Below are 115,343 nucleotides of genomic sequence, written 5' to 3' on the forward strand. Positions count from 1 at the left end.
CTTCGGCAACGATGATTGCATTCACACGGATGCTGTAAGGCAAAAGTTCAACTGCCCATTCTCTTGTCAGTGCATTTCTGGCTCCATTTGCCGCGGCATAACCAGAAGTTCCGCCTTGTCCGGTTTCTGCAGTCTTGCTCCCGATATTTAAAATGGAACCTTTGCTTTCTTTCAGATAGGGAAGTGCGTGATGCACCAAAAGATAATAATGCACTACGTTTTTATGGTATGATGAAATGAAACCTTCATAGGAACCATTTTCAAGACCGACACCATCGTTCACACCTGCATTATTCACAATCCCATCGATTTTGCTATATTTTTTCACGACTTCACCTATGGCTTTTTTGCATTCTTCAGGTTGAGAAAGTTCAGCGGTCACGAAGTCGGCTTTTCCACCATTTTCCACGATCTCCTGAACAGTTTTTTTGTTGTCACCTTCATTTCTTCCGATGATTATTGGCAATGCTTTTTCTTCAGCTAATATTTTCGCAATCGCATTTCCGATGCCCTTCGCACCGCCACTTACGATGATTACTTTATGGTCTAGATGTAGGTTCATAATTTTGGATTATGTTTTTTAAACGCAAAAAGCGTAAAGATTTTTTTAATATTGTTTTATAAATTTTTCTTTTCGGAAGGGCGTTTGATTAAGTCAAGGCTTAAATTTCACTCAGCACAGAACAATTCATAAGCTTTTACATTCCCATACAAAAATCTTTGATTTTTAAACTTATGTGCTCTAAATATTCTCAAAGCATTAAACTTAAATCTAATGTGACTGATGTGTCAAAATCTTTTGTGCCTTTAAAATCACAGTCTGTAAAATTCCACAGCATTTCCAGAAAAAAATTGTTCCTGTTCTTCTTTTGAAAATTGTTCCAAATATTTTGAAATCAATTCCAGCCACAAAGCATATTTTCCTCCCAGCAACATCACAGGCCAGTCGCTTCCGAAAACCAAACGTTTAATTCCAAACTTCAAAAAGACAAAATCAAAAATTTCAAAAATGGATTTTTCGTCAGCCAAATTCCAGTTTCCCTGAGTTAAAAGTCCCGAAATTTTGCAGTATACATTTGGGTTTTGAGTCAGTTCTGAAATATTTTCTTTCCAGTCTTTCAGTTCGTTGGTTCTCAAATCCGGTTTTCCGCAATGATCTAGAATGAAAGGTTGCTCAGGCAGTTTTTCCGATAGTTTTACCGCATCTGAAAGCTGATCCTGTCTCAACAAAATATCAAAAGTATAATTATACTGATGAAGTGTAGAGATTCCTTTTAGAATCGTCTTCTGCAGTAGAAAACCGATCTCTTCTCCCTCTGCAACGTGTCTGAAACCTTTAATCAATTTTTCAGACTGATAATTTTTAAGCGACTCTTCAAGTTTGTCAGAAGCCAAATCAATCCAGCCGACAACTCCTTTAATCATTGGATGTTTTTTAGCTAAATCCAACAGAAAAGCAGTTTCTTCATCACTTTGGTCAGCCTGAACAGCAACGCATCCATCAACCTGATTCTCTTTTAAAAGCAACGAATAATCTTCGGGCAGAAAATCTTTCCGAATTGCCGTCATCTCTTCCGTAATCCAGGCATCCCGCACCGGATTAAAATTCCAAAAATGTACGTGAGAATCTATAATCATCTATTTCAAATCTAATTTATAACGAAAAAATTCTGTCCATTAACCGCCACTTTTCTCCTTCTTTCGATTTAGGCAACTGCTGCTGGAATTTCCACATCAATTCTTCCCATTCCTGAACTTTCGGATTGTTTTGATCCAAATCATTTTTAGCCTCAAAAGAAAAACTGTCATCAGCTTCAATAATCATGAATAACCGATTTTGGATACGGTAAATCTCCATATTTGTAATTCCGGAATCCAAAATACTTTGTCTGACTTCTGGCCAGATATTCTGATGATAATTTTCGTATTCAGCAATCATTTCGGTGTCATCAATTAAGTCGAGAGCTAGACAGAATTTTTTCATTCGTCGTATGCTTTTACTTTCTGGGTACTGCTTCCCAAACCGTCAATTCCCAGTTCTACCACATCACCAGGTTTCAGATACCAAGGCTCAGGTTTTTGTCCCAAACCAACACCGGCAGGCGTTCCCGTACTGATAATATCTCCGGGAAGCAAAGTCATAAACTGACTGATGTAGCTGACAATGAAAGGCACATCAAAAATCAGATTGGAAGTATTTCCATCCTGCAAAATTTCTCCGTTTACCTTGAGCCACAAACGCAGATTGTGAACATCTTCAATCTCGTCGGGCGTCGCAATAAAAGGGCCGATCGGCGCAAAAGTATCACAGCTTTTTCCTTTTACCCACTGTCCGTTTCTTTCCAGCTGAAAGGCTCTTTCGCTGTAATCGTTGTGCAGGACATAACCTGCAACGTGTTCCAGTGCATTTTCCTCAGAGACATAGCTCGCTTTTTTTCCAATGACGATGGCCAGCTCAACTTCCCAGTCGGTTTTTGTACTGGTTTTTGGAATAATCAGATCGTCATTCGGACCCACAATTGCCGTTGTCGCCTTAAAAAACAGAATCGGTTCCTGCGGAATCGCAGCGTTGGTTTCTGCGGCGTGATCTTTATAGTTCAATCCTACACAGATGATCTTGGATGGTCTCGCCAAAGGGGATCCCAGTCTTTCATCGGCAGAAATTTCAAGTAAATTCTGTGTGTTTATTTCCGATTTTAAATTTTCAATAGCGTCACCGGAAAAGAAGTTTTCATCATAATCTTTTACCAGATGAGAAACATCATATCTTTTATCATCAATAATGACTCCCGGTTTTTCCTGTCCCGGTTTTCCGAATTTTATTAATTTCATATTATTTTTTTTTAGAAGGTATCTTTTTATTTGAAGCTAATCCCGCTATCCACTATATCTTTTTTGTCATTGCGGACAATTGAAATAAAAAGTTGAACTGTTTCGCAGCCGCAATGACAAAAAAGGATGCCGTTTCTATCGGGGCTAGGGTAGTGTAGCCCGAATCAAAGGTTTAGCTTAATTTACAAATTTTAATTGTTCAAAGTAGTAAAACCACCGTCAATAGGATAATCTACACCAGTAATAAATGATGCTTCATCACTGCATAAATAAAGCGACAACGAGGCAACTTCCTCAGGCTGAGCCATTCTTCCGATGGGTTGCGTTTTCGATAATTTCTCAAACATTTCTTCAATATTATCAGGATAATTTTTTTGTAAAAATCCATCCACAAAAGGCGTATGCACTCTCGCTGGAGAGATCGAATTACAACGGATGTTATCACTGATATAATCTTTGGCAACACTCATGGTCATTGCTTTTACCGCACCTTTTGCTGTACTGTACGCAAAACGGTCAGGAATTCCCACTAGTGCAGCAATGGAAGCCATATTGATAATCACACCGCCACCGGATTTTCTGATCTGTGGAATCGCAGCAAAAAGACAGTTGTAAACTCCTTTGATATTAACGTTATAAATTCTGTCAAAATCATCTTCAGAAGTCGTGTCTGCCTTTCCGATGTGGGCAATTCCTGCATTGTTGACCAAAATATTGATCGCTCCAATCTGATCGAAAACCTCTAAGACATCTTTCTGTTTTGAAACATCACAGGCATAAACTTTCGCATTTCCTCCCGCTGATTTGATTTTTTCTAAAGTTTCCTGCCCATTCTGTTCTGTAATTTCAAGAATATGAACCTCGGCACCATTGGCTGCCAACTGAACTGCAATTGCCTGTCCAATTCCGCTTCCTCCGCCAGTCACAACGGCTTTTTTATTTTTTAATGAAAACATTTTATATTAAATTTTATTGGTAATTTATTTTAACGCAAAGGTCGCAAAGATTTTCTTAACTACTAACCGCTTTTAAGTTCGCAAAGGCGTTTCACTTAGCTAAGATTCTGAAGGTGTTGTTGTAGATAATTTACCATATAATATTTTCAAGCTTAAGCGACTTGTCGCAACCCTTTGCTCCTCTAATTTTCATATTAAAATTAAATCTTTGCGTTTAAAATTTACAAGCTAACCCCTCGTTTCCACGGAATAAAATCATCCTGATTCAATGCCACCGCTTTTGGAATAATATTTCCGCTCGCCACATCAATACAGAAATCCAAAATATCTTCCCCCATTTCCTGAATGGTTTTTTCGCCACGAACAACTGCACCGGTATCAATATCAATAATATCCGACATTTTTGTAGCCAAAACCGTATTGGTCGCCACTTTGATCACCGGACAAACAGGATTTCCAGTCGGTGTTCCAAGTCCTGTAGTAAACAAGATCAAAGTCGCTCCAGAAGCGGCTTTTCCCGTGGTTGCTTCCACATCATTTCCAGGCGTGCAGACTAAACTTAATCCCGGTTTTGTTGCTGGCTCAGTATAATCTAAAACATCTACAACAGGAGAGGAACCACCTTTTTTTGCCGCTCCTGCAGATTTGATGGCATCTGTAATAAGTCCGTCTTTAATATTTCCGGGCGATGGATTCATGTAAAATCCTGAGCCGACAGCGTGTGCCAGTTCATCATATTCTGTCATCAGCCTGATGAATTTTTCTGCGGTCGGCTGATCTACAGCCCGGTCGATTAACTCCTGTTCGGCTCCACATAGTTCAGGGAATTCGGCAAGCAAAACTTTTGCTCCCAAAACGGAGAGAATATCTGCGAGATGTCCGACAGCCGGATTCGCTGAAATGCCGCTGAAACCATCGCTTCCGCCACATTTCACACCAACACAGAGTTTGCTGATCGGTGCATCTTCACGCTCGATTGTATTAATTTCCTGAAGACCTTTCAGTGTTTCAAAAATCGCATTTTTGATCATGGTTTCTTCACTGACCGCTTTCTGCTGTTCGAAAACGAGTAAAGGTTTATCAAAATCAGGATTTCGGTTATACAAATCCCGTTTGAAATTATCGATTTGAAGATGCTGACAGCCAAGGCTCAACAAAGTTACTCCTGCCACATTGGGATGATCTGCGTAAGCTGCCAAAAGTTTGCTCAGGGAATCCGAATCCTGCCTTGTTCCGCCGCAACCGCCGGTGTGATTCAGAAATTTAATGCCGTCTACATTTTTAAAAACTCTTTCCTTTGCAGGAATATTGGAGGGCGAAAAATCAAGCTCATCCAAATTATCTCCTTTGGAAATCGCTTCTACCAGTTGTTGCGTGTAATCTTTGTATTTTGCATCGATAGCATATCCCAAACTGTCATACAGAGATTCTTTAATGATATCCAAATTTCGGTTTTCACAAAAAACGGTAGGGATAAACAACCAGTAATTGGCCGTTCCCACATCGCCATTTGAACGGTGGTATCCTTTAAAAGTTTTATGCAAAAATCTGGAAACATCAGGTTTTGTCCATTGATAATCTACATCACGATAGTAAAACGGATCAGCCGCATGCTTTGTATTATCCACCGTCATTCTCGTTCCTGATGCCAGATCATATTGAACTTTCCCCACCAAAACACCGTACATGAAAATTTCATCGCCCTGTTTCATATCATTCATAAAAAATTTATGCTTGGCAGGGATGGCTTCCAAAGTAGTGTATGTATTTCCTTCAAATACAATTTCAGTTTCCGCAGGGATATCCTGAAGTGCGACTAAAACGTTGTCTTTTGGATTGATTTTTAAAATTAAATTGCTCATTTTTAGGTGAAATTGAATGTCTGCTGTGTTGGTTTTTCGAACACAAAGTTCTCTAAGTTTTTTTTATACTTACTGTTTTTTAGTTTCACAAAGGCGTTTCACTTAACCAAGATTATTGATATTTTTTATGAAGACTTTATATTTCTGAACCTTAAAGAAAACAGTAAAACTATTACAAAACATAAAAGCGGAACTGCATAAGAAAAATGGATGTTTCCCGAAATATCTGTAATCTTGCTCGCAACAGGTGGAATGATTGCACCACCTACAATAGACATAATCAGTAAACTTGAAGCAGGTTTTGTATCTGATCCTGCACCTTCAATTCCCAAAGCAAAAATTGTCGGGAACATGATGGACATGAAGAACGTCAAGCCAACAAGAGCATACAGTGTCGAAATTCCTGATCCGAAGATAACCCAAACCGTAAGAGCAATGCTGATCACACTGTAAACTCTTAAAAGTTTTTGTGGCGAAACATATTTCATCAAAAAGGTTCCTGCAAAACGGCCGACCATAAATAAAAATCCTGCTACACCCGCATAATATTTAGCTTCCTGACCTTTCATATCAATGGCGTCTTCAGCAAAAACCAAAAGGAAACTGAAGATGTAAATCTGTGCACCGATGTAAAAAAACTGTGCTAGAACTCCCCATCCCACATTTTTCACGCCTAAAACCTGAAAGTAGTTTTTTGTAGATTTCTCGTCGCTTTCCGTTACATCAGGCAGTTTAATAAAGAGAAACAGAAACATGACCAATAACAGAATTAAGCCTAAAATGATGTAAGGTCCCTTTACCAGCGAAGTTTCAGCCTGAATATACGCTAATTTTGCTGCCTGACTGAGCGTCGCAAGTTCTTCCTGCGATTTTGGTTCTACACTCAAGATAAAAATTCCGCCAACGATTGGAGCAATTGAAGCCGCCAAACCGTTGAAAGACTGAGCAAAATTTAATCTCTGCGTAGCTTTTTCAGGCGGTCCTAAAATGGTGATGTAGGGATTGGCTGCAGTCTCTAAAATGGCCAGACCACATGACAGAACGAATAAAGCTCCAAGAAAAAACGGGTAACTCACGGTATTGGCCGCCGGAACAAACAGAAAGCATCCTGCTGCAAAGAAAAATAATCCCACCAGAATTCCTGTTTTGTAACCGTATTTCTGAATAATCATTCCTGCAGGAATCGCGAGTAAAAAGTAGGCGGCAAAAACTGCAGAATCCACTAAAGAAGCCTGAAAATGATTTAACTGAAATGCACTTCGCAAATGTTTGATCAGAATAGGATCGAGGTTGTGAATAAATCCCCAGAAGAAAAACAAACTTGTGATCAGAATGAGCGGCAAACCATAATTTCTCTTTATTGAGGAAGAAGAAATGGAGTTTCCTGAATTGGTGTTGTTCATTGATTTGTTTTATTGTTTAATCATTGCAGAAAAGTAATCGTTTGCACAATGTTTACATTAAACAATTTTATTTGCTGTTTAAAACCTGAAACTTTCTACTTTTTAAAAGTATAATAATTTTTCGAATTAAAAATCGATTGGGCAGGATAGTACAAGATAGTGTACGGATATTTAAATTCGTTGAAGATTTTATATTAAATTTTAATTTATATAATTAAACTCATTTTGTTAAATTTAGATTAAATTAAAAATATGTCAACTCAAAACTTTTCTTATTCATTCTCAACTTCAAAATCTCCGGAGGAAGTTTATAAAATTCTTATTAATCCAAAAAATTGGTGGATCGGTTTGCATAATGAAATCATTACAGGAAAATCAGAGAATGTAAATGATGAATTCAGTTTCAGTGCAGGAAATGGAGCTCACAATTCGGTTCAAAAATTAAACGAAATGATTTTAAACGAGAAAATAGTTTGGAAAGTAATTGAGAGCAACCTGACATTCTTGAAAGAAACTGACGAGTGGACAGGAACAAAAATAAGTTTCGGCATATCTAAAGAAAATGACAAAACCAAAATCACTTTCACGCATGACGGACTGATTCCAGAATTTGAGTGTTATGATGGCTGCACGGGTGCGTGGTCACAATATTTAGAAAATTTAGATCAAAAATTAAACAGTGAATAAATCGTATCACAGAAAATAATTAACTTAGAATTACAAAAAACACAATTATGGAATATCATGCAATCGCAGAAAAATACACCGATTTTAAAGTAACCAAAGACGGAAAGCCTATCGGACAACTGAATTACAAAAGCTGGTTTAAATTCAGTGCAGAAATTGAAATTGCAAATTCAAAATATCAGGTGGAACCAAAAGGTTTTTGGGGAACGACGGTAGAAGTGCTGGATGGAAAAAAAGTTATTTTACAATTTACAATGAACTGGGACGGCAACATCGTAATGAAAATATATTTAAATGATATTGAGAAAAATTACACCTTCAGTCATAAAGGTTTTTTCAGAGAATCATTTGTGCTTACTGATGAAAAAGGAAGCGAACTTTTAATGATGAAACCCCATGTACAATGGCGAAGCTTGAATTATGAATATCAAATCTACACTTCGGAAATTCTGGAAACATTTGAAGAAAAAAATATTTTACTGCTGATTTCTCTGCATTGTGCCAATTATTACATGGCAATGATGATGGGAATGGGAGTTTGAGTCAACTATTTGTATCTAAGTGCTGAAACATTTGATTAATTTTCTCTCTGTAATTTGATATATTTTGCTTTTAAATTTTAATTATATTCGTTTAATTAAAATAGCCAAATGACGAGACATCAACAGCGTGTGAACGAAGTTCAGCATTTCTTCGATAATAAAGATACCGTTCTGGGATTCAGAAAACTGCTCGACTGCGCCATGGATACGCAAAGCATGGAGATTTACAGTGAAGCAATCGAGCTTACAGACTGGAAAGAAAAATTCCCAACCTACACCGACGAACTGATTGAAAAATCTAAAATTCTCCTCGCTAAAATTGAAAAAATTCCCGTGCAGGAGCATTTGACGGAAAAATCTGTGCTTCGGGCGAGAAATATTTTAAAATCCTACGGCAGCAACAGATTTTCCCTTGGTCCGGTTTCCATGGAGATCAATAAAGGTCAGGTTTACGGTCTCGTGGGAGAAAACGGAAATGGAAAGACTACGCTTTTAAGAATTTTAGCCAAAGAAATATCTTTTAATGAAGGTGATTTGAATTATTCATTTAACACAGAACCGAAAGATGATTTTGATCTTTGTACAAAGCTGGTTTACATCCCGCAACGAACGGAAAAATGGTACGGAAGTCTGAAGGATAATCTGAAATTTGTCCTGTCCAACTACGGCGTAAAACCTGAAGAAAACGAAACCCGGACGCTGATGATGATTGCCCGCCTCGGACTTTGGAATTATAAACATCTGAAATGGAGCGAACTGTCTTCCGGCTACAAAATGCGTTTCGAACTCGCGAGAACACTGCTCAGACAACCCGAAATTCTGCTTTTGGATGAACCGTTGGCGAATCTTGATGTTTTGGCTCAACAGGTGATTCTGGAAGATTTAAAATCAATTGCCAACTCCGTCAACAATCCTATTGCTTTGATTTTGAGTTCGCAGCAGCTGTATGAAGTGGAAAAAGTTTCAGATAAAGTTATTTTCCTGAAAAACGGTCAGTACAAAGACAATTCTGAACTGAATAATGCTGAAAATGATGGTTTGATTATAGAAATCGACACCCAGAGTTCCAGAGAAAATCTGCTGGATGTTTTCAACGCATTTAATTTAGAAAAACTGAATTTTAACGGTGGTGTTTATGTTGCGTATTTCTCGGCAGATACTGAGTTTTATGATGTAATGTCAGCCTTGGGAAATGCCAAAACCGACATTGTTTACATCCGGAATATTTCATCTTCAACCAGACGGTTTTTCGTTAATTAATCCATCATTAATTTAAATTACAATGCAAAAAATAAATCAATTCAATCAATATCTGCTTGAGAAATATCCGACCATTTGGAATACCAAAATTGTCTGGATGCTTTCGGCGGGTATTATAGTTCATATCTTATTTTTTATTATCGGTTATGTTTCGCATATTAATCCAAAATCATTGCAGACATCGAACGTTACAGACGATTACTTCCGTGACGGAATTATTCTGATCCATCTTATCATTTCCATTCTGATGATCGTCGGATGGCTGATTATGATGCTTAAAAATAATGCTTTCAAGAATTTTTACCCAAATTCCAAAGGAAAACTCTTCTCTCAGTTCTTCCAGTATTTTGTAATTATTTTTGTCTGCACCACTTTTTATTTTCCGTACATGATTGGTTTCAGAATGTACATCAACAACAAATATCCTGATGCCGAGATGAAAAAGAACATCGAAACCATCAACCTTGGTAAGGCTTTCTTAAGTCAGGATCTGGAATTATATACAGAGTATATCAGTTTAATACGGTTTACTCGAAAACTTCATACAAAAAAGACAGTTACAGTGAATTTATTGTCCCTGAGCCGGAGAGATCTCAGAAAATAGAAGCAATCTATTCTGAGCGAAACGGCGGCAAATCTGAAACATTTTATTTCAAGAAAGACGTTGTAGATATGTCTTCCTATATCAAATCTGACGGCATCAGTTTCTACAATTTCTCCGATTTGTTTTATGAATACGAAAACAGAATCAGCGATTACCGAAATACCCGCTATTACGAAGATGATAGTGCTGATAATAGATTTACAGAACTTAAAAAGAAAAAAGCCGAAATCAACAGAAAAACGGCAGAGCTTTTAGATAAAAACAATGCAGCTGAAATCGAAAAATTACTGTCACAGTTCCTGAAAATTTCGAGTCAGTTTGCCATTGAAAATAATCTGGAAGCAAAGCAGTGGACTAAAATGGTTTATGCACCGACAGATTTTAAAGTCCGGTACTTTATCAAAAAATACAGACCGTTGAAAGGACAGGAATATGATCCTGATAATTCTGAATATTATGATGAAGTTGCTGTAGCAGCTGATTCCGCGGTGAGTATTGTAGACGCTGATGCAGCTATTGTGAACGGAGAAGGCGAAATTGTCAACGACAGCATTCTGGTCAGAGATTTCAATCCAGAGATCAGTTCACAAATTTCTCCCGAAGATTATTTTAAGAAAAACACAACCGAATATTACTATTACTCGAACAACCTGAAGGACTTTCTCACCAGCGTTGACGATGTAAAATCTTACGATTTTTTCTCAGAAAACATTCACATTTATCTCTGGATCGCGTTTTTTCTGGCGACATTTATTTTCAGTTTCAGAATAACAGGTTTGAAATCTATTTTATTCAGCGTAATATCTGCAGGATTGCTTGCGCTGGCCGTCACTTTAATCACCGTTTTGTACGCAGTTTCCAGAACCGGTGGCGAAGAGTATTTTGTGTCTTATCTGGCATTGCTTATCTCCATCTTCATCCTTTCAATCCCGATTTTCAGAATGAAAAGATTCAACAAAATGGTGACTTCTGTTTTTGTTAATATCTCGCTGAACGGCTTTGTTTTATTTGTTCTTCTGTTGTTTGTAATCGTTTCAATGCATCAAAAAGCGGCTTGCCAAGGCACAGTTTATGATCCTATACTTGATGTTGCTTACGAAGACTGTCATTCAATTATAGAAATATTAGATTTAAATCTCAGCTATATTTTATTAATTGTGGGCTTTATTTTTACGTACTTCTACACAGCCATCCTCCAAAAATGGAAGGCAATACCGGAATAATTTTAATCTAAACCTCGTAAGTTTCTTATGAGGTTTTTGCTTTAATATTTTAAATTTGCAATTAGGCAACATCAATATATGAACAGAAGATTTTTGAGACTCACAATGTTGGTTAGAACTATTTTAGAAAATAACGGGAAGTTGACTTTTAAAGACATTTGCATAATAGTTTTAAAAAAGTTTGAAGTTTATTCCGGCAATTTAAATTTAGAATTGAAAAAATATAGTTCCTCGACTTTTGAGAAAGACAAAACGGCAATCTTTGATTTGTGGAAAATAGAGATTAAATGCGATAATTATAATAGATATTCCATACATGATGTTTCAGAAAGCATCTTCCAGAATGATTTGATGAACTCTGCAATATTTTTAGCTTCATTAAATTCTGATATGTTACTTCCAGGATTCGTCATTCCAGAAACAAGACAAAATACAGGAATAGATTATTTTCATGTGATTTCTGAGGCAATTGAAGCGAAGAAGAAGCTTAAAATTTCTTATTTCGATTATATTTCACAAAATAAGAAAGAGAAAATTATCAATCCGTACCGATTGAAACAGAAAGATTTTAAATGGTATGTTTTAGCTGATGATGAGAAAGATCCTGCAATTCCTTTCAAAAGTTATGCATTAGAAAGAATCAGAAAAATAGAAGAAGCTGGAAGATTTCGACCTCAAAATATTGATTTTGAAACGCCATACAAAAATGCTATGGGAATGTTTACAAATGGAGAACCGGAAAAAATGATTCTGGAATATGATTTACGTGATGGAAATTACCTGAAAGCCAATCCCATTCATCAATCCCAAACAATTGTTTCTGAAAACAAAGAAAACATTCAGTTTGAATTTTTTGTAAAACCCAACGAAAATTTTCTTATGGAATTGATGAAAAGATCTTGGTCTCTAAAAATTATTGAACCGATTTCCCTGAAGGAAAAAATAAGGAGTTACTGGGAAAGGGCTTTGGAGAGGAATGGATGAAATTTTAATTTAGTGATTTTATTTATTGGATGATTATTTCATTCGAATATTTCTCTACTAATTTATTATGCCATTCACTAAAAAGTTCACGCTGTTTAAAAAACCAATGGTTTGTAATTTGATATTCAGTTCCATTAGAGTCCTTAAAAAAGTCCTTAGAATAATATCTTTCTTTTTTTTCTTCAGATTTATTTTGTAATACTGCGTAATCTAATCCAAAAAAGTCCTTACATATTACTTTGTCTAAAAGTATTGGTAAAATTACCATATCCAAATTCAGCTCTTTAATTTCAGCTAATTTCCCAAAGATAAATTCTTTATTTTTTGATAAAAATTCATCGCTTTTTATAATAGCAGTTTCTGACAGTTTTTCTTCTTTTTTTTCTTCCGCTAAAATTTCCTTTCTCACTTCTATGAATGAAATTTTTTTCTCATCAATCATTTTTTTTGCTATGTCATGATATTCTTGTGTAACATTCTGGATATTTAATCCTTTTGGTAATAAATGATTAGGATTATAAAGTTCAATGCATAAAGCTTTAATTAAATTTTTAATCTCAGAATTACGTTTATCTTGGTGTTCGGGTTTATCCATAATATAATTGAGATAATCAGGAATAATTACAATGTTCCACAATGAACTGAAATATAATGGATTTGTAACTTCTCCCCAAACGTGAGAAATTGTATAATTTATTATGTGGCTATAACTTCCAGAACTTATAAGATGAGATGTATATTCGTGAATTTTTTTCACCAAAGTCTGATTTCCTGTTCCATCAAAAAACACTGAAATAGAAGTATCTCTATGAATTAAATTATTTTCAATAAGTTTTTGTGCATTATTTTTATACTTATTATTTTTTGCGCCAACTTTTTTACCATCTGAATAATAAACCCCACCAAGTTTTCGTGAAAAACGTACTGGTAGCTTTTCTTTTTTTTCAATAATGTTGAGCATTTCAGCTGCACGTTTCTCCACAAATTCAGGTTTGATAAATAAACAAGATTCCACAAAATACTCCTTAAAATCTTTGTTTTGAGTTTCAACCATATTAATAAGTTTGTCAGTTCCATTCATGCTATTTCAATTTTTACAAATATATATCAATTCACCCACTAAAGAAAACTCCTATCCAAATCCAACACATTCCCAAAGCGGTTTCTGAAATAAAACTCCTTTTTATACAGAACAGCTGTTTCAGATTTTGAAATCTCAAATTTTACAAACTTCTTCCCAAAATAATTATGTTTTGAAAGTTTAATCAGATCTAAGTGTTTCTCAAAGTTTTTTTCAAGATGATTTTTTAAGGCACTGCAGGTTTCAAAAAGTTTTTCATTTCCGTCTTCAATGCTGAAATTTTCGTCTTGTCCGAAAATAATTGTTCCCTTTCCTGAATTGAGAAATGCGCAAACTGTTTCCAAAATTATATCAACACTGTTTTTTAAATTATATTCTACAAACTCAATTTCTTCGACATTTCGGTTTTGTAAACTTTCAAGCAATTTCTTCCCAATCGCAGTATTGAAAGGAATTTCTATATTGTATTTTTCATTTCTTTTAAAATTAATTTTCAATAGATGATAATATTTTTTCTCTGTACTTCGACCAATTTGCTGTTTACGCTGATCGGTTTTAGACAAATCAAAATGTGCATCAAGCAGATAATGTTTATCTTTTTTATCAGCAATTCCAAAACATTTAAAATCTTCATTAATTCGCATTTGAATTGACAATCCTCGGTTAAATTTCTCAGGATTTTGATAGATAATTTTTCCATTTTCTGTAGTTATAATTTCACTTTCACCGTGCAATATTTCTATAGCTGCGTCGTAATATTCAAAAGCTTTATTTCTGGCTTCAGGAATATCAAGATCAGTGAATATTTTCTGGTGTAAGATCTTTAGTCCAACACTGTTCTCAACAAATTGGGTTGTCACTACATAACTGATTAGAGGGTTTTGTGCGTGCATAAGATTATTTTTTTGCTGTTATAAAATGTCTAATAAGATTCTTAATTCCGGATTAATGTATTCGTAATCTAAAATCTCACAAAGCAATGTATCTTCACTCGCTTCAGTAACACCGAGATTTGAACGGAAATATACTTTACCTGTTTTAGCGTGTATAATGCTTTCTCTGTCATTATTGATCTGTTCAAAAACCATGTAAATTTTATCTTCAATTTCTACTCGCGTAAAAAAAGTTAGCGGCTTTTTAGAAGGATACATTTTTTCGAAAAAGCGCAGATATTTACATGTTGTTTTCTTATTTTTAAAAGGAAAAAAAACATATTTTAAACCTTTGGAATTCACCAGGGAAAGATAGATTCTTTCAAACTCAAAATATTTTTCTGTCGTTATAATTTCTTTTTCAAAAGCATTATCGTCACGGTAAAATACTTCTTTGGCTTCATGTGTTTTTTCTAATTTGTTGAAGTGTTTTTCAGAAACCAAATCTTCAAGTTCAGCATAAACAATTTGATTTGCAGGGTTAAAAGTTTTCAGCAGTCTTCGCTCAGCAGATAGAGAAATAAAATAATTTGCATTTCTAAATTCAAAAATAGAATAAGATCTTTTCATATGCGGAATATCAATATCGCCGTGATAACTAAGACGAATAGAAAGAAAACCGTAGAAATTCAGTGTTTCATCTGCTTTTCTTTCGTTTGTCTGATTGATGACTGCATCTTTTCGGATATAATCATTAAAGTGATAAGTGATTTTACATTCAGAAAGTTTTTTGAAATTTAAAATTTGATTGTCTTTATGATAAAAACTTTCTTCCAAAGTCGTTATTTGCTTAAGGTCGGTAGAATTTGCATTTTCAAAGTCAAATATCTGAATGACATTTTTCTCTAAAGCATCATTTACAATCTTTGATAAATAATGTAAGGCCTCCTGTCTTGCAACAAGTAAATTTTCATTTTTAAATATTTGTGTCTCGTAACCAAGCATCAGATGTAACATTGGTGGCACTATTACAGTGTAATTAAAATCATTCATAACTTATTTTTCTAATTATTTTGCAAAGTAATGTGGCGCGACTGTCAAAAACTGGCAGTCTCAAATTTTATTTTCATTTAAATATAATTTCATTTAAATCAATATTTATTTTAACAAATTTTATCAAACTCAAAAACCAATTTCTCCTATCCATTTTGTAATTTTAGCAAAATTTAAAATAAAGTGAAAAAGTTATTATTCGCAGTTTGCATATCAGCGTCTGCTTTCAGTTTTGCACAGGATTATTCGGTACCGGCAGCGAGCCCTCGTCAGAAAGTGGAGCAACAGTTTTCAATGTCTAAAATCACTATCGATTACGGAAGACCAGGCGTAAAAGGAAGAAAAATATTTGGAGAACTGGTTCCTTACGGACAAGTTTGGAGAGCGGGTGCAAACTCATCTACAAAAATCACCTTCGGTCAGGCATTAAATTTCGGAGGAAAAATGGTTCCGGCAGGAACTTACGGATTGTTCATCGTACCAACAGAAAAAGACTGGAAAGTGATTTTAAACAAAGATTTCCAACAGTGGGGTGCTTACACGTATGACGCTAAAAACGATGTGGTAGATGTAACTGTACCTGTAAATAAATTGGCTGACAAACAGGAGTGGTTTGAAATCACCATCAATCCAACAGACGAAAACTCAGGAAATCTCGTGATTAAATGGGATATGGCTCAGGCTGAAGTCGCTTTGAAGCCGGCAAAACCTGATGCAGTTACCAAAATTGCTGAGAAATTAAAGGAAATCAAAAAAATAGAAGCTGACGCTGCCAAAACAAAAAGTTAAGAATAAAATTTCTAAAGATGAATTTTTCTATTCAGCCTGTTTTGGAAAACGGAGAATACCAATTAATCCCCTTGCAGCAAGGGGATTTTGAGTTGCTGTATGAAGTGGCTTCCAATCCGAAAGTCTGGGAGCAGCATCCCAATAAAGACCGCTACAAAAGAGAAGTTTTTGAAAACTTTTTTAAAGGTGCACTGGAAAGTCAGGGTGCTTTTAAAATTGTAGAAAAGTCAACCGGAAATATTTTGGGAAGTACGCGTTTTTACGATTTTGATGAAGCTAAAAACGGCATTTTCATCGGCTATACTTTTTACGGAACCAACTCCTGGGGAAAAGGCATCAATCCACAAATTAAAAAACTGATGATGGATTACATTTTCCAGTTTGTTGATACAGTCTATTTTCATATCGGAAAAGAAAATTTCCGGTCACAGATTGCTTTGGAAAGGCTGGGCGGAAAGAAAATTGATGAAGAAGAAATTGCTTACTTCGGTGAACCTACACGAACTAATTTTGTGTACCAAATAAAAAAGGAAAATCACTTTAGTGGGAATTGATTTCCCGCAGATATTGCTGATGGAGTAGATTCTACCAGATTTAAAAATTTGTTAAGCATAATATTGTTAAACAATTGTAGCTTTAGAATTAGAAAGGCTTTATGAAACTTAAAACAGAATTATTTTAAAAATCTTTCGTGAACTTTTGCGTTTAAAAATAAATTATGAAAAAATATAAAATCCAGAAATCTCCTTTTGTCGTTCCTACGAATGACGGCAAGCTGATAGAAGAGCACTGGGGCAACTCCACCCAAACGCCCAATATTTCAATTGCCCACATGGTTGCGCCACCCAATTGGAGCGAGCCACATCAAACTCCGGAATTCGATGAATTTACAGTAATTATTTCCGGCAAAAAGAAATTTGAAATCGATGGTGAAGAAGTGGTTTTAGAGAAAGGGCAGAGTATAATGATTGAAAAAGGTGCAAGAGTAAGGTACAGCAATCCGTTTGCTGAAGTTTGTGAATATACTGCGATTTGCCTCCCAGCATTTTCGATGGATTTGGTGAATAGAGAATATGAAAATAATTAATTATGGGATTACAGATATGTCCGAAATGTAAGGAAAAGTCATTCACGTGGTTTATTGGCGGAAAATTCCCTCTACCAACATGGAGCTGTTTCGATTGTGATTATGAAGCAAAAGAAGTTGAGAGCGATAAGCAAACTTGCAAAGATTGTGGAGAGATTGCAAAAATCAAACTAAAAGATAAAGACAAGGAATACGCGTGGTGTTCCAATTGTAACATCGTCAATGAATGATAAAAAATCTAAAGATGGAGATTGGCTAATTTATCTATGTTTTAAAAATCATTTTAAATATTGATAAATTAATTTTTGCTTCAATTTAAATCTTAATTTCATGAATTATTTAAGTAAGTTTGCCGCACTAAAATATATATATGAAACAAATTTTATCGTCTGGATTATTGCTGGCTTTGGCATTTTCCGCAACGTCATGCGCAACGATTCTTACGGGTACAAAAGACAAGATTTCTTTTACTTCAACACCGGAAGGTGCAAAAGTTTTTCATAAAGGTGTTGAAAAATGTACAACGCCTTGTGAAGTAGAAATCCCAAGATCTTTGAGCAGGCAGACTGTGACTTTCGCAAAAGAAGGTTATGTATCTCAGGAAGTTAAGCTTACGAAAACTTTCAACGCAGTTTCATTGGTCAACATTCTTATCGGTGGAGCAATCGGAGTGGGAATTGATGCGGCGACGGGTTCCTTAACCAAATATTCGCCAAAATCTGTTACCGCAGAGTTGGTGACAAAATAGAAAAAAAGCAGTGTAGAAGTTAACTACGCTGCTTTTTAATTTATTTCAAAATTTCCTTCAGAAACATCAAGGTGTGATTCCACGCTCTTTTTGCCATTACGGGATTGTAATCTGCTGATTTCGGATCTGTAAAAGTATGTTTTGAATTGGCATACGTAATAATTTGCCAGTCCGCTTTGCCATCGTTCATTTCTTTTACCAAATTATTGTAGTCCTCAGGCGTTACTCCTTTATCTTCCGCAGGATTTTCCACTAAAATTTTAGTTGAAATGGCTTCATTCGGTCTCGACTGATCTTTTCCGATACTTCCGTGAATAGAAACTACGCCTACAACTGGTAATTTTCCTCTCGCAGATTCCAAAGCACCGGTACCTCCGAAACAGTAACCGATTACGGCGATTTTTTCAGGAATGGCTCCGTTTTTCTTTAACTGTTCTAATGCCAGAGAAATTCTTTTCTGATAAGCTGCAAAATCTTTTTTATAAAACCCGGCTGTTTTTGCCGCTGACTCATTATCGGTCGGCACATTTCCTTCCCCATAAATGTCAGCTATGAATGCTACATAACCCTGTTTTTCCAAATCGGCAGCGGCAGTTTTTGCTTCGTCATCAATGCCTTTCCAAGCCGGAAGAATAAGAACTCCCGGTAGTTTTTTTCCTGCATTTGACGTGACCAGACCGTTGAGTTTTTGTGAACCATCCTGATAGGTAACTTTTTTAAGATTCTGACTGAAAACCGTTGACGAAGTGAGAAGAAGGATGGACGAAATAAGTAAATGTTTCATATAATTTTTTTTAGGTGAATAATTACATAATGCTTATGCAAATGTTACGCTAAAAAAATCTTATCTGTTTAAATTTTCACGGGTAATCAGTTTGTCAATATTTTCATTGAAATTCGCTTTTGTAATTCCCGAAACCTTTTCCAGTGTTTTAAAATAATTGTCCTGATTTTCACTGTCGAATTTTCCACAGTTTAAAAGTTCCAAAACACTACTGAAGCCTTTTTCTTTTTCAATCTTTTTAATGAGCAGTGCATTGAGAACATTTTCAGTATATTTCGGGGTTGAAGGAAGGCTGAAATTTTCTTTTGTACCGTACAGCGACAGCCAATCTGTTTTTTGAGAATCTGAATAAGTGCTTTTAAACTGAATCCATAGCTGTTCCCATTTATAAAAAGGATCCCCATCGTTGATATATGAATAGCCTTCTAAAACAGGCACGTACAGATTCTTTATTGGATATTTCTCAGTAATCCTCGCTTTCCATAAGGTGCCAAAAGAAAAGTCCTCCAGCATTCCCTTTTCTGTAGCAACAATCATGGTACTTTGATTATTATCTCTTGCCAATTCTACTCCCAGAAAAAAATTATTTGGGGAATTATCTCTCTTGTAATCAATTCCCAAAAGCCCGTAAGCATTGAAGATATCATCAACACAATACACTTTAGTGGGAATTTTCTGTTCTTTTAAATTAAAACTCAGTTTATTGTTTTTTGCAATAAAATCTCTCAGATTTTTTTCATCAACCTCCTTTCCGGAATAAAAACTGTAATTTTCAATGCTTTTTAATTTCCAGTGGGTCAAATTGTTTTTAATTGTTGACGATACAAGATATTTACTGTTAATTTCCTGTAGTATGATTTCAATTTTTGCAACAGAATTTTTTATTTCCTTGTCCTCAAAGTAGCAATTTAACCGTATTGTAAAATTATCTTTGTTACCCGCTTCAACAGACGTGACCTCGTACATCAGAGTGTAATTGTTGATGAATACTTTACTGTTCTGCAGTTTTCTAAGCTCATTCAAAAACAACCATGTTTCCAATTTATTATCGGGATTTATAATCGTTAGGTCTTCATTTTTGATACTCTTCTCCAAAAAAAAATGATTTACTACATCAGTCATTTTTTTTCTTTTCAAAGTATCTTTTACAACATTCAGGCTGTTATTAATTAAAACTTTCGACTGCGAAAAAGTAAAGATCGAAAACAATAAAAATGAAAAAAGAATTGCATTTCGGGTCATCAGTTAATTGGAATTAAGATTTGTAAAAAGTATAGTTTCCTTCTTTGAATTTCGCATTAATGTGCTGCAAACCATTCGTCAAAACAATTTCAGAAGCTCCGATAATCGAGTTGTATCTCGCTGTCTGTTCGAAGGTTTTCTCAGTTAATTTAATCTGTGGCGCCTTGCATTCAATTAAAATTTTAGGCTGTGCTTTTTCAGTTACTAAGAGGTCAATCCGTTTCGTCAAACCATTCAGAACAATCTTTTTTTCGGTTATTAATGCCGATGTAGAATAAGATTTTACGGTAAGATAATAATGAATCCAGTGCTGGCGAACCCACTCTTCAGGCGTCAGCAAAAGGTAAGTTTTGCGAATCAAATCATAGATAAAAAACTTATCTTTGTCTTTCCTGAATTTAAAATCAAAAGTTTCCTGAAAATTGAGTTTGGGAAGTTCCATTTAATAAGATGAAAGAATTAGATTTAATCCTCAAAAATATTAAAAATAAAGAAGTTTTACCTATTTATTTTTTTCACGGAGAAGAACCTTACTTTATTGATATTGCTGTAAAAGCTCTCGAACACAACTTTCTTGAGGAGGATGAAAAAGCCTTTAACCAAACCGTTGCATACGGAAAAGACACGACCTATCAGGAAGTTCTTTCTTTGGCGAGACAGTTTCCGATGATGGGAGATAAGCAGGTGATTATCGTGAAGGAGGCGCAGGATCTGAAGATGGGTGAGGAGGAAAGTAAAGCTCTTGAAGTCTATTTTGAAAACCCGATTCCTTCAACGGTTCTCGTTTTTGCCCACAAACACAAGAAATTAGACAGCAGGAAAAAAGTCACGAAGCTTTTAGATAAAGGAAAATTTTTATTTCTCAGCGAATCGGTGAAAGATTTTAATCTTGCCAAATGGATTGCTGACGAATGTTTAAGACTCAATATTAAAACAGCTCCCAACATTTCCCATTTACTGGCAGAATACCTGGGCAACGACCTTTCCAGGATTGGCAATGAACTGGGAAAACTGAAAATCATTCTGAAAGAAGGCGAAGTTTTAGACGGCACGCTTGTGGAAAACCACATCGGAATTTCCAAAGAGTACAATGTTTTTGAACTGCAGAAAGCTTTAGGTTCAAAAAACGCAGAAGCTGCAATGAAAATCGCTTATTACATGGGCAAAAATCCAAAAAACAACCCGTTTGTGATGATGCTTGCGAGTCTGTATAATTACTTTTCCAACATTATCATTTACAACACAATGATCGGGCAGTCACCCAACTCAATTGCTTCACAGATGGGCATCAATCCTTATTTTGTGAAAGATTTTGCCGAAGCTGCAAGGTTTTATCCGCTGAAACATGCGACTCGGGTTATTTCTACGTTAAGGGAATTTGATATGAAAGGAAAGGGTCTGGGAGCCGTTAATATGGATGATGCACAGTTGATCAAAGAGTTGGTTTACAAGATTATTAATATTGACAAGATAAAAACGAAAGTGTAAAGGTGAATTGTGAAATGCAAATTGTCAATTTTCCTTTGTAAGTGAATTAGTTTTATGGCGACCAATTCCGCTCGTAAGTTTATCCTGAGCTTGCCGAAGGATTCCCGCTTTTTTGTACTATCGCATTTCCCTTGGCTTACAAAAAGAGCTCCACTCAGCTCGGGTCGCAAATTGTTTTTAACAATGACTTTTTAGTCAATAATCACTGTTGTTTTAATACAAATATTTTAGAATGAATTTTTTTTTTGCAATCATATTCGTTTTACTTTTTCAGTTTTCTTATTCTCAATCCAAAATAAAATCAATATCGCCTTCTGTCGACCAGAAGGATTCTTTAAACATTCAAATTATTGAAACGCTTGGGAAGTTTTTAGAAACACAAAGTTCAAAATTTTGGATAGAATCTGATATTAAAATGTTCAAATTTCCTTACCATGAGCTTATTGGTATTGAAAGCGGAAAGATGGGAAGTAATTTTTATCAACCCTCATTAATGGAAATTATTTCTACTGGCGAAGACGATAAAAAAATTGTGAAAGTAGCATATATCGGTTACAACGAAGAAACAGAATCAAATCTGATCAAAGCAATTTACAACATGATTGCAGTAAAAATTGACGGCAAAATTTTCTTCAGTAAATACATTAATTATGTAACAAAAGATTGGCGAATCAAAAACGAGGATAATTTAAAGTACTATATTTCGCCTACGAAAAATTTTAGTCACGACGAAGTTGAAAGACAAAAGGCAGACATTAAGCTTCTCTCAGAGTTTTTTGGAGTTGAGAAGTTTCCGATATTTTATTATTCTGCAGTTTCACCGGAAGAAGTCTTTAAATTAAAAGGATTTGATTATCATCCGATGATGTATACAAGCGACTCTGGCGGATTTGCAGAAGATTACAATATCATCATATCTGGAAATAATTCGGAATATTACACGCATGAAGTTGTTCATTTATATACGTCTAAACTTTTCCCAGGAATAAATTCATATTTCGATGAAGGAATTGCTACTTACTTTGGCGGAAGCGGAAAGTTTGATTACCAATGGCAAAAAGAAAAACTGAAAAAATTCCTCACAGAAAATCCTGATTTTGATGTTTTGAAACATTTAAACGTTTACGAAAGATTATATTTTGAAAAAGAAACTCCGGTTCCTTACGTGGTTTCAGCAGTTATTTGTGAAATGATTATTGCTGAATTTGGAAGAGAAAGACTATTCACTGTTTTCAGAAACGGAACTTCAGCTGAGGATGGTTTTAAAGTTTTCAATCTGAACAAAAACAATGTTAATTCTAAATTGAGAAGGTTCCTGACATTAGATTAACTTGAATACCTTCATCGACTTTTAACATATTAAATATTGACAACTATCATTAATTTTACTTTAATAAAACATTAAAAATTCCGACCTTAGCACCCTTGAAAATGACAAATAAATTATGGAGCAAAATATTTTAGATTGTGTGATCGTAGGATCAGGACCTTCTGGTTTTACAGCAGCAATTTACGCCGCAAGAGCAGACCTTAAACCGGAATTGTACACAGGTCTGGAGCCAGGCGGACAATTGACTACCACTACGGAAGTTGATAACTTTCCAGGATATCCTGCAGGAATTACCGGTCCCGAAATGATGATGGATTTGCAGAAACAAGCCGAAAGATTTGATACAAAAGTGCATTACGAAATGATTACCAAAGCCGAATTTTCAAAAGAGGAAGGTGGTATTCACAAACTATACGCTGGGAACAAAGAAATTTTAGCAAAATCTGTGATTATTTCTACAGGAGCGACAGCAAAATATCTTGGTCTTGATGACGAGAAAAAATACAATGGAGGAGGAGTTTCAGCTTGTGCAACATGTGACGGATTTTTCTACAGAGGAAAAGATGTTGTTGTAGTTGGGGCAGGAGATACAGCAGCTGAAGAGGCAACTTATCTTGCGAAATTGGTTAATAAAGTAACCATGTTGGTAAGAAAAGACGAGTTCAGAGCTTCGAAAGCAATGATTCACAGAGTGGAAAACACGCCGAATATTGAAGTGAAATTCCATCACGAATTAATCGGAATTGAAGGCGAAAATAATTTGGTAGAAAGAGCTGTTGTCATCAACAATCAGACTCAGGAAAAATCTACAGTAGACGTTCATGGAATTTTCATCGCCATTGGTCACAAACCGAATACAGATATTTTCGTTGGACAAATCGATTTAGACGAAAACGGATATATCGCAACTGAAAAAGGTTCTTCAAGAACAAATCTTCCAGGTGTATTTGCTGCCGGAGATGTTCAGGATCACATTTACAGACAGGCAATAACAGCGGCAGGAAGCGGTTGTATGGCTGCAATGGATGCTGAAAAGTATCTTGCAGAACTGAATTAAATTTAAAACAAAATACGAAACGCACCAATGAGGTGCGTTTCTTTTTTAATATGAGAAATCTGTTTTTCATCTTTCTTGGTGGCGGAGTTGGAAGCGTTGCACGTTATCTGATTTCGTTTTATACCCAAAAACTTTGGACAGTCAATTCGTTTCCGATGGGAACTTTTGTAGTCAATATTTCGGGCTGTCTGCTAATTGGTTTTCTCAGTTCTTACTTTTTGAAATTCGATAATTACCTCAAATATCTTTTGATTACGGGGTTTTGTGGTGGTTTTACAACTTTCTCAACATTTTCAGTTGAAAATTACTCATTGTGGCAAAACCAAGATTATTTTACTTTATTGATTTATGTTTCGTTAAGCATTATTCTTGGTTTTGGAGCTGTAATTTTAGGAATGAAAGCGGAAACATTAATTTAAAGCATATCTTTAGTAAAATTAATTAATCTGATTTTTAAGTAATTAATAATTAAACTTAAATTTTATCTAAATAATATTTTGTCAGAATTGAAAAACATTCTATATTTGCACCACTGAAAACAACGATACAATCGGAGTTTGAGGAGAGATGGCAGAGTGGTCGATTGCGATAGTCTTGAAAACTATTGACTGTAACAGGTCCGGGGGTTCGAATCCCTCTCTCTCCGCTGAAAGAGTCTTCAATACGAGGACTCTTTTTTTTATTTAAATAGACCTTTGTATTCTATTTTCAAATAATTAGAAAAGAAAATACGAAACACTGTGGGTGTTCGATAAATCCCGTTTTTATAATATGGATTGCTGCCGAACATTTAGTTACAAATTCCTTTTTTTCTATTGTATCTGCTTTTGAATTTAGCTGTATTATGTCACTCCAGAAGTTGAAATTTGTCTTTAAGATTTTATAATGAATCCATGTCACAAGTTCGTAAGAGCTGCAGTCCGTTTTGTGTACTGAAAAGGACTATTTTTTCCTAAAATTAAAAATTTATCGTGCTTTTTACAGATCATAATTTGAAATGGCCAGCATTAAGAAAAAATCGACAAATTTTAACTCCAAAGCTTTACGGTCTAAAAGATTTCTGCGATATTCATAGGAATGTAAAACCTTATGGAAATTCCTGTAACTTATCAGTTGGTGATCTGACAGAATTACTCTGCCATTTCCGTTTTTACATTTGATAAGTTTGTCATTCAATGTTCTTATCTTGAAAATAACTTCCAGGATTTTCCCGCGGGTTCCCTTAGCTTCCTGATGTCGTTCAATAATATTAATTTTGAAAGGTTTGAAGATTAGATTGTGAAAAGCGATGTGAGAAGCAGCCTCCTGAGTATCCAATTCAATTATATATTCCATAAATATTTAAATAACTCTTATTTTACAAATGATGTGCCGCTGAGATTAAGCTCCTGTCGCTATTGCGAACTGATCGAAGATTGTTGATGTGTACAGGATCGCATTGTGCTGGTCTGATTTTTCATACACAATAATGCACTGGTTTACGGACGGAAGAGGATATTGGTAGAGAAAGCAATTACAGGATTCATCAAAATCTGCAGATTGAAAAAAACACAGTCTACTATATTTCAAGGTATTGCTTTTTTAAAAGAAGTTCAGAGGCTGTTTATAGAAATATATAGGAAGGTAGAACAGGTAATGATTCCCAATGGTTATTGTCAGTAGATAATAATCAAACAGGCGAATGAATTATTGCGAAGTATAGGTCTGAAATTATTGAATAATTAAATTTATTTCTGAGCTAATTTAGTTTCAATCTCAGTTAGACTAAATACAGTTATTAAGAAGATATAAATAAGACTTTTACACTCTATTTTCAGCTACGAACTTTGTAATTGAGAATAGAGTGTAAAAAAATGTTTCTAAGGTATTTGCTGTAAATTTACTTTTAAAGCAATTAATTAATCTGATAATTGTCGATGTAGATGCGTATAACAAAGTGAACATAATCCTCATCTGCCTCTTTCTGTCTAATCAGTTTGTTTTTGTATTGGTAGGAGTTTAGAATTTCCATAAGGTTTTTGTACTTCTCCAAATCCTCGCCTTTCAGTTTAACACGGCTGTTTCCCTCACGGGTTTTTATAAGCTGATCATCTAATGTACGCACCTTTAAAATGGAATCACATAAAATGGGATTTCGGCTCATAATTCCTTTATATCTATCAATAATATTTATTTTGAATGTATCAAATGTGATTGTATTATAATAAATATTTGAGGTTTCAGACTTTGTATTGAGTACTAATTTATAATTCATGGCAGTAATACTAAAATTCCCTCCTAATTTAAACTAAGGGGATTTTTTTGAATAATATATTTTTAATAATGGGGTATATAAAATACTTTGATTTTGATCAGCAATTTTTATGCCTAACAGTTCAGTCCTGACGATTGCTTATTTGAGATCTTTCGGTTACGAGCAGGAACAATTTCCTGATTTCTGAGTTTTCATTCATGATTACTAATTTTTATAGAAGGTTGGTTATTAATTTTGTAAAAATACTCAATTCAACTGATATATTCGGAATATTATTATTGTTAACTGATGCAGATTTAAAATTGCCTAATTTTATATTGTAAAAAATGTGACAATTATTCAGGATTATATTTAAGATATGTCACTAAAATCAATTTTCAACTAATGTCGGCTGAGATTCTACAAATTTACTGACTACATTATTCCTGGTCTAATTATCTTAAATTTTCTAAAGTGCATTTATAATTTAAACTTGAATTCAGCAAAGCAATTACGAAATATTTAAAATTAAGGTCGGTTTTGCATATTATCTAAGATGAATCATATCAAATTAAATCCGTGATTTTATTATAAACAGACATTTTTTTTAGACTTTTCCGTTGATTCTAAATTAAATTTAAAACAAAAATCAGCCTAGAAATTATAAATTCTTGATTTCACTTTACAAAAAATAAATTTTTCTAAAAAAAAGTATTGCTTTTCTGATTTAAAATGAACTTAGGTTCAGACTTTGACTTTCAGTAAATTAGAACAAAAAAAAGTTATTTTAAAACAAAAAAATATCTTTTGATGGTGCAAATACCTTTTGATGCTACAAAAGTGGTACGCAAATTGGAAGGAACAAGGCACATATGTAAACGGCACCGGTTGGTGTTTTCAAAAATTCTTCTTCGGGACTCTTGTATGGTCTTCTGAATTTTTCCGATTAGTTTTTAGTCAATAAATAATTTAAATATAGTATGAAATCAAAATTAGCTATTTTATCGCTGGCAATGGCGATACCTGCCACTCTGTGCGCACAGGAAAACATTTCTCAGGATTCTTTATCAGAATATCCAAACACTTTCAGTTCAGGATCTTCACGTGTAGAGAAATTTACACAATCATCAAAAAGATTCAATGACTGGTCTATTTCTGCCGGAGCAGGTGTACCGATGCTGCAATCTGCAGATTTAACCTCAATCAAAAACGGAAACGGTAAAAATCTTTTCGGATATTCAGCTTACGTAAGTATCAACAAAGCAATTACGCATGCATTCGGGATCAATCTTCAGTATGACAGAGGTGAGACACGTCAGGGTTTCTTCAACACTAAAGATGCAGCTCCTGCCAACGCTTCATCTACAATGCAGGTAGGTGCAAGAACACAGTATGATGCGCTATCAATTTTAGGTGATATCAACCTATCAAACCTGATGAGAAGAGTTGACAATAAATCTCCTTACAGATGGGCTTTACACGCTTACGGAGGTGTGGGAACTTTAGCTTATCGTGCATACCAGAAAGACGAAACCGGGCAAAGATTAATGACTGAAATTAAGCCATTTAAATTAAATTCATTTTTCGGACAGGCGGGTGCAGGTCTAAAATATAAACTGAACAACAGACTTGATCTTGAAGGTAGAGTAATGTATGTTGTGACGACAGATGATGAGTTCGATGGTGGCGGTGCACAATACAGTGCTATCAACAAAAGAGAAGATCAGATCTCTGATAACTTTCTCAACGCAACATTAGGTCTTACTTTAAATCTAGGAAAGCATGATTCTCACTTGATGTGGCATGATCCTTTGCAGGAAATTTACTACAAACTGGATGTGCTTGCAGAGAAAAATCAGGACATTAATGTTTGCCAAAAAGGAGATATGGATGGTGACGGTGTTTGCGATGATTGGGACAGACAGCTTGATACTCCGGCAGGAGCGAGAGTTGATGGTGCAGGAGTTGCTTTGGATGTTGATCTTGACGGTGTATTTGACCTTTATGACAAATGTGTAACGGTTCCAGGACCAGTAGAAAATAACGGTTGTCCGATTGAAGGACAGGGAACAGTAACTGAAAACGAAACAAAACTTGACGGAATTGAATTTGACCTGAATTCTGACAGAATTTTACCTTCAAATACACCCATCCTGAACAATGCTGTAAGCTATATTAACTCTTCTGAAGGTGGTTTCACAGTTGTAGGAGCTACGGATACAAGAGGATCTGATGCTTACAACAAAAATCTTTCTGAAAAAAGAGCAGGAAATGTAAAATCTTATTTGATCCAAAACGGAGTACAGTCTTCAAAGCTTGAATCTGTTGGAAACGGAAAAACTGATCTTAAATATCCGGAGTGTGATCCAGCATCAAAATGCCCTGAGTGGAAGAACAGAGCAAATAGAAGAGTGTATTTTAAAGCAAAATAAATATTGTTAACTTCTAATTTCTTTAGCTGTCACAGTTTTGTGGCAGCTTTTTTTATTTAAAATTTAAAAATTTGTAAAACTTCCGGAGCAAAATATATATTTATTACATGTCCAGAGTTTTATCAATATTTTTTTAAACCAACACTCCGGAGCAAAAGACTCCGGAGTGTTTTTAATTAAAGCTTAAGCTCTAGTTTTTAGTTATTCAAAAATAAAAATTGTCAGAAATACACAGGTATGACTACAGTCATCTTTAAAAAAATTCAGTGAGTATGAAATTCAGATTTCAGCAATTATCTTGAATAAACTTCTGAAATTACACCATTGCCGATCACCCCCGAATTATCGGAGATTTCGAAATCCATTCCGGTATATAATTTACTCAGAAAAGATTCAGCATTGATCAAGGTCACCTCCACAGAGACAGAATCACCCGGAAAAATAAGTTCGGGATCCTCAAAATTCTGACTTCCAAAATAAGTCTGCAGCTCAAAAGGGAACTGAAAAGATGCACGGAAACCCGTTGAAATAGGGTTTACAACACCTCCTTTCTCGGTTTGATAATAATTAATGAGTGCTGTGAAGTGTGAAGGTTTTTTCATATACGGCAAAAGTAGAAAAATAACGTCACTGCCCCAAAATTTTATATGAAGATCTAATTTAGATTGGTATTCAGAAATTTTTTGTGGAGATCTTTTTTAGAAATTTTTAAAATGTCCCTTTTAAAAAACACTTTCATAAATAAGTTGGTGCAATGGTACAGCAGTTGCAGAAACAAGTGAACAACCAATCAAAAATATTATGACAAATCAAGAAACTGTTTCAGTACTGAATGATCTGTTGAACATTACGATGGACCGCATCAAAGGATTCAACAAAGTAGAAGAGAAAGTATGGGATACTCATTCTTATCTGAAAAACGACTACGAAGAAATGGTGGCAGAATCTGAGCAGATGAAAGCTGATCTCATCAACTGCATTACAGAGCATGGAGGAGAATATGATGATTCACCGACCGTAAGCGGAACTGTTCACAGAGCCTGGATTGATGTGAAAAACGCATTTACTCCAAACAACGCAGAATCTACCCTTGAAAATGTGGTTTTTGGAGAAAAATCTGCAATCGCTGCTTATCAGGAGGCTTTGCAAGGTGATCAATTGTCTCCGGAAAGTATTTTACTTGTTCAGGATCAGCATCAGAAACTGCAGAACTCTTATGCGAAATTTCAGAGTCTCGAAAACTAAGTAGACAGAATTTACTTGTAATAATTTTAGCCTTAATCCTGGTTGCATCGCAGTCAGGATTATTAATTGAAATGAAACATTCTTATAAAAACTAAATCAAATTAGACTTAAAATTCTTTTGTAATAAGAAGATATAATTTATCATACAGGAAAAGTTTCACTATTTTTAATAAAGTAATTTTACAAAAGTTTCTTAGTAAACTTGTTTTTCAATTTAAATTTTAAACAATGCCGATTATTCAATTACCTCCCGACGGAGGAATGTTATATGCAGAAACCGATATGGGTCAGCTTTTCCCAGAGCCATTAAATGCCATCACTGCAATATTTTTTTTAGTCTTAGCTGTTTTCTGGACGGCCAGGATTAAAGGCAATTTTAAGGCACATCCTTTTCTGACTTATTGTTTGATATTACTGTACGTTGGTGCCATTGGCGGAACAATTTATCATTCATTCAGACAGTGGCCGGTATTTATTGCAATGGACTGGATGCCGATTATGTTGCTTTGCCTTTCTGCCGCATTTTATTTTATAGTCAAGAGTACCAAGTGGTATTATGCAGTATTAATGCTATTCGTATATATATTTCTCATGTTTGCCTTGAGAAACTGGATTAGGACCGATAATCCTTCACTTTTCATCAACATCAATTATGCGATGATGGCTTCATTTGTATTATTCTCAGTATTAAAATATTTAATTTATACTCATTGGAAAGCCGGAAAATGGGTAGGTTTTGCACTGCTTTCGTTTGCATTGGCGCTCACTTTTCGTGTAGCTGATAAATGGGATTTGTTCAGCTTTGGAACACACTTTTTATGGCATACTTTCGGGGCAATTGCGACATTCTGTATGTTTAATTATATTAATCTTACAATGAAAAATACAAAAGCAGCGTAGTGCAAATGATTAAGATTTTTGCAGTTTTGAATTTTTCTTTAAATGTAATTTCAACTGTTTGATCATGCTTTACCAAATGAGAAATGAAAAATTTCAACTGACAGATTTAGGATCCGACAAATATCGTTTGCAGTTCGCCAATATCCGAATTTTTATGAACCGAGTAGAGGTATGCATGAAATTCGTTCAGCTTTCTCAAAAGTGAAAGAAACTCTGATTTTTCCTCACCATTCAATCTGCCTGAAAGCAATATTGAGGTTTGGTTGACATTGGTTACAGAATCATGAAAAGTCTGCGTGCCCAGTTTTGTAAGACTCAGTCTTTTGCTGCGTTTATCATTTTCATCATTTTTTTCTTCTACAAATCCTGCCTCCAAAAGTCTTCTGATAATTTGGGTTCCCGTTTGTTTTTCGTGACCGTTTTTTTCGATCAGCTGAATTTTAGTTAAAAATGGTTCATCTTTTAAGCGGTAGAGATAGGTGAATTCCTCATTGGCTAATTCAGGAAATTGATTTAAACCTTTTCTGATTAGTAATTTGGAATAACGGCTGAGCAAAAGCACCTGTTTGCAAATCTCATTTTCTGTAAATGAAACCTGATGATGTTCATTTTTAAACAACTTCGCCGGACTTTCTTCACTATATTTTTTATCATTCAGCCACATCCGGAAGTCTTCCACATTGGAATTAGGCTTAAAGGAAGAAGAGTTTTCAAATTCTTTCACCTGGTGGAGCAAATCAATAATAAAGTCAGTTTTCATGATTGTATTTTAAAACAAAGATAATTATTAGTATTTTAAATCAAAGCTTGATACTTCCCATTCCACCGTCGATACCGATGATTTGACCAGTCATCCAAGATGCATTTTCTGATAAAAGAAATTCTGTCATTTTTGCCATTTCCTCAGCATTACCTATTCTTTGCAAAGGATGTCTTTTACCGGAAGATTCCCTTTTTTCGGGCGTGGATAAAAGTTGTGAAGCCAAATTGGTATCCGTTAGAGAAGGCGCAATACAGTTGACCCTTATTTTTTGAGAAGAAAACTCTGCTGCGAGACTTTTGGTTAATCCTTCCACAGCACTTTTACTTGCAGAAATTGAGGAATGAAACGGCATTCCAAATTTTGCAGCAACCGAACTGAACAGTACAATAGATGCACTTTCAGACTTTTTGAGATTTGGTAACAGTTTCTGAATAACTTTCACTGCTCCCACAACATTAATTTCAAAATCATTTTCAAAATCATCTGGTGAAAGTCTGTTGAAAGGTTTTAGATTGATACTTCCGGGGGAGTAGACCAGTCCATCGACTACCTCAGGAAAATTGATTTCATCCAGATTTCCGGAAAGAATATCAAGTTCGTAAAAATCGATATTTAGACTGTCAACCTCAGGATTATGACTTCTTGAAATTCCTATAACCTTATTTTTCTCTGAAAGAAGTTTTGCGGTGGCAAACCCAATGCCTTGTCCACAACCAATGATAACAATGTTTTTCATATTTTAATTTTTGTTGAATATTTTGCTGCCACTAGTACTCGAATGGAATTTTTTAAATTTTCCAAAGAGAGATTAGTGCATTCATGGCTTTTTTTAACGTTTCGAAATTTTATTATGACTGATTGTGCGTTGTCTCGTACATTTAAACCTGTCAATTTCAGGATTTCTCTTCATCAAATGTTTTTGGCTCACTCCCGAATTCACTCTTTTTCTCCAAAGTCTGAAACTTGATGGTTTCAATTCGGTTCTCATCACATCAATTACTTCAGATTCGGTAATTCCAAACTGAAATTCTATCGCTTCAAAAGGAGTTCTGTCTTCCCATGCCATTTCAATAATTCGGTCTGTCTGTTCGGTATTAAAATTTTTTATCATTATTTTAAATTTTTGATGGTTTGTTTCGCCAATTGTAAATGTTCTGTTTTTTTCCCGTCTGTCATTTTATCAAACGTCCGGATCATCATCCCCAACCTTGGGTTTTTTGTGAAAAATTCGCGGTTATCATTCACGAAATTCCAAAATAATGCATCCCATTTTTCAGACCAGTCTCCATCTGGGTAATTGCTCATTTTTTTGATGTAATTGCTGCCGCTGATATACGGTTTTGTACTCATTTTTCCGCCATCAGAAAAGCTGCTCATTCCGTATACATTTGGAACCATCACCCAATCGTAAGAATCTATAAACATTTCCATAAACCATTGATACACGTCATCAGGTTTTAGATTTAAAAGATTCATAAAGCCTGCAAGAATCATCAGTCTTTCGATGTGATGCGAATATCCTGTCTCCAGAATTTTTAAAATTGTGCTGTCAACTGGCTTAATTCCTGTTTTCCCTGTATAAAATGATTCCGGTAGAGATTTCTTATGCATCCAGTAATTTTTATTTCTCTGAAAAGTTCCCTGATAAAGATAAACACCCCGGATAAACTCGCGCCAGCCCAAAATCTGCCGGACAAATCCTTCCAGCGAATTTACAGGAATGTCGAAATCCTGAGCATAATTTATCGCTTTTTCCAAAACAAAATCAGGCGTCAGAAGTCCGACATTGAGTAGGGGAGAGAGTATGCTGTGATGCAGAAAATGTTCCCGCTCCACGATGCTGTCTTCGTAAATTCCAAAATCGGCAAAACGCATTTCCAAAAACTGATCAAGCCATTTTTCCGCGTCTTCAAATGTGAGCGGATAGAGTTGATAGGTAGACAGATTGCCATAATTTTCACTGTAATACTTTTCAGTATATATTTTTGCCTCTTCATAATAATCTGAGTTTTCGGGAAAAATAATGGATGGTGCTTTTTTATTTTTAGGATATTTCTTGCGGTTTTCTGTATCGTAAGTCCATTTTCCGCCCAAGGGGCTTCCTGCTTTCATCAAAATATTTCGGGAGATTCTCTGCTGTTTGTAAAAGTCGGTTTGATGATAAAATTCTTTCCCTTCAAAATATTCTTTCAACTCATCTTTTGTATTAATGAATATGGGATTTTCTACAATTTTTATCTTCAGTCTGGTTTTTTTTATTCTTCTTTCAAGCCAATCGTCGCAAACGTCTGTGATTAAAATTTCGCTGAAACTTTCATTTTCCAAATGGGAAATTAATTTCTGAACATCAGATAATTCTTCATTGCTGTCAATATAATCTACTTTAAAACCTGCGTCCTGCAAATAACTTTCATAAAACTTCATACCTGCTCTGTGAAAAGCAATTTTCTGTTTGTGAAATTGATATTGTCTGAAAAACAGAAATTCCTCAACCAAAAAAACAGGCTGATTTTTATCTAAATAATCGACATCCTTTAAAAGCTGATGCGGAAAAATGAGTTGCGCAACCAAAGTTTTTACTGTAGCCATAAATTTCTGAATTGATAATCACTATCGTACTGCTCTGCCTTCTTTTCAGGATTAAAAGTTCTGCTTCTGGAATCGTTTCCTACTCCTGCGAGGTACATCCAGTTTCCGTAATTGCTGTGAACATCATAATCTACGAGCATTTCTTCAAAATATGCGGCTCCAATCCGCCAGTCCTGATTTAGAATCTTACAGAAATAGGACGCTACATTTTGCCTTCCACGGTTGCTCATCCATCCGGTGTTTTTTATTTCCCGCATATTGGCGTTGATGAAATCAGATTTTGTTTTACCTTCAATCCAGTTATCAGTTAAATTTTGATTGGTTTCAAAAGGAAAATTCTTAGATAAAATTCCGTCCACCTGAAAAATTTTGTTTTCATGCTGAATCGAAACATATTTAAAAAAATCCCTCCAGAGCAATTCAAAAACCAACCAATATGTCGAATCATTGCTTCCAAATTCTGCCTCGTATTTTTTGATTTCATGAAAAATAGTGACAGCAGATAAACTTCCGTTGGCAAGCCATGCAGAAAATTTACTGCTGTAATCCGAACCAGTCAGACCGTTTCGTGTTTCCTTGTAAATACTGAGATTTTTAGTATCAAAAAAATAGGAATTCAACCGATTTAAAGCTTCAGTTTCTCCGCCGGAAAATGGAAATGCTGAATAGGGATGCATTTCAAAATCATCAAAACCTAAGGTTTTTAAATCAATATTATCATTTTCAATTTTAACCATAAACTCAGGATTATCTCCAATTTTGTCTGAAATAAATTCTTGTCTGACAATGAAATCCTTTTCAATTTTCTGTCTGAAAACCGTGAAATGTATAGGGATGTTTTCAATTTGATGAAATACAAACTCAGGTCGCAAAAGCAACTGTGAAAAGGATTTAAACCAAATCGCATTCGGCAAAACCGTTTTAATCTGCTGTTGTAAGCTACTTTCTTCCGTCGTCCATTCATCCTGACAAAAAATGGCATTAATTTCATAATGTTCAGAAATTTCAAGAAAAACATCTTTTGTTTTTCCAAACTTTTTCAAAAGCGGAGTTTTGATTTGATTTAAATTTCTCTCAAGATCCAAAACGGTTTCAAGAAGAAATTTCGCCCTGAATTTTCCAATTTTTCTGAATCCAAATTGCTTCTGAACAAAAAAATCTCTTTCAAAAATATAAACCGCAAGAAAAGGTAAATCCTCCTGCTGAACTTTGAAAAGTGATTCGTTGTCTCTGACTCTTAAATCTTTGGTAAACCAGAGGATGTTGATTTTTTGTTTTTCCGGCATTTCTCGCTGCAGTATTTTACTTCGTCCCAGTTTTTCTTCCACTTTTTACGCCATTTAAATGAAAATCCGCAGACTTCACATATTTTTGATGGTAAATTGGCAGGCATCTATCTAATGAAATTTTCATAATGACTGATCGCAATATCCTTCGCTTTCAAATCATGCATCATGTTATACAATCCGAAAAAAGTTCTGTTTAGATAAATAAAATGTTTTGAGCCTCTGTTAGCATTCATTCCTTTCATATCGCTCAGTTTGGCGTACCGTTGCCCGAGATCTGCAATCTCCTGAAAGAAACCTTCATCCGAAAAATCAAAAATTTCACGGTTGAAAGGTCTTGTGAAGAGTTCCAGCAACTCGTAAAAAAGTTTGCTGAAAAATTCCTGTTCTTTTGGGGTATCATCGTTGCGAAGAATTTCCAGCTGATAAAGTGTCTGTCTGAAAATCTCAGGATTTTTAAGATTTTCTTCTTTTGCCAATTCGAAATAGGGTTGATAAAAATCTTCCGGAATTTCCTTAACGCATCCAAAATCGATAACGAGTAATTCTTTATTTTCTGAAATCAAAAAATTTCCTGGATGCGGATCGGCGTGCACCTGCTTCAAAATATGCATCTGATACATGTAAAAATCCCACAGTGTCTGGCCAATTTTATTAAGATCATCCTGAGAATTATTCAGCTTTGTGAATTCAGAAAAATGTTTTCCGCTCATCCAGTCCATTGTGATGATTTTTTCACAGGATAATTCTGGGTAATATTTTGGAAATTTCAGGTTCGGCAGATGGCTGCAGTCTGCAGAAATCTGTTGACTTCTTTTTAGTTCCAAATTATAATCCGTTTCTTCAAAAAGTTTATTTTCCACTTCCTGAAAATAAGATTCTGAACCTTCTTTTTTAATGTTAAACATTTTAATGGCAATTGGTTTTACCATTTTCAGATCGCTGGAAATACTTTCGCGCACGCCGGGATACTGAATCTTTACCGCCAAATCTTTGCCCTCTTTTTTTGCTCTGTGAACCTGACCGATACTTGCCGCATTCACCGACTCGGCCGAAAACTGATCAAACATCGCCTCCGGATTCTTTCCGAAATATTTTCTGAAAGTCTTCTTTACCAAAGCACCCGATAGTGGCGGAACTGAAAATTGTGAAAGAGAAAATTTCTCAACATAAGCCTGTGGAAGAATATTTTTTTCCATGCTCAGCATTTGAGCTACTTTTAAGGCAGAACCTTTTAATTCTTTTAATGAATCGTAAATGTCTGTAGCATTGTCTTCGTTCAGAATTTTTCTAGCCTCTTTTTCGTCTTTAGAGATTTTATTTCCGTAATATTTGATGTAGTTGACACCGATTTTCGCTCCTGCTTTCAGCAAGCTGCTCGTGCGTTCTATTTTTCCGGTCGGTATTTTATTAAGTGTCTTCATTTAGTTTTTTTTGAATTTTTCTTTAAATAAAAACTTACCGAGGTCAGCCAGTTTTCTTAACGGTTCATTATCCATTAATTCAAATCCTGTATCGATGGTTTTTTCGATATAGATATCTGTTTTTTCGAAAGCCGGAGATGTATCTTTTTTCCAAAACTCAACAGCCGAAACCAAATGCAGCCAGAGTGCTTCTTCACGAGCTTTCTGATGAGCGTCTCTAACATTTTCTCTGGCTTTTTCGATGATTTCCCAATCTTTAAAATCCATTGTTCTGATGTATTCACGATGCATCTCCCTGAGCTGTGTTGAAATTTTTGCTGCATGCATTTTATTATTTCCTAAAATCATCAGAACCAGAGAACGGTTCATCGCAAGATTTTCGAAAAATATATAGTAAACATTCAGCAGTTTTTCCTTTGATGAAATATCTTGTGCCATGTTTACTTCTGAAGCAAGCTCTACTGATTTTTCAAAAAGACTGACCAAAATCTGTCTTTCAATCTGTTCGAAGCCTGCAAAAAAATCATAGAAGTCTTTTTCTTCAAACTCATTGTCTTTGGCAAACCGGTAAACATTCAACGGTCTTTTTCCGTGATTAAGAATGTAGTCGCCGTATAATTCAAATATTCTTTCTTTTGTGATCTGATTTTCTCTTTCCATAATATAAATTTAGTAAAACAAATTTAGTAATTTTATTTACCAAATTTTGAAATAAGGTATAATATTTACTTATGTCTTTTATTCATATTTCCTATCACTATTTCTGATACCTAATTGTAGATTACTACTGCATCATAGATAAAACTCACGTAGTGATCATTAAAATATGATACCATATCGGTGTTAAATAATGTAACATTTTGCGAATTTTTTTACTAACTCTACAGTTCAGAGCACATGACGGAGAAAGAAAAGGAATATCTCGAAAAAATAGACAAACATAAAGGAGTTATCTTCAAGATTTCTAAAATGTACATGGATGATTATGATGATCAGAAAGATCTCTATCAGGAAATCATCTACCAGACCTGGAAGTCCTACGCTGACTTTCAGGGTAAGAGCGATTTCGCAACCTGGCTCTACCGCACTGCACTGAATACCGCTATTCTCTTTTTGAAAAGTAAAAAAAAACGCAGCTTTATTAACAATCAGAGTATTGAAAACATTTTGATTTCGCAGGATCAGTACAATGATGATGACGACCGGAATATCAAACTGATGTATGAAGCTATTCAGCAGCTTTCCGGTGTAGATAAAGCGCTGATATTTTATTTTCTCGAGGATTATACAGGCAGGCAAATCGCCGAACAGCTGGGAGTTTCTGAAGTTAATGCCCGTGTAAAACTGAACCGCGCAAAAGCGAAATTAAAAGACTTAATAGCAAAAAAAAAATGAAAAGCAAAAAAGTATGGAAATAGATAATTTAAAAGAATTCTGGAAGAAGGATCAGGAAGAACTTCCGGAAGTTCCGCTGGAAAAACAGGATGAGATCTTTTCACCTTTAGAAATGATCAGGATTAATATGAAAACTGAATTCTGGCTGTTGATTATTACTTTGCCAGGTTTGCTTTATGGTTTTCCCTTCGACAACAAAAATGTAAACATAAAAACAATTTCTGCGTTTGAGGTCTTGTTATCAATCGGCTTCATGACTTATTTTTATACACGGTTCATCAAGCTTTACCGAATGCTGAGAACAACCGGCATTAATACAAATTATGATCTTTTTAATATCAAAACCCAGCTTCTGGTAAGCAAAGAAATTTATATCTCATATTACATCACTTACATTCCTCTTGCGTTTTTGATTGCCCTGATCAATGTCAACTTTCATCTCGACAACGTTTATTACATCGCCATCTTTGCAGTAAGCCTCCTGGTTTCAGTTCTTGTTGTCTTCATTATGATCAGGTTTTGGATTCATTACATGTATGGCAGACATATTTCTGAAGTTGTTGCTATCATAGATGAACTTAACGGTGTAGTAAATGAATCACAAGTTAACGGAAGAAAATCATGGTTTGAGAGATCGCAGTTGTTTTTAAGGTCAAAATACGGTTTGAAGGGGCATATTGCCAATACCGTACTATGGTTTTTCTTTTCTTACATTTTGCTGACCTTAGTTCTTATTGTAGTGATTTGCAGTATGGTTATCTTGGGAATAAAGCTTGATATCATTGATAAATCTTTGCTCCTGAAAGCTCTTGAGAATTAGTTTTTTAAATTTATTTCTTAAAATAGTGTAACATTTTTGGTTTTTTCCTACTAACTGTTTGAAATAATCAAACTGTTTATGAAAAAAACCAATACACTATTCAAAAATTTAGTCATAGTTCTTTCACTGAATGTGGCAGCTGTAAATTTCGTTTATGCTCAGGACAACAGATCTGTCAGAGATTTTCCTGCATTTACAGTTACTCCCAATTCTCCGTACGGAAACTTTCAGGTAAGCTTTGAAGGGAAAAATGTCTCGTCTTCATCTTTAGCTTCTTCTTTGGGAAAATGGCTGGGCGGTAGCTCAGATGATACATTTCAAGTTGTAAAATCATGGAGGGATGAATTAGGAATTAAAAAAACGGTCTACCAGCATTTTTACAAAAACGTGCAGGTTCAGGACGACATTATTGTATCTCATGAAAAAGACGGTACTGTGCTTTCAGTAAATGGGGAATTCGTAAATAACATTAATGTAACAATTGCTAATACATTATCAGTACAAGATTTGAAAACTCTTATTGCTACTGATTCTAATATCGCTTTAGACAAAATTCAGCTTTCAGATATTGAAAATGTTATTGTTAAAGTTGATACGGGAAATGGTGTGAAATTGTACAACGCTTCTAAAGTTGAGGGATATTCTTTTTCGCCAATGACATCTAAAGTATATTATGTTGATAACGCTTCGAAGAAAATTATTAAATCTTTTTCTTTAATACATCACGTTGATACACCATCTACAAGTACAACTTATTACAAAGGAAATCAAAGCATTACGGTTGATTCTAATAATGGAGCGTACCGTTTAAAAAACAACGCAAAAAAAGTATGGACCGTAGACGCAACAAATTTTGACACTTCAACTGTTAACAGCATTGCAACAACTACAGATGGTTTTAAATTCTTTGCAAATACAGATACAGTAACTGGTTTATCTACAACCTACAATACAGATTACACAAATCCTACTGCGAACTTCACGGGCACATCATCAAAGACTGCTGTGGAAGTTCACTGGTCAATTGGTGCATCCAACGATTACTATTTGGCAAGATTAAACAGAAACAGTTTCGACGGATTAGGAACTCCAATTGTCAGCTACAATAATTTTAACTTCGGAACGGCCGCCAGTCCAAGTGGTACGAATGCGACAGCAATCACGCTTGGAGGAAGTCGTTTTATGGCATTTGGAAATGGTGCTTTGCCATTATTTAATCCGTTTGTAGGTGTAGATGTTGGAGGACATGAATATTCTCACCTGGTTGTAGGTACTAACGGAACGGGCGGATTAACTTACCAGGCAGAATCAGGTGCGTTAAACGAAGGTTTTGCAGATATGCTTGGTGCTTCAATTGAGTTTTTTGCATCACCATCTCAGGCTAACTGGACGATTGGTGAAGGTTTAATGAACCCCGGAACCTATACAACTGGCGGTGCTAATCCACAAACTATAGTGGTTGATGTTAACTATTTAAGAAGTATGTCCAATCCTAAAAGTGCTTCAATTGTTACAGGTAAACAACCGGATACGTATGGTGGCACACACTGGATCGTTCCAACACCTCCATATAACCAAAATAATGATCAGGGCGGTGTTCACGTAAATTCGGGCGTAGCTAACAAATGGTTTTATCTTCTATCGGCAGGCGGATCAGGAACTAATGATATAGGAACTAATTATAATGTAACTGGTATAACCATATTAAAGGCTGAAAAAATTGCATATAAAACTTTAACAGGAGGCTACCTGACTCCTAACTCTAATTTTGCCGCAGCATATGCCGCGTCAAAACAGGCTACAATTTCGCTTTACGGAGCTGGATCTAATGAACTGCAACAGGTAGAAAACGCCTGGTGTGCTGTGGGTGTAGGTAGCTGTCTCAGTACTTTGTCTGTCAGTGATAATACTTTAACAAACGCACAAGGCATTAAAATATATCCGAATCCTGTATCAAATGGTCAGTTTACAATTGAATATGATCTGAAAGGTAATGCGGAATATGAAATTTATGATCTATCAGGAAAAACAGTGCTTGCAAAGCAAAAACTTGAAAAAGGTATCAATAAAGTTTCTGTGCCGGGAATTACCGCTGGTGTTTATTTGGTTAAAATCAATGGAGATGAAGCCAATATTACGAAAAAAATAATCGTGAAATAATCTTTCATTTTTAGATATTATAAGGTTCCGGTAGATCATCTGCCGGAACTTTTTTTTATCTTGAACAATAATAATATGATGAAATTTACTCAAAATTATCGCTTTCAGATCTCAGATTATCTTAAGTTAATTTGCTTTCAAAAAAAACAATTTTTATAAGAGTAGAGAAAGAGTTAGTATCTTCAGGAAAATGCTGCTGTGATGAATTTTACTTTTCAGTATTTAAAGAAAGTGGTTTCAGAATACATTTCAAGAAACCAAGATTTTATCTTTCTCAGCGCAGAGGGAAGATGCATGAAATACGTTTTAAATAATAAAAGTCTACTTCCCAGAGTTCCGGCCAGGTTTATTTCTTCAATAACCGGTGTAACCTACTTTTCACTGAGCAGAATTAAAAAAAAGAATTCGGCATAATAATCCGACAATTGAATAATGTTCTAAAATTTTAGCTGAGTTTGGAATTTATTTAAATGAGATTATTTTCTTTCAAAACTACCCCAAGTTGAAACAAAGTAGTTGCATTATACTGCTTCCGGATGATACGTAGTCTTTTTTCAATCATGCTTTCACTGATTTTCACAGAATGATGCTTTGCCATCAAATCTGAAATTTCAAGTACTTTGTATCCATTAGCAAGATATTTTACGATTAACAGGTCTCTTTTCTCCATGCAGTAAAACTACGTAATTTTTAATTAGATGCTTTTGGAATTTTACTTCTTTTGAAAAGAACATTCTTTAATGTATAATAGAAACTGTGAAATTTCATTTACCTTAAAGGAAATTGAAAAAATGCATTTGCAGAAATAATAAATATTTCGCAAAAATAACATTTTTCCTTTCTTCATTAATTAGGTTCTATACTGATTCATCCCAATCCCAAAAATACAACCAAATCATTTTTTATATCACATATTTCTTTAAGCCTTCCATAATTCCCTGCCACAACATACTGAAGAAACTGCGTTCCGGTTCACGCTTTTTTTCGATAACCACATGATCTGGTTCGCCAGTTGACTCATTTTTTACAAACCAGTTGGCAACGGTAGTTAAAATTTTTCGCTCTTTCCCTTTTTTGTTAAGCAAATTGACATACATGTCTTTGTATTTAAAATAGAATTTGCCGGCAATTCCGTCCGAATTGCCATAATAATCAAATTTAATATAATCAATTTGTCCGTCAAGTGTCACATTAAGATAAGGTCGCACAAAAAGATTTACATTTTCTGCCGATAATCTTTGTATATTTCCGTTGATAGTGAATTTATCAGATTTGTCTAACACGTCAAATTTCCAGTTAACATTGGTATGAGCATTATCATAAAAATCAAACTCAGCATCTGTTTTGATTACTGTCGGTCGACCTTTAATTTTACCGTTGTTTACATTAGCGATATTCGCATTGAATTTGCTGAAAATAATTTTCCCTGGAATATTGCTGTTGTCAGCATCTTCTTCATAAATCAATTCAGAATTTTTGAGAACCACATTTTTTACAAACATTGGCATCTTCATATCACGTAATTTTTTGCTGAAAAGATATCTCACAGCAATGTCATCCGGTGGTGCAAGGTCGTGGTAAATGTTGCAGTATAGTCCGTCAATAAAAACTTTATCAATATCAACTGCACCATTTTTACCGAAAGAAGTATTTTTATCTAAAACCGAAATTTTCTTTGCTTTCAGAGTATAAAGATCGGTTTCTTTTGCAATTATTTTGCTAAATGCCTGTCTTGAATATTTTGGTAAATACTGAATGTCTGTTACATCCGTCTTTTTTCCTGAATTTACAATTTCAGCAACTTTCAGACTGTAATATTTTCCTGCATCAAGATGCACTTTTTCTGCTTTTACATAATGATTTGCAGATGTGAAGGGCAAAGTTCCCTTAAGGGTATTTGGATCTGCTTTTACAGAATTTAATCTAATGTTAAATTTCCCTACAGATAATTTTTCTTTCGACTGAGAAGACTGTTTGATTTTTCCGTCGGTGATATTTACGTATCCAATCTGAGCCAAAAATTCAGGAACAGTATTTTTGTCAGATTTTGAACTGGACTTTTTTATTGCTGAAATTATCTCAATTTCTGGCTGGTCAATTTCAATTCCTGCGAAATTTAAATTAAGTTTTTGTCCTGTAAATCTGCTTGTATTTTTCAGAATTTTGAGCTGTTTTGTCGACACGGAAAACACGTCCTTCACGGCACTTTTACCCAAGGCAATCATTTTAAAATCGTCAACAATAATATCAGAATTTTTTGAAGTTATTTTTGAAACTTTTATAGCCTGCAGAGGATTCGTTTTAAAATAAATATTCTCTGCCTCAATATCGTGATTGGTAAATCGGAATGGAATTTTTTCTTTCACCGTATTTTTATCAAAAACAATATCACTCAGATTAAAATTAAAATTATCTATAGACGCAGTTTTTTCTTTATTGGCTTGGATAACAGCAATTTTCCCGTTTTTAAAGTTGATGTTTTTCATCCCGATTTTCATCTCAACTTCTTTCGGATTTTTGTTTTTTTCTACAATATTTTTGCCTGTAGACATTACTTTTAAATCTGGTTTAATGAAGGAAACCTGAGAAACAATCAAAGAATCCTGACTTACATTGAAGTCTTTTGCTAAAAATTGTTCCGCCGCAAAGTCGAACACATTTTTTGCATTGTATTTTGACGGATCCTGCAATGGTTTCAGTCGGAAAGCATTTAAAGTTAAAGTTTTATTATCGGTACTGATTCGCTCCGCATCAATTTCGTAAAATTCATTTACACCAATTTTTACATCGGCCGCTTCAATATTGATTTTTGAAAAGGCAAGCGGAATTTTCGATGAACTCTCACTCTGCTTAATATCTTTTATGTTGATCTGAATGTTTTTTCCTGTAAAAACAGGTTTTCCCTGAGAATCTGTCACGTTTGCCGTTACATTCTTTATTTCTAAATCATTAACGTGTAAATCCAGAGGTTTTCTCTCTTTTGCTTCTTTTTTCTTTGGAGCCGCAATCCGCATCATAATATTTGAGTTGGTAAGAAGAATTTTATCCGCCTTGTACGACTTTTTAAATGCAGCAGCAAAAATACCAAGATCTGTGATCTCAATTTTCTCAGCATTGCCATTGATCTGTGTTATGGCTTTGTCAGAAGGATTTTTGGTGGAAATGTCAACTTTCAGTATAGAAATATTACCTTTAAATAAATTCAGTTTAAAATCAGCTAACTTCACTGTGTACGGAGTTTTACTGCTGATGAGAGACGGCAGCTTTTTTTCCAGATAATATTCTAAAGCAAATGGGAAAAGTACAGCCAGAGCAATAAGTACAGCGGCAATAGAAAGCAGCCACTTTCGGCGACGACTTGAAGAGGGTAGGGTTTTGTTTTTCATCGGTGAGAATCTAAGTACCTCCTAAACAAAACGTATTCCAATTATGTTCAGAGTCATTTTTCGGCGGAAAATAAAGAATTATGGGAGAAAAATATTTTATTGTAAATGCACGGGAAAATGTACTGACAAAATTATAAAAATGTCAACTGTATAAATAAAAAAACTATTGATAACTGCAATTTCAAAAAAAGAGTATTTTGAAATTTCTGTGAGAATTTATTTTCTTAAAACGAATTTTCTTAACTAATGACTTTCTTTTGACGCCATAATCTCTTTAATTTGCGATAAAAGATGATCAATATCAAAAGGTTTTGCGATAAAACCATCAGGTTGGCAGTCATCTGCAAAATGTTTAAGCTGAGCATGAGCGCTCATAATAAGTACTGGGATTTCTGCGTTTTCGCTGCTGGTTTTTATTTCGCTGCAAAGATCTATACCAGATCCGTCCGGCAACATCACATCGAATAGATAGAGATCCGGCTTTTCTTCTTTATTGCGTTGAGCAAATTCTTTGACATTTTCAAACGATTGCACGGCATAATCTTCTGAAGTTAAAAATATTTCAAGAATTTCTCTGATGGAATCATCATCCTCTACGATATAAATTTTTCTCATATTTCGATATTGCAATAATAGCACCAATCAGGTGAATAATTTTCAGTTTTTATGGTTTAAAAATATTGAATTGTTTTTGGAAAAGTTTTAGATTTACTTTAAACACTTGCTTTATAAAGAAAATATTATGTTCAAAATAAAATTATTTTTGAAGAATTGTACTCCCAAAAAATTGTTTTCCGATCTTAATCTTGAATTTTTCTTCAGATCAACCTACATGATTTCTTCGTTCATACCACCTTTAGCACAATTAAAAATGCGTTCAGCTTCGTCGAAAAAAATATTAATGGAAATCTCAAAACCATTTGCCATAAAAAAAGTAACTCTACCTTCATTATTATAGCTGAGAAAGCCAATATGATTGACATTAATGATCACAGGTTTTCCTAATGCCTTGGCTCCTTCAAGGGCATTTGGTCTTTTTAGATTTTCGATAGATGAAGATTTAATATAGATTAAACCGTCTGATGTAGATCGTATTTTTGGCATAGTTTGGCAAAATTAAACAAATTATGCAGAATTGAGTATGATTTGATGTTTTTTACTTTATAGCAGAAATATTTTGGTTAAAAAACTTCTTCTACAACTGCGATTTGTATTCTTCAAGCTCGCTTAGAATTTTCATCTTTACGCTCCGAAAATCGATGCTTCCAGCTGACTCTTCTAAAAACGGGTTAAAGTCATCAAAAAAAATCCAAAACCTGATGGCTTTGGATTTCAACATTTTTAAAATTGATTCTTATTTAAATAAAAAATTTTAAAGTCTATTTCTTAGGTTTTAAACTTAAATTATCAACATAAACCGCCTGATGAATCCCGTTTAGCATCACCTTCAAACCTACATTAGCATCTTTTTTAAGAGCGATATCGAAAGTTTTTTTGTTACCGTCAATTTTCACTGCTTTGGCAACAGCAACATAAGATTTTGCATCAGAAGCATTATTTACAGAGAAAATTTCAAGCGTAGTTTCGCCGCCGTTGTCTGAAACATCAAGTGTTAATGTATATTTTCCTGCCTTGATTTTTGGAGTTACCAAAAACATCTTTTCTCTGGGATTTGTCATTGAATAAAACACCACTTTTTTGTCTTTGGTATAAACCATTGCTTTTCCCTGCTGTGCCGTCCAGCATTTATCAATATCCTTCCAGCCATCAAAATTTTCTGAAAGTGTGGTTACCGTTTTGCATTGCGCATTAGACATTAGAAATCCACCAAAAACAGCTATTCCTGCAAATATAATTTTTCTCATAGTTTAGTAAATATAATCGGGTAAAATTACTTAAACCAGACGGTATTTCAAAGTAATTTAGAATTAAAATAAATTAATTCTGCTTCATATATGATTCAAAAATTTAGACAACGGTAGATAATTCAGCAGAGATCAATGATAAAACTTGGATTTAATTTTAAACAAAATAGTCGTCGAAATAATATCAATTCAAAACCAAAGCTAAATTTCACGCATCAATCTGAATGTCAAATTAATACGCTCGCGCATAGGGTGAGTTGATTTGGCAATTCTGTGTTGCCAGTTTTCCTGCAAATCTCCTTTCATAATCAATAAAGAACCGTGGGGTAGAGGCAAACTGTATCTTCTGCTGTGATCATCCAACTTTCTAAAGTCAAATTTTCTGGTTTCTCCTAAGCTTATCGAAGCAATCACAGGGCGCTCTCCGTATCTTTTTTCTTTATCGCGATGCCAAGCTACAGAATCGTTATTGTCACGATACAGATTAAGCAAAACAGAGTTAAATTCATATCCAAACTTATCCTCAATTTTCTCTTTCAATGATAAAAGTTCGGGCGTCCAGCTGTTGACCTCAAATTCACTTCCTCCAAGTTTATAAGCTTTTTCGCCGTCGCCATACCAAGCTGTAAGACGCGGAGTAAGAACGGTTTTTTCATACATTTTCTGAGTTCTCTGCTTCCACGGACTTTTTGTTAAAAGCATAGCCTGCAGAAGATTGGCTTCCTCTGGTGTGAGGAAATTTTCTCTGAATTCCAGAAGATCAAGCGGAAAGTTGTAAAATTCTCCCGTATCAAATAAACTGAGCTGTCCCATTATTTTCAAATCTTTTTAGTTGAAACTTTGTTTAATACTTTTTTTGTCATTTGTGTAAAAACTTAGAATCAAATATGTTTCAGTTTGCTAAGTTGTCTTTTTAGAAGTCCTGATTTCAGATCTTAACTCTTCAAACATACTTCTGATTTCTTTGTATTCCAGATTTTCAATTCTAAGTTCCTGAGTGTTGATGCTGCAGGCAAATTCCCAGATTTCGTAGACTTCGTGCCATTTGATTTCGTAGGGTTCATAGAAAGTATTATCTGAACTGACAAAACTTCCCGAATCATTCTGATGAGAATATCTTTTGTAAACAATCCCGTCCTTGGTGATGAAGATGTAGGTTTTTCCTTTCTTTAAATCTTTTCTGTCTTCCACATATTTTCCAACGATAAATGTTCCGTCGTTGTATGGCGGCATAGAATCTCCATCTGCAGGAAAAGCCCTGAATTTACCATTTCTTAAGAACGGAAGAGAGAGATGTTGCAGGCTGTCTACAAAGTCCGGATCACTGTAACCGTTCAGATACCCCATACTTGCTTTTTGGGGAACGATTTCAATTTTGTTCTCTCCGGTTTGATCCACTTTCATAGGAAGCAAAGTTCTGTTGTTTGGCAAACTGACCAGATCTTCTACAGAATATTTTTTTAAATCAACCGTAATCAACAAATCGATATTGACTTTAAAATATTTTGAGATTTTAATTAAAAGTTCAATTGGCGGCTCCGATCTTCCTTCTTCATAAGTAGAATATCTCCCACGGGTAATTGAAATTTCATCAGCAACCTTTTGTTGGGATGCTTTCATATTGTCTCTTAAAAATCTAATGTTTTCTGACAGAATCGACATTGCTATAAATTACAGCAACAAATATATTGATTTTCGCAATAAAAGATATCATTTTGATTAAACTATTTAAAATAAAAATTCCCTCCATAATCTGAAGGGAATTTTTAATCTGCTTTTTATTTTAAGCTTTTAATAGAGAGGATGCAGCGTGTTTATTCTAAATAAATTAATTTCAATAAAATCTGGAATGTCATTTAAGTATAATTTTATAATATCCATTTTCATCTTTCACATCGATGGCAATTCCTGTAAAGGTTAATTTATTAATCTGATAACCATCGCAGCCCCCTTTAAACTCAGATGATTCAATAGAAAAATTGAAAGTTCTGACGGGAGAATAAAAAGTATAATTTTTAGTTCCGTTAAGAAGACCTACATTTTGTAAAACAATTCTGTCGTCATCGGTTTTGGTAACCTGCACACCAACCTGATTTTCATCCTGAATTGAGAAAGGATTGAGTTTGCCGTTTGTAATGAGGTTTTCACCATTATCATCTACAAATTCAAAAACAATCGGCAAAGGAGCGTTGTAACATTCTTCGCCGCAGGCAGTCAACATGAATGTGACCAAAAGAAAAAATATTATTTTTTTCATATCGTAAGATTAATTCGGTTATGTAAAATTAAACATAATTTTCAAATTTAATTTTATTAAAAATCAACTTGTTTGCCTTAGGTCAACCGGAGTGTATTGATTGCTTTTACCCATTCAGTTTTTTCGCATCGACTGCATTTTTTCTGTCCAGCTTCCAGAAATAAGGAATGACCGCAGTAAGTACATGAATAATAACCGGCCTGCTCAATCAACTGTAGTTTCTTTTTGTAAACATGAGGTAAAATGGGAAGACCGTACATCACCTCATCATCTTTAAAATAATAAAAACTGATATTGCCTGTAGTTTCCAGAATAGCTGTTTTTACCTGCCCGACATGTTCTATCGATTCCTGTCTCATTTCGGAGAAAAATTCGTCTTTGGCAAAGGTGTGATCTTTTTTTACACCTAAAACAAATTCACCGTTTTCGATCACGTAAAGCGGTTCTCCTTCGATTATATTTTCAAATTTTTCGCTTTTGGTTGCAATATAAGTTATGAGTCGGTAGAGAAGAATAATAGCAGCAAAAACAATAACGGATGACAGTACAGATGATTCTTTGTTAAACATCGGATCGCCGGCTGCGGAGCCTAATGCAATGATAATTGCCACTTCGAAAAGTGAGAGTTGCCGAACTCCTTTTTTGCCCGATAATCTCAGTATAAGCAAAACCATACTGAACATGATAAGTGTGCGAACGGTGATTTCAATAGCAAAACTGAAATCGAGATCACCTATAAATATTCTATTCCATTCCAAAATTGAGAGATTTATTTTATTGACCAGCATGTAAACCTTGCTGTAGAGTGTATTTTCTTTGTAAATGATTACAAAAGTCCCGCCACCAATGATTTACTAAGCAATCTGGAGCATTTAAATTAAATTTATTTAAGACAATGTTAAAGCTTAAAAATATTGACTAGGAAACAATGTTTCAGATATTGAAAAGATTTGTAACTGACAAAGATTTATTAAAATATAGTACTCAGTTCATCAACTAAAAGTTTAACCTGCAGCGGACGTTTTTTTTCATCCACTTCCAAATCGTTATATAATCCTGTTTTTACAATCACCATTTTCTTTTCACGAATCATGATGATAAACTGTCCTAAAAAACCGTAAAAAAAGTAATAAGGAATAGTGTGATCTTCATGAGCCCAGATGTTATAGCAAAATGCATTATTTTCTTGGGTTGGTGTGATGAGTTTTTTACAAAATTGTTGAGAGAGAATCTGTTTTCCATTCCATTTTCCTTTCTGCATAACCAATTGTCCGATTTTGGCAAAATCTCTTGTGGTGGCGTGAATACAGCAAAAAGCTTTTTCAACACCCTTTTTATCGGTACTCCATTTTGCGGAATGTTCCATTTCTAATGGTTTCCAAAGTTTTTCTGACAGATAAGAAGCGAGATCACGGCCGGTTACTTTTATTAAAATTAATCCCAACAATTGTGCTGAAACACTCTGATACTCGTATTTTACACCCGGCATTTCTTTCAGATCAACATTTAAAGCCTGCTCCGCAAGATCATCAATAAAATATTGTTTTGAATTCTCTGAAAAAGGGTGGCGGTATTCTTCATCCCAATCAAATGCTGCCTGCATCGTCATCAAGTGACGGATGGTAAGAAACTTTCCATAGTGGCTTTCTGCATATTTTGGAAATATGGAAGCTACCAGTTGATCTTCAGAGTCAATGAGTTTGTCATCAAGCGCAAAACCAATCAGGAGTGACAGAATTCCTTTTGCCATCGAAAATGAATTTAACAGTGAATCAGAATTATGATCTTTCCAGTATTGTTCGTGCATTAATTTGTTATCACGGATCACAACGAGCGACGAAGTTCCGGTTTTCTTTAATTCTTCTGAAATAGTTTCTGAAAGAGCCTGCTTATTGTAAGCGCTATCTTTTTTCCACGGTTGACTGTTTTGAGTAGGGACTTCACGGGAGGAAAATTTATCCTCATCATCTGTAGAAGGTGTGAGTGATCCTTTTTTTAAGTTTTTGCCAATAGCCTTAAACAGATAACCAAATCCAGAAAGGTAGACTGTTGCACCTGCAATACCTCCGATAAAAAATGTAATCCAAACTTTTTTCATTTTTGAGAAAAATTTATATTGATTGTTTAAAAAGCCTATCTCATAAAAGAGCCTTTACTTTAAATAAGTTAAAAGTAATCTTTCTAAATATTTTGAGTGCACAATTTCTAAGCTACTTTAATACTTTAAAATCCATTATTCAAAAAAAGGTTCAGCGTTTAAGCCAAACCTTTGATTGTATAAATTGGTATCAAACTGATTTGTAAATGACAAAATCAGGAATTGAATATTATTATTTTAAAGAAGCTTTCACTTTTTCAGACTCCATCAAATGATGTTCAAGTGTTGGAAGTGTTTTACTTGCAAATCCTTTTAGAGAAGCATCCATACCTGAAGAAGACTGCATCTTAAACTCAGCAATATCTTTTTTGTGATCAGTAACCATTGCGGCTGCGTACATTTTGTCAAAATCTGCACCTTTTTTAGTCTTCAGATCATCTACCATTTTCTGTTTTTCAGCATCCAGACTTGTAGGTAAAGTGTAACCTGCTGTTGCTGCCCATGACTTCAGTTCGTCGTTTGCTTTGCCATGATCTGTAGCCATCATTTCGCCTAATGATTTTACTGATGCATTTGTACCGTTTGCTTTAGCCAGATCACCCATCATTACTTCCATCATACCACCCATTGCGGCAGCATCAGCAAATTTTTTGTCCTGATCACTAAGTGTTGCAGCATTTGCATTGGTGACCGTTGATGCCGAGTCGCCTGTTTTCATCATAGTGTCATTGGTCATTTCTGTACCAGAACTGTCTGTTCCCATGTCTGTCGATTTAGTTTCTTTTTTGTCGCATGACATCAAGGCAGCAACAGCAAAAACTGTAAGAATTGAATTTTTCATATAATTTGATTTAATTAGGTGTTATGATTATTTTTAAATTTAAATAACCTCCTGCAGTGCTAACAATTTATCTGCCAAAAACTTATCTTATGCATAATAAATGCAAAGTGTGGTATTTTTTATATTTAAATATCAGTTAATTTCATACTAAAAATATTAAACAGCATCACCGTTATTTCTATCTGTTAATGAATAAAAATCAAAAAAAATTAAACTCTAATTCTGAAAAAGGATTAAAATTAAACTTTGTTTCATAATTTTGTATCTTATCCGCTAATCAAATGATAGTGGACATTGCTATCACACATTGACAGACAACGATTTAGAAATGAAAGACCCTCAGGAAGATATCGATTTTCAAAAAGATATTCTGCACATCAATCAGATTCCGGCTGTTGCCAAAATATTGGAAGTTATTTGCAGTACCACTGGGATGGGCTTTGCAACTGTCGCAAGAGTTACAAAGGACCGCTGGATTGCCTGCGCTGTGGAAGACAGAATAAATTTCGGACTGGGAGTTGGTGGCGAACTGAATGTGCAAACTACACTGTGTCATCAGGTTATGAGTTTTCATGAAGCGATTGCCATTGATCATGTGGCTGAAGATCCTAAGTATTTTGATCATCATACACCAAAGACTTATGGTTTGCAAAGCTACATTTCGATTCCTATCATTCTTACAAATGGCAATTTCTTTGGTACGCTGTGCGCTATTGATCCCAATCCTGCATTGGTAAACAATGAGAAGACAATCAATATGTTTAAACTTTTTGCAGAGTTGATCGCTTTCCATTTAGAGACCCTTCACAACCTCAGTGATACACAGGAAAAATTGGTAGAGGAGCAAAATAATGCAGAAATCAGAGAGCAGTTTATTGCTATACTGGGACATGATCTTCGTAATCCGGTGGGTGCAATCTCTACTGCATCGCAGCTTTTAAACAGAATTTTAACAGAAGAACGCAATATCAAACTTGTAAAGATTATTCAGGATTCTACAATCAGAGTTAGAGGTTTAATTGACAATATGCTGGATTTCGCCAGTGGACGCCTTGGAGGAGGAATTGGTCTTGATTACGATAATTCAGATACTATTTTTAATACTTTGCAGCAAGTGATTTCTGAGCTTCAGACCAGCAATCCGACCAGAGAAATTCAGACGGATTTAGATCTGAAAAATGAAGTTAAAGGTGATTACAAACGTATTGCACAACTGTTTTCAAATCTTTTAGGAAACGCAATTTCCCATGGAGACAAAAATGCTCCTATCATACTGAAAGCAAAAAGTGATAATGACATTTTTGAAGTGTGCGTAATCAATAAAGGAACTAAAATACCTTTAGAAACACAGGAACAGTTATTCAAACCATTTTCAAGAGGAAAAGTGAATCAGATGGAAAAAGGTCTTGGTCTAGGTCTTTACATTGCACAGGAAATCGCAATTGCCCATAAAGGAAAAATCAAGGTAAACTCGTCAGACGATGAAACTTGTTTTACATTTACTTTTCCACTCAGCTAATGTAAGATTATGAATTGATGTGATGAAGAATCACGTATTCCCATGGCTGCATATCCAAAATCAGCGTTCCGTTGATGCTCTGAAGTTTTCCTTCAAATAAATTTGTGTAAACACTGATGTCAAATGAAGTGTCAAACTGTACGAGCACATGATCTTTGCTTAAATTGATAAAAACCAAAACCTTATCACCATTTTTCTCTCGTACAAAAGAGATTACCTGATCCATACGGTCGTTCATAATCCTTACCATTTCGCCACCGTGTGCGCCATTCCAAAGTGCCTGATTTTGATGTTTCAGGGTAAATAGAGTAGTGTACAAATCTTCGTTTTCATGGGATTTCCACTCTATCGGATCTTTTTCAAAGAATTCCAGGGAGCGGTCGAGTCCGGCTTCCTGTCCACTGTAAATTAAAGGGATTCCATCCATCATGACCGAAAAAACAGTTGCTGCATTTAAAGCATCTCCAAAATTACTGTATTGGTTTCCTTCCCATGAATTTTTGTCGTGATTATCAATAAAATTCATACGGATTCCCTCTTTAGGAAAAATAGAAACATGTTCTGCAAGATAGGCTTCCGCCAAAGTCTTTACATTGGTCTCTTCACGGGCAATCTGGTGTAAAATATTCCATAGGGTCCAGTTGTACGTAGAATCGAATGCACGTTTATGAAGATCTTTATCTTCGGCTTCAGCAAGCATAAACACAGGTTTTATTTCATCAAGCTCAGCTCTCACATTTTCCCAGAAATCAATCGGAACGAAGCTGGCAATATCGCAACGATAGCCGTCAATATCAAATTGTTTCACCCAAAATTTCAGTGCATCCGTCATGTATTTTCGAAGCTCTTCGTTTCGGTAATCAAATTCTATAATATCGTCGTAATCTCTCCATCTTGTCGACTGAAACGTATTTTTGCGTGACTTTCTGTACCAATCCGGATGCTGATCAACAAGTTGATTATCCCAACTTGTATGATTCGCTACCCAATCTAATATTACATACATTCCTTCTCTATGAATAGCATTGACCAAACTTCTGAAGTCTTCTTCAGTTCCAAATTCAGTATTAATTCCGTAATAATCCTTCACTGAATAGTAACTTCCCAAACTCCCTTTTCTATTAACAATGCCAATCGGATGAACCGGCATCAGCCATATAATATCAATCCCCATTTGTTTTAGCCTTCCAAGCTGTTTTTCAATTTCCTTAAAAGTTCCCTTTTCAGAAAACTGCCGGATATTAAGTTCGTAGAGTGTAGCATTTTTCACCCAATCGGGTGCGGTGATTTCTACGTATTTTTTGGGTTGATATGATGGGTGATTTGGCTTCGTCATAAGTTTTATTTGAGATTTAGATACAAAATTCAGATATTTTTAAAGTATTTTCTAAAAGAAATAACCGTACCATTTAATTTGTAACATTGTATAAAGTATTGATTATTAATTTATTTAAATTTAAATTTTGTATTTGAACTCATCAGAATATATTTAAATAAAAATTTTCATTTCAAAAAATGGTATTTTATTTAATTAAAAATTTCGGTAAAGGTTTATTTTTTGCAGATAGAAGACAAAATGCGGTCTCGCTGCTTTTTATAAATCACATCAAATACTAAATTATGATTCCAAAAAAAATTCATTACTGCTGGTTTGGCGGCAAAAAAAAAGACGAACTCGCAGAACACTGTCTGGAAACATGGCGAAAAATTCATCCTGATTTTGAAATTATAGAATGGAATGAATCCAACGCTCCACTGGAAGATAACAATTACGTAAAAGAAGCTTTTGCGCAGAAAAAATGGGCCTTTGTATCAGATTATGTCCGGTCTAAAGTAATGTATGAAAATGGAGGAATTTATATGGATACTGATATGGATCTTAAACTTCCGTTGGATGAGTTTCTGAGTGAAAAAGCAGTCTGTGGATTTGAAGTAAAAGGAGTTCCGTACTCAGCATTCTGGATGGCGGAACCAAAACATCAATTGTCTAAGGATTTTGTTGACTATTATAATCAGCAAGAGGTTTTTGTAGAGAGAATCAATACCGATATATTTTCTGAAATGCTGGAAAAAAAATATGGTGCAGACCGTTACAGTGATACAATTCAACATCTGAAGCATGACGTAACGCTTTATCCCTCAGTTTATTTTTCTCAGGATTTACCGAAGAATTACGTCAGTCATCACTTCAACGGTTCGTGGTTTGGCGGCGACGAAGAAAATACGCACAAAAAGATGGTGAATGTTTACGGACTTTTAGAAAGGTTAGCTAACGAACCTGGCGCTGCGAAAGCTGTGAAAAGCATCATCACAGAACATAAAATTATTGATATTAACAAAATTCTGGATCTTTTACCGAGAGAAAAAATAGAAGAATATCTTCAGAAAAAGTAACAGACCTTTAAATGTAAAAAGCGAAATAACCATTTCCCGGAATAGTACTTTTTACATGATAAAATTTAAAATAAAAAAAGCCCTCTCGAGGGAGAAGGCTAAAAAAAACACAAATGATGAAAATAAGGTTCGTTTGCTTCAACGAGTTGACCTTGATACAAAATTATAACATCGGAATTTACTAAAATGTGGTTTCAATCACATTTTAGTAAATTTTGTTTTTCATCACGACTTGAAGAAATCGTTTCTGTTTAATAAGCAATCAACCGAATTGTATAATTAAAATTACATTAATTTTATTTTATTTTCTACTTTGGTTGGTCTCATATTGGTTAGCTTCATTATAACAGAAAATCTTTGTAATGGAAAAGCATATCGTGATTGTCGGGGGAGGTTTCGCCGGATTAAATCTTATTAAAACCATCGGTGATGACGAAAGATTCAGAATCACACTTGTTGACAGAAATAATTACCATTTTTTTCCTCCGCTCATTTATCAGGTAGCCACGGCATTTATTGAGCCTTCTAATATCTCATATCCTTTCAGAAAATTATTCTCAAAATATTCTAACGTTTCTCTTTATATGGCAAGCCTTGAAAGGGTAGTGCCTGAGGAAAACAGAATAATCACAGATCAGGGAACATTACATTATGATGAACTTGTTTTGGCACTGGGAACAGAAACCAATTTTTTCGGAATTGAAAACGTCAGGAAAAATGCGCTTCCAATGAAAACTATTGATGAAGCTCTGTATATCCGAAATCACATTCTGCAGAATCTGGAAACAGCTTCCCGAAATGCACAAACGGAAAGTGTACAAAGTCTTATCAACATTGTGATTGCCGGTGGCGGACCTACCGGAGTGGAGCTGGCAGGAATGATTGCTGAAATGGCTGGTTACATCGCAGAAAAAGATTATCCTGATATTGCATTTGGGCACACCAATCTATATCTCGTCGACGCTCTTCCTTCGCTGTTATCAAATATGAGCGATACTGCCAAAAAAACAGCTTACGATAATCTGAAGAGATTAGGTGTCAACATCAAACTCAATGTTTCTGTGAAAGATTATGTAGAAGAAAATGTTATTCTTTCGGACGGAACAAAAATTCCAACCAAAACTTTGATTTGGTCTTCCGGTGTGGTCGGCAGAACAATTGAAGGAATTCCTGAAACATCCTTGGGAAAAGGTCACAGAATTATCGTGGATTCTTATAATTTGGTTGAAGGTTTTAAAAATATTTATGCTTTGGGTGATATCTGCATTACAACAACAGATCCCGAATTCCCGAAAGGTCATCCTCAATTGGCTCAGGTTGCAATCCAGCAAGCAAAACTTTTAGGTAAAAACATTAAAAAGAGATTCAGAAATGAACCTTTAAAAGAATTTAGATATGATGATAAAGGAAGTATGGCCATTATCTCAAAATATAATGCGGTTGTAGATCTTCCTAAATTCTCATTTAATGGATTATTAGCCTGGCTGACTTGGCTTTTCATCCATATAATTCCATTGACAAGTTTTAGAAACAAATATAGACTTGCTGCAGAATGGTTCAGGTTATTTATTACCAACAACGCATCCATCAGAATGATTATGAAACCAAGAAAAGAGAATTGATTTTACAAAATAACCTGAAGATATAAATTTAAAGCTTTTAAATTTTATCAAACACCTGTATTAAGTTGTTCTGATAATATTTAAAAGTTTTTTTTTTGGAGAAGTTGAGTTGTTTAATTTCAGAAAATTCCTGCAGATTACCCTCAGAAAAACTTGGTTTAAAAATTAAATCTGCCATCACCAATTTGAAAATCCTTTTAAATGTAATCCCTGATCATTTCAGATAGCTTTTTTTTCAGACAAAATCATTTGCACATCCACACAATCTGATGTGCTGCCAGGGAATGGTTTGGATTTTTTATTAAAACCTTAATGTTATTTTTTTCAAACACGCTGACCTCTTCTTTATTTTTATCCTGAATTTTTTCTGATTTAAATTTTTCCTGATTCAGCGTATCTTTAAAAGAACTGACCTGCTCATCATCATGGGAGACAATGGAAAATACGTGACAGCCTTCATTTCTCAGAAAAACGGTCACCACCATAAACTTTGAGTCTTCCATATGCTCATTGCTGTACACTTTTACAGTAGACCCGCTGGCTTCCTCCTGATGCAGAAGGTCAAAATGTGCTGAAAGTTTGGTATCGATAATATGCCCAGGTGATCCCGACAGATTCTGAAGATTTTTTATATTGAGCAACTGACCGGATGCTGTACAAAAAAGATGAAAGAGAATAAATAATAGAAATTTTGGCATGTAGTTTCTTGTAAAAATAAATAAAAAATTTCCTTACAAAAAATGATCCGGATCATAAAAAAATCCGCTTCCCAAGGGAAGCGGATGATTGTTTTAGTTTTTCAGATCTTCTAGATTTTCGAATTTATCATGTGAAGCTTTCAGATGATGAAGCTGGTCGAGTACCACTCTTGAACTTTCAGGGCAAAGATCGCCACTGTCCAGTGCACTTTGATAGGCGTCGATAGCTGCCTGCTCTCCATACACTACATTTCCTAAACTTGCTTCAGCATTGTCGCCTGAGAATGCATTTTTTACATCAATCCAGGCTCTGTGAATAGATCCTGCTGCAGAACCTGTCTGATCCGGCTCCCCGCCGCGCTCAGTAATAAGACCAGAAAGTTCATTTTTCATTGTAGCAGACTGTGCAACCATGTTGTCATAATCGGCACGCAGGTGAGGATATCCTTCCCACACTTTGTCTTCTACTTTAGAAAATCCCTGAATTCTGTCGTTGGTAATTGTCAGTAGATCGTTTAATACTGAAACTGTTTTGCTGTTGTCCATATTGTTATATTTTTTTTGGTACTCATCAATTTACAATAATGATGCCCAAAAACCAACTTAGAGCACATGTGGTACCTAAAGTTTTTTTCCATTTAAAAAAGGGCAGACTAATTGTATTTAGGAATGTACACACACTAAAAAGAAAATATTATGAGAAGCATTCTTTGGCTTGTAGCCGTTATTTGCATCGTGGTCTGGGTTTTAGGAATGCTTGGTATCGTACCCGGGTTAGATACAGGAAGTCTCGTTCATGTATTACTTGTTATTGCTGTCATCGTAATAATCATCAATCTCTTCACAAGAAGAAGGCCTTTAGATTAATTTAATACACCAATTCACAAAATTATAAATCATGGAAACAAACGAAACTCAGGCTATCCTGAAAGACCTCATCCAAATTACCAACGACAGGATTTCAGCATTCGGAAAAGTAGAAGGTCAGATCTGGGAAAGTTATCCGGACATCAAATCTGAATACGACAAAATGATTTCCCATACCAAGGTGATGAAGAATGAACTGATCAACATTCTGCGCGAAAACGATTCTGAAATCAACGATGAATCATCCTCAGTCCGTGGAAACATTCACAGCACATGGATTGACATTAAAAGTGCCTTCAATATTGATTCAGTGAATTCTACCCTGGAAAGTGTGATTTCGGAAGAAGATGCAGCCTGCAAGGCTTATGAAAAAGCACTTGAGGAAGATGGTTATTCTTCAGAAACAAGATCAGTTCTTGAAGATCATCTCTATCATCTGAAACAGTCTCACAAACAGTTTACCGAAATTCTTGAATACAGAAAAAACAAAGATTAAAACAATAGGAATTATGAAGTTTGAAGAAGCCTTAAAACAGAAAAAAGAATCGGTAAAAAATGCAGATGATTCGGTGCTGAATTTATACCACGTCCTGATATCTCCTGCAGATACCAAAGAAAGTGTTGACTTTATTGATCATTACCTGAAGAATCCTGACAGTTGTAATGATGATACGTGTAAAGAGTTTGCCTCTTCAGACGATTATCAGATTGTAAGTATCAGAAAGGAAGATCAGGAGTCCTAAAATTTAAATAGAAAATAATCAGCATGGAAATAAACGACCTACTGAAAGACGAAATCACCGCTGCTTCCGAACGTATTGAAAGCGTCACTGTAAAATATCCGAAGAAAGAAACTGTAAAAGGCATGATTTCTGAAGTACAGAATAATCCTTTCGGAGTACAGATTTCGCAGCGTAATGTAAAAGATCCTGAAGAAAAATTTCATGAGATAGATTTTGAGAAAGCTGTTGAAGTTGCAATCTACTATTACGATGGTAAGATCAGTGTTCATGCCGACAGTAAATATACAGACTAACTGACCCTTTAATTATTATTGATACTAAATATGGCTTCTTCAGACAACAAATTCAATTGCTGCACGCTGCTCAGACAGAAAGACCGGGAAACTTTCGACTTTCTGTATGCTGAGTTCAACAGCCAGTTTTATGGTATGGCTCTGCAGTGTCTTGGCGATGAAGAACTTGCCAATGAAATGATGATTCTTACATTTACCAATATCTGGAAAGATTTAGACAAATTTAACGGAGATAATTCTCAACTGAGATCATGGTGCATATCAATACTGATGCGTTCCCTAAGACACGTTAATACATCAGATAAAACATCAGACAACAGTGAAATCACCGAGATCCCGCAATTAAAGTCAGTTTCAGTTTAAATTACAAAATTCACTACAAAAATATTAGAAAATAATGTTCACTACACCTATAGAAAAAATTGACTTCCTGCGTTTCTTTTTAGGAAATGCCAATGGCAAAAGCGCCGAACTCATCATCGATAAAGGCTTTGTTTACATCAGCGAATATTTTGGATATTTTAAAGAAATCCTTCAGAATCCTGATAAAAAATTCTCAAAAATCAGCGAGCAGGAACTGATCTCCACCTTCGAAGAAATCGGTATCCGGGAATGGAAAGAAAATTACAGCAACAACGACATCTTTGAAGGAAAAGAATGGGAGCTGGAAATGAAAATCAATAATGAACAGAAACATTATTATTTTTTCGGATATGAAGAGTATCCTTCACAAACCGGAGATTCTACAAGTCAAAAATATACCAGAGAATTCAGAAAACTTCTTCAGACTTTGAATTCTGTATCCAGGTCAACCTACTTCGCATAGATTGGAATGACTTTTGAGAAATAAAAACTAAATAAACTATTATGAACGTTAAAAGAACATTTGGAACCATTCTTACGGTTCTGGGAATTGCAGGATTACTGTACACAGGTTATCTGCTGATGCAGAAAAGTGAGGCATACACCAACATGGCTGTAGTAGGCGTAATCGGTCTGATCTTCTTTTTTGCGGGAATCGGTCTTGTGCAGAACACTAAAGACGAAAGTTAGATTTACAGATTTCAGAACAAAATTTAAAGGCATCATCTTCATCAGATGATGCCTTACTGTTTTTATCTATTCGTTATCTTTAATCTGATCATAAATCAGTTTGGTGACAATTGCACCGAAAAGATAATATCCTACAGTCATAATTTTCTTTTTATTGGTGCTTGCTACCGGATCAGGATCAAGTCCTAACTTTTGAGGTAATGCAATAGCTCCGACACCTGCCAGAAGTCCGCTTGCGAGATTATGGGTTGTTGCTGTAGTCGCATAATAAACTGCGTTGCTTATAACATCACCTGCAAGAGTGGCGGCATAAAGCTGGTTGGGATTGTTAATTTCAAGTGCTGTTCTGTCTGTCATTTTACTGAGTGCTTCTTCACCCAGTTCGTTGATGTGGGGCACATCTTTACAGGTTTTTCTCACGATTTCGTGTAACAGGTTAAGGGCAACTGCTCCTCCGAGTCCTGCGATCATTTTTTTTAGCATAATATTTTTGTTTTGGATTTTAATTTAAAGAAGAATTTCTTACTGTAAATCAGTCAAGAATGGTACCAAAACTAAGGCTCTTCTGCTGTAAATGATTTAATTTGATGGAACTTAAAATAAATTCAATTCGTTTAGTCTGATAATTTTTGACAGGACTAAGATGTTATTTTTTTTGCTAAATGAATTAGATTCAAAATGCATTTTTTTGTGACAGCAATCATACTTTTTTCGGAGTTTAAAGACTATCTTTGAAATAATCACAGAAATTAATTTTTCGTTTAGAAAATAGTATTCTAATAGTGATTTTTTCTCAACTGAACCAAAACTGAAAAGATGAAACCTAAAAATATTCCGGGAGTTCCAAAACAGGTGAAAGGCGGCTTTCATGATTCCGAAAGTTTCCAGAAATCAGAAACTGAAGAAGATGTTGAAATGCGGTTTCATCATCTTAAAGAGCGGTTCTTCAGCATTAATCAGTGGAAAGAGTACTGCCCTGAAAGCAGAGCAGATTTTAAGCTTTGCAATCTGAACGGAAATATCGTGGAACGTCTGCCTCAGGAAGGTGATTACATCAGAATTGATATTCCCGGTCCCGGTGGTAAAGAAGGCCGTTCATTCGACTGGACGGTGATTGATAAAATTGATTTTGATTCGCCAAACCGGCTTCTGATTCAGTGCAGACCTTCTCCCGATCCTGTAAAATTCAACAGCAAAAAGATTGCACATTTCTATTGCGACAAATCAACTTCTACTTTTGTTATTGAAAGAAATCTAGATATGCTGATGGCGGCTGTTTACGGAAGAAATGAATCTCCCAATTTGAAATCTGGTTTTATTAATTCTGCACGAAACGTAATGATTGCTGTCGGAGGAATTTTTGGACTTTCTAAAATTCAGTGGGAATGCCTTGCAGAAGGTATGCTTAAGGGTGAAAGCGAATAATGTGAGGAAACTAATTTTTTATAAAGAGATAAGATCCTGGAAATAATTCGGGAGCAGGACATAAAAAAGGAGCAGTTTTTTTTAGCTGCTCCTTTTTTTGAGTTGATTTTTAGAATTGAAGTTTAAACGGTCCTTCAAAATAGGTATCATATGAATCCACAAGATTTCCTTTCAGATCGTAAACTCCGATGGTTATATTCTGTTTCGAAAGATTCATCTCCTTCTCCGGAAAAGTGATGTTGATTGTACCCTTTGATATTTTATCTTTAGGTATAGAAATATTGCCAGATCCGCTGAAAATAATTTCACCGTGTGCAGGCTCAATTACTTTAATCGTTACCACTTTTTTATCATTCGATTTATTGAGAAATGTGTAGTTGTAGGTATTGGTAATAAAACCGTCTCTCACAAAAAACGTACTTCCTGCAGGTTTGATGAATTTAGCCTCCATATCTCCACGGCTGTAAAGTAAAAATCCTAATAAAAGCTGTAAAGCAATAAGCACGACCATGAAAATTTTCATTCTTCCGGTAAAACGTGTCGGAATACCTGTCTCAATTTCTGTTTCAGATGCGTATCTTATCAAACCTTTAGGCAGACCTACTTTCACCATGACTTCATCACAGGCATCGATGCAAGCGGTACAGTTGACGCATTCCAGCTGCTGCCCATCCCTGATATCAATTCCCGTAGGACAGACCACCACGCACTGATGGCAATCTATACAGTCACCTTTTCCTGCGGCTTTTCTATCTTCATCTTTTCTCCATTTTGCTCTGTTTTCACCTCTTTTAAAATCATAGAATACGTTGATGGTATCTTTATCAATCAACACACCCTGTAATCTTCCGTAAGGACAGACCAAAGTGCAGACCTGCTCACGGAACCATGCAAAAACAAAATAGAATGCTGCCGTAAAAAGTATAATGACAATAAAATTGGTAGGATGGGCGAGCGGTCCCTCTGCAATTGTTCTAAATACTTCCTCGTAACCAACAATTACCATCACCATAAAGTGGGTGAATATGAGAGAAAGTACAAAATATATCGTCCATTTAAGGGATCTTTTCCATATTTTTTCTGCATCCCATTCCTGACGATCCAGCTTCATCTGCTTATTACGGTCACCTTCGATAGCAAATTCTATCTTTCTGAAAACACTTTCAAGAAAAATGGTTTGAGGGCAGATCCAACCACAGAAAATCCTTCCGAATGCTATGGTGAAAATAATGATGCAGATCAATCCTACAATCGCTCCTAAAGTTAAAAGAAAGAAATCCTGAGGGTAAAAGGGCTGTCCAAAAATGAAAAACTGTCTGTCGATAACGTTCAGTAACAGAAAAGGGTTCCCGTTAATTTTTATAAAAGGTACCGCAAGATAAATTGCGAGGAGAATGTAAGCTACAATTGTCCGGTAGTTGGTGAATTTCCCTTTTGGTCTTTTAGGAAAGATCCATTTTCTTTTACCAGACTGTTCCATTGTTCCTATCGAATCCCGGTAGGTTTCAGGATCCAGTACCTGACCCTGTCCGCCACGGATTTGCTCATTTTCATTTGACGCCATAGTTATTTTCTTTTTTGGTAACAGATATAATTTCAGAAGCGAAATTAAAGTCTTATATCAATTACAACTATAAGACCAAAGAGCGGGATAATTTCCTGTAAATTATTGATATTTTAAACTTATGACTGCAATCACAACAATCACTTTAATTCCGATTTTTTTTAATCACAGGACAAAAAAAAGACCCGTTTCCGGGTCTGATTTATTTAGAAATTTAAGCATTGATCGCTTTGGAATTGAGATTGGTATCTGCAATTTTTGAGAGTAGATCGTTACAGTTTTTTTCTTCATCCAAAGTCAACAGAAGATGTTTGAGGCATTCTTTTTCCTTAAGAATCTTGGCGTATGCAGCAAGTGTTCCGTAAGTTGCAATTTCATAGTGCTCCACTTTTTGAGCAGCAGCAATAATTCCTGCATCACGCACAGCTCCCGGCTTTGTTTCTTCCATGATGCCGGTACCTTCATCCAAAAGCCCCTGCATTGCATCACATTTTTTAGCTTCTGCTTTTTTCTTTAATGCTTTGAAGCATGCTTCAAGTCTTTTTACCTGCTCTTTTGTCTCCTCAAGATGCTCGCCTAAGGCCTGCTTCAGTTTTGTATCTGTTGCGTTTTTCTGCATTTTAGGAAGTGCTTTAGAAAGTGCTTTTTCAGCCCAGTAAATGTCTTTCAGTGAATCTTCAAACAGGTCGCTCAGATTTTTTGCTGAATCCTGTTTTGCAGGTACTTTGTCAGATGATTTTGCAGCTGTTTTAGCTGTTGATTTTGTAGAAGATTTTCCAGTCATTTTTGCTGACGACTTGGATGTCGCTTTTGGTGAAGCTTTAGATGTTGAAGCCGAGATTTTCTTGCCAGTACTTTTAGTAGCTGTAGCTCTTTTGGTTTCCATAATATTAAAAATTTGATTGGTTTTGTTATATCTCAGGTTACAATTACCAGACCATAGGCAAATAAAATAAATGATTGTGGTAGTAAAATTCAGCGTTACTGATGTTTAGAAGCTATTTAAATATTCAAATCAGTTATTTCATTTAAAAACTATCCGACATTTATAAAAAAATTAACAGTCTGATTTTACAGACTTTAATTTGTTTGACCTTTATAAATGATTACTGACTTAAATCAAGGCTTGAAATTTGAAATGGGTAAAAAACACCAAACATGATCAAATCTTAATATACAATTGCTATGGAAATTGAACGAAGTCTATTGTCTGAAGTAGGAAATTTACTCTTAAATGCTGAAGAAACAGTTTCTGTCGCCGAAAGTGTGACATCAGGTTTTCTCCAGTTTTCATTTTCACAGATGGCTGATGCCTCACGATATTACCACGGCGGAATTACTGCATACACGATTGATGAAAAAGTAAAATTCCTTGGAATCGACCGTATACAAGCTGAAAAATGCGACTGCGTATCTGAGCAAATTGCAGAGGTAATGGCTTTGAACATTGCAAAATCTTTTGAAACCGACTGGGGAATCGCTGTCACAGGTTATGCAACACCTGTGGCAGAATCTGATTTTAAAATCTTTGCCTATTTCAGTTTCAGTTATAAAAATGAAATCCTATTCAGCAAAAAACTGGAACTTCACCCAAGAACAAATCAGCAAAATGCGCAGATTTATTACTGTGAATTTATTTTAGGCTGTCTTAAAACCAAACTTTCTGAACTTCAATCTGATTAATCAAGAATTTCTACAGACATGAATCGGTTTATAATCGATTTAAAGAAATTAAAATATAAACCCTTAAATATTAAAATTTTATAATAGATTCAATGAATATTAATTCATTAATATATGAATTATAATAAAATGTAATTGTATTTTCTTATGTCTATAGTCATAGTATTAATCGGCTTTATAAGCCTATTTTTACCGCCGGTTTTATTGAAAATAAAGGAGTTTTTTTTCCGTAAAGATTTTTAATATTCTACTAAACTAATAATGATCTATGATTATTGACGAAGAATTACTTTTAAAAAATGGGGCAGAAATTCTACAATGTAAAGCAGGTGAAACTATTATAACTGAGGGCTCATTACCCAAATATTATTACCAGATCCAGACAGGACTTATTAAAATTAATTCATACAAAGACGACGGCAGCGAGTTTATACACAGTCTGCCGTCAGACGGACAATGCATTGCTGAAACTTTCCTTTGGTATGATGTTCCATACTGCGTCAATGCAGAGGTGATGAACGATGCCGTAATTTTAAGGGTGAGAAAAGATGTTTTTTTAGATATTGTCAATTCAGATTCTGTTCTGATGAATCGGGTGATGTCTTACACCTCCGAGAGAATGTTTTACCGTTACAAAATGCTCACTACACTGTCCGTCAACAATCCCGCCCACAGAATATTAAAGGTGATGGAGTTTCTAAAATCTCATCATCAGATTGATGAACCCTTTCAGTTTACAGTACCATTCTCCAGACGTCAATTGGCTTCTCTCACGGGATTGCGGGTAGAAACCGTTATCAGAACTGTAAAAAAACTCGAAAAGCAGAATTTTGTCAAAATAAACAACGGGAAAATTTGCTTTTAAAGATTTTGTGAAAATTAATTGAATAACCTTTTTTCTCATAAACTTAAATCTATTCATCTTTTTGCTCTAAGAAAGCTTAACGTATGATTCCAGTCATAACAAATCAATTTTTATAAGGTTAAATTTGGTAACACCAACATCAAATATAATTTTATGAAAACTTTTTTACCAGGTTGTTCCGTTTCAGGGAGCAGCATTAATGATTTTCCCTGTGGATATGCAGTCCATGATACAGCCAAAAAAACTTTTGCAGAAAATCTATGCGTAACCGTTCCATGGCTCAGTATTTGTCACAAACAGTTTTCGTGAATACAACGATACAGAATACTCTTTAAATCGGGACCTTCAGCAAAGATATTTCAGACAGAAAAAAATAAATCAGAATTATAATTGTACTCAGCACCAGACAGAATGCCTGTTTGGATTATGTTCTTTATGAAATATGGTTAATTACTTCAACCATGAATGCACTATTCATCTAAATCAAAAATAATTTAAAAAATATCACACAAACAATTAATATGGATACAAACGACAAAAACAATGACAAGCTGGATCAGCTGAATTTTTTCAAGACAGACAATTCTGATGAGAAACTCACCACCAATCAGGGATTGAAGATTCGGAATAATCAGGATTCGCTGAAAGACGGTGAGCGCGGAGCAACTCTTCTGGAAGATTTTATTCTGAGAGAAAAAATTACCCATTTTGACCATGAAAGAATTCCAGAAAGAATCGTTCATGCAAGAGGTTCGGGTGCGCACGGTGTATTTAAACTGAGCAAAAACATGCAGGAGTTCACCAAGGCTAAATTATTTACCGATCTGGAAAAAGAAACCCCCGTTTTTGTGAGATTTTCTACCGTTGCAGGCAGCAGAGGAAGTACAGATTTAGCGAGAGACGTGCGTGGTTTTGCAATAAAATTTTATACAGATGAAGGAAACTACGATTTAGTAGGAAATAATATTCCCGTATTTTTTATTCAGGATGCAATGAAATTTCCCGATCTGGTACATGCCGTAAAGCCTGAACCTGATAACGAAATTCCGCAGGCCGCCTCTGCACACGATACTTTTTGGGATTTCATTTCTTTAATGCCTGAAAGTATGCACATGATTATGTGGCTGATGAGCGACAGGGCTTTACCACGAAGTTACAGAATGATGGAAGGCTTTGGTGTTCACTCATTCAGATTTATCAACAGTGAGGGTTCTGCATTCTTTGTGAAATTTCATTTAAAACCAAAATTAGGTGTACACTCAGTTGCATGGCCGGAAGCTCAGAAAATTTCAGGTGCTGATCCGGATTTCCACAGAAGAGATCTTTGGGAGGCCATCGAAAGTGGTGCTTTTCCTGAATGGGACTTAGGTGTACAGATTGTACCGGAAGAAAATGAATTTGATTTTGATTTTGATCTTTTAGATCCTACGAAGATTATTCCTGAAGAAACTGTTCCTGTGGAAATTATGGGAACTTTAACTCTGAACAGAAATCCTGATAACTTCTTTGCTGAAACAGAGCAGATCGCTTTTCATCCCGGTCACCTAATTCCGGGAATTGATTTTACGAATGACCCATTATTGCAGGGCCGTCTGTTTTCATATACAGATACTCAGCTTTCAAGATTAGGTTCTCCGAATTTCCATGAAATTCCAATTAATAAATCTGTCCCTACCGTACATAATAATCAGCGTGACGGGCACATGAGACAGCAGATCGCAAAAGGAAAGGTAAGCTATGAACCCAATTCAATGGGCGGAGGATGTCCTTACCAGGCCATGATGTCGGAAGGTGGTTTTGATACTTATGGTGAGAGAATCAGCGGCACAAAAATCAGAGCCAGAAGCGAATCTTTTGTTGAACATTATTCTCAGGCTAAATTATTTTATAACAGCCAGTCTGAGCCTGAAAAGACACATTTACAGAAAGCACTGGTATTCGAATTATCTAAAGTGACGATTCCTGCCATCAGAGAAAGAATGGTTTCCCAGCTTAATTTCATCAATAAAGATTTAGCTAAAATAGTGGCCGAAAAAGTGGGAGTAGAGGTGAAAACTCTTGAACAACCCAACGGAAGTATTCCTGCCGACGCCGATCCTGAAGCATTGCAAAGCGAAGAACGTGAGACTTCACTGAATTCTTCAGATGCCCTGAGCATGAAAAATACGGTTAAAGACTCTGTTGAATCAAGAATTATTGCATTCTTAGTTGCAGACGGCTGCAATGCAGCACGTGTTTCAGAGCTGAAGTCTAAACTTGAATCAAAAGGTGCAACCGTACAGTTTGTAGCTCCTGAAATGGCTCCTGTAAAATCTGATGACGGTACTGAGCTTACCCCGAAACATTCAATCTCAAGCACGATGAGTGTTTGCTTTGATGCAGTTTATGTAGCCGCCGGATCAGCATCCACCCAGCAATGGCTTCAGCCTGACTACAAAAACAGTGTAGTAGAATTTGTAAACGAAGCATACAGACATTGTAAAGCAGTTTTCTTTGATAAAGAAACAGATGCACTCTTTGATAAAACAGATCTGACCGACTTCCATTCTGAGGATCCTGCCGTTATTTCAGTTAAGAAAAACGATTCAGATGACAGTTTTATTACAGCGATCGCTTCTCACAGAGTCTGGGATTTTGAAAAACACAGAAACGGATTTATCAAAAATGAAGACCCTTCAAAAAATTAACAGATGAAAGCAGCAGTTTTTCATTCTCCGGGCGTTATTACCTGTGATACAGTCGAAGATCCTACGATTCAGGACGAAAATGACATCATTTTAAAAGTGACTTCCACCGCCATTTGTGGCAGCGATCTGCACATGTATTCAGGTGGAATTCCACAGCCAAGACCGATGGTGATGGGACACGAGTTTATGGGTGAAATCGTTGAAAAAGGAAAAAATATTACTCATCTTCATCAGGGAGACAGGGTAGTAGTTCCATTTCCCATTGCATGCGGTTGCTGTTATTTCTGTGAAAACGACCTCCCCGGAGGTTGTGAAAATTCCAATCCTGAAAACTATGGTCCCGAAGGCGGAATCATGACTGAAAAGGGTGGCGGAATGTTTGGTTACACAGATTTGTACGGTGGATATAACGGTGGTCAGGCTCAGTATGTAAGAGTTCCGTATGCCAATTTTGGTCCGCGAAAAGTGCCAGATATTCTTAGTGATGAACAAGCTCTGTTCCTCACTGATATTTTCCCGACCGGATACACCGGAGTTATGTGGGGCGATCTGAAGGGTGGAGAATCTGTTGCCATCTTTGGCGCAGGCCCAGTAGGCTCAATGTCTGTAAAAAGTGCAATTCTTCACAATGCCGGAAAAGTAATCGTAATTGATACTTTACAGTACAGATTGGATCATATCAAAAAACTGACAGGCTGTGAAACGATTTTGTGGGAAGATGCAGAATCTACAGTGGAGAAAATAAGAGAAATGACCCATGGCCGTGGAGCCGATCTTTGCATTGATGCAGTAGGTTTTGAACCCGAACGGTCTTTTCTGGATCGTGCGAAAGCTGTTGTCAATTTTGAAAAAGGTTCTATGAAAGTTTTGGAAGCCTGCATGAGCGGAGTAAGAAGAGGCGGAACTATCTCTGTACTAGGAGTTTATGCCGTTAATTATGATAATTTCAGACTCGGACAGATTTTCGATAAGGGAATTATCTTGAGAGCCGGCCAGGCGCCGGTACACGCCATTATAGACAAACTTTTAAAATATGTGGAAAGCGGGCAGGTACGTCTTGATGATATTATTACGCACCGTCTTTCTTTAAATGACGTAGCAAAAGGCTATCAAATCTTCGATAAAAAAGAAGATGGATGTGTGAAAGTAATCCTCGATCCCTGGAGTTAATACTTTCTCATACAATTTATAACCATCAACAGCTTCATTTCTGAAGCTGTTGTTTTATTTAGGAACATTTAAATTATTTAAATGTAAATTTTTCTGTTAATAATTTTCAGATAATTTTCTTTCTCAAGTCTTTTTACCGTTCTGATGACCGTTTCTACGCGAAGTGCGGTTAGTGCCGCAATCTGTTGCCTTGTGAGAGGAATTTCATAAGAAAACTTTTCTTTATTTCCACTGAAACTTTTATGGTATTCCAAAGTCCCTTTAATTCTTTTATCAGGACTCAAGGCTGAGTTATTTTCCAGCATGATATATTTGTAGTACAACCGCTCCGACAGAAATCTGCGGATATCAGCTGCTGCCTGAGGATTTTCATCAAGAAGTTGGTTGAAAGCCTTCTTAGGAAGTTTCATTACCTTACTTTTTTCGAAAGTTACTGCATTTACAGGATAGGTTTTGTCGATAAACAAAAGCAATTCACATACACTCAATCCTTTATCAAGAATTGCCAGAATCAGTTCTTTGCCCTCATCATTGTAATGATTCAGTTTTATTCTGCCTGAAGTAATCTGATAATAGTATTTTGGTGTATCTCCCTCATCAAAGATTGTTTCGGAGCGGCTGAAGGTTTCTTCGGTAGCCCCGTATTTCAGTAAGAGTTCCTTTTCAATTAACATAATTAGTTAGTTTTCAATTAAATATATCAGTTATAGTTTTATTTAAAGGTAAGCCATCAATACACATGCCTTTATGATTCAGATCATAATAAATACAGAATAATACAGGGATTTCTTTTTTAGAAATTGATTCTTGCAGTGATGTCAAAAAAACCAAAAACAAAATTGCCTCTGGTTTATTGACTTATAATCAAGTGTGCTTTAATTTTTCTGAGTCAGATCTTCAATCTTCTGGATTACATCATCGATATCAAAAGGCTTGCTCACAAAAATATCTGCATTGCAGCTCTTCTTAACTTCTGCGTTTTTGGCGTGAGCACTCATGATCATAACAGGGATTTCTGACGTCGCAGGATCTTGTTTAAGTCTGTTGCAGACATCTGTACCCAATCCATCCGGCATCATCACATCCAGAATAAAAATATCCGGATTTTCAGATTGATTTCTGCTGTTAAACGCTTCGATGGTTGAGAACGAGCGTACTTCATAATTTTCAAATGACAAGAGCAGTTGTAAAGCATCTCTGATGCCCGTCTCATCTTCAACGATATAGATAGTTTTCATATCCGTGGATAAGCAAAACCGAAGCCAACCAAAATTTTTAAATCAATTTTTTAAAATATAAATTAAATTATTTCCACCATTAAACATAAATCATTGACTGAGGTATATTTAATTTTAAACTGTAAGATAAAAACTGATTTAATAAATAGGGACTAAACCGGAAGGGTAAACCAAAAAGTACTTCCTTTCCCTTTTGTACTGTCTACACCGATTTCTCCTCCGTGCCGTTTTACGATTTCCGAAGAAATATAAAGTCCCAATCCTAAACCTGAGTACTGCTTCTTTTCGTGGTTGGCTCTGAAATACCTTTCAAAAAGGTAAGGTTGCACATCTTCATCAATACCGTCACCAAAATCCTGAACTCCTATCTTTATAAATCCATCTGATTTTTCAACATTCAGGCATATTTCATTGGAGTGGGATGCATATTTTACGGCATTATTGAGAAGATTTACAACTACCTGATCGATACGGTCTTCATCTGCAAAAGCTTTAATTTCCAGATCGCCCGTAATTTTTACGGTGTGGCTGTCGGTAAGTCTCACAAATTCACAACATGATTCCAGCATTTCGGAGACTGTAAATTCAGATTTTAACAATTCCATTTTTCCGCCGCTCAAACGGTTAAGATTTAAAAGATCATCTACCAAAACAGTCAGTTTCTCAATACTTCTTGCAGATTGTTCTATTAATTTCGGAATCTTTTCGTGTGTGGGTTTATGTTTTAGTCTATATAGGAGTTGTATGCTTGCCTTTAAACTTGTAATAGGCGTTTTTAATTCGTGGCTTGCGATGCTGAGAAAATCGTCTTTCTGCGTTTCATAGTTTTTTCTCTTTGTAACATCAGTTGTTACACCTGTCATAAAAGCAGGATTTCCATCTTCGTCATAGCTTGGCAAACCGGAAGCATTCATCCAGAGAAAAGAACCGTCTGGCCTTTGTATAAGATATTCAGAATTATAGGGTTTTGCGTCTTTAATAGATTCATTTATCTTTGCAAGTACGGGTTTTCTGTGCTCAGGAACTACGCTTTCAATAAAATCTTCAAAATCAAATCTGTCATCTTTTGATTTGCCGTAATTGCTTTTGCACACATCGCTGCAAATCATTTTACCGGTTTTCAAATCCAAAGTATAGGTACCCAACTGACCTGCTTTCAGTGCCAACTCGTATCTTTGATTCAGGTTTTCGAGTTCATCTCTTTTGTTGATTCTGTCGGTAACTTCATTAGCAATTACGATAATTGAAGTTGTATTTCCGCTCTCATCCTTTAATGGTTCATATATAAAATCAAACCAGGCTTCATGCAATACGCCGTTATCTTCCAGAATTGCTTTAGCAGTGTTTCCCAAAAAAGGTATTCCGGTCTCCAAAACATTAGCTAAAATGTCGAAATAGGGTTGATCTTTCAATTCTGGAAGTGCTTCCTTAATTGGTTTGCCAATTACATCCCTGTCTTTCCGCCAGACTTTTAAAATCATTTCATTGGCAGTCTCAATAATCAGATCTTTACCATGCAATATACCGAATGCTACGGGAGCTTTGGTAATAAATGATTTTAATCGGAGTTCGCTTTGCTCTAATTTTTTATTCGCAAAATTTACTTTTTCATTATACTCTTTAGCTTCATCATTGATGTGGGCCAGTTTTTCAATAGTTTCCAGAGCCGAAAGTCTCAGCTCAATCTGATCCATTGCTGTTTTTGCCAATCCTTGAAGGATTTTTCTTTCACGAGAATCAAACGTTCTTGTTTTTTGATCAATAATACAAAGCGTTCCTATTAAATGACCGTCATGAGTGATCAGCGGTGCACCTGCATAAAATCTCAATCCAAAATCACCAATTACATTAGGATTAGACAATAAACAAGGTTCCTTCAGTGCATCTTCAAATACAGTTACGTCATTATCCAGAACCGCGAGGGAACAAAGACTTTTTCCACGGTTGGCTTTTTTTGCATTACCCATCCCGTAGTTAGCTTTAAAAAACACAGATTCAGCATCGACTAAAGAAATCAATGCAACCGGCACATCAAAAATCTGAGCAGCCAATTGCGCAATTCCGTCAAAACTTTCCTCGGAAGGCGTGTCTGTAATCTGGTATCGGTGCAAAGCCTTTAATCTTTCTTGCTCGTTAGCAGGAATAATATTTTTACCGAAGGTATTCTCAATCATCAAAGGGAAATTAAACGTTTGTAAAGGTATGTATATTTGACAATCAAACAGTATGCTAAGATAGTTTGGTGTGATAATAACTGAACATAAACTAAATCGATAGGTACAGATTTTGTTAAACACACCCTAAATGATGATTTTTTCTGGTTTTTATTACTAAAATCCTCTGAATCATTACACCAAATCTTCCATTATGAAAAAACTGAAAACAATAATCCTAAAAATATTTAAATGGACCGGAATTGCTATCGTTACGATACTTTTCTTAATGTTTATCATACCCATATTATTTCCGGGAACCATTTCGCAGCAGGTAAAATTATTTGCCAACAAGCATTTAGCAGGTGAGTTGGATTATAAGAAAACACATCTTACTTTCTTCAGACATTTCCCTTCACTGACTGTTTCAGTGGATGAATTTCTTTTGAAAGGATCAAAACCCTTTGCGAAAGACACATTACTTGCAGCAAAAGAAGTTGCGGTGGGAATCAATCTTAAGAATCTTATTTTCGACGGTGAAGTTAAAATTGACGAAATCTACGTTACAGATGCTGTTGCCAATGTTTTCGTGAATACAAAAGGGGAGGCGAACTATAATGTTTATGTTTCCAAACCTTCCGACAAGCCAAAAGATACAGCAAAAGGAGGTGCTTCAATAAAACTGGATTTAATAAGGCTGAAAAACTGGAATATCAAATATCATGATCTTTCTGCCAGAGTTTTGGTCGATGCAAAAGGCCTGAACTACACAGGAAAAGGAGGCTTGAGCGAAGATGTTTTTGACCTTCAGACCGACCTCGATATCGATAAACTTGATTTCAGCTTAGACCGTATTTATTATGCAAAACAGAAAACCTTACATGCAGATCTTATCACCAGAATCAATACCAATGCATTAACTTTCGTTCTAAGGAAAAACGAATTGAGACTCAACGAACTTCCATTAAAATTTACAGGATATCTCAGTATTCTGAAAGACGGATATGATTTAGACATTAAAGCTGCATCAGAAAAAACGACAATTCGGGATATGATCTCAGTTCTGCCACCGCAGTATCTGGAATGGGCAAAAGACACGAAAATTCAGGGGAACAGTGATCTGTTTTTCAGTTTAAAAGGAAAATTCAGTGAAGCAAAAAATTTAAAACCCGACCTTAAAGCAAGACTTTTGGTAAAAGAAGGATTTGTTTCGAATGCGCAAGCTCCCGTTCCGATGAATAATTTAAACATGGATTTAAATGTAGCACTTCCTGCCTTAAATACCGATGAACTCACGATTGACCTTAAAAATCTGAGTTTCGATCTTGGTAAAAGCAACAGTTTCAGAGCAGTTGTAAAAACTAAAGGACTGGATGAAATCTTAGTTGATGCCAAAATAAAAGGCGCGGTCAATCTTCAGACTCTGGATGATGCATTGGGTCTCAATGAAATTGATATGAAAGGCTTTATTGACACCGATATTCAGTCCAACGGAATTTTTAATTTAGATAAAAAACTTTTTCCAAAAACAAAAGGATATTTCAATCTGAAAAATGGCTGGCTGAAAACATCTTACTATCCTAATGCAATTCAAAATATCAATATCCTTGCGAATGTGAGCAATACAGACGGCACATTTAAAAGTTTAGGTGTTAAACTCGATCCTTTTAAATTTGATTTTGAAGGAAACCCTGTATTCATCAATGCTGATCTGCAGAATTTTGAAGATCTTCTATATAAAGTACGTGCAAAGGGAACATTGAATGTAGGAAGAATCTACAAAGTTTTTGCTAAAAAAGGTTTCGATGTTTCAGGTTTAATTATGGCAAATTTATCTCTGAACGGCCGACAAAGCTATGCAACAACAGGTCAGTACAGCAAACTGGATAACAGAGGAACTCTGATTCTAAAAAATATCAAAGCAACAACAGAAACGCTTCCTAAGTCATTCTTTATCAGAGAAGGGAATTTTGAGTTTGAAAATGAAAAAATGTGGTTCAGGAAGTTTTTTGCCAATTATGGAAAGTCTGATTTTGCTCTGAACGGACATCTCATCAATACCATCAATTATTTTATTGAAAGGAAAGGGACTCTTCACGGGAAGTTTAATTTAAATTCAAAATACATTCTCGTGGATGAATTTATGGCTTTAAAAAGTGGTGACAATTCTAAAAAATCGATAGATGTAGAATATGCCAAAGTGGAAAATCCCAGTAGCAGCGGGGTAGTGGTCATCCCAAAAAATCTGGACGTTTCTCTCGGTGTGAATGCGCGGAAAGTTGAATTTCAGGGTTTAGGCTTAAATAATGTGAAGGGAACTGCGTCGGTAAATTCGGGTCAGGTTTATTTAAAAAACACAACCTTTGATATTATCGGAAGCCGGATGGGTATTGATGCGAGGTATCAGGACGAATCACCGCTGACGGCTAATTATGATGTAGCTGTGAAAGTTCAGGATTTCAATGTTCAGAGAGCTTACAAAGAAATCGACATGATTCGGGAGGTTGCAACTTCTGCAAAAGACGTGAAAGGAATCGTATCAATTGATTATAAATTAAAAGGTGATTTTGATAAAAATATGAACCCAATCTATCCGTCGCTTGAAGGCGGTGGTGTGATTAATCTTCGGGATGTGGAGGTAAAAAATCTGAAAATGCTTTCAGCAGTAGGAAGCGGTATAGGTTCCAAAGGTTTCAATGATCCGGATATGAAAGGTGTAGACATTGAAACTCACATTAAAAACAATCTGATTCACGTAGATAAATTTACTTTTAAAGTTTCGGTGCTAAGGCCTTCTGTGAGTGGAACAACAAGTTTTAACGGGCTTCTTGATCTGTTAGTCAGAATCGGATTGCCACCAGGCGGATGGATAGGCTTGCCAGTCGTGGTAACCGGAACGCATGAAAAACCAAAAATCAAATTTCTAAGCAAAAACGGACAGGGAATCACAGAAGCACTTTACAACAAAAAGATAAATAAAGTAATCAGGCAGGAGCAAAGAGCAGCAAAGAAAACCCGCAGACAGCAGCGTTTAGATAAGAAAGCTCAGGAGAATAAGGCCAAATCTGCAGAAAAACAGATCGACAAAAATCTGAAAAAATAGAATATAACTTTAAACATAATTTTAAAAAATCATCAAAGCTTTTATTGATAAGAGTTTTGATGTTTTTTTTATCTTTAAACTTAAATCAAACTAAATGAAATATAATTTTGATGAAATTATCGAAAGAAGAAAGACCAACTCTGTAAAATGGGACTTTTTTGCTGACGATATTCTGCCGATGTGGGTCGCTGACATGGATTTTAAAATCGCACCGGAAATACAGAAAGTCATTACTGATAAGGCCATTTCAGGAATGATGGGCTACCAGTTTCTTTCAGAAGAATTTAAGATAAGCACCATCAGTTGGTTGCAGAAACATCATGACTTTACGGTTTCTGCAGATCAAATTCTTCCGGTTCCGGGAATGTTGCTGGGAATTTCTGCAATCATCAGAACGTTTTTGGGGATGGATGAAAAAATAATTCTTCAGCCACCGGTATACGATCATTTTTTTGAAACTGTGAAAAACAGCGGTGCTGAAACGGTTTACAATGATTTAATTTATCAGAATAACTCCTATTCAATGGATTTTGACGATTTGGAACTGACAACATCTGATCCATTAACGAGATTTTTACTGTTCTGTAATCCACACAATCCTGTCGGAAAAGTATGGACAGAAGACGATCTCCGGAAAATCGCTGAAATCTGTTCACGAAATAATGTGATTGTAATCTCGGACGAAATCCATTCTGATTTGGTTTTCGAAGATTTAAAACATATTCCGTTTGCGAAAATAGCTGCGGATTACGACCTCATTTCTTTTACATTGGGTTCGCCATGCAAAACGTTCAATCTTTCAGGTCTATCGGCGGCATACATCATTTCTGATCAGAAAGACCATTTGGAAGAAGTCCGGAAAACCCTTCAGCAGCAGGAAACAGAATGGATCAACCCTTTTTCTGCAGTGGCTTTCACCGCAGCATACCAACACGGTGAAAGCTGGATGCATAACGTTAAAAAATATATTTCAGACAATTACCATTTCGCAAAAACGTACATCGGTGAGAAAATTCCTCAGATAAAACCCATGCAAACTGAAGCAACCTATCTGATGTGGCTTGACTGTAAGAATTTAAATCTAAAGTCAGAAATTCTGGAAGAAAAACTAATCAGCGAAGCTAAACTTAAACTCAATGCAGGAAACAGATACGGTTCCGCAGGCGAAGGTTTTATGCGGATGAATATTGCCTGTCCGAGAGAAATTCTAACGGAAGGACTGCACAGACTGGAAAATTTCGTGAATTCTTACAACTAATCACAATTTATTCCTATTTGGCATTTTGATTGATTAAAAGTAAATACATCAAAATGAATCAATATGAAAAATTCATCAAAAATCTATTCAGTTTTTACACTGGCATTTATGCTGGCAGCGTGCCATCCGCCACCAAGACCACCAAGACCTGAACCGCCACGCAGACCAGAAAGACCAAGACCTCCCCACGGAATGAACCAGCAAAAAGCAACTGAAAAAATTGCATTCTCAGAAAAAATTAAGATCTCAAAAGAAATCTGATTACAATAAAGCTCCACAAGGGGCTTTTTTCATTTTCAAAATCTTTGTCTTGCTTTATTGACGGGTTTTACAGAAATTGCATCAACGTTTCAAAATTCTTAACAAACTGTGGCCATCGCATGAATAAAATAATCTCTCAGGAATTCGCCCGTACTTCACAGGGAGAAACTGTACATCAATTTATACTCCGTAATGAAAATGGGATGCAGGTGGAAATCATCAATTTCGGAGCAATCATAACTTCAATTTTCGTTCCTGATAAAGATGGAAACTTTGAAGATGTGGTTTTAGGTTTTAAAAATCCTGAAGATTATTTCAATTCTAATCAATATACCTACGGAGCTGTTGTAGGAAGGTATGCAAACCGAATTTCGAATGCCCGTTTTGCTATTGGCAGCAAAGAATATCATGTGACCAAAAACGAGGGGAATAATCATATTCACGGAGGTAAAGAAGGATTTGCCAATAAAATCTGGCGCGCAGAAATTCTGGAGAAACCAGAATGTGATTCTCTGGCTTTGTATTATCATAGCGTGGACGGGGAAGAAGGTTTTCCCGGGAATCTTTCTGTCACAGTAATTTATACATTGAGAGATGATAATGCTCTTGAAATTGAATATTTTGCCGAAGCAGATCAATCTACAGTCATTAATCTGACACAGCATTCCTATTTTAATCTTTCGGGTAAGCATTCTGCAGAAATTACAGATCATGAACTGCAGATTCATGCAGATTATTATCTGCCCATCGATGGAAATTCAATTCCTAGAGGTAAAATCTGTAGTGTGAAAGATACTCCATTTGATTTTAACATAATGAAAGAAATCGGGAGAGATATTAATCATGACCATGAGCAACTAGTTTTTGGAAACGGATACGATCACTGCTGGGTGTTGAAAGAGTCAGAATCGCAAATTGCAGGAAATCTTTACCATCGCAAGTCAGGAAGAAATATGGAAATATTTACCACTGAGCCGGGAATTCAGTTGTATACAGGAAATTTTCTTGACGGAAAATATGAAAGCAAAACAGGTGGATGTAACACTTTCCGAACTGGACTCTGCCTTGAAACTCAACATTTTCCCGACTCACCAAATCAGGATCACTTTCCTTCAACAATTTTAAATGCCGGTGAACTTTACAAAAGCAAAACTATTTTTCGGTTTTCTGCAAGATCATAACACATCAACTGTTACTTTTAGTTACTATAATATTTTTAAGTAGAAATTTTGATTGATAATAAAATTTGCTATTATTTTTAATTAATTATTTAAAATTTACACATTTAATCATTATATATTGAATTTGATAATTGAGAAAATGTGGAAATGATTAAATTATTTCGTTAATAAATCTCATTTTGACAATTATTTTACATAAAAATACAAATAACATCAGTTTATATGAAATCATATAAAATTATTAACTAAAGATTTTTTTTCTTGCTTATTGCAAAATTTTTATTAATTTTGGTCAAAAAATACAAAGATGAAAAAAATCCAGTTCTTATCAGAGACAGGTGATCTTTTGGGCGACATTGCCATAAACGGAATCACAATTTCAGAAATCCAAACTTTTTTAGAATCCATTGACAACGAGAGTTTTGAATATTTCTCACTTTATTACGACGAGGAGAGCAAAATCCTGTGCATCGAAGAGGAGAGAGGCGTAATTTTTCCTCAATACGGTCACTTTATCAGCAAGATTTCAGACAGTAAATACAGACATTGCTTCGATTTTGTATAAATACAGGCTATAAAAAATAAAAAACGGTACCAAAAAGTACCGTTTTTCTTTTACCAGTTTTTGTCAATCATAAAAACCATCTGACTCATGACGATGGCTCCCAGAAGGAGTTCGCGCCTGTTGACCTTATCAAAAGTATCTTCGGTTGAGTGATGATAATCAAAATATCTTTGGGTATCAACCACCATCTCAGCAAGGGGAATATCTATTTTTTTCAACGGCAAAACATCCTGAATAGCTTCAGTCTGATCAAAATCATAGACGCCATACGGTAGGAAATAATTTTTCCATTCAAAAATAAGTCTTCTCCGCTGTGGAGACATGTCTAATCTGAAACCTCGCGGTGAATATCCACCGGAGTCTGAACCCAATGCCAGAATGTGTTTTTCTTCCTTTTTCTTTACGTAAGCAGCATACATATCGCGTCCCTGTCCGCCGTTCTCGCTGTTTGCGAACAGAACAACACGGATAGTGTGATTATTTTCCAGACCTAAAGATTTGAATGCACGCAAAACCTCGATGCACTGCACTACGCCGGCGCCGTCATCATGTGCACCTTCAGCAAAATCCCACGAATCCAGCTGAGCGCCCAGTAAAATTATTTTTCCGTCTTTTTTTCCGGGAATTTCTGCAATGATATTTTGGTTGACTGTTTCTCCTTTCGACTGTGCAGACATGTTCAGTTTTGCCTTTACATTTTGTTTAGACAAAAGGTTCTGAAGCTCATCTGCAGATTTTGCTCCGATGGTTACTGCCGGAATTCTTGCTTTATCGTCAGGTTCGTAAACAATCATTTTTGCATGTGGAACATCGTCGTTGGCTGTGGTTAAAGATCTGATGATTAAACCTTTTGCCCCTTTCTGACCAATAACTGAAGCAGCAAGAAGCTTATTTTTTGCGGCATTCAGATAGGCATCAACTGTACTTACATATGTCTGATCCATCGGATGATTAACAAAAATGATTTTATCTTTTACATCAGCAGAGGTAAGTTTGTTTAAATCTTTTACGTCATTAATCATCATCAGGTCCGCTATCAGATCTTTCCCACCTGTACCTTCAGAATTTCCGAAAGAGAGCATTCTTATGGATTTCCATTCACCATTTGATGTTTTGATTTGTAGAGATTCCCGGCCACGAATCCATACCGGAACTTTTACATCCTGCCGCCATACTTTTTCTGCGCCTGCTTCTTTCAGATTTTTTTCTGCCCAATCGGCTGCTTTGCTGTAGCCGGCAGTTCCGCTGAATCGGACACCAACACCTTTGGTCAATTCTCCCAAATTGTTGTAGGCAGCGCCATTGATCATAATTTCATCTGATATTTTTTTAAATTCAGAATGATAATTGAACTTTTCAGCTGCCGGTTTTGGCTTCTTTACAGGTTTTTTCTGTGAAAATAAAAATCCACTCAGAAAGAGTGGAAGTATAATGAGAATTTTTTTCATTTTAAACTGCCCGAATCATTTCAGAGCATAAATTTAATTAAAAAATAAAATAATTACTGCTTCATGTCATACATTAACAGTGCAGTAACTAATTTTGGCTCAATAAAAGTACATTTTGGAGGCATTCTCAGTTTTAAATCGGAAATTTTAATCATATCATTAAAACTTACAGGAAAAATTCCAAATCCTACTTTGCCTTCACCGTTGTCTACTTTTTCTTTCAAAAGGTTAATTCCTGCCAGATTGGATGAACCTTTTACGTAAGAGATTTTATCTGAACTGTCTGAATCTTCTATATTTAAAATATCATTGATGATGTATTTGTCCAAAAGATGATGATCAAGATTGTCCAAAGACATTTCCTGCGAACGAAGGTCGTGTTTTACGTGAAGAGAATAATATTTCCCGTCAAGATACATTGAAATGTGGAATTTCTGAGAAGGGTAGTAAGGCGTTTCACCTTTTTCGTGAATTAAAAAATATTTATCAAGTTTTTTTAAAAATTCCTCTGTTGACAAGCCATTGAGATCAGTTACAATACGGTTGTAATCATGAATTTTGATAGATTGGTTTGAAACAATAAAGCTGTAAACAAAATTATAAGCTTCTGTTCCTGAGTGCCTTTTGTTCTTTTCTTTGAGACGTTGGGCATGTAAAGCCGTTGAACCAATCCTGTGATGTCCGTCGGCGATGTAAAAAGAGTCAATCTGGTCAATCACTTCTTTAAACTGCTGAAGTTTCAGTCTGTTATCAATTTTCCAGATCTTGTGTCGGATTCCGATGGTGTCTACATGATTAAAAATAGGAACATTTTTTTCCTCATGATTCATCAGAAGCTCAATTTTAGGACTCGACTGATAAGTCAGTAAAACCGGTTCGGCCTGCAAATTCACTTTGTCAAGATAATGAGCCAGTTTCTCTTTTTTCTGAGGAATTGTACTTTCGTGTCTCTTGATTTTTCCGTTCCAGAAATCTTCTATGCTGGCAAGACCCATCAATCCTCTGTACACTTGTTTGTTAGGATAAATCTGCTCATAAAGATAAAAAGCAGAGCTGTCCTGCACCAATATATTTTCTTCTAAAAGTTCTTCAAAAGTAGTGCGTATTTTCCTTAAATTCCTGTCTACATCTTTAGATTTGCTCACCACATAAGGCTTGATCATATTAATATATGTATTTTCCTTCTGAGCCTTTTCTGTGATCTGAGCCTGAGTGAAATTATCTAAAGGGTGCGTAGGGAACGTTGCCTCATGATCTTTATGAGGTCTTATTCCGCGGAATGGTCTAAAAACAGGCATATTTTATTATATAGTTTGGTTGATTTTAATGATTTGCTCAGCAAGCTCAATCCCGATTTTTTCCTGTGCATCCATCGTATTTCCGCCTACGTGTGGTGAAAGCGAAAGGTTTGGATTCATCAGAAGAATGAGTTCAGGTTTGGGTTCGTTTTCGAAAACATCAAGAGCTGCACCGGCAACTTTTCCGCTTTCGATATAATCGAGCAAGGCAACTTCATTCAGAACGCCGCCTCTTGCTGTATTTACAATAAACACTCCATCTTTCATTTTTTCAAACTGTGGAGTATCAATAATATATTCTGTGGTTTTTGGTGTGTTGATGCTGATAAAATCTGTTTCCTTCAGAAATTCGTCAGTATCATTGGTGGATGTGATTTCAAAATTTAAACTCTGACCGTCAAAAAAATTAAGTGTCAAAATTTCAGTTCGTGGTTTTCTGGTCAGAACTTTAATTTTCATTCCTAAAGAAATACCGATTTTCACCACTTCCTGTCCGATGCTTCCAAAACCAATCACACCCAAAGTTTTACCGGAAAGCTCAGAAGCTTTATTGAAAGATTTTTTCATGGCATCGAAATGCGTGTCTCCTTCCAAAGGCATCAGACGGTTGGATTCATGAAGAAATCTAGCAAGAGAGAAAAAATGTCCGAAAACCAATTCAGCTACCGATTTTGATGAAGCAGTTGGTGTATTAATTACATAAAGACCCTTTTCAATGGCGTATTCCACATCGATATTATCCATTCCAATACCGCCGCGTCCTACAATTTTCAGAGACGGACATGCGTCAATGAGCTCTTTTCGAACTTTAGTTGCACTTCTTACAAGAAGAACGTTTACACTGTTTTCGTTGATAAAATTAGCAAGGTGATCCTGAGCAACTTTGTGCTCCAAAAACTCGAAGCCCGCATTTTTGAGTGCAGCTTCTCCGCTTTTTGAAATTCCGTCGTTGGCTAAAATTTTCATGCTCATTTTTATTTATTCAATATCAGACATCAGAAAAAGAAAAAATCCCGTTCCAATGTCTGATATTTTACTTTTAATTATATTAAAAATTGGGTCGTCTAATATAAGTTATTTTATTGAATTCATCACATCTACCAAAACCTGCACGCTTTCAATAGGTAAGGCGTTGTAAATACTTGCACGGTATCCCCCTAAACTTCGGTGGCCGTTCAGCCCGCTGATGCCGGCAGATTTCCATGCTGCGTCAAATTCTTCCTTCTTAGAATCATCAATTAATTTAAATGAAACATTCATCAAAGAACGGTCTTCATCGCGGCAGTAGGTTTCAAATAAAGGATGATTATCAATGGTATCGTATAAAAGTTTTGCTTTGGCAATATTTCTTTCCTCAGCAGCTGCGATTCCTCCATTGTTTTCTAAATGCTGCAAAGTGAGCAACGTAGCATAAACTGGGAAAACCGGTGGCGTGTTGTACATCGATTCCTTTGAAATATGCTGAGAATAATCCAAAATTGAGAACATATTTTCTCTTCCTGTTTTTCCTAAAATTTCTTTTTTAATGACCACGAGAGTAACTCCCGCTGGACCCATATTTTTCTGAGCTCCGGCGTAAATTAAGTCAAACTTAGAAAAATCCAACTGTCTTGAAAAAATATCTGAACTCATATCACAAACCATCAGAGTATCCACTTCAGGAAACTCTTTGATCTGTGTTCCGTAAATTGTATTGTTTGATGTACAGTGAAAATAATCGTATTCTGAACCTACTTTATAATCTTTCGGAATATAAGAGTAGTTGTCTTCTTTTGAAGAACCTACAACATCAACGTCACCTACTTTTTTAGCTTCCTTGATTGCTCCGGCAGCCCAAACTCCTGTATCAAGATATGCTGCTTTACCGCCAACTTTCAGAATATTGTAAGGCACCATCGCAAACTGTAAACTTGCTCCGCCACCCAGATAAAGTACTTCATAATCATCACCAAGATTCATTAATCTCTTAACAATTGCACGTGCTTCGTCCATTACAGCTACAAAATCTTTACTTCTGTGAGAAATCTCAAGAAGAGAAAGACCGATTCCGTTAAAATCCAGGATTGCTTCTGCTGATTTCTGAAAGACTTCCTGAGGTAAGATACAAGGTCCTGCGCTGAAGTTGTGCTTTTTGCCCATAATTTCAAATTGTTTTTTGCAGTTTTCTACGCTGCGGTTTATTTATTAGAGTTTATTAATTTTAAAAGTTTAAAGATAAAAAAAAACCGCCTCATTTCAATTGAGACGGCGTATTTTATTCACCATGAAGGAATGCTTTTTTCTCAAGCAGTGCTTCTTCGGTTTCTACATGATCTTCATCCGGTACGCAACAGTCTACAGGACAAACGGCTGCACACTGTGGCTCTTCGTGGAAGCCTTTACATTCAGTACATTTATCTGTTACAATAAAATATACGTCATCACTTACAGGTTCCTGAGGTGAATCTGCATCGATTGTAAGACCCGAAGGCATGGTTACTTTTCCGCTGAGTTCGGTGCCTTCAGAAGCTTTCCAGTCTACGGCTCCTTCATATATTGCATTGTTGGGACATTCCGGTTCGCAGGCTCCGCAATTAATGCATTCATCAGTTATTTTAATAGCCATCGCTAATTTTTTTTAAATTTGCACAAAATTACAAAATATTCCCAAACTGAAGCGAATTATGAATGTTGAGCAGAGAGTTTTAGAACTTGTCCAGTTAAGTGACTGGATAAACACATATTTATCAAAAGATTCTGGTAAATTTAATGAAAATGATGCAGAATTCGAACAAATACTTCGGAAATCTGAAATTGAAAATCCGTGGTTTACGCAGGAAAATCAAAAATTAGCTTTGGAACAGTGGGTTTCTGTTTTAAATCAGTCCGAAATCGAGCAGTGGCTCAGTAAATATCCCGAAAATAAAATTCAGAAAAGGGTAGGACTTATTCTAGCTGGAAATATTCCGTTGGTGGGTTTTCACGATGTAATTTCTGTAATTTTAAGCAATCATATTCCAGTCATTAAATTATCATCAAAAGACAAATCAATGCTTCCTTTTTTGCTTAAAAAATGGAAAGAGATTTCCAACGGCAGTCTTCAGTATGAAACTGTGGAAAGACTGGAAGATTTTGATGCAGTAATTGCCACAGGAAGCAACAATACAGCGCGATATCTGGAGTATTATTTTAAAGATCACCATTCGATAATCCGCAGAAACCGAACTTCTGTAGGAGTCATTTCAGGAAATGAAACTGCTGAGGAGCTCAGGCTTTTGGCGAGTGATATTTTTCAGTATTTTGGTTTGGGATGCAGAAATGTGACCCGACTTTTTATTCCCAAAGATTTTGTAATCGACAGAGTTTTTGAAAGTTTTATTGATTTTAAAGAAATCATCAATCATAATAAATACGCTAATAATTACGATTACAACAGAGCTGTTTACCTTTTGAATCAGGATAAATTCTGGGATAATAATTTTGTGATGCTGAAGGAGGATGAGAAATTATTCAGTCCGCTTTCTGTGATTCATTTCAGCAGATATGAAAATATTGATGAAGTGAAAAGTTTTATCGCTGAAAACGAAGAAAACATTCAGTGCGTGGTTACTAAAGATAAAAATATTGAAAATGCTGTTGCGTTTGGGGAGGCTCAGAACCCATCATTAGATACCTACGCAGATAATGTGGATACAATGGAATTTCTGTCTGTAATCTGATAATTTTTTGTATCTTCATGCTGTCAAAATCCAAAATATGAAAAAGCTGATTCTTTTTTCGGCATTAATTTTATCACAACTTTATTTCTCGCAGACGTCTGGAGGAATCAGGATCGTTGAAAGTAAAAAAACAGATTTGAAATCTGAACTTCCAAAGGATAAAATTAAAATGTATGATTCTAATTTTCAAAGCTTTGTATCAGCGATGAAAAATTCAGATAAAACAAAAATTTCGTCTCTACTTTCCGAAAAAGTGAAGGAGATAGTTACTGACGAGCATATTAAAAAACTGTCTGGAGGCATTAGTTTCGACAGAAAAATGGAGGTGTACAAAAGCGGTTATCAGACGATTATCAACAATGAAACTTACCCTGCTATTCAGTATAAATTTGCAGATGACAAATCTGTACCACCCGCTGATCTGGTAACAGCAATCTTCGAAGAAAACGGGAAAATTTTAGGTATAAAACCTGAATTCAGACAATAAAAATTTAAACAGATATTATATAATTATGAACACGAATGTTTTAGTTTCGCAATCTACCGATCTGGAGCGAGGCGATTTCTACAGAAAAACTTACACGCACGTTGCTTTGGCAATTTTGGCATTTATCGGTGTGGAAACGGTATTGCTCAAGATTGTTCCTGAACAGATGATTTTGGCGATGTTCGCCCAGCGTTATCTGTGGCTTCTGATCATCGGAGTGTTTTGGCTGGCTTCATTTTTAGCTACCAAATGGTCGCTTTCACTCAACAAATCGACGCAGTATTTTGGTTTGGCTTTTTACGTTATCCTTGAAGCTGCGATTTTCTTACCAATGATTTACCTTGCAATGTTGTACTCAGGAGGCGAGGTGATTTTCCAGGCGGCAACACTAACAGTTGCGATGTTTGCAGGAATTTCTGCAATTGCTTTTACTTCCAAAAGAGATTTTTCATTCCTCAGAAATATTATTACAATAGGCGGATTCATTGCAATTGGACTGATTGTGGGTGGAATGCTTTTCGGGTTTAATCTTGGTCTTTGGTTCTCTGTAGGCATGGTTATTTTGGCATCAGCAACGATTCTTTACCAAACCAGCAAACTGAAAGATGCTTACGCTACAGATCAGTATGTGGGCGCGGCTTTGCAGCTTTTTGCTTCAATTATGCTTTTGTTCTGGTATATTTTAAGTATTTTGATGAGCAGAAGAGATTAATTTTAAAAACATTTACATACAATAAAACAGCCGCTGATTTTCAGTGGCTGTTTCTTTTTGAATAGGTATTTATAAGGAGAAATTCTTTTATAAAGTGAGTTTCTTTGTTTTGGTATTAAAGACGATAAAGTCTCTTTCTCCGGGTAGTTTTTCAAGTTCATCAACATTTATTAACTTCAGATTTTTAGGTTTGTAAATGGTAATTTCATTCTTATCATTGTCACAAACTGCTCTTTCAGCATATTCACAAGTGAAATATTCAGATGTGATAGAGACATTTCCTGTGTAAGTTATAATATTCTTTTCTTTATTGACATGCCCGGAATCTCCTTTAAATTGAAAGTTGTTTTCCTGTTTTTCCTGCGCAAAGATTAAAGTTGAAACAGTAATCATCACACCTCCCAAAAGTAATTTTACATTCATCATAATTAAATATTTTTAAGGTCTGTATAGTTCAAGGTTTAAAAAATTGTTGGTTTTTTTGAGGCTCTCTTTTCTGTTTTTTTCAGATTCTCTCATCATTTCTTCCTGCGAGTAGCTTTTGCCGTTAAAAGTCATCGATGTAACTACTCCTCCTGAGACTGATGTAATCTGTTGCCTCATATCTTTCACGGGGTCTTTTTTATAGTCAGCCCAGAATTTTCTGAATTTTTCTTCATCCAAAGCGATTTCTCTATTTGCCATTCTGGATTTTTTTTCAGGCTCTTCAGAAGAAACTTTCCTGGTTGCAATTAAAACAAATGTGTGATCGTTTTTAGAATCTTCAATTTTTACAATCAGACCCGGAAGCCCATAAAACTGATGCGGACCATCTTGGATAGGCAGTTCGGGAGCAAACCAGGCAGTCCATTCTCTACCCGCAAATTTCGTTGTCGCTTTCTGTACCCTGTAACCTAAAACATCAGACTTATCTGTTGAAATTTTCCACTCAGGCTTTTTGGAGATGGAAACTGCCAACGGAGTAGAACCTGGTGTAGTTTTATACACTGTTTCATAGGAAGGATATTTTTTAATGACTTCAGAGCGAACTGTTGGTTGTGGCGTTCCTGTCATATCAATATGGTTTCCTCCGCCTGCCATCATCTTTTTTATATTCGCATTTAAAATAGAATCAGAAGCAATTTTTTTCTGACTTACAAATCTTGAGCCTTCACTTCCTGTTTCCAGAACCATATTTTCAACAGTGACTTTATCTCTGTTGAGCGAATCAATTTTAAACTTATATTCGTAGATAAACTGTGCAGACTGAGCCGATAAAACGCCTGCCATCAAACAAAAAACTGCAGTAGAAATTATTTTCATAAATATTTTTTTAAATCACTTTAACTGGGAATAAAAGTAGAAATTAATCTTTACTAAAATCACATCAGGTTGAAAAAATAACATATTTTAACCTTTAAATTTAAATTTTTGGAAAAACACATTAAAATTTAACAAAAACTACATAAGTCTCTTGTCAAATCTATGAATCCAGCAACATTATTTTTATCTTTACCCTTTAAACTATAAGAATGAAGATTGAAATCTGGTCAGACGTGATGTGTCCGTTTTGTTACATTGGAAAAAAGAATTTTGAAAAAGCTTTGGAAGAATTTTCCTTTAAAGATAAAATTGAAGTTGAATGGAAAAGTTTTCAGCTTGATCCAAGTCTTGAAACTGACGTGACTACTACAACTGCAGAATATTTCAGGGAGAAAAAAGGTTTTCCCGAAGCCCAGGCAAAACAGATGACTGCTCAGGTGACCGAGATGGGAAAATCTGTGGGAATTGATTTTAATTTTGAAAATGCTATTATCACCAATACTTTTCCGGCGCACAAGCTTATTCATTTAGCTAAAAAACATCAGCTGGGTGCTGAGATGGAAGAAGAACTTTTCAAAGCTCACTTTCTTCAAGGGAAAAATATCGGCGATGATAAAACACTGATCAGTTTAGGTGAAAAATTAGGTTTGAAATCTGAAAATATTATTGAAGCACTCTCAAGCAGGGAAATTGATCTTGAAGTGAAACATGAAATTATTGAAGCTTCCCAACTTGGTATTTCCGGAGTTCCATTTTTTGTGATTGATCAGAAATACGGTGTTTCAGGTGCACAACCTGTCGAAACTTTTAGAGAAGCAATTACTCAGGCCTACAATGAAAACACAGTTGCATTGAGCAACAACAATGATGCTTCTTGTGGAGAAGACGGCTGTAATATTTAAAATTTTCTTTTAAAACACATCCTTAACCTTAACCTTAACGTTTGCCTCAACCTAAAAAATGATTCAATTCAATAAAGACCATTATTATCCTTTAGAAGATATACTTTTTGTATTCGCACTGGAATTTGAAGCCAAAGAAATGTTTGATCATACCCGAAAACTCATCACAGGAATTGGGAAAGTGACAGCAGCAATCAATCTCACGAAAGCCATTCACGAAAAAAGACCGAAATTGATTGTGAATCTCGGTTCGGCAGGTGGTTTTGGTTTTAAGAAAGGAGATGTCGTTTGCTGTACAAAATTTATTCAGCGCGATATGGATGTTAGAGGACTTGGTTTTCAAAAATTTGAGACACCGCTTTCCAACATTCCAGTCATTCTGGAAAACGGAATTGAAATTGAGAATCTGCCCACCGGAATCTGCGGAACTGGCGACAGTTTTGAGACCAACCACATCAATACAGAATACAACGTCATCGATATGGAAGCCTATTCACTTGCATTAATTGCGTGGCAGGAAAACATACCTTTTATATCTCTGAAATACATTTCAGATGATGCCAACAATGATGCAGCCGACGATTGGGCAGTGCAGGTACACCTTGCTGCGGAGGCTTTTAAGAACATTTTATTTAAAGAAGAACTGCTTTAGATTTAAATTTAAATAATCTTTCAGGGCAAATAAATCAATTACTCATTTTTAAGAGAAAATATTGTAATTTTGTACCCTCAAATTATGACAGGACTCATAGAATATTTACCGTACGCATTTGCACTTATTATTGCCATCCCGTTTTTGGTTTTGCTCAGACAGTTTGTGTACAGCTACATCAACCTGAAAAATCAGGAACTGAAGCTGCTTGGCGTAAAATCCAATTCAGAAAACAAAACACATTCTTACGAAAGGATGACGCTTTTCTTAGACCGGATAAAACCTTCCAATCTCATACAGAAATTTGATAAGGATCTTGCGGTACATGAATTTATTTATCTCACAGAAAGGTCTATCACTGAAGAGTTTGAATACAATGCTTCACAGCAGCTTTACATCACAAAAAATTCCTGGAAAAATATTGCAGATTCTAAAACAGCTGTGATAGAACTATTGCACAAAACATACAGCAGCATGAGTGATAATGCTACTTTAAGCGATTTTAAAACTGTTTTTCTGATGAATTACATGGGCGAAAACGATTATGTTTCAGAAACAATCGAAGATCTCAGAAAAGAAATTATACTCATTGCATAACTAAAATAATAATTTATAATAATGACTCACAAATTTACTGCTCACCCTTGGCACGGAATTTCTGCAGGGGAAAATGCACCTGAAACCGTAAATGTTTTCGTAGAAATCGTACCTTCAGATACAATCAAATACGAAATCGACAAAGAAACAGGTTTCCTGAAAGTAGACAGACCTCAGAAATTTTCAAATATCATTCCTGCACTTTATGGTTTTGTACCACAGACTTACTGTGACTCCAGAGTAATGAAACTGGCTGTTGACAGTGGTTCAGCGGATGTTACAATGGGTGATCACGATCCTTTGGATATCTGTGTGCTAAGTTCTCACAATTTCAACTCGGGAGGAATCCTGATGGAAGCAAGACCAATCGGTGGTTTCAAAATGATTGACGGAGGTGAAGCAGATGACAAAATTGTAGCTGTTTTGATCGGTGATCATGCTTTTGGTCATTTCACAGATATTTCCCAGCTTCCGGAGGCTGAAGTAAACAGATTGATGCACTACTTCCTTACGTACAAAAACTTACCGAAAGAGCCTGCAAAATGCAGAATTGATAATGTGTACGGAGTAAATCATGCTAAGGATGTGATTACCGCTTCTATGGAAGATTACAATGAAAAGTACGCTAAATAATCTTAGCTAAGATATTGAAAAGCAGGCATTTTTGTCTGCTTTTCTAATTTAAAGATTTAACTTCAGATGCTTCATCGCTTCCATAATAATTTCATCCTTCTTCACAAAACTGAAACGGATAAAATCTGAATCATTTTTATTCTGATAAAAAGCCGACAGCGGTAAACACGAAACTTTTTTCTCCACCGTTAGCCACTTTGAAAACTCAACGTCGGTCATGGTTTTAGAAATATTCCTGAAATTGACAGTCTGAAAAAAACCACCCTGCGATTTTTGATTTAAAATGAATGGAGTTTCAGCGATCATTTCACAAAATACATCTCTTTTATTCTGCATAATTCTGCGGTTGATTTCAGGATCAAAAACGTCGAGATACTTAGCTATGGCATACTGACAGGGAGCGTTGGTACTGTATGAGATATACTGCTGATAGTTCCTGAATTTTTTGAGCAAATCCGGTGCAGCCAAAAGATAGCTTACCTTCCAGCCGGTAGAATGAAACATTTTACCGAAGGAAAAGATGCTGAATGTTCTCTTCCTGAGTTCAGGATGCAGAAATGCACTGTAGTGTGAATGCTCATCATAACAGTATATATCATAAATCTCTTCAGAAATTACATAGATTTTTTTTTCTTTAATTAAATCATAAAGATTCTGCCAGTCATCTACAGTCCAGATTTTTCCGGTGGGATTTTGAGGAGTGTTAACGATGATTGCCTTTGTTTTATCTGAAATCAAAAGCTTTAATTTTTCCCAGGAAACACTGAAATTCTCATCAACTTCGTAGTACACAGGAATTCCACCGTTGATTACAATCGATGGAGCATAAGTATAATAAGATGGCTGAATGATAATCACTTCATCCCCAAAATTCAGAATTGATTTTAAAGATGTGTACAAAGCGAAAGTAGAGCAGGGAACAATATTTACTTCCTCTCTGGAAATCAGTACAGGATTTTTTCTTGAAGCATTAAATTCAACAATCTTATCAATAAGTAAAGGGTTTCCGGCAAGTGATTCGTAGCTGTGAGAAATACTGTCGGCAGATTCCTTTAGATAAAATCTTAGTCTTTCATCTACCTCAAAATCGGGCAGTCCCAAAGACAGGTCGTAGCTTTGATTTTGCTTAGCGAGAAGCGACATCTCTGTAAAAAACGAATAATCAGTAAATTGTAAATCTGTTTCCATAGTTTCAATCAAATATATAAAAAAACTTAAGTTGTACAGGATTTTAGATATTTTTCTTAATTTTAGACAAATAATTTTTATGAATAAAATTCTGTTGCCGCTCTTTTCGGCTGTAATTCTTTCTTCATGTGGAACCCCGAAATCCGGAGTAGAAAATTCAAAATCTACATCTTCGGTTTCTGCAACAACCAGAAGTACAAAAGAAGAAAAAGCATTCAAAACTGCTTATGAGAGCTTGAGCCTTGAAAGTCTGAAAAAAAATCTTACCGTGATTGCGTCTGATGAGATGGAAGGTCGTGACACAGGAAGCCCGGGACAGAAGAAAGCCGGCGAATACATGATTAATTTCTATAAGCAAAACGGAATTTCTTTTCCAAAAGCTCTTGGATCATTTTATCAGAAGGTTCCGGCAGCATATATGGCAAAACGTGGTGGCGGAAGTCTTCCTGATTCTGAAAATATTTTAGCTTTCATCGAGGGAAGTGAAAAACCAGAAGAAATCATCGTGATTTCAGGACATTACGATCATGTTGGAAGCAGAAATGGAGTGGTATACAACGGTGCAGACGACGACGGAAGCGGAACAGTTGCCGTAATGGAAATTGCAAAAGCGTTTAATGAGGCGAAAAAAGCAGGACACGGCCCTAAACGTTCTATTTTATTTCTTCACGTCACAGGAGAGGAGCACGGACTTTTCGGTTCTGAATTTTATACCGACAATCCTGTATTTCCTTTGGCGAACACGGTTGCAGATTTAAATATCGACATGATCGGTCGTGATGATCCTGAAAATCGTGGCAAACAGTATGTTTATGTCATCGGTTCAGAAATGTTGAGTTCACAGCTGAAAATGATCAGCGAAACAGCCAATAACAACACGACCAAACTCGAACTGAATTACAAATACGACGATCCTGCAGATACTGAAAGATTATACTACAGATCAGACCACTATAATTTTGCGAAAAACAATATTCCGGTAGCGTTCTATTTCGATGGTATTCACGAAGATTATCACAAACCAACCGATGATGTAGAGAAAATTGATTTTCCTCTGCTTCACAAAAGGACTCAGCTGATTTTTGCAACTGCCTGGCAACTTGCCAACAGAGCTGATAGAATTGTGGTTGATAAAAAATAATATTTTCACATTCATTTTGGCGATTATTTAGGTTCTTTTTGAAATTAATCTGCGTAATTCGCTATATCCGCGGGAGATTTAAAATCTCTTGAAAGTTAAAAATAAAAGTCTGCGAAGTATTTTTGCAGACTTTTTATTTAAAATTAGAGTTCCAATGTTAGGATTTTCTCAATCATTTTCTGATTTAAACTTTCAGGCAGCGAACGCATCAGGAAATTTCGAAGAGAATTCCCTTTTTCCAATTGCGAAATTTTTCCAATTTTCCAGCTGTTTTTAACGATGTAATCGACCTTTTTCCGTCGGATTTGTTGAAACTCTTCAAATATTTTATTAAAATCCTGATTTTTCTTCAGTAATTTTCCAATAATATATGCATCTTCAACCGACTGACAGGCTCCCTGTCCCATATTCGGCGTAGTTGCATGCGCTGCATCGCCAATCAGACAGAAATTTTCCGCATACCATTTTGGAATAGGAGTGAGGTCGATAATATCGTTCAGAATTATATTTTCTTTTACAGTAGATTTAATGATATCTAAAACCAAAACATCAAAATCTTTAAATTTTACAGTCAAATCAAGATTTTCTTCAAATTGATTTTCGTTTACCAATGCATACCAATAGACTTTATTACCTGAAAGTTTCACAAAACCAAACCGTTTTCCTTTCCCCAAGATTTCCAACGCATGATGATGATATTTTTCCGGAAGATTAAAATCAGTTAATCCACGCCAGCATTTTTGTCCTGCATTTCTGATTTGTCCTGTTTTTAAAATCTGATTCCTGACTTTTGAATGAATGCCGTCTGCTCCGAAAACAATTTTGCTTTCAATCTCATTTCCGTTTTCAAATTCTAAAAGATAATTTTCTTTCCTTGAAATCTGTTTTAAAGAATGATTTAATTGTATCTTTTCAAAGCCAATATTTTCAGCTAAAATTTTCTGAAGTTCTGCCCTGTGAATGGCAACATTGCATGAATTAAATTTCTTTTCCAAAGCCAGAACATTCGTTGTGGAAATTGTTTTCAGTTTTTCGTCGGTAATAGAAATTCCGTGAATTTTGTTTCCGGCATTTTCAATTTTCTCTTTTAAACCTAATTTCTCAAAAATCTGCATTGCATTGACAGCCATCATAATTCCGGCTCCGACAGGTTTTATTTCCAGTGCAGATTCGTAAATGGTAAAGTCTAGGTGCTGTTGCTTCAGAATATTTCCTAAAGTCAAACCGCCAATTCCGGCTCCGATGATTGAGATTTGATTCATTAATTAATTTTTAGTGTAAATGCCGATGAAGAAAATTATTTTAAATTTCGCAATTCGTTCAGTAACTGATTTTGCTTATTGATAAAATTCTCCAGACTGTCAGTTTTTAATGGATGAGCGTTTTGATATTTTTCAATCTCGGGAAGCGTTTTTCTGATTTTAATGATAGTATGCTGATCTTGAATAACGCTTGTATTCTTATTAATTTGTACAATTAAATCTTTAATTTTCTTTGTTTTTAAATCATATTTTTCAGAACTGAATTTGATTTCTTTCTCAATTTTTTTCTTTACCAAAGAATCTGTAACTGATCTTGTAAGCTGTTCTGCGTCATTATAATAACTGTCAGATTTATTGATTATATTTTCATATTCAGAAATGACAACATCTGTGTTTTTATAAACATTTTCAATTTGTTGTTCCAAATTCTGCAACTTTTTATCATTTTTCAGCATTTCAGAATAAATATTCAAAACCAAATTTCCTTTTCCACGTACACTTTTCAACGAAATTGAAGATGATGATTCTACATTATCAACAACATTATTTTCTAAAGGTTTGTTTTCAGGTTTTTCGGAACAGGAAAAGATTAACAAAAACAGGGAAGTTGAGATAAGTGATTTTTTCATGATTAATATTTTATGGTTCATTTAATAATTTTCTTGCAGATTTTTCAGATTAAACAGATTACTAAATTTAAATCTGCAAAATCTCTCAAATCTGCATGAGACCTCCGTATATCCAAATTAGTTGAACAAAGTTTAAAATTTGTTACAAAAAAAACGGAGCCTGAAAATTCAGACTCCGCTTAATAAGTTATAAAAACTAAAATTATTTACCCAAATAAGACTTCAAAATCTTACTTCTGGTATTGTGTTTCAGTCTCTTAATTGCTTTTTCTTTAATCTGACGGACTCTTTCTCTCGTAAGATCAAAAGTTTCACCGATTTCTTCCAAAGTCATTGGATGTTTTCCGTTTAATCCGAAATACAGTCTCACCAAATCGGCCTCTCTCGGCGTCAAAGTATTCAAAGCTCTTTCAATTTCAATCTGAAGAGATTCAAGCATCAAATCCTTATCCGGACTTGGAGATTCTCCTGAACGAAGTACATCGTATAAGTTAGAATCTTCACCTTCCACCAATGGAGCATCCATAGACAGGTGTCTTCCGGAGTTTTTCATCGATTCTTTGATGTCTTCCTCGCTCATATCCAAAACTTCAGCCAATTCTTCCGGAGAAGGTGGTCTTTCGTTTTCCTGCTCAAGGTGAGCGTACGCTTTGTTGATTTTGTTGATCGAACCGATTTTGTTCAGTGGCAATCTTACAATTCTGGACTGCTCTGCCAAAGCCTGTAAAATCGACTGACGGATCCACCAAACTGCATAAGAGATAAATTTGAAACCTCTCGTTTCATCATATCTTTTCGCTGCTTTCATCAGTCCTAAATTACCTTCATTGATCAAATCGGGTAAAGAAAGACCTTGATTTTGGTACTGTTTAGAAACTGAAACTACGAAACGGAGGTTGGCTTTGATCAGTTTTTCCAGCGCAACTCTGTCGCCGGCGCGGATTTTTTGTGCCAAATCTACTTCTTCGTCTGCCGTAATCAGTTCAACTTTACCAATTTCCTGCAAATACTTGTCTAATGAAGCGGTTTCCCTGTTGGTAACCTGCTTGGTTATTTTTAGTTGTCTCATTTATTTTTGCCTCAAAAAAGAGTTAGTATCTATTATACGTTTGCAAAACTAAAAAGGTTACACCAATCTGAATATTTTTTACATTTAATTAAAACGGATTGAAAAATAGTTGTAAATTATCACCCATCACAAAAACTTATTAGTGTATTGATTTTTTTCAGGAGCTGTTTCCCGCTATCCACTATATCTTTTAGGTGGCTGTCTCCATTTCATTCCACCAGCCACCTAAAAGGATGTCGTTTCTATCGGGGCTAGTTGCAATGGTATCTCAGAATTACATAAGTTTAAATCTAGAATGGAGAATTCTTTTAAATAAATCAAACATCGCTCAAACCTAACAGGTTTCCAAAACCTGTTAGGTTTAGATAAAGTCTATATTCAAAAAAAAATACTCAGACAATGTATCACTGAAACCTCATAGGTTTTAAAAACCTATGAGGTTTAATCTCATCCAGAAAGCAAAAAAAAAGCGAAACCAACGTTCCGCTTTATATTAAAGGTAAACATTAAAATTCACCATTGACTATTGACAATTCACTCTTAAAATTCACTTTAAAACAAATCATTCAGCAATTTCGCCAGTCTCAGACCTCCGTAAAGAAGCTGTCTTTCCATAATATCATTAAATTTATACTGATAATCATAAGACAATTTTGAGCCGTCAGGAGTCTGTGCATAGATTTTATTGGCAATCTGATGAGAATCATACAGCCAGTTTTCCAGAGTTCCCGCCTGAATCTGCTTTACTTCATCTTTCGTTTTAATATCCAGAAGTTTTGCATATTCAGTATAACTGTATTTTTGAGAATCTACCAGTTTTCCGTCCCAAACCGAGTGCAGATTTGTTTTATCACCAAAATAAGTAACGTTGATCTTATTTCCGCCCAAATCTTCAGATCTTCCGGTGTGCATCGGCTGAGCTAAGTCTCCCATCATGTGAATCAGGAAAATCAAAGCTATTTTTCTATCCTTTTCAGAAGTTTTAGCATCCTTAATCTGGCTCGACAGAACTTTGATCTGAGAGTAAAGGTTTGCTCCCGCCTGAGCTTTTAAATCTTTTTCAAATGCTGTAAAATCTGTTTTCGGATCGATGTTAACATAATGCCACGCTGAAGCCTGTTTCCATGCTCCGGTGGTATCAGATTTGATAAAATCAGGCCAGTTGGCCCAGTACGCCATTTTTTCCTGCCCCAATATTTTTCTGAGCTCTCTTTTTGCTTTTCCGCAAAGATGGTTTTCTGCAATCTCCGCAATTACTCTGTGCCCGGTCAATCCCCATGCATACGAATACACCGAACTGGCAACGAATGCCAAAAGCAGCATTTTAGAATAAATACTTTTCATTTCTTAATTATTTTCAGGCAGCAAAGATAAGCTTCATCACGCTAATAATCACCGCATGAATAAAAATTCACAGTCAGATTATTTATTTTAAAAATTTTAGAAAAAAAATAAACCAAACATTTTTTAAATTTAGAACTTATCTTATCTTTACGATACCAAACCCCACTATAAAATGTATGAACACGGCATTCTGGAAATGCAATACAATAAACTGCAGACCGACTTCAGGGCGGAAGCTGTAGCTGTAAATCTGATGAAGTACCACAGCGCGCTTTCTCTGGTTTTTGTAGAGCGTCTGGGAATCAATGACAGAGCTTATCTCAAAGACATTAAAACCATCACCAAACAGTATCTTGGTTTTGATGATGAGATTTACAATATTAAAACGTACCGCGAGGGTATTTACGATTATCTTCCGGAAGGCATTTTCCATCCGCCATCACTCAATTCAAAACGGAATAACGTAGAAAGCGTTGTAAAGGAAATTCGACGACAAAAAAAGGTAGAAGATGACGCACGGAAATTTTTCCGGCCTTTTGAGCTTGAAGTATTTTTTACAGAAATTACCGCTTTACTGAAGGAGCAGGAGTTTGATCTTAACAGTCAGACCGATTCTCTCATCAAAACGTTCAGCGAACTCTGGCCGCTTATAAAACTTCTTGACAGAAATTCTGCATGTATTTTTGTCTATATTCTACCTTTCCTGCACAAAATCAGAGGCGACAAAAGACTTTTTGAGCAGTGCCTGAGTGCATTTCTAGAAATTCCTGTTGAAGTGACTTTTGAAGCAAGAATTCTTGAAAAAATAGAGGAGGAGAGCAGTTCTGTATTTCTGGGAAATTCACGTTTGGGATTAGATTATATTCCAAGTGGCAGACATTTCGATGGTGAAAGAAACTGGGTCGTGAATATCGGTCCCATCCCATATGACAGAATGAAAGATTTTGTGGAAGGAAGCCGTTTCAAAAAAATCCTTACCGCATTTTATGAATATTGTCTGCCTCTGAATACAGATTTCAAAGAGAATTTTGTCACCGAAAAGCAGCCGTTTTCATTTGTGCTGGATGAGGAAGAAGAAAACCAGACAAGACTGGGATATTCTACATTTCTCTGAATTTATTTACTATATTTACAAGACAAACATTACACAAACTTAATTTGAAAAAGAAATTATGGACGTTTCTTCAGTAAAAGGTATTTTTCTACGCTACATTCTTATGCCGCTTATAGCGGTAATCATGATGTTTATTCTGGGTATAATTACCCGAAACAAACCTGCTGTAAAAATTCGCACCGTTATCATTTACATTCTTCTGTGCAGTCTCTGCCTGGCAATTCCCGGATTTTTAGGCTACTTGGGCAACACATTCAATCCTTACGGGTATCTGATCTCTCAGCTTATTTTTTTGCTGCTGGGTATTTTACACGTCAATCTCCTGCATAGGTTTTTCAGAAAACATTTAAAATCAAATGTATTTATTGTATTGTTTGAGAGTATTCTTTCTTTAACCTGTACTTTGGCAGGCGGATATTTATTCGTTTTAATTTTCAGATGGGTAAGTAAAGATACCGGATATCCGGTGATGGCAGCCACCAGTTTAATTACATTCTTTGTACCATTGGTATTTTACTATTGCTATATTCAGCTCATCAGCATTCCTGTGGATATTTACAGAACGTGGCACTATAGTCCCGACCAAAAGCTACCGGACTTTGACGGTGTAGATTTTGACCGTCTCATGGTTTTAAATGTTGAATTGAGTAAAAATCTAGAAGACTCCAACAGATTTAGAATTAAAGCCAAAACACTTCCTACAGGCATACATTTTGGTGATTGGTTTTACAGGGTTGTGGATGATTACAACCACAAAAATCCGGGATCTGTTATTCATCTTACAGACAGTTCGAGAGAGCCGTATTACTGGATATTTTATATTAAAAAATCATTTTTCAGCTTTAGAAAATATATTGACTTTGAAAATGATATCAACACCAACGGTATTAGAGAAAACGATGTCATCATCTGTAAAAGGGTGATACAGCATCAGGAAGAAGGCAAACTGAATAACACAAAATATTAATCATAATGATACAGCCAATTAAACATCCCGGCATCAATTGGGTAGATGGCATGAAGGTTTCACAGAGACATCTTAATGAGCAGGATAACCATCTTTTAGATCATATCAGGGATTCCAATTCAATAAAAATCAGCAATTACAATTACGGATTGCTTCCGATTTCAAATGAATACACAGATAAGACAGTCTTTGATGTTCACAATACAGCCACCAACGACGTCCAGCTTACGATTAAAAACTGCAGCGCAGTCACTGCAGCTGGTTACCGTATTGAGTTGAGAGACAGGAAGGTGAGTGTAAAATCTCTTGCTAAATTTATTAACTTCGAAGAAAATAATACCGACGGAGAATTTTACATTCTGGTTTCGGTAAATCCTTTCGAAAAAGTACCTTTCGGAGATATTGATGCAGACGAAATCCCGCCAAGACATCCATATTCCCAACCCAATTACCACATTGAACTGCTGCCTTTACAGTCTGTAAACCAAGGATATGCCGGTGGAAATTATCTGGTAATCGGAAAGGTAAATCTGAAAGGAAATATTGCACAGGTTGACAGTAATTTTATTCCGCCGTGTACTTCAGTTCAAAGTCATCCGTCATTGTTGGAATATTACAACAGTTTTGCAAAATATATCGGAAATCTGCAGCAGTATTCATTTAAAATCATTCAGAAATCTTCACATAAAAACGCTAATACAGCATTGGCAATCAACGTGAAAAATCTCTGCACAACGATGGTAAATACATTTGCAGATGTGTATTTCCAGTTCAGAAATGTGGTTCCTTATGAGTCGCCTATATTTTTAACGGAAGTATTCTCGAAACTGGCTTTAAAAATTTACAATTCCACACAGATGATTGTTCCTGCAGAACTGGAAGAGATGCTGAATTACAGTCTGGAATGGAGCGAAATAGCGCCGCACACGCTTCTGAATCAGCTTTCAACGGTTGCTGAAATTAATTATGACCATCATAATTCCGGCGATCATCTGTTTCAGATCCAGCTGCTAATGAGAAGTCTTGATACTATTTTCTCTAAACTCAGCGAACTTGAATACATCGGTCAGCGTAAAGAAAATATTATTGTTACTGAGCAGGAAGTAAGTTCAAACAGCAATCCAAAACGGGGTTGGAGTGTTTTAGATTAAAAAATACAGTAGGGGCATTTCAAGAAAATGTCCCTATTTTTTTACCAAGATTTTCTCGGTTGCCTGTCTGCTCAGAATTTCTTTAGAATTATTGATCTCGATTGTCATTGATTTGTCGAAATTTTCTATTTTGAGAACCAAAATTTCTGTGTTTAGTAACAGATTTTTATCTGTAAGATACGTCAGAAAGCCGTCATCAGATAGAGTGAGCGATGTGAAAATTACTCTTTCACCAACGGCACAGTTTGACAGTTGCAGCAAATCCTGAGCAATGATATTTCCTTTCTTATCTGGAATCGGTTCACCGTGCGGATCGTATTTTGGAAAATCTAAAATTTCATCCATTTTATCGAAAAAAACCTGCGAATGTACATGTTCCAGCTGCTCGGCAATTTCGTGCACATTTTCCCAGCCAAAATTCATTTTCTGCACCAGAAACATTTCCGTGAGGCGGTGTTTTCTTACAACCAGAGCCGCTTCACGCATTCCGGAAGATGTCACGGTTAGTGGTTTATAGGTTTCGTAAATGACCCAGTTTTTCTCAGCAAACTTTTTCATCATGTTGTTTGTGCTGGGCATTTTCACATTCAAAAACTTGCTCAGTTCGTTGATTGTCACCTTGTTTTCGGAATCAACCAAATGAAAAAGTGCTTTGAGATAATTTTCTTCGGTAAGTGTTGCTTTCAAAATGTTAGAAACTTTTAAATACAAATCTAACAAAATAATATTTCATGAATAAAAATTTACATTTAAATTTTATCTTTACGGAATGAAAATTTCTTTTAAAAACGATTATTCGGAAGGAGCTCACCCTGCTATTTTAAGGGCTTTAGTGGATCATAACGAAGATCAGCAGGCGGGTTATGGAGAAGATATTTATTCGTTAAAAGCCAAAGAATTAATCAAGAATAAATTAAAGTCTGAGCAATCTGAAATCTACTTTGTTTCGGGAGGAACCCAGGCTAATTTGATTGTAATTTCATCCATTTTAAAACCTTATCAGGCAGTCATTTCTGCAACTACCGGACATATTCTGAATAATGAAACCGGCGCTATTGAAGCAACAGGACATAAAATTTTAGGGATAGAAACTGCTGACGGCAAACTACGACCTTCAGATATTATTCCAATTCTTGAAAATCATAAAAATTTTCCTCATCAGGTGATGCCGAAACTGGTTTACATTTCAAATTCTACAGAATTGGGAACGATTTATCAGAGAAAAGAACTAGACGAGCTTTCTCAGTTTTGTAAAGAAAAAAATCTTTATCTTTTTATGGACGGAGCAAGGCTTGCGCAGGCTCTGACTTCGGAAATCAATGATGTGAATTTTGAAGATCTGGCTGAATTAACTGACGTTTTTTACATCGGTGGGACAAAAAACGGAGCTTTGCTAGGAGAGGGCATTGTCATCAATAACGCTGATTTGCAACAGGATTTTGCATTTAATATCAAACAAAAAGGAGCACTTTTGGCTAAGGGAAGGATATTGGGAATTCAGTTTCTGGAACTTTTTAAAGATGATCTGTATTTTAAGCTGGGAAAAAATGCAAATGTTCAGGCGATGAAAATTAAAAATTTTATGACTGAAAAAGGTACAAAGTTTCTAAGCGACACATCGACGAACCAAATTTTCCCGATTTTGAATAATTCTTTCATTGAACAGCTGTCAGAAAAATTTGAATTTTATGTCTGGCAGAGAACTGATGAAACCCAATCAGCGATTCGGCTTATTACATCGTGGAATACCAAAGATTCGGCAACTGATCAATTTCTGAATGAACTGAACAAACTTCTATAAAAAAAACAGCCAATTGGCTGTTTTCCTATTTTAATAATTTACTTATTTTTTCACAATCTACAGATTCCAGTTTCTGGTCTTCGGGATATGAAATTTTCTTTTCGTTGGCGTAAACCATTTGTCCGCCATTATCTTTCTGATCTCCTAAGCCTTCAAAAAGTGAATTATCTTTCTGTAAAAAGAAAATATCGCGTTTGCTGATGGTTCCTTCTGAGGCAAATTCGTAAGTCAGTTTTAGCGTATCTCCAGATCTGAAACCTGTAACATCGCCTTTAGAACTGTCTTTTTCGTGATTTTTGTAAGCAAGTTTACCGATCAAAGTTCCTAAATTGTCGTCGATGCTGGCGACAACCGTATCTTTACCGATTACTTTCATGTAGCAAAAAGTTTTGGTGCCTAAAGTGTCAACCGGTTGCTTAACGGTTTCGGCAGAATCTGTTTTCACAGGATCCTGTTTTAAAGTTTCTTTTTTCTTGCAACTTAGAGCAAGTACGCTCAAAACGCTGGCAAATATTAATTTTTTCATTAGAATTGATTTTCTTAAATTTTGGTTAGGCTAATTTAAGCAAGATATTACAAACTGTCTGAATTTTTTGAGTATTAACCTCTGTAAAATTGAATATCAAAAAATCCTATAATTTATATTATGTTAACTTTTGTATTTCGCAGAGTTTCCATTTTGTCTACGATCATGATTGAATCCACTATTTTAGTGCTTGTAGATGTAAAATAGAATTTTTGTTCCTAATCTGTAATAATATAATTTTCAGCACTATTTTGTCATTTTAGAAGAACTCAACATACCGGAATAAACTCATCTTAGATAGCTGAGAACAAAAATACTTTCTATCTGCAACTGCAGACCTGAATGGATTTACATAAAATTTTATGAATGTCCGTAACTGAATAAAAATTTCCGTAGAGATCTCAACTCACTGAAATAAGGCAGATTAGATTCCTACGGAAAGACAAAATGACTGCTGATCATGACCTCTGTGTTTTAAAACGCTTTAGGAAATTTTTACAATTTAAAATCAACATTTAAAATAGTAATGATTGAGTATACAGTAACTTCCAAACTTTCAATATTAAAATTCACTATTTCATCAGAAATCTGAATTTATCTTTATTTTTAAGCGCAATACCAGTTCCGCGAACGACCGCTCTTAAAGGATCTTCCGCAACAAACACCGGCAATTCCGTTTTTCTGTGAAGTCTTTCTGCTAAACCATTCAGCAATGCGCCACCGCCTGCGAGAAAAATTCCTGTTTTGTAAATATCTGTTGCCAATTCCGGCGGTGTTATTGACAGGGTTTCAAGAATGGCATCTTCAATTCTCATAATCGACTTATCCAGAGCTCTGAAAACTTCTTTATAACTCACCATAATTTCTTTAGGTTTACCCGTAATTAAATCCCGTCCCTGAACTGCAATATCATCCAAATCGAAATCAAGTTCTTCCAGTGCAGAACCGATTTCAATCTTGATTCTTTCGGCTGTTCTCTCACCAATATTCAGGTTATGCTGCGTTCTGATAAAATATGAAATATCATTGGTAAAAACGTCTCCTGCAATCTTCAGCGACTTATCAACCACAATTCCGCCCAGTGCTATTACTGCAATTTCAGTAGTTCCGCCGCCAATATCCACAATCATATTTCCCTCAGGACTTTCAACATCAATCCCCGCTCCTATGGCTGCTGCCATTGGTTCGTAGATTAAAATAACCTCTTTTGCATTTACTTTCTGAGCGGAATCCCGCACTGCCCTTTTTTCAACTTCAGTAATTCCCGACGGAATACAGATTACAATTCTAAGTGCCGGCTGTATCAGTTTACCCTTGATCTGTGTGATCTGCTTGATAAATTCTTTTATCATGTGTTCAGATGCATGAAAGTCTGCAATAACACCGTCTTTCAGCGGTCTGATTACTTTAATATCTTCGTGCGTTTTACCCTGCATCAGTTTTGCCTGAGTTCCTACCGCAATTGCCTTCCCTGTTAAACGGTCAATCGCTACTATAGAAGGCTCATCAATGACAATTTTATTATTGTGAATTATCAGTGTGTTGGCCGTTCCCAAGTCGATCGCAATCTCTTCCGTAAACATATCAAATATCCCCATCAATCATTATTTATAATCGATAAATGTACGGCTAAAACTTTTATTAAATATCCAAAACCACTTGATCTGGCTGTTAAACATAAGTTAAAATAAAACTTTTATTATGACAGTTCTCATTACAAAGACTGCAGAAATTTTATTTTTAAATACTATTTCATTATTAAATTGAAAAATAGCTTGAATTTCGGAATGCTGATTGCAGTATTTAGGGGAGATTCTCTTCTGTTTTGAATCTTTTTTTCATAAATTAGACAAACTCCAAATTTCTCCACTCATGAAAGCATTAGTTATCGGTGCAACAGGCGCCACAGGCAAAGATCTTGTACAGCAACTTCTGAATGATCCTGATTACACGGCTGTCGATATTTTCGTCAGAAAACCTTTGGGAATATTTAATGATAAACTGACAGTTCATGTGGTAGATTTTAATAAGCCGGATCAGTGGAAAAATCTTGTAAAAGGTGATGTTGCTTTTTCGTGCCTTGGTACAACCCTGAAAGATGCCGGAAGTAAGGATGCGCAATGGAAAGTAGACTACGACTATCAGTATCAGTTTGCCAAATCTGCAAGAGAAAATAATGTGGAAGATTTTGTTTTGGTCTCGGCTTACGGCGCGGATGCAAAGTCAAAAATTTTCTATTCACGTATGAAAGGCGAACTTGAAAATGCAGTCAGAGAGCTTCATTTCAACAAGATTACCATTTTTAAGCCCGGAATGCTTGAACGGAAAGATTCTGAGAGAAACGGCGAAGTTTTAGGTGGACGAATCATTAAATTTGCCAATAAAATCGGACTTCTGGAAAGTCATAAACCATTACCGACACAGATTCTGGCCAAAGCGATGATCAATTCAGCAAAAATAAAAAGCAGCGGATATTCCAGCATCAAACTCGGAAATATTTTTGCATTTGCAGATAAAGCATAAGCTGGAATTATATTAAAAGAAAATGCCGAAGATAGTCTCCGGCATTTTTAATTTCACCTAAAATTCAAATTCTCCAATCAGAATTTTGCTGTCGCTTTCAGGTTTGTTGTCTTTCTGATTCTGGAAAACAGCGATTTTTCTTTCCTGTCTGCCGTCTGAGTAATACAGATAAACTTCAGCCATAATTGTGGTTGGCCCCGAGAGAATATTCTGTCTCTCACCAAAGAAATTGGTTTTGATTTTATATTTTCCTTTAATTGCCTTCTTGAGCAAAAACTGTTCAGGACCGAAGCCCTGTGTAAAATCATTGCTCAGTCTGCCACCAATCTGAGTAGATTTATGAGAATACGAGCAGTCCTCTCCTTTCGGATCTGTTACCCAAAGATCGATGTCGGTGTTGTCTTTATTCCAGTTGATGACCACGCGGATATCTACAGGCAAATCAGCTTTTAGACGGTCATCAATTTTACTTCCGTCCACATTTTTATTCTGCTTGAGGATGTTGTTGATTTCCATAATTAAAATTTCCTCAATACCGTTGTCACGACTGGCAATTTCATCTGTAAACTCCTGATATAATATTGATTTATAAATATTTAAAGCTTCCTGTGGTCGTTTGTTGTCAACCAATGCCAAAGCGTAATCTCTGTGACTTTGAGCATCGAAAGGTCTCCACTCCAGAATTTTTTGGGTGATCCAAAGTTCTTTGTCATAATGGCCACGCTGTTTCAGCAGATATGAAATGGTTTTGTACAGTTCTTCATTTTCAAGATCGAGTTCTGCGAGTGTGCTTAAAACTTTTAAAGCCAATACTTTATCTCCTTTTTTAAACAGTAATTTTGAAATATCGAAGTAGTAAGTTACCTGTTTTTCGTGTTTTGATCTGTTCTCAAGATATTTTTGATAGATGACTTCGGCAGACTGCAGATTTTGGAAATCTTTCATGTATTCTGCGGTGCTTTCTACATCGACTAGAGTGATTTTTCCTTTTGGCTGGGATTCTCTTTCTTCCATTTTAGCAGAAGAAACTTCCATAGACTGCACTCTCATTGCTGACGAGGTTTGAACGTCACGACTGCGAGAAGGAGATTCTGGCTCCGCATAGACAGCGTTATCTGCAATTTTAGGATATTCTTTTTTCTCGACTGGTTTAAAATCCGTATTCCACCATGTTTTTAATTCTCTTGTTTTGTCGAACGCTTTAGATAAAAGATTTCTTCTCTTTTCTAAAATTCTTCCTTTATTTTGAGAAACGATCTTTTGGTATTCCGCTTTCAATTCTTGTGGAGGCGTGATTTTATAACGGACGTAATCATTGATGTCATCCAAAACAATCAAGCTGGTATTTTTGCTTACGACACCAAATTGTTCACTGATATTTTTAATTTCCTCTCTATTTTTGGATGGGTTTACTTCCAGTTCATCAATTTTTCTCTGAGCCCAGAATTGTGCAATCTGCCAGTTTTCCGTTGATGAAGCATTGGAAAAATCTACAGGAACTTCAAATTTTTCACTTCCGTTTGAAAAGACCGCGGTCAGTTTTCCCAGATTTCCTGAAGTGATTCCAAAAATATTGACCGGCTCATTGACCACAGAACCAATGTTCGGAAAAACTTCCTTAATATTTGGATTTTCTTTAAAACCTAAAAAACGGACAGGTAATTTTCTAAAATTCTTTAAAGCCGTCTGGGTATCGGTTTCATTTAAATTAATAAAATTTCCGCCGGATTGGTTAGCGAGCATTTTCAACAGATTAAAATCTGAGGTTGGCGTACTCGTGATGCTGTTTAAAGGTTTTTTAAATTTAATATTTACATCTCCAAAATTTGAAATACCATCTGAAAATAAGAGATACTCTTCTACCCCATTTATTTCTTTCAGAGCTCCGAAATCAGTGCCGCCATCGTATTTAAGGTTTAAAATTTTCGTTTTTAAATCTGTCCAATTTCCCTGTGAAACAGTATATTCCTCTGCTTTGTCTAAAGTATTGTTTAAAGTAACCAAAGAAACTGAAACATTTTTGTTGTCGGTGAAATATGCATTTAAAAAATCCAGTTCCATGTCACGGTTTCTTTTTGATCCGCTGTAGGAATTATCCCAGATAATGGCTATTTTCTGAGATTTTGCTTTCTCTTTTTGGGGAAAATCTACGTTGACGTTAGCCGCAAAATAAGACTGATCGCCCGACGCCTTCTGCAAAAGAACATTGGAAGTATGATTGGTTTTAGGAATGTTAACTTTTAAACTTTCATTCGGTGTAAAATTCTCTTTTGAAATGGCTGCAATCCATTGATTTCCCTGTTTTTGAAAGGACAGACTTCCATCCGGATTTTCGATGATTTTTGGCGTTGAAGCTCCATCATTGATCCAGACTTTCATTTCAAATTTAGGAATGCTGACTGCGTTCGCAAAACTCATAAAATACTGATATTCAGAAGCTGTATTTTTCAATTCCTGATGATACGTAATCTGAATGGTACGGCTTCCCTTTTGAGGTAACGGATAAATTCTTGTTCTGAAGTTATTTCCCTGAACTTTCTCGATAATTCCGGGATCAACATTTCGTTTTTCAATACTTTCGAAAACCTCTTTCGCCCGTTCTTTAGGCACAGGAACGGCATTTCTGAGCTTTCCGTTGATGTCCAGCGCGTAACCGCTTACACTCACACCATCGGGAAGTGGAAAAGTGAGCGTTCCTTCCAGAAGTCTGTTGCTGGGATTGTAAAAAGTGTAGGTTGCCGTTGTAGTGGCAAGATTTCCTAAGATTTTTGTCTCAAATTTTGCATCCTGAAGAATTACGGGATGCTTTTTTTCACCTGAAACCTCTAAGGTAGGAATCTGCGCAAACGCAGCTGTGAAAGCAAGCGTTGCCATTAAACTGATAACTTTTTTCATATTTGGTTTTTATAATTTAAACTAATTCAAATTTTAGTTTTTATTTAAAATTTGTGAACTGTGAATTGTGATTTTTTTTGATGAAAACTGTAAACTATCTTTTTGTTTTTTTCGGTGATTTCTCAGCAGGTTTTTTGGAGGAATTCTGTACATCTGCGGCGGCTTTTCCCGCTGTTTCCACTGATGCATCTTCTTCCATAACGGCAGCTTCCGGCATCGGCTCATCATAGTCAATTTTTTCCGCTGGCGTGAGCTCGAGAGTATCTTTTTTCAGAACATACGTGTAGTTTCCTGTAAGACTTTTGGGTTCTTTACAATCCCCTGCCATATCTGCTGCACCCGCGGAAAATTCAACTGTATTTGGTTCAAAAACGCTGTAACGGCCGTCCATGTGGAAACAGGAATTTCCTGTGTCAAATTTTTCATTGTCGAATTGCAGAAAATGAAATTTGCTCTGTTCAGAAGGCAGATTAATCTTTTTCGCTTTTTTAAGCACGGCTTTTCCATCGGCTGAGATTGACTCAATTTTCCAGGTTGTTTTCTGGAAGACATTGGTTTGGGCACTGAGCTGTACTGTAAGTGCGAAGGCTGCGAGTGTAATGGTTTTTTTTAAATTCATAGTGATTTGGTATTTTAATTTTATTTATCTGGAACTACTGAAGCTGTTCCAACTGCTGAAAAAGGAAATGAAGACCGGATCTGTTTAGACACAATTCCAAAGTTATAACCCTGAATCTGTTCTACTCCACTGAAATTTACCGCAATCAGCTGTCCGCAGTTATTGAAAACCGGAGCGCCACTTGCACCGTGAGTAGAAGTTACACTGTACTGTATTTTCGTTCCGTCAGATTCTTTACTGATCTGGCCGTTGTACAGCTGAACTTTTACACCAGAATTGGTCATGGCTAAATCCTCGCCTAAAGGATAACCAATCATAACAGCTTTTTCACCCGGTTTCAAGGCTTTATCATCTGTGACAGAATTTTCAAGACTGACGGTATTTACAACTGTATTGGGAGTCTGTTTATTTGAAAGCTGCAGTATGCCGAGGTCTACGCCTTCTTCGTCTGCAATTTTTTCAACCGTGCAGGGCAGCCATTCATCGGAAGAATCGTGAAGTGCCACGGCGATGTCCACAGTTTTCATGTACACCTGAATTTCATCCGGAGAAACATAGTCTTTTTGAGGAATTGAAGCGGCAATGTCTACTGAAGTTTCTACGCTGTCAGCTGGTGCAGAGTCTGTAGATGTTACAAAATCTTCACCCGAATTCCCTTCTGAACCCTCGTCATAATCTCCGCCATCGCCCTCTTCATAATATTCTGAAGAAGCATTTCCCCAGTTGGAGGCAATGAAGGTTTCATATCCTTCTTCAGAAATATCAGTTGTTAAAATTGAAGCGATTTTCAGTTTGAAATTGTTGGTGTTGGTAAGAATTCTTTCTTTATTTTCGGCTGTGTTCCATGGTTGTAAAACGTGACTGTTGGAAATCATATTTCCATTTTTGTCAACGAAAAAAGCCGTTCCGTAAAGTGTTTCCTCGGTAGCTTCAGGAACGCTGAGCTGAATTTCTTTGCCCTTGATTCTTGCGAAGTAGCCGTAACGGTGTTTCACCATCACCACAGCATCTTTGTAGGCATCGTAAATTTTGGTATCGGTGTCGAGACAGGCGTTTTCCACAATGGGTTCTGCCGTCTGACTTTCTTTGTAAAATTTATATCCGAACCAGGAAATTCCGCTAAGAAGAATAATCCCGCCGAGGCTGAAAAAAGCAATTTTGTATGGATTTTTCTTCTTATTTTCTACCGGAATGGTTTGTTGAGAAGACACTTTACTTTCTACAACATCATCGCTAGGTTCTTCTGAATTTCCGTTCTGAATTTGGTTTTCTGACTCGAATGATTCTGAAAACTCATTGTTTTGCGAATTATTTTCAGGCTGTCTGTTTTCCTTAAAATCCTCACCGGATTCGTGATGGTCGTTATTCATTTGTGATTTTGATTTAATTTTAATTTAAAAAAAATGTTGACTCTAAAAAATAGAATCAACATTGATAAATTTATAAATATTTTTTGAATTTATTTCAAATTATTTAACGCTTTTTCAAGTTTAGGCATCATTGAAGAAATTTCTTCTGTTGCCAAACCTCCTACTGAAGCTCTGAACCAAGGCTCAGATTTTGCCTCACCAAAAGCAGAAAACGGCACTAAAGCAACACCAGCTTCATTGATTAAGTAGAAAACCAGATCTGAAGAATTTCCGATTACTGTTCCGTCAGGTTTTGTTTTACCGATATAATCTAGTTTAATAGTCAGATACAGAGCACCCATTGGTTCGATGGATTCTACTGCAAGACCCTTTCCTTTCAAATCCTGAATACCGGCGTGAAGTACCTTTAAGCTTGTCTCCAGTTTACCTTTGAAATCATCAATAAACGCATTCACATCTGCTGCATCTTCAAAATATTTAGCTGTTGCTTCCTGCTCAGGCTTTGGTGCCCATGCTCCAACGTGGGTAAGAAGCGCTTTCATTTTGTCAATAATGTGAGCCGGACCAAATCCCCAACCTACACGAACTCCCGTTGCAGCAAGACATTTTGAGATTCCTTCAATGTAAATTGTGTATTCTCTCATTTCAGGGAAAAGTGAAACCGGATCTACATGCTCAGCACCAAAAGTAAGATTTGAATAGATCTGATCGTACATTAAGTACAAAGGTTTCTCGTCTTCACTTCTGTTTTTGTTTTCTTCTAAAATCAATTCACAGATTTCTGTCAGCTGCTCTCTTGTAAACATCGTTCCCGTAGGATTCAGAGGAGAACAAAGTGCAACCAGAACTGCACCAGACAAATGAGGTCTTAAGTCATCAGCTGTAGGAAGAAAATTATTTTCCGGAGTTGTTTTTACTTCAATAGCATCTGCAGATGTAAGGTAAGCGTAATGATTGTTATTCCATGACGGTGTAGGGTAAACTACTTTGTCGCCTTCATCCACAATCGTTTTGTAAACAGCGTAGATCAATGGTCTTGAGCCTGCAGTAATCAGAATATCGTTGGCATCGTAATCAAGATTCCACCGGTTTTTAAGGTCGTTTGAAACCTGTTTTCGTAAAGATAAAAGTCCGTTTGCGGGCGGATAGTTGGTTAAATTATTCTGATATGCTTTTTGAATTTCCTCCTTTAATTTTGCAGGAATCGGATAGATATTAGAATTTAAATCACCAATCGTAAGATTTGCAATCTCTGCTCCTTTTGCCTTTAAATCATTTACTTCATTACCGATTTTTACAATCTCAGAACCGATCAGGTTCGCCGCTAATTTTGAAACTTTCACTTTACTTTTTATTTAAATTTATTTTAATATTGTTGACAGAATATTAAGTATTAACATTCCATTTAATCCAATTGCAAATCTTTTTTAATCTGCTGAATTTTTGCTTCCAGAGCCTGAATTTTCTCTTCGAACTCTTCTTTTGATGCCAAAGAATCTTTTACTGAAACATAGAATTTAATTTTCGGTTCCGTTCCTGAAGGTCTTACACAAACTTTCGTTCCGTCTTCTGTATAATAGATCAGAACGTTTGATTTTGGAATATCGTTCATCGTTTTGGTTACATTTTCAGCAACAACAAAATTCGTCTGCTCTTTGAAATCCTTAACTTCTGCAACCGGCGATCCTGCCAATGATTTTGGTGGATTTTCACGGAAATTCTTCATCATATTCTGAATTTCTTCTGCACCATCACGTCCTTTTTTTACAATGTTGATTAATCCCTCGTAGTACAGTCCAAGTTCCTGATAAATTTCGATAAGATACTCGTACATTGTTCTGCCATTGGCTTTGCACCACGCTGCGATCTCACACGCCAAAACGATACTTCCACAAGAATCTTTATCACGAACGAAATCTCCGGTCATAAATCCGAAACTTTCTTCGCCGCCGCAGATGAATTTTTCTTTTCCTTCAAAATCACGGATCATTTTCCCGATCCATTTGAATCCGGTCAATCCAACTTTGCAGTCAACACCGAATCTCTGAGCGATATCAAAGAAAATATCAGACGTTACGATGGTAGAACCGATGAATTCTTTTCCTGTAATTTTTTCCTGCTTTCTCCATTCATTTAAAATGTAGTAAGTCAGAATGGTGTTGCACTGATTTCCGTTAAGAAGCTGCATTTCGCCTTCAAGATTTCTCACTGCAATTCCCAGTCTGTCGCCGTCCGGATCTGTTCCAATCACGATATCTGCATTGGTAATTTTTGCAAGATCCATCGCCATTTCCAAAGCTGCAGGTTCTTCCGGATTCGGAGAAGCTACCGTCGGGAAATTTCCGCTTGGGATCATTTGCTCGGTTACCAAATCTATTTTTTTGAATCCTGCTTTTTCTAAAGCCTTTGGAACTGTAGTATAAGTTGTTCCGTGAATAGAAGTGAAAACGATATTCAGATTTCCTTTTTCAACATCCTGATAGGTTGAATTTTCAATACAGGCGTCGATGTAAACGTCGTCCTGCTCCTCGCCGATCCATTCAATTAGCTCATCATTTCCGTCAAATTTAATTTCTTCAAATTTTACAGAATACACTTCGTTGATAATGGCTTCGTCGTGTGGTGGAACGATTTGTGCACCGTCGTTCCAATAGACTTTATAACCGTTGTATTCTGGTGGGTTATGGGAAGCCGTAAGAACAATTCCTCCCGTACATTTTCTGTCACGAACGGTAAAAGACAATTCCGGTGTAGGTCTGTGGTCTTTGAAAAGCAAAACTTTTATTCCGTTTGCCGTCAATACATCAGCCACCAGTTTTCCGAATTCTTTTGAGTTGTGGCGTACATCATAAGCGATAGCTACACTAATTTCTTCATTTGGAAATTGCTTTAACATATAGTTCGCAAGTCCCTGTGTTGCCTGACCTAACGTGTATTTATTTAAACGGTTGGTTCCAACGCCCATCACGCCTCTCATTCCTCCTGTTCCGAATTCTAATTCACGGTAGAAAGAATCTTCTAAGTCAGGAGAATTGCTGTTGATTAAAGCCTGAACGGCGTCTTTTGTTTCCTGATCGAATGTGTCGCTAAGCCAAAGTTGTGCTTTTTCTAATGTGGATATTTCTGACATATTATATTTTTGTGTCTATTTAATTACTAACTGCTGCTGGTATAAAACTGCCAATTCCGGCTACTGCTAAAATTCCTGCAATTAACACGACAGTTTTTCCTGTGCTGGGCTTTTTTATCTGTAATATTTTGTTCTTGTTAAGCTTAATTTCTTGATCTTTCTGTTTTCCAGTGATGGAATCCTTTGTCTGACTGACGAACTTAAACTGTCTGATCTTTTTATAATCTCTGGTTTCTATGATATAATTTGTATTCTGCTGCAAAACTGAATAATCAAAATTATTGTCAGAGCTGACTTTTGTTGACACACAAGATGTTACCAAAACAAATGTCACAGAGAAGCAAATTAAAAGTTTCTTCATTTTTAAATGGATAAAAACTGATTATTAAATCTATTATTGCAATTTTTTATTCTCCACCTTCGTTGTTTTCTCCACTTTAAAGGCACGGATTGGATCGTTGTAATATACAAATTTTGAAGTATTCTGAATATTTCCTTTCAAAGAATCTTTCACATTGACCTCTGCATAATTTCCGTTTTTGGAATCTATTTTTAAATTTTCGATTCTCCAGTAAGGTGCAATCAGGCTTGCAGTATCTGAAATTTTGATGACTGCATCTTTGGTCTGTCCTAAAAAGTTGGCGCGGCTACGGTTCAGCATTTCCACTTCAGCCCTTCTGGTGTTTACGGAACCCATGAAAGTTGCATGATTTTTAAGATTTAATCTGAAATTATCGGTTTTAATTTCACTTGAAATATTCATCTCAACAGAATCTGCAATAGAAACTTTTTCAAGATTGTATTTAGAATAAATGATGACATTGTAGAAATCTACGCCTTTTGTCTTTCTGTTTTCTTTAATTGAAAGGGTTTTATCATTCACTTCCACATCCAGATTATCGGCAATGTTGGGATAAGTTTCAATCTCAACATAATTTTTGTTTCCCCGTGCATAGAAAACACGG

At 35.7% G+C, this 115,343-nt stretch carries 122 protein-coding genes and 1 tRNA gene (2 of these 123 only partly in view); 56 read left to right on the forward strand and 67 right to left on the reverse strand.

The features are described 5' to 3' along the window. The 7 genes from IC610_RS03285 to fucP form a co-directional block, all read right to left on the reverse strand. On the reverse strand, positions 1 to 562 hold the 5' portion of the coding sequence (locus IC610_RS03285; RefSeq protein WP_191735220.1) for an L-fucose dehydrogenase. Its footprint begins 221 nt before the window's first position; 562 of the gene's 783 nt are visible here — the first part of the coding sequence; it begins with the start codon at positions 560 to 562; its stop codon lies off the left edge, out of view. Between the two features lie 251 nt (positions 563 to 813). Continuing rightward, on the reverse strand, positions 814 to 1,638 hold the full coding sequence (locus IC610_RS03290; protein ID WP_191735221.1) for an amidohydrolase family protein: 825 nt from the start codon (positions 1,636 to 1,638) through the stop codon (positions 814 to 816). A 16-nt stretch (positions 1,639 to 1,654) separates the two neighbouring features. Further along, positions 1,655 to 1,984, reverse strand: a complete 330-nt coding sequence (locus tag IC610_RS03295; RefSeq protein WP_191735222.1) for an L-rhamnose mutarotase — start codon at positions 1,982 to 1,984, stop codon at positions 1,655 to 1,657. Beyond that, positions 1,981 to 2,832: a fumarylacetoacetate hydrolase family protein gene (locus tag IC610_RS03300; protein WP_191735223.1), complete on the reverse strand. Its 852-nt coding sequence runs from the start codon at positions 2,830 to 2,832 to the stop codon at positions 1,981 to 1,983. Before IC610_RS03300 ends, IC610_RS03295 begins: the two co-directional genes overlap by 4 nt. Before the next feature lie 191 nt (positions 2,833 to 3,023). Further along, positions 3,024 to 3,788 (reverse strand): SDR family NAD(P)-dependent oxidoreductase, encoded by a 765-nt coding sequence (locus tag IC610_RS03305; RefSeq protein WP_191735224.1) that lies wholly within the window; start codon positions 3,786 to 3,788, stop codon positions 3,024 to 3,026. 221 nt (positions 3,789 to 4,009) lie between these two features. Further along, the gene (locus tag IC610_RS03310; RefSeq protein WP_191735225.1) at positions 4,010 to 5,650 is read right to left on the reverse strand and encodes a UxaA family hydrolase; all 1,641 of its coding nucleotides are present in this window, start codon (positions 5,648 to 5,650) and stop codon (positions 4,010 to 4,012) included. Between the two features lie 125 nt (positions 5,651 to 5,775). Beyond that, entirely contained in the window at positions 5,776 to 7,053 is a 1,278-nt protein-coding gene (gene fucP, locus IC610_RS03315; protein WP_191735226.1) for an L-fucose:H+ symporter permease, read from the reverse strand. Between the two features lie 252 nt (positions 7,054 to 7,305). Here fucP and IC610_RS03320 point away from each other — a divergent pair, with 252 nt between their 5' ends. The 6 genes from IC610_RS03320 to IC610_RS03345 all read left to right on the forward strand — a co-directional run bounded on the left by IC610_RS03320 (position 7,306) and on the right by IC610_RS03345 (position 12,353). Beyond that, complete coding sequence (locus IC610_RS03320) at positions 7,306 to 7,740, forward strand: SRPBCC family protein (protein ID WP_191735227.1); 435 nt, start codon at positions 7,306 to 7,308, stop codon at positions 7,738 to 7,740. Positions 7,741 to 7,787: 47 nt separating this feature from the next. Then, a complete protein-coding gene (locus IC610_RS03325; protein WP_191735228.1) occupies positions 7,788 to 8,282 on the forward strand; it encodes a hypothetical protein in 495 nt (164 codons plus the stop codon). Positions 8,283 to 8,390: 108 nt separating this feature from the next. Further along, positions 8,391 to 9,542 carry an ABC transporter ATP-binding protein gene (locus IC610_RS03330; protein WP_191735229.1) on the forward strand — a complete coding sequence of 384 codons (1,152 nt, stop codon included), beginning with the start codon at positions 8,391 to 8,393 and terminating at the stop codon, positions 9,540 to 9,542. Between the two features lie 22 nt (positions 9,543 to 9,564). Then, positions 9,565 to 10,146, forward strand: coding sequence for a hypothetical protein (locus tag IC610_RS03335; protein ID WP_191735230.1), 582 nt, complete (start codon positions 9,565 to 9,567; stop codon positions 10,144 to 10,146). 68 nt (positions 10,147 to 10,214) lie between these two features. Then, the gene (locus IC610_RS03340) at positions 10,215 to 11,369 is read left to right on the forward strand and encodes a hypothetical protein (RefSeq protein ID WP_191735231.1); all 1,155 of its coding nucleotides are present in this window, start codon (positions 10,215 to 10,217) and stop codon (positions 11,367 to 11,369) included. A 213-nt stretch (positions 11,370 to 11,582) separates the two neighbouring features. After that, entirely contained in the window at positions 11,583 to 12,353 is a 771-nt protein-coding gene (locus tag IC610_RS03345) for a helix-turn-helix transcriptional regulator (protein ID WP_191735232.1), read from the forward strand. Between the two features lie 22 nt (positions 12,354 to 12,375). Here the strand turns inward: IC610_RS03345 and IC610_RS03350 are convergent, their stop codons facing one another. Genes IC610_RS03350 through IC610_RS03360 form a run of 3 tightly spaced genes read right to left on the reverse strand, consistent with a single transcriptional unit; the run spans position 12,376 to position 15,359 of the window. Beyond that, entirely contained in the window at positions 12,376 to 13,434 is a 1,059-nt protein-coding gene (locus tag IC610_RS03350; protein WP_056080077.1) for a hypothetical protein, read from the reverse strand. A gap of 38 nt (positions 13,435 to 13,472) precedes the next feature. Then, positions 13,473 to 14,327 (reverse strand): ATP-binding protein, encoded by an 855-nt coding sequence (locus IC610_RS19940; protein WP_228462846.1) that lies wholly within the window; start codon positions 14,325 to 14,327, stop codon positions 13,473 to 13,475. 18 nt (positions 14,328 to 14,345) lie between these two features. Beyond that, on the reverse strand, positions 14,346 to 15,359 hold the full coding sequence (locus IC610_RS03360; protein ID WP_056080071.1) for a hypothetical protein: 1,014 nt from the start codon (positions 15,357 to 15,359) through the stop codon (positions 14,346 to 14,348). A gap of 183 nt (positions 15,360 to 15,542) precedes the next feature. On the opposite strand from IC610_RS03360, the gene IC610_RS03365 reads away from it, so the two are divergent. The 5 genes from IC610_RS03365 to IC610_RS03385 all read left to right on the forward strand — a co-directional run bounded on the left by IC610_RS03365 (position 15,543) and on the right by IC610_RS03385 (position 17,983). Next, positions 15,543 to 16,148 (forward strand): DUF2911 domain-containing protein, encoded by a 606-nt coding sequence (locus IC610_RS03365; RefSeq protein WP_191735233.1) that lies wholly within the window; start codon positions 15,543 to 15,545, stop codon positions 16,146 to 16,148. 17 nt (positions 16,149 to 16,165) lie between these two features. After that, positions 16,166 to 16,702, forward strand: a complete 537-nt coding sequence (locus IC610_RS03370; RefSeq protein ID WP_191735234.1) for a GNAT family N-acetyltransferase — start codon at positions 16,166 to 16,168, stop codon at positions 16,700 to 16,702. A 164-nt stretch (positions 16,703 to 16,866) separates the two neighbouring features. After that, on the forward strand, positions 16,867 to 17,235 hold the full coding sequence (locus IC610_RS03375; protein WP_191735235.1) for a cupin domain-containing protein: 369 nt from the start codon (positions 16,867 to 16,869) through the stop codon (positions 17,233 to 17,235). 2 nt (positions 17,236 to 17,237) lie between these two features. After that, complete coding sequence (locus IC610_RS03380; protein ID WP_191735236.1) at positions 17,238 to 17,465, forward strand: hypothetical protein; 228 nt, start codon at positions 17,238 to 17,240, stop codon at positions 17,463 to 17,465. Positions 17,466 to 17,605: 140 nt separating this feature from the next. After that, the gene (locus tag IC610_RS03385) at positions 17,606 to 17,983 is read left to right on the forward strand and encodes a PEGA domain-containing protein (RefSeq protein WP_191735237.1); all 378 of its coding nucleotides are present in this window, start codon (positions 17,606 to 17,608) and stop codon (positions 17,981 to 17,983) included. A gap of 40 nt (positions 17,984 to 18,023) precedes the next feature. Here the strand turns inward: IC610_RS03385 and IC610_RS03390 are convergent, their stop codons facing one another. The 3 genes from IC610_RS03390 to IC610_RS03400 all read right to left on the reverse strand — a co-directional run bounded on the left by IC610_RS03390 (position 18,024) and on the right by IC610_RS03400 (position 20,451). Then, positions 18,024 to 18,767: a dienelactone hydrolase family protein gene (locus IC610_RS03390; protein ID WP_191735238.1), complete on the reverse strand. Its 744-nt coding sequence runs from the start codon at positions 18,765 to 18,767 to the stop codon at positions 18,024 to 18,026. Positions 18,768 to 18,827: 60 nt separating this feature from the next. Beyond that, a complete protein-coding gene (locus IC610_RS03395; RefSeq protein WP_191735239.1) occupies positions 18,828 to 19,889 on the reverse strand; it encodes a hypothetical protein in 1,062 nt (353 codons plus the stop codon). Between the two features lie 133 nt (positions 19,890 to 20,022). Beyond that, positions 20,023 to 20,451: a type I restriction enzyme HsdR N-terminal domain-containing protein gene (locus IC610_RS03400; protein WP_191735240.1), complete on the reverse strand. Its 429-nt coding sequence runs from the start codon at positions 20,449 to 20,451 to the stop codon at positions 20,023 to 20,025. Between the two features lie 8 nt (positions 20,452 to 20,459). Here IC610_RS03400 and holA point away from each other — a divergent pair, with 8 nt between their 5' ends. The 5 genes from holA (at position 20,460) to IC610_RS03425 (ending at position 24,530) form a co-directional block, all read left to right on the forward strand. Next, positions 20,460 to 21,497 (forward strand): DNA polymerase III subunit delta, encoded by a 1,038-nt coding sequence (gene holA / locus IC610_RS03405; RefSeq protein WP_191735241.1) that lies wholly within the window; start codon positions 20,460 to 20,462, stop codon positions 21,495 to 21,497. A gap of 232 nt (positions 21,498 to 21,729) precedes the next feature. Further along, positions 21,730 to 22,827, forward strand: a complete 1,098-nt coding sequence (locus IC610_RS03410; RefSeq protein ID WP_191735242.1) for a hypothetical protein — start codon at positions 21,730 to 21,732, stop codon at positions 22,825 to 22,827. A gap of 115 nt (positions 22,828 to 22,942) precedes the next feature. Further along, positions 22,943 to 23,884 carry a thioredoxin-disulfide reductase gene (gene trxB / locus IC610_RS03415; RefSeq protein WP_191735243.1) on the forward strand — a complete coding sequence of 314 codons (942 nt, stop codon included), beginning with the start codon at positions 22,943 to 22,945 and terminating at the stop codon, positions 23,882 to 23,884. Between the two features lie 50 nt (positions 23,885 to 23,934). Continuing rightward, positions 23,935 to 24,303 carry a fluoride efflux transporter CrcB gene (crcB, locus tag IC610_RS03420; RefSeq protein WP_191735244.1) on the forward strand — a complete coding sequence of 123 codons (369 nt, stop codon included), beginning with the start codon at positions 23,935 to 23,937 and terminating at the stop codon, positions 24,301 to 24,303. A 142-nt stretch (positions 24,304 to 24,445) separates the two neighbouring features. After that, positions 24,446 to 24,530 (forward strand) — tRNA-Ser (locus tag IC610_RS03425). Positions 24,531 to 24,862: 332 nt separating this feature from the next. Here the strand turns inward: IC610_RS03425 and IC610_RS03430 are convergent. Further along, entirely contained in the window at positions 24,863 to 25,219 is a 357-nt protein-coding gene (locus tag IC610_RS03430; RefSeq protein WP_191735245.1) for a prevent-host-death protein, read from the reverse strand. A gap of 559 nt (positions 25,220 to 25,778) precedes the next feature. Continuing rightward, positions 25,779 to 26,138, reverse strand: a complete 360-nt coding sequence (locus IC610_RS03435) for a prevent-host-death protein (RefSeq protein ID WP_191735246.1) — start codon at positions 26,136 to 26,138, stop codon at positions 25,779 to 25,781. A 959-nt stretch (positions 26,139 to 27,097) separates the two neighbouring features. Between IC610_RS03435 and IC610_RS03440 the strand changes: the two genes are divergently transcribed. Further along, entirely contained in the window at positions 27,098 to 28,549 is a 1,452-nt protein-coding gene (locus tag IC610_RS03440; RefSeq protein WP_191735247.1) for an OmpA family protein, read from the forward strand. Between the two features lie 293 nt (positions 28,550 to 28,842). Here the strand turns inward: IC610_RS03440 and IC610_RS03445 are convergent, their stop codons facing one another. Further along, entirely contained in the window at positions 28,843 to 29,151 is a 309-nt protein-coding gene (locus IC610_RS03445) for a hypothetical protein (protein WP_191735248.1), read from the reverse strand. A gap of 199 nt (positions 29,152 to 29,350) precedes the next feature. Here IC610_RS03445 and IC610_RS03450 point away from each other — a divergent pair, with 199 nt between their 5' ends. Then, positions 29,351 to 29,794 (forward strand): ferritin-like domain-containing protein, encoded by a 444-nt coding sequence (locus IC610_RS03450; RefSeq protein ID WP_191735249.1) that lies wholly within the window; start codon positions 29,351 to 29,353, stop codon positions 29,792 to 29,794. Between the two features lie 228 nt (positions 29,795 to 30,022). Then, on the forward strand, positions 30,023 to 30,694 hold the full coding sequence (locus tag IC610_RS03455) for a hypothetical protein (protein ID WP_191735250.1): 672 nt from the start codon (positions 30,023 to 30,025) through the stop codon (positions 30,692 to 30,694). Positions 30,695 to 30,800: 106 nt separating this feature from the next. On the opposite strand, the gene IC610_RS03460 is transcribed toward IC610_RS03455, so the two are convergent. The 8 genes from IC610_RS03460 to IC610_RS03495 all read right to left on the reverse strand — a co-directional run bounded on the left by IC610_RS03460 (position 30,801) and on the right by IC610_RS03495 (position 37,416). Beyond that, positions 30,801 to 31,454, reverse strand: coding sequence for a MarR family winged helix-turn-helix transcriptional regulator (locus tag IC610_RS03460; protein WP_191735251.1), 654 nt, complete (start codon positions 31,452 to 31,454; stop codon positions 30,801 to 30,803). Between the two features lie 40 nt (positions 31,455 to 31,494). Continuing rightward, on the reverse strand, positions 31,495 to 32,193 hold the full coding sequence (locus IC610_RS03465; protein ID WP_191735252.1) for an SDR family NAD(P)-dependent oxidoreductase: 699 nt from the start codon (positions 32,191 to 32,193) through the stop codon (positions 31,495 to 31,497). A gap of 93 nt (positions 32,194 to 32,286) precedes the next feature. Beyond that, a complete protein-coding gene (locus tag IC610_RS03470; protein WP_191735253.1) occupies positions 32,287 to 32,568 on the reverse strand; it encodes a TIGR03643 family protein in 282 nt (93 codons plus the stop codon). Beyond that, positions 32,568 to 34,046 (reverse strand): cryptochrome/photolyase family protein, encoded by a 1,479-nt coding sequence (locus tag IC610_RS03475; protein WP_191735254.1) that lies wholly within the window; start codon positions 34,044 to 34,046, stop codon positions 32,568 to 32,570. Before IC610_RS03475 ends, IC610_RS03470 begins: the two co-directional genes overlap by 1 nt. Further along, positions 34,034 to 35,332, reverse strand: coding sequence for a DASH family cryptochrome (locus tag IC610_RS03480; RefSeq protein WP_191735255.1), 1,299 nt, complete (start codon positions 35,330 to 35,332; stop codon positions 34,034 to 34,036). Before IC610_RS03480 ends, IC610_RS03475 begins: the two co-directional genes overlap by 13 nt. Next, entirely contained in the window at positions 35,284 to 35,439 is a 156-nt protein-coding gene (locus tag IC610_RS03485) for a DUF2256 domain-containing protein (RefSeq protein ID WP_191735256.1), read from the reverse strand. Before IC610_RS03485 ends, IC610_RS03480 begins: the two co-directional genes overlap by 49 nt. Further along, a complete protein-coding gene (locus tag IC610_RS03490) occupies positions 35,440 to 36,756 on the reverse strand; it encodes an ABC1 kinase family protein (protein WP_191735257.1) in 1,317 nt (438 codons plus the stop codon). It abuts the gene before it with no gap. Continuing rightward, entirely contained in the window at positions 36,757 to 37,416 is a 660-nt protein-coding gene (locus tag IC610_RS03495; RefSeq protein ID WP_191735258.1) for a TetR/AcrR family transcriptional regulator, read from the reverse strand. 237 nt (positions 37,417 to 37,653) lie between these two features. On the opposite strand from IC610_RS03495, the gene IC610_RS03500 reads away from it, so the two are divergent. The 4 genes from IC610_RS03500 (at position 37,654) to IC610_RS03515 (ending at position 41,545) form a co-directional block, all read left to right on the forward strand. After that, complete coding sequence (locus IC610_RS03500; protein ID WP_191735259.1) at positions 37,654 to 38,151, forward strand: RNA polymerase sigma factor; 498 nt, start codon at positions 37,654 to 37,656, stop codon at positions 38,149 to 38,151. A 13-nt stretch (positions 38,152 to 38,164) separates the two neighbouring features. Then, complete coding sequence (locus IC610_RS03505; RefSeq protein ID WP_191735260.1) at positions 38,165 to 38,971, forward strand: hypothetical protein; 807 nt, start codon at positions 38,165 to 38,167, stop codon at positions 38,969 to 38,971. Between the two features lie 78 nt (positions 38,972 to 39,049). Next, the gene (locus tag IC610_RS03510; protein WP_191735261.1) at positions 39,050 to 41,131 is read left to right on the forward strand and encodes a M4 family metallopeptidase; all 2,082 of its coding nucleotides are present in this window, start codon (positions 39,050 to 39,052) and stop codon (positions 41,129 to 41,131) included. A gap of 201 nt (positions 41,132 to 41,332) precedes the next feature. Then, a complete protein-coding gene (locus IC610_RS03515) occupies positions 41,333 to 41,545 on the forward strand; it encodes a hypothetical protein (RefSeq protein ID WP_191735262.1) in 213 nt (70 codons plus the stop codon). A 52-nt stretch (positions 41,546 to 41,597) separates the two neighbouring features. On the opposite strand, the gene IC610_RS03520 is transcribed toward IC610_RS03515, so the two are convergent. The 12 genes from IC610_RS03520 to IC610_RS03575 all read right to left on the reverse strand — a co-directional run bounded on the left by IC610_RS03520 (position 41,598) and on the right by IC610_RS03575 (position 51,578). Then, positions 41,598 to 41,801: a hypothetical protein gene (locus tag IC610_RS03520; RefSeq protein ID WP_191735263.1), complete on the reverse strand. Its 204-nt coding sequence runs from the start codon at positions 41,799 to 41,801 to the stop codon at positions 41,598 to 41,600. Positions 41,802 to 42,033: 232 nt separating this feature from the next. Then, complete coding sequence (locus tag IC610_RS03525; protein WP_191735264.1) at positions 42,034 to 44,517, reverse strand: AsmA family protein; 2,484 nt, start codon at positions 44,515 to 44,517, stop codon at positions 42,034 to 42,036. Between the two features lie 243 nt (positions 44,518 to 44,760). Then, positions 44,761 to 45,132, reverse strand: a complete 372-nt coding sequence (locus tag IC610_RS03530; RefSeq protein WP_191735265.1) for a response regulator transcription factor — start codon at positions 45,130 to 45,132, stop codon at positions 44,761 to 44,763. A 213-nt stretch (positions 45,133 to 45,345) separates the two neighbouring features. Further along, positions 45,346 to 45,621, reverse strand: coding sequence for a hypothetical protein (locus IC610_RS03535; RefSeq protein ID WP_191735266.1), 276 nt, complete (start codon positions 45,619 to 45,621; stop codon positions 45,346 to 45,348). 91 nt (positions 45,622 to 45,712) lie between these two features. Then, entirely contained in the window at positions 45,713 to 45,856 is a 144-nt protein-coding gene (locus IC610_RS03540; RefSeq protein WP_191735267.1) for a hypothetical protein, read from the reverse strand. Positions 45,857 to 45,896: 40 nt separating this feature from the next. Continuing rightward, on the reverse strand, positions 45,897 to 46,382 hold the full coding sequence (locus tag IC610_RS03545) for a hypothetical protein (RefSeq protein ID WP_191735268.1): 486 nt from the start codon (positions 46,380 to 46,382) through the stop codon (positions 45,897 to 45,899). A gap of 201 nt (positions 46,383 to 46,583) precedes the next feature. Then, positions 46,584 to 47,195, reverse strand: coding sequence for an alpha-ketoglutarate-dependent dioxygenase AlkB family protein (locus IC610_RS03550; RefSeq protein ID WP_191735269.1), 612 nt, complete (start codon positions 47,193 to 47,195; stop codon positions 46,584 to 46,586). Between the two features lie 87 nt (positions 47,196 to 47,282). Beyond that, on the reverse strand, positions 47,283 to 48,044 hold the full coding sequence (locus IC610_RS03555) for an XRE family transcriptional regulator (protein WP_191735270.1): 762 nt from the start codon (positions 48,042 to 48,044) through the stop codon (positions 47,283 to 47,285). A gap of 190 nt (positions 48,045 to 48,234) precedes the next feature. Then, positions 48,235 to 48,639 (reverse strand): membrane lipoprotein lipid attachment site-containing protein, encoded by a 405-nt coding sequence (locus IC610_RS03560; RefSeq protein ID WP_191735271.1) that lies wholly within the window; start codon positions 48,637 to 48,639, stop codon positions 48,235 to 48,237. Between the two features lie 77 nt (positions 48,640 to 48,716). Further along, positions 48,717 to 49,397, reverse strand: a complete 681-nt coding sequence (locus IC610_RS03565; RefSeq protein ID WP_228462847.1) for a DUF421 domain-containing protein — start codon at positions 49,395 to 49,397, stop codon at positions 48,717 to 48,719. Positions 49,398 to 49,609: 212 nt separating this feature from the next. Next, the gene (locus IC610_RS03570) at positions 49,610 to 50,737 is read right to left on the reverse strand and encodes a serine hydrolase domain-containing protein (RefSeq protein WP_191735273.1); all 1,128 of its coding nucleotides are present in this window, start codon (positions 50,735 to 50,737) and stop codon (positions 49,610 to 49,612) included. 232 nt (positions 50,738 to 50,969) lie between these two features. Then, positions 50,970 to 51,578: a DUF4142 domain-containing protein gene (locus IC610_RS03575; RefSeq protein ID WP_191735274.1), complete on the reverse strand. Its 609-nt coding sequence runs from the start codon at positions 51,576 to 51,578 to the stop codon at positions 50,970 to 50,972. Positions 51,579 to 51,906: 328 nt separating this feature from the next. Here IC610_RS03575 and IC610_RS03580 point away from each other — a divergent pair, with 328 nt between their 5' ends. Further along, positions 51,907 to 53,097, forward strand: coding sequence for a GAF domain-containing sensor histidine kinase (locus tag IC610_RS03580; RefSeq protein ID WP_191735275.1), 1,191 nt, complete (start codon positions 51,907 to 51,909; stop codon positions 53,095 to 53,097). A gap of 7 nt (positions 53,098 to 53,104) precedes the next feature. On the opposite strand, the gene IC610_RS03585 is transcribed toward IC610_RS03580, so the two are convergent. Then, positions 53,105 to 54,433: an alpha-amylase family glycosyl hydrolase gene (locus IC610_RS03585; protein ID WP_191735276.1), complete on the reverse strand. Its 1,329-nt coding sequence runs from the start codon at positions 54,431 to 54,433 to the stop codon at positions 53,105 to 53,107. A gap of 284 nt (positions 54,434 to 54,717) precedes the next feature. Here IC610_RS03585 and IC610_RS03590 point away from each other — a divergent pair, with 284 nt between their 5' ends. Beyond that, entirely contained in the window at positions 54,718 to 55,491 is a 774-nt protein-coding gene (locus IC610_RS03590; protein WP_191735277.1) for a glycosyltransferase family 32 protein, read from the forward strand. 362 nt (positions 55,492 to 55,853) lie between these two features. After that, positions 55,854 to 57,113, forward strand: coding sequence for an NAD(P)/FAD-dependent oxidoreductase (locus tag IC610_RS03595; protein WP_191735278.1), 1,260 nt, complete (start codon positions 55,854 to 55,856; stop codon positions 57,111 to 57,113). Positions 57,114 to 57,358: 245 nt separating this feature from the next. Here the strand turns inward: IC610_RS03595 and IC610_RS03600 are convergent, their stop codons facing one another. Further along, a complete protein-coding gene (locus IC610_RS03600; protein ID WP_191735279.1) occupies positions 57,359 to 57,811 on the reverse strand; it encodes a hypothetical protein in 453 nt (150 codons plus the stop codon). A gap of 93 nt (positions 57,812 to 57,904) precedes the next feature. Further along, on the reverse strand, positions 57,905 to 58,357 hold the full coding sequence (locus tag IC610_RS03605) for a ferritin-like domain-containing protein (protein ID WP_191735280.1): 453 nt from the start codon (positions 58,355 to 58,357) through the stop codon (positions 57,905 to 57,907). Between the two features lie 150 nt (positions 58,358 to 58,507). Here IC610_RS03605 and IC610_RS03610 point away from each other — a divergent pair, with 150 nt between their 5' ends. Genes IC610_RS03610 through IC610_RS03640 form a run of 7 tightly spaced genes read left to right on the forward strand, consistent with a single transcriptional unit; the run spans position 58,508 to position 60,767 of the window. After that, positions 58,508 to 58,678, forward strand: a complete 171-nt coding sequence (locus tag IC610_RS03610) for a lmo0937 family membrane protein (RefSeq protein ID WP_191735281.1) — start codon at positions 58,508 to 58,510, stop codon at positions 58,676 to 58,678. A 31-nt stretch (positions 58,679 to 58,709) separates the two neighbouring features. Continuing rightward, complete coding sequence (locus tag IC610_RS03615; protein ID WP_191735282.1) at positions 58,710 to 59,174, forward strand: PA2169 family four-helix-bundle protein; 465 nt, start codon at positions 58,710 to 58,712, stop codon at positions 59,172 to 59,174. Positions 59,175 to 59,187: 13 nt separating this feature from the next. Continuing rightward, positions 59,188 to 59,421 (forward strand): hypothetical protein, encoded by a 234-nt coding sequence (locus IC610_RS03620; protein WP_191735283.1) that lies wholly within the window; start codon positions 59,188 to 59,190, stop codon positions 59,419 to 59,421. Positions 59,422 to 59,444: 23 nt separating this feature from the next. Next, entirely contained in the window at positions 59,445 to 59,714 is a 270-nt protein-coding gene (locus tag IC610_RS03625) for a hypothetical protein (protein WP_191735284.1), read from the forward strand. A gap of 30 nt (positions 59,715 to 59,744) precedes the next feature. Further along, positions 59,745 to 60,077: an RNA polymerase sigma factor gene (locus IC610_RS03630; RefSeq protein ID WP_191735285.1), complete on the forward strand. Its 333-nt coding sequence runs from the start codon at positions 59,745 to 59,747 to the stop codon at positions 60,075 to 60,077. 34 nt (positions 60,078 to 60,111) lie between these two features. Next, on the forward strand, positions 60,112 to 60,540 hold the full coding sequence (locus IC610_RS03635; protein WP_056079716.1) for a hypothetical protein: 429 nt from the start codon (positions 60,112 to 60,114) through the stop codon (positions 60,538 to 60,540). Positions 60,541 to 60,581: 41 nt separating this feature from the next. Beyond that, complete coding sequence (locus IC610_RS03640) at positions 60,582 to 60,767, forward strand: hypothetical protein (RefSeq protein WP_191735286.1); 186 nt, start codon at positions 60,582 to 60,584, stop codon at positions 60,765 to 60,767. A gap of 66 nt (positions 60,768 to 60,833) precedes the next feature. On the opposite strand, the gene IC610_RS03645 is transcribed toward IC610_RS03640, so the two are convergent. Continuing rightward, entirely contained in the window at positions 60,834 to 61,250 is a 417-nt protein-coding gene (locus tag IC610_RS03645; RefSeq protein WP_191735287.1) for a hypothetical protein, read from the reverse strand. A gap of 333 nt (positions 61,251 to 61,583) precedes the next feature. Between IC610_RS03645 and IC610_RS03650 the strand changes: the two genes are divergently transcribed. Further along, positions 61,584 to 62,192: a hypothetical protein gene (locus IC610_RS03650; protein ID WP_191735288.1), complete on the forward strand. Its 609-nt coding sequence runs from the start codon at positions 61,584 to 61,586 to the stop codon at positions 62,190 to 62,192. Between the two features lie 109 nt (positions 62,193 to 62,301). Here IC610_RS03650 and ccoG read toward each other — a convergent pair whose 3' ends face one another. Beyond that, complete coding sequence (ccoG, locus tag IC610_RS03655) at positions 62,302 to 63,756, reverse strand: cytochrome c oxidase accessory protein CcoG (RefSeq protein WP_191735289.1); 1,455 nt, start codon at positions 63,754 to 63,756, stop codon at positions 62,302 to 62,304. 214 nt (positions 63,757 to 63,970) lie between these two features. Continuing rightward, complete coding sequence (locus IC610_RS03660; RefSeq protein ID WP_317173344.1) at positions 63,971 to 64,642, reverse strand: YciE/YciF ferroxidase family protein; 672 nt, start codon at positions 64,640 to 64,642, stop codon at positions 63,971 to 63,973. A gap of 299 nt (positions 64,643 to 64,941) precedes the next feature. Between IC610_RS03660 and IC610_RS03665 the strand changes: the two genes are divergently transcribed. From IC610_RS03665 to IC610_RS03680, 4 genes are all read left to right on the forward strand, one after another. Further along, the gene (locus IC610_RS03665; RefSeq protein WP_056079735.1) at positions 64,942 to 65,439 is read left to right on the forward strand and encodes a CinA family protein; all 498 of its coding nucleotides are present in this window, start codon (positions 64,942 to 64,944) and stop codon (positions 65,437 to 65,439) included. Between the two features lie 268 nt (positions 65,440 to 65,707). Beyond that, positions 65,708 to 66,304, forward strand: a complete 597-nt coding sequence (locus IC610_RS03670; RefSeq protein WP_191735290.1) for a Crp/Fnr family transcriptional regulator — start codon at positions 65,708 to 65,710, stop codon at positions 66,302 to 66,304. A gap of 521 nt (positions 66,305 to 66,825) precedes the next feature. Beyond that, positions 66,826 to 68,991: a catalase gene (locus tag IC610_RS03675; protein ID WP_191735291.1), complete on the forward strand. Its 2,166-nt coding sequence runs from the start codon at positions 66,826 to 66,828 to the stop codon at positions 68,989 to 68,991. Positions 68,992 to 68,994: 3 nt separating this feature from the next. Next, positions 68,995 to 70,161: a zinc-dependent alcohol dehydrogenase gene (locus IC610_RS03680; RefSeq protein ID WP_191735292.1), complete on the forward strand. Its 1,167-nt coding sequence runs from the start codon at positions 68,995 to 68,997 to the stop codon at positions 70,159 to 70,161. 77 nt (positions 70,162 to 70,238) lie between these two features. On the opposite strand, the gene IC610_RS03685 is transcribed toward IC610_RS03680, so the two are convergent. From IC610_RS03685 to IC610_RS03695, 3 genes are all read right to left on the reverse strand, one after another. Beyond that, entirely contained in the window at positions 70,239 to 70,835 is a 597-nt protein-coding gene (locus IC610_RS03685; protein WP_056079747.1) for a Crp/Fnr family transcriptional regulator, read from the reverse strand. Between the two features lie 201 nt (positions 70,836 to 71,036). Then, the gene (locus tag IC610_RS03690; protein ID WP_191735293.1) at positions 71,037 to 71,399 is read right to left on the reverse strand and encodes a response regulator transcription factor; all 363 of its coding nucleotides are present in this window, start codon (positions 71,397 to 71,399) and stop codon (positions 71,037 to 71,039) included. 152 nt (positions 71,400 to 71,551) lie between these two features. After that, positions 71,552 to 73,573: an ATP-binding protein gene (locus tag IC610_RS03695; RefSeq protein WP_191735294.1), complete on the reverse strand. Its 2,022-nt coding sequence runs from the start codon at positions 73,571 to 73,573 to the stop codon at positions 71,552 to 71,554. Between the two features lie 193 nt (positions 73,574 to 73,766). Here IC610_RS03695 and IC610_RS03700 point away from each other — a divergent pair, with 193 nt between their 5' ends. The 5 genes from IC610_RS03700 (at position 73,767) to IC610_RS03720 (ending at position 79,920) form a co-directional block, all read left to right on the forward strand. Continuing rightward, positions 73,767 to 76,655 carry an AsmA-like C-terminal region-containing protein gene (locus IC610_RS03700; RefSeq protein ID WP_191735295.1) on the forward strand — a complete coding sequence of 963 codons (2,889 nt, stop codon included), beginning with the start codon at positions 73,767 to 73,769 and terminating at the stop codon, positions 76,653 to 76,655. A gap of 94 nt (positions 76,656 to 76,749) precedes the next feature. Beyond that, positions 76,750 to 77,913, forward strand: a complete 1,164-nt coding sequence (locus IC610_RS03705) for a MalY/PatB family protein (protein ID WP_191735296.1) — start codon at positions 76,750 to 76,752, stop codon at positions 77,911 to 77,913. A 63-nt stretch (positions 77,914 to 77,976) separates the two neighbouring features. Beyond that, positions 77,977 to 78,174 carry a hypothetical protein gene (locus IC610_RS03710; protein ID WP_128414284.1) on the forward strand — a complete coding sequence of 66 codons (198 nt, stop codon included), beginning with the start codon at positions 77,977 to 77,979 and terminating at the stop codon, positions 78,172 to 78,174. Between the two features lie 119 nt (positions 78,175 to 78,293). After that, a complete protein-coding gene (locus IC610_RS03715) occupies positions 78,294 to 79,355 on the forward strand; it encodes an aldose epimerase family protein (protein ID WP_191735297.1) in 1,062 nt (353 codons plus the stop codon). A 307-nt stretch (positions 79,356 to 79,662) separates the two neighbouring features. Beyond that, positions 79,663 to 79,920: a PH domain-containing protein gene (locus IC610_RS03720; protein ID WP_056079766.1), complete on the forward strand. Its 258-nt coding sequence runs from the start codon at positions 79,663 to 79,665 to the stop codon at positions 79,918 to 79,920. A 50-nt stretch (positions 79,921 to 79,970) separates the two neighbouring features. On the opposite strand, the gene IC610_RS03725 is transcribed toward IC610_RS03720, so the two are convergent. The 5 genes from IC610_RS03725 to IC610_RS03745 all read right to left on the reverse strand — a co-directional run bounded on the left by IC610_RS03725 (position 79,971) and on the right by IC610_RS03745 (position 85,271). Next, positions 79,971 to 81,368 carry a M28 family peptidase gene (locus IC610_RS03725; protein ID WP_191735298.1) on the reverse strand — a complete coding sequence of 466 codons (1,398 nt, stop codon included), beginning with the start codon at positions 81,366 to 81,368 and terminating at the stop codon, positions 79,971 to 79,973. Positions 81,369 to 81,421: 53 nt separating this feature from the next. Then, a complete protein-coding gene (locus tag IC610_RS03730) occupies positions 81,422 to 82,666 on the reverse strand; it encodes a DUF1015 domain-containing protein (RefSeq protein ID WP_056079772.1) in 1,245 nt (414 codons plus the stop codon). A 6-nt stretch (positions 82,667 to 82,672) separates the two neighbouring features. Then, positions 82,673 to 83,632, reverse strand: a complete 960-nt coding sequence (locus IC610_RS03735; RefSeq protein ID WP_191735299.1) for a D-2-hydroxyacid dehydrogenase — start codon at positions 83,630 to 83,632, stop codon at positions 82,673 to 82,675. A 108-nt stretch (positions 83,633 to 83,740) separates the two neighbouring features. Next, on the reverse strand, positions 83,741 to 84,805 hold the full coding sequence (serC, locus tag IC610_RS03740) for a 3-phosphoserine/phosphohydroxythreonine transaminase (RefSeq protein ID WP_191735300.1): 1,065 nt from the start codon (positions 84,803 to 84,805) through the stop codon (positions 83,741 to 83,743). Positions 84,806 to 84,920: 115 nt separating this feature from the next. Next, positions 84,921 to 85,271 carry a 4Fe-4S dicluster domain-containing protein gene (locus IC610_RS03745; RefSeq protein WP_056079778.1) on the reverse strand — a complete coding sequence of 117 codons (351 nt, stop codon included), beginning with the start codon at positions 85,269 to 85,271 and terminating at the stop codon, positions 84,921 to 84,923. A gap of 58 nt (positions 85,272 to 85,329) precedes the next feature. Between IC610_RS03745 and IC610_RS03750 the strand changes: the two genes are divergently transcribed. Genes IC610_RS03750 through IC610_RS03760 form a run of 3 tightly spaced genes read left to right on the forward strand, consistent with a single transcriptional unit; the run spans position 85,330 to position 87,563 of the window. Beyond that, positions 85,330 to 86,364 (forward strand): acyl-CoA reductase, encoded by a 1,035-nt coding sequence (locus tag IC610_RS03750; protein WP_191735301.1) that lies wholly within the window; start codon positions 85,330 to 85,332, stop codon positions 86,362 to 86,364. 37 nt (positions 86,365 to 86,401) lie between these two features. Next, positions 86,402 to 86,851 carry a peptidylprolyl isomerase gene (locus IC610_RS03755; protein ID WP_191735302.1) on the forward strand — a complete coding sequence of 150 codons (450 nt, stop codon included), beginning with the start codon at positions 86,402 to 86,404 and terminating at the stop codon, positions 86,849 to 86,851. A 25-nt stretch (positions 86,852 to 86,876) separates the two neighbouring features. Continuing rightward, positions 86,877 to 87,563 (forward strand): Bax inhibitor-1/YccA family protein, encoded by a 687-nt coding sequence (locus tag IC610_RS03760; RefSeq protein WP_056079786.1) that lies wholly within the window; start codon positions 86,877 to 86,879, stop codon positions 87,561 to 87,563. 87 nt (positions 87,564 to 87,650) lie between these two features. On the opposite strand, the gene IC610_RS03765 is transcribed toward IC610_RS03760, so the two are convergent. Beyond that, positions 87,651 to 87,989, reverse strand: coding sequence for a hypothetical protein (locus IC610_RS03765; RefSeq protein WP_191735303.1), 339 nt, complete (start codon positions 87,987 to 87,989; stop codon positions 87,651 to 87,653). Between the two features lie 12 nt (positions 87,990 to 88,001). Next, a complete protein-coding gene (locus IC610_RS03770) occupies positions 88,002 to 88,865 on the reverse strand; it encodes a GLPGLI family protein (RefSeq protein ID WP_056079792.1) in 864 nt (287 codons plus the stop codon). Between the two features lie 209 nt (positions 88,866 to 89,074). Between IC610_RS03770 and IC610_RS03775 the strand changes: the two genes are divergently transcribed. The 4 genes from IC610_RS03775 (at position 89,075) to IC610_RS03790 (ending at position 91,649) form a co-directional block, all read left to right on the forward strand. After that, positions 89,075 to 89,767 carry a DsbA family oxidoreductase gene (locus tag IC610_RS03775; RefSeq protein ID WP_191735304.1) on the forward strand — a complete coding sequence of 231 codons (693 nt, stop codon included), beginning with the start codon at positions 89,075 to 89,077 and terminating at the stop codon, positions 89,765 to 89,767. Between the two features lie 58 nt (positions 89,768 to 89,825). Continuing rightward, positions 89,826 to 90,419, forward strand: coding sequence for a 5'-methylthioadenosine/S-adenosylhomocysteine nucleosidase family protein (locus IC610_RS03780; RefSeq protein ID WP_191735305.1), 594 nt, complete (start codon positions 89,826 to 89,828; stop codon positions 90,417 to 90,419). A gap of 84 nt (positions 90,420 to 90,503) precedes the next feature. Continuing rightward, a complete protein-coding gene (locus IC610_RS03785) occupies positions 90,504 to 91,016 on the forward strand; it encodes a DUF7935 family protein (protein WP_191735306.1) in 513 nt (170 codons plus the stop codon). A gap of 21 nt (positions 91,017 to 91,037) precedes the next feature. Next, on the forward strand, positions 91,038 to 91,649 hold the full coding sequence (locus tag IC610_RS03790) for an inorganic pyrophosphatase (RefSeq protein ID WP_191735307.1): 612 nt from the start codon (positions 91,038 to 91,040) through the stop codon (positions 91,647 to 91,649). Positions 91,650 to 91,697: 48 nt separating this feature from the next. Here IC610_RS03790 and IC610_RS03795 read toward each other — a convergent pair whose 3' ends face one another. Further along, the gene (locus IC610_RS03795) at positions 91,698 to 92,837 is read right to left on the reverse strand and encodes an aminotransferase class I/II-fold pyridoxal phosphate-dependent enzyme (protein WP_191735308.1); all 1,140 of its coding nucleotides are present in this window, start codon (positions 92,835 to 92,837) and stop codon (positions 91,698 to 91,700) included. 79 nt (positions 92,838 to 92,916) lie between these two features. Between IC610_RS03795 and IC610_RS03800 the strand changes: the two genes are divergently transcribed. Further along, complete coding sequence (locus IC610_RS03800) at positions 92,917 to 93,978, forward strand: M28 family metallopeptidase (protein WP_191735309.1); 1,062 nt, start codon at positions 92,917 to 92,919, stop codon at positions 93,976 to 93,978. Between the two features lie 143 nt (positions 93,979 to 94,121). Here IC610_RS03800 and IC610_RS03805 read toward each other — a convergent pair whose 3' ends face one another. The 4 genes from IC610_RS03805 to IC610_RS03820 all read right to left on the reverse strand — a co-directional run bounded on the left by IC610_RS03805 (position 94,122) and on the right by IC610_RS03820 (position 98,282). After that, positions 94,122 to 95,240, reverse strand: coding sequence for an FAD-dependent monooxygenase (locus IC610_RS03805; protein WP_191735310.1), 1,119 nt, complete (start codon positions 95,238 to 95,240; stop codon positions 94,122 to 94,124). Between the two features lie 35 nt (positions 95,241 to 95,275). Next, complete coding sequence (locus tag IC610_RS03810) at positions 95,276 to 95,869, reverse strand: hypothetical protein (protein WP_191735311.1); 594 nt, start codon at positions 95,867 to 95,869, stop codon at positions 95,276 to 95,278. A 202-nt stretch (positions 95,870 to 96,071) separates the two neighbouring features. Then, entirely contained in the window at positions 96,072 to 96,938 is an 867-nt protein-coding gene (locus IC610_RS03815; RefSeq protein ID WP_034757900.1) for a sigma-70 family RNA polymerase sigma factor, read from the reverse strand. Positions 96,939 to 97,490: 552 nt separating this feature from the next. Further along, the gene (locus IC610_RS03820) at positions 97,491 to 98,282 is read right to left on the reverse strand and encodes a S1/P1 nuclease (protein WP_191735312.1); all 792 of its coding nucleotides are present in this window, start codon (positions 98,280 to 98,282) and stop codon (positions 97,491 to 97,493) included. Positions 98,283 to 98,454: 172 nt separating this feature from the next. On the opposite strand from IC610_RS03820, the gene IC610_RS03825 reads away from it, so the two are divergent. The 3 genes from IC610_RS03825 to IC610_RS03835 are packed head-to-tail and all read left to right on the forward strand — an operon-like array spanning position 98,455 to position 101,514. Continuing rightward, a complete protein-coding gene (locus IC610_RS03825; protein WP_191735313.1) occupies positions 98,455 to 99,396 on the forward strand; it encodes a type VI secretion system baseplate subunit TssG in 942 nt (313 codons plus the stop codon). Positions 99,397 to 99,454: 58 nt separating this feature from the next. After that, positions 99,455 to 100,363 (forward strand): TssN family type VI secretion system protein, encoded by a 909-nt coding sequence (locus tag IC610_RS03830; RefSeq protein WP_191735314.1) that lies wholly within the window; start codon positions 99,455 to 99,457, stop codon positions 100,361 to 100,363. A gap of 5 nt (positions 100,364 to 100,368) precedes the next feature. After that, the gene (locus IC610_RS03835; protein WP_191735315.1) at positions 100,369 to 101,514 is read left to right on the forward strand and encodes a hypothetical protein; all 1,146 of its coding nucleotides are present in this window, start codon (positions 100,369 to 100,371) and stop codon (positions 101,512 to 101,514) included. Between the two features lie 33 nt (positions 101,515 to 101,547). On the opposite strand, the gene IC610_RS03840 is transcribed toward IC610_RS03835, so the two are convergent. Next, positions 101,548 to 102,201: a metal-dependent transcriptional regulator gene (locus IC610_RS03840; protein ID WP_191735316.1), complete on the reverse strand. Its 654-nt coding sequence runs from the start codon at positions 102,199 to 102,201 to the stop codon at positions 101,548 to 101,550. 82 nt (positions 102,202 to 102,283) lie between these two features. Between IC610_RS03840 and IC610_RS03845 the strand changes: the two genes are divergently transcribed. Next, positions 102,284 to 103,315 (forward strand): threonine aldolase family protein, encoded by a 1,032-nt coding sequence (locus IC610_RS03845; protein ID WP_191735317.1) that lies wholly within the window; start codon positions 102,284 to 102,286, stop codon positions 103,313 to 103,315. Between the two features lie 25 nt (positions 103,316 to 103,340). Here IC610_RS03845 and IC610_RS03850 read toward each other — a convergent pair whose 3' ends face one another. Together IC610_RS03850 and IC610_RS03855 are read right to left on the reverse strand one after the other, a co-directional pair. Then, positions 103,341 to 103,841, reverse strand: a complete 501-nt coding sequence (locus IC610_RS03850; protein WP_191735318.1) for a hypothetical protein — start codon at positions 103,839 to 103,841, stop codon at positions 103,341 to 103,343. Positions 103,842 to 104,413: 572 nt separating this feature from the next. Further along, on the reverse strand, positions 104,414 to 105,439 hold the full coding sequence (locus IC610_RS03855) for a rod shape-determining protein (RefSeq protein WP_056079842.1): 1,026 nt from the start codon (positions 105,437 to 105,439) through the stop codon (positions 104,414 to 104,416). 274 nt (positions 105,440 to 105,713) lie between these two features. Here IC610_RS03855 and IC610_RS03860 point away from each other — a divergent pair, with 274 nt between their 5' ends. Further along, a complete protein-coding gene (locus tag IC610_RS03860) occupies positions 105,714 to 106,364 on the forward strand; it encodes an NAD(P)H-binding protein (protein WP_056079845.1) in 651 nt (216 codons plus the stop codon). A gap of 57 nt (positions 106,365 to 106,421) precedes the next feature. Here IC610_RS03860 and IC610_RS03865 read toward each other — a convergent pair whose 3' ends face one another. The 7 genes from IC610_RS03865 to IC610_RS03895 all read right to left on the reverse strand — a co-directional run. Beyond that, positions 106,422 to 109,259 (reverse strand): VIT domain-containing protein, encoded by a 2,838-nt coding sequence (locus IC610_RS03865; RefSeq protein WP_191735319.1) that lies wholly within the window; start codon positions 109,257 to 109,259, stop codon positions 106,422 to 106,424. A 94-nt stretch (positions 109,260 to 109,353) separates the two neighbouring features. Next, positions 109,354 to 109,878, reverse strand: coding sequence for a hypothetical protein (locus tag IC610_RS03870; RefSeq protein WP_191735320.1), 525 nt, complete (start codon positions 109,876 to 109,878; stop codon positions 109,354 to 109,356). A gap of 20 nt (positions 109,879 to 109,898) precedes the next feature. Continuing rightward, complete coding sequence (locus tag IC610_RS03875) at positions 109,899 to 111,248, reverse strand: S1 family peptidase (RefSeq protein WP_191735321.1); 1,350 nt, start codon at positions 111,246 to 111,248, stop codon at positions 109,899 to 109,901. An 89-nt stretch (positions 111,249 to 111,337) separates the two neighbouring features. Then, entirely contained in the window at positions 111,338 to 112,591 is a 1,254-nt protein-coding gene (locus IC610_RS03880; protein WP_191735322.1) for a pyridoxal phosphate-dependent aminotransferase, read from the reverse strand. A 62-nt stretch (positions 112,592 to 112,653) separates the two neighbouring features. After that, a complete protein-coding gene (locus IC610_RS03885; protein ID WP_191736198.1) occupies positions 112,654 to 114,369 on the reverse strand; it encodes a phospho-sugar mutase in 1,716 nt (571 codons plus the stop codon). A 28-nt stretch (positions 114,370 to 114,397) separates the two neighbouring features. Next, positions 114,398 to 114,739: a hypothetical protein gene (locus IC610_RS03890; RefSeq protein WP_191735323.1), complete on the reverse strand. Its 342-nt coding sequence runs from the start codon at positions 114,737 to 114,739 to the stop codon at positions 114,398 to 114,400. A 33-nt stretch (positions 114,740 to 114,772) separates the two neighbouring features. After that, a protein-coding gene (locus IC610_RS03895; RefSeq protein ID WP_191735324.1) for a GIN domain-containing protein crosses the window boundary here: on the reverse strand, positions 114,773 to 115,343 show its 3' portion. 134 nt of this gene lie beyond the right edge of the window; only the last 571 of its 705 coding nucleotides appear in the window; its start codon lies off the right edge, out of view; the stop codon is at positions 114,773 to 114,775.

Source organism: Chryseobacterium caseinilyticum (assembly GCF_014837145.1).
GTDB classification, from domain to species: domain Bacteria; phylum Bacteroidota; class Bacteroidia; order Flavobacteriales; family Weeksellaceae; genus Chryseobacterium; species Chryseobacterium caseinilyticum.

Bases quoted from the DNA above. Each gene is read 5' to 3' on its own strand.
- IC610_RS03290 (WP_191735221.1), bottom strand. From the start codon at position 1,638: ATGATTATAGATTCTCACGTACATTTTTGGAATTTTAATCCGGTGCGG.
- IC610_RS03295 (WP_191735222.1), bottom strand. From the start codon at position 1,984: ATGAAAAAATTCTGTCTAGCTCTCGACTTAATTGATGACACCGAAATG.
- IC610_RS03300 (WP_191735223.1), bottom strand. From the start codon at position 2,832: ATGAAATTAATAAAATTCGGAAAACCGGGACAGGAAAAACCGGGAGTC.
- IC610_RS03305 (WP_191735224.1), bottom strand. From the start codon at position 3,788: ATGTTTTCATTAAAAAATAAAAAAGCCGTTGTGACTGGCGGAGGAAGC.
- IC610_RS03310 (WP_191735225.1), bottom strand. From the start codon at position 5,650: ATGAGCAATTTAATTTTAAAAATCAATCCAAAAGACAACGTTTTAGTC.
- fucP (WP_191735226.1), bottom strand. From the start codon at position 7,053: ATGAACAACACCAATTCAGGAAACTCCATTTCTTCTTCCTCAATAAAG.
- IC610_RS03320 (WP_191735227.1), top strand. From the start codon at position 7,306: ATGTCAACTCAAAACTTTTCTTATTCATTCTCAACTTCAAAATCTCCG.
- IC610_RS03325 (WP_191735228.1), top strand. From the start codon at position 7,788: ATGGAATATCATGCAATCGCAGAAAAATACACCGATTTTAAAGTAACC.
- IC610_RS03330 (WP_191735229.1), top strand. From the start codon at position 8,391: ATGACGAGACATCAACAGCGTGTGAACGAAGTTCAGCATTTCTTCGAT.
- IC610_RS03335 (WP_191735230.1), top strand. From the start codon at position 9,565: ATGCAAAAAATAAATCAATTCAATCAATATCTGCTTGAGAAATATCCG.
- IC610_RS03340 (WP_191735231.1), top strand. From the start codon at position 10,215: ATGTCTTCCTATATCAAATCTGACGGCATCAGTTTCTACAATTTCTCC.
- IC610_RS03350 (WP_056080077.1), bottom strand. From the start codon at position 13,434: ATGAATGGAACTGACAAACTTATTAATATGGTTGAAACTCAAAACAAA.
- IC610_RS19940 (WP_228462846.1), bottom strand. From the start codon at position 14,327: ATGCACGCACAAAACCCTCTAATCAGTTATGTAGTGACAACCCAATTT.
- IC610_RS03360 (WP_056080071.1), bottom strand. From the start codon at position 15,359: ATGAATGATTTTAATTACACTGTAATAGTGCCACCAATGTTACATCTG.
- IC610_RS03370 (WP_191735234.1), top strand. From the start codon at position 16,166: ATGAATTTTTCTATTCAGCCTGTTTTGGAAAACGGAGAATACCAATTA.
- IC610_RS03375 (WP_191735235.1), top strand. From the start codon at position 16,867: ATGAAAAAATATAAAATCCAGAAATCTCCTTTTGTCGTTCCTACGAAT.
- IC610_RS03380 (WP_191735236.1), top strand. From the start codon at position 17,238: ATGGGATTACAGATATGTCCGAAATGTAAGGAAAAGTCATTCACGTGG.
- IC610_RS03385 (WP_191735237.1), top strand. From the start codon at position 17,606: ATGAAACAAATTTTATCGTCTGGATTATTGCTGGCTTTGGCATTTTCC.
- IC610_RS03390 (WP_191735238.1), bottom strand. From the start codon at position 18,767: ATGAAACATTTACTTATTTCGTCCATCCTTCTTCTCACTTCGTCAACG.
- IC610_RS03395 (WP_191735239.1), bottom strand. From the start codon at position 19,889: ATGACTGATGTAGTAAATCATTTTTTTTTGGAGAAGAGTATCAAAAAT.
- IC610_RS03400 (WP_191735240.1), bottom strand. From the start codon at position 20,451: ATGGAACTTCCCAAACTCAATTTTCAGGAAACTTTTGATTTTAAATTC.
- holA (WP_191735241.1), top strand. From the start codon at position 20,460: ATGAAAGAATTAGATTTAATCCTCAAAAATATTAAAAATAAAGAAGTT.
- IC610_RS03410 (WP_191735242.1), top strand. From the start codon at position 21,730: ATGAATTTTTTTTTTGCAATCATATTCGTTTTACTTTTTCAGTTTTCT.
- trxB (WP_191735243.1), top strand. From the start codon at position 22,943: ATGGAGCAAAATATTTTAGATTGTGTGATCGTAGGATCAGGACCTTCT.
- crcB (WP_191735244.1), top strand. From the start codon at position 23,935: ATGAGAAATCTGTTTTTCATCTTTCTTGGTGGCGGAGTTGGAAGCGTT.
- IC610_RS03430 (WP_191735245.1), bottom strand. From the start codon at position 25,219: ATGGAATATATAATTGAATTGGATACTCAGGAGGCTGCTTCTCACATC.
- IC610_RS03435 (WP_191735246.1), bottom strand. From the start codon at position 26,138: ATGAATTATAAATTAGTACTCAATACAAAGTCTGAAACCTCAAATATT.
- IC610_RS03440 (WP_191735247.1), top strand. From the start codon at position 27,098: ATGAAATCAAAATTAGCTATTTTATCGCTGGCAATGGCGATACCTGCC.
- IC610_RS03445 (WP_191735248.1), bottom strand. From the start codon at position 29,151: ATGAAAAAACCTTCACACTTCACAGCACTCATTAATTATTATCAAACC.
- IC610_RS03450 (WP_191735249.1), top strand. From the start codon at position 29,351: ATGACAAATCAAGAAACTGTTTCAGTACTGAATGATCTGTTGAACATT.
- IC610_RS03455 (WP_191735250.1), top strand. From the start codon at position 30,023: ATGCCGATTATTCAATTACCTCCCGACGGAGGAATGTTATATGCAGAA.
- IC610_RS03460 (WP_191735251.1), bottom strand. From the start codon at position 31,454: ATGAAAACTGACTTTATTATTGATTTGCTCCACCAGGTGAAAGAATTT.
- IC610_RS03465 (WP_191735252.1), bottom strand. From the start codon at position 32,193: ATGAAAAACATTGTTATCATTGGTTGTGGACAAGGCATTGGGTTTGCC.
- IC610_RS03470 (WP_191735253.1), bottom strand. From the start codon at position 32,568: ATGATAAAAAATTTTAATACCGAACAGACAGACCGAATTATTGAAATG.
- IC610_RS03475 (WP_191735254.1), bottom strand. From the start codon at position 34,046: ATGGCTACAGTAAAAACTTTGGTTGCGCAACTCATTTTTCCGCATCAG.
- IC610_RS03480 (WP_191735255.1), bottom strand. From the start codon at position 35,332: ATGCCGGAAAAACAAAAAATCAACATCCTCTGGTTTACCAAAGATTTA.
- IC610_RS03485 (WP_191735256.1), bottom strand. From the start codon at position 35,439: ATGCCTGCCAATTTACCATCAAAAATATGTGAAGTCTGCGGATTTTCA.
- IC610_RS03490 (WP_191735257.1), bottom strand. From the start codon at position 36,756: ATGAAGACACTTAATAAAATACCGACCGGAAAAATAGAACGCACGAGC.
- IC610_RS03495 (WP_191735258.1), bottom strand. From the start codon at position 37,416: ATGGAAAGAGAAAATCAGATCACAAAAGAAAGAATATTTGAATTATAC.
- IC610_RS03500 (WP_191735259.1), top strand. From the start codon at position 37,654: ATGACGGAGAAAGAAAAGGAATATCTCGAAAAAATAGACAAACATAAA.
- IC610_RS03505 (WP_191735260.1), top strand. From the start codon at position 38,165: ATGGAAATAGATAATTTAAAAGAATTCTGGAAGAAGGATCAGGAAGAA.
- IC610_RS03510 (WP_191735261.1), top strand. From the start codon at position 39,050: ATGAAAAAAACCAATACACTATTCAAAAATTTAGTCATAGTTCTTTCA.
- IC610_RS03515 (WP_191735262.1), top strand. From the start codon at position 41,333: ATGAATTTTACTTTTCAGTATTTAAAGAAAGTGGTTTCAGAATACATT.
- IC610_RS03520 (WP_191735263.1), bottom strand. From the start codon at position 41,801: ATGGAGAAAAGAGACCTGTTAATCGTAAAATATCTTGCTAATGGATAC.
- IC610_RS03525 (WP_191735264.1), bottom strand. From the start codon at position 44,517: ATGAAAAACAAAACCCTACCCTCTTCAAGTCGTCGCCGAAAGTGGCTG.
- IC610_RS03530 (WP_191735265.1), bottom strand. From the start codon at position 45,132: ATGAGAAAAATTTATATCGTAGAGGATGATGATTCCATCAGAGAAATT.
- IC610_RS03535 (WP_191735266.1), bottom strand. From the start codon at position 45,621: ATGCCAAAAATACGATCTACATCAGACGGTTTAATCTATATTAAATCT.
- IC610_RS03540 (WP_191735267.1), bottom strand. From the start codon at position 45,856: ATGTTGAAATCCAAAGCCATCAGGTTTTGGATTTTTTTTGATGACTTT.
- IC610_RS03545 (WP_191735268.1), bottom strand. From the start codon at position 46,382: ATGAGAAAAATTATATTTGCAGGAATAGCTGTTTTTGGTGGATTTCTA.
- IC610_RS03550 (WP_191735269.1), bottom strand. From the start codon at position 47,195: ATGGGACAGCTCAGTTTATTTGATACGGGAGAATTTTACAACTTTCCG.
- IC610_RS03555 (WP_191735270.1), bottom strand. From the start codon at position 48,044: ATGTCGATTCTGTCAGAAAACATTAGATTTTTAAGAGACAATATGAAA.
- IC610_RS03560 (WP_191735271.1), bottom strand. From the start codon at position 48,639: ATGAAAAAAATAATATTTTTTCTTTTGGTCACATTCATGTTGACTGCC.
- IC610_RS03570 (WP_191735273.1), bottom strand. From the start codon at position 50,737: ATGAAAAAAGTTTGGATTACATTTTTTATCGGAGGTATTGCAGGTGCA.
- IC610_RS03575 (WP_191735274.1), bottom strand. From the start codon at position 51,578: ATGAAAAATTCAATTCTTACAGTTTTTGCTGTTGCTGCCTTGATGTCA.
- IC610_RS03580 (WP_191735275.1), top strand. From the start codon at position 51,907: ATGAAAGACCCTCAGGAAGATATCGATTTTCAAAAAGATATTCTGCAC.
- IC610_RS03585 (WP_191735276.1), bottom strand. From the start codon at position 54,433: ATGACGAAGCCAAATCACCCATCATATCAACCCAAAAAATACGTAGAA.
- IC610_RS03590 (WP_191735277.1), top strand. From the start codon at position 54,718: ATGATTCCAAAAAAAATTCATTACTGCTGGTTTGGCGGCAAAAAAAAA.
- IC610_RS03595 (WP_191735278.1), top strand. From the start codon at position 55,854: ATGGAAAAGCATATCGTGATTGTCGGGGGAGGTTTCGCCGGATTAAAT.
- IC610_RS03600 (WP_191735279.1), bottom strand. From the start codon at position 57,811: ATGCCAAAATTTCTATTATTTATTCTCTTTCATCTTTTTTGTACAGCA.
- IC610_RS03605 (WP_191735280.1), bottom strand. From the start codon at position 58,357: ATGGACAACAGCAAAACAGTTTCAGTATTAAACGATCTACTGACAATT.
- IC610_RS03610 (WP_191735281.1), top strand. From the start codon at position 58,508: ATGAGAAGCATTCTTTGGCTTGTAGCCGTTATTTGCATCGTGGTCTGG.
- IC610_RS03615 (WP_191735282.1), top strand. From the start codon at position 58,710: ATGGAAACAAACGAAACTCAGGCTATCCTGAAAGACCTCATCCAAATT.
- IC610_RS03620 (WP_191735283.1), top strand. From the start codon at position 59,188: ATGAAGTTTGAAGAAGCCTTAAAACAGAAAAAAGAATCGGTAAAAAAT.
- IC610_RS03625 (WP_191735284.1), top strand. From the start codon at position 59,445: ATGGAAATAAACGACCTACTGAAAGACGAAATCACCGCTGCTTCCGAA.
- IC610_RS03630 (WP_191735285.1), top strand. From the start codon at position 59,745: ATGGCTTCTTCAGACAACAAATTCAATTGCTGCACGCTGCTCAGACAG.
- IC610_RS03635 (WP_056079716.1), top strand. From the start codon at position 60,112: ATGTTCACTACACCTATAGAAAAAATTGACTTCCTGCGTTTCTTTTTA.
- IC610_RS03640 (WP_191735286.1), top strand. From the start codon at position 60,582: ATGAACGTTAAAAGAACATTTGGAACCATTCTTACGGTTCTGGGAATT.
- IC610_RS03645 (WP_191735287.1), bottom strand. From the start codon at position 61,250: ATGCTAAAAAAAATGATCGCAGGACTCGGAGGAGCAGTTGCCCTTAAC.
- IC610_RS03650 (WP_191735288.1), top strand. From the start codon at position 61,584: ATGAAACCTAAAAATATTCCGGGAGTTCCAAAACAGGTGAAAGGCGGC.
- ccoG (WP_191735289.1), bottom strand. From the start codon at position 63,756: ATGGCGTCAAATGAAAATGAGCAAATCCGTGGCGGACAGGGTCAGGTA.
- IC610_RS03660 (WP_317173344.1), bottom strand. From the start codon at position 64,642: ATGGAAACCAAAAGAGCTACAGCTACTAAAAGTACTGGCAAGAAAATC.
- IC610_RS03665 (WP_056079735.1), top strand. From the start codon at position 64,942: ATGGAAATTGAACGAAGTCTATTGTCTGAAGTAGGAAATTTACTCTTA.
- IC610_RS03670 (WP_191735290.1), top strand. From the start codon at position 65,708: ATGATTATTGACGAAGAATTACTTTTAAAAAATGGGGCAGAAATTCTA.
- IC610_RS03675 (WP_191735291.1), top strand. From the start codon at position 66,826: ATGGATACAAACGACAAAAACAATGACAAGCTGGATCAGCTGAATTTT.
- IC610_RS03680 (WP_191735292.1), top strand. From the start codon at position 68,995: ATGAAAGCAGCAGTTTTTCATTCTCCGGGCGTTATTACCTGTGATACA.
- IC610_RS03685 (WP_056079747.1), bottom strand. From the start codon at position 70,835: ATGTTAATTGAAAAGGAACTCTTACTGAAATACGGGGCTACCGAAGAA.
- IC610_RS03690 (WP_191735293.1), bottom strand. From the start codon at position 71,399: ATGAAAACTATCTATATCGTTGAAGATGAGACGGGCATCAGAGATGCT.
- IC610_RS03695 (WP_191735294.1), bottom strand. From the start codon at position 73,573: ATGATTGAGAATACCTTCGGTAAAAATATTATTCCTGCTAACGAGCAA.
- IC610_RS03700 (WP_191735295.1), top strand. From the start codon at position 73,767: ATGAAAAAACTGAAAACAATAATCCTAAAAATATTTAAATGGACCGGA.
- IC610_RS03705 (WP_191735296.1), top strand. From the start codon at position 76,750: ATGAAATATAATTTTGATGAAATTATCGAAAGAAGAAAGACCAACTCT.
- IC610_RS03710 (WP_128414284.1), top strand. From the start codon at position 77,977: ATGAAAAATTCATCAAAAATCTATTCAGTTTTTACACTGGCATTTATG.
- IC610_RS03715 (WP_191735297.1), top strand. From the start codon at position 78,294: ATGAATAAAATAATCTCTCAGGAATTCGCCCGTACTTCACAGGGAGAA.
- IC610_RS03720 (WP_056079766.1), top strand. From the start codon at position 79,663: ATGAAAAAAATCCAGTTCTTATCAGAGACAGGTGATCTTTTGGGCGAC.
- IC610_RS03725 (WP_191735298.1), bottom strand. From the start codon at position 81,368: ATGAAAAAAATTCTCATTATACTTCCACTCTTTCTGAGTGGATTTTTA.
- IC610_RS03730 (WP_056079772.1), bottom strand. From the start codon at position 82,666: ATGCCTGTTTTTAGACCATTCCGCGGAATAAGACCTCATAAAGATCAT.
- IC610_RS03735 (WP_191735299.1), bottom strand. From the start codon at position 83,632: ATGAAAATTTTAGCCAACGACGGAATTTCAAAAAGCGGAGAAGCTGCA.
- serC (WP_191735300.1), bottom strand. From the start codon at position 84,805: ATGGGCAAAAAGCACAACTTCAGCGCAGGACCTTGTATCTTACCTCAG.
- IC610_RS03745 (WP_056079778.1), bottom strand. From the start codon at position 85,271: ATGGCTATTAAAATAACTGATGAATGCATTAATTGCGGAGCCTGCGAA.
- IC610_RS03750 (WP_191735301.1), top strand. From the start codon at position 85,330: ATGAATGTTGAGCAGAGAGTTTTAGAACTTGTCCAGTTAAGTGACTGG.
- IC610_RS03755 (WP_191735302.1), top strand. From the start codon at position 86,402: ATGAAAAAGCTGATTCTTTTTTCGGCATTAATTTTATCACAACTTTAT.
- IC610_RS03760 (WP_056079786.1), top strand. From the start codon at position 86,877: ATGAACACGAATGTTTTAGTTTCGCAATCTACCGATCTGGAGCGAGGC.
- IC610_RS03765 (WP_191735303.1), bottom strand. From the start codon at position 87,989: ATGATGAATGTAAAATTACTTTTGGGAGGTGTGATGATTACTGTTTCA.
- IC610_RS03770 (WP_056079792.1), bottom strand. From the start codon at position 88,865: ATGAAAATAATTTCTACTGCAGTTTTTTGTTTGATGGCAGGCGTTTTA.
- IC610_RS03775 (WP_191735304.1), top strand. From the start codon at position 89,075: ATGAAGATTGAAATCTGGTCAGACGTGATGTGTCCGTTTTGTTACATT.
- IC610_RS03780 (WP_191735305.1), top strand. From the start codon at position 89,826: ATGATTCAATTCAATAAAGACCATTATTATCCTTTAGAAGATATACTT.
- IC610_RS03785 (WP_191735306.1), top strand. From the start codon at position 90,504: ATGACAGGACTCATAGAATATTTACCGTACGCATTTGCACTTATTATT.
- IC610_RS03790 (WP_191735307.1), top strand. From the start codon at position 91,038: ATGACTCACAAATTTACTGCTCACCCTTGGCACGGAATTTCTGCAGGG.
- IC610_RS03795 (WP_191735308.1), bottom strand. From the start codon at position 92,837: ATGGAAACAGATTTACAATTTACTGATTATTCGTTTTTTACAGAGATG.
- IC610_RS03800 (WP_191735309.1), top strand. From the start codon at position 92,917: ATGAATAAAATTCTGTTGCCGCTCTTTTCGGCTGTAATTCTTTCTTCA.
- IC610_RS03805 (WP_191735310.1), bottom strand. From the start codon at position 95,240: ATGAATCAAATCTCAATCATCGGAGCCGGAATTGGCGGTTTGACTTTA.
- IC610_RS03810 (WP_191735311.1), bottom strand. From the start codon at position 95,869: ATGAAAAAATCACTTATCTCAACTTCCCTGTTTTTGTTAATCTTTTCC.
- IC610_RS03815 (WP_034757900.1), bottom strand. From the start codon at position 96,938: ATGAGACAACTAAAAATAACCAAGCAGGTTACCAACAGGGAAACCGCT.
- IC610_RS03820 (WP_191735312.1), bottom strand. From the start codon at position 98,282: ATGAAAAGTATTTATTCTAAAATGCTGCTTTTGGCATTCGTTGCCAGT.
- IC610_RS03825 (WP_191735313.1), top strand. From the start codon at position 98,455: ATGTATGAACACGGCATTCTGGAAATGCAATACAATAAACTGCAGACC.
- IC610_RS03830 (WP_191735314.1), top strand. From the start codon at position 99,455: ATGGACGTTTCTTCAGTAAAAGGTATTTTTCTACGCTACATTCTTATG.
- IC610_RS03835 (WP_191735315.1), top strand. From the start codon at position 100,369: ATGATACAGCCAATTAAACATCCCGGCATCAATTGGGTAGATGGCATG.
- IC610_RS03845 (WP_191735317.1), top strand. From the start codon at position 102,284: ATGAAAATTTCTTTTAAAAACGATTATTCGGAAGGAGCTCACCCTGCT.
- IC610_RS03850 (WP_191735318.1), bottom strand. From the start codon at position 103,841: ATGAAAAAATTAATATTTGCCAGCGTTTTGAGCGTACTTGCTCTAAGT.
- IC610_RS03855 (WP_056079842.1), bottom strand. From the start codon at position 105,439: ATGGGGATATTTGATATGTTTACGGAAGAGATTGCGATCGACTTGGGA.
- IC610_RS03860 (WP_056079845.1), top strand. From the start codon at position 105,714: ATGAAAGCATTAGTTATCGGTGCAACAGGCGCCACAGGCAAAGATCTT.
- IC610_RS03865 (WP_191735319.1), bottom strand. From the start codon at position 109,259: ATGAAAAAAGTTATCAGTTTAATGGCAACGCTTGCTTTCACAGCTGCG.
- IC610_RS03870 (WP_191735320.1), bottom strand. From the start codon at position 109,878: ATGAATTTAAAAAAAACCATTACACTCGCAGCCTTCGCACTTACAGTA.
- IC610_RS03875 (WP_191735321.1), bottom strand. From the start codon at position 111,248: ATGAATAACGACCATCACGAATCCGGTGAGGATTTTAAGGAAAACAGA.
- IC610_RS03890 (WP_191735323.1), bottom strand. From the start codon at position 114,739: ATGAAGAAACTTTTAATTTGCTTCTCTGTGACATTTGTTTTGGTAACA.